Raw genomic sequence first — 112,163 nt, 5'->3', positions numbered from 1 at the left:
TTCCGCAGTGACCGCTGCCGCGTAGGCGGGTGTCTGCAGCAGGCCGGGGATCACCAGGGGTTCGTAGGAGCGGACAGAAGCGGCTGCCGTCTCCAGGCCGATGTAGACGGCGTACGGGACTTCCCCGCAGGCGACCCACCAGCCCTGCCGGTTCGATTCCCTGGCCATCTCCATCAACGAGTCGACGACCTGCTGGTCTGTGACCCCGTAGAGGCCGCACAGGTCCCGCACATCGCGCGGCCTGATCCCACGGCGGCCGGTCTCCAAGTGGCTGACCTTGGGCTGGGAGATCAACAGGTGCTCAGCCACCTGCGTACTGGTCAGACCCCGGGCCAGGCGAAGCCGGCGCAGCTCCGCACCCAAACGGCGTCGCCTGACGGTCGGGTTTCCGTTCACCGCCACGGGCGGTCTACCTCCGGCTCGGGACTGTCTACCAGCCACAGAAATTGCCGCGGCCGGGCCCGGGTGAAACGCATGCGGCGGGGAGAGACGATCAACGGGCCCCGCTGTCGAGTGTCACGTGGCGCGAGAGCAGCCGCGTGCACAGCCCGAGCAGAGTTCACCCGAATGCCGTGACCCCTCCACCCATCCGCCGGAAACGACCGCTTATCTGCTAAGTCCCGTGCGTGGGGACGTCGCCAGGGGTCTGGCGGCCGTGCGGCGCACGCGGGAGAACAGGTCGTCCTTGCCGTATGACGTTGCGGGGTGTCCGGGCTGGTGCGGGCGGGCTCTGCGGGGCAGGCTGAAAAGGACAACGCCTGCCGGCGCAACGTTGCGGGAAAGGGGCGCTCGGGATGATCGAGATCGCGGATATCCGGGAGTGGCGTACCCACGATGTTGTCGATGCCGCAAGCCGCAAGATCGGAGTGCTGGAGGCGGTCTACGTGGACACCAGCACCGACGAGCCGGCCATGGTCACCGTCCTGGTCGGGCTGCCCACCCGCCGCCACCTGGTCTTCGTCCCGCTGGCCGGCGCGGTCGTGGGGCCCGGCTACGTCATGGTCGGTTACGACAGGTCGCTGGTGAAGAAGTGCCCGGCGATCGGGACGGACGACGTCCTGCCCGCCGAGGACGAGGCGGCGGTCTTCGCGCACTACGGCCTGCCCTATCAGCCCGGCGTGAACGGCGAGCGGCAGCTCGCCCGCCGCTGACCGGCCCTTCGAGGAGGTGTCCTACGTCATGACGCTCTTCCTGATCCTCGTCATCGTGGCGATCGTGCTGGGCCTCATCGGCGCCGTCGCCGAAGGGCTGTTCTATCTGCTGATCATCGGCATCGTGGTGTTCATCGGCGCCCTGGTGTACCTGGTCCTGCACATCCGGCGTTCCGGCCGGCACCACCGCACACTCCGCTGATACCTCTCCGGGGCTGCGGGTACCGGCCTGCTGCCGGGCAGCGGTGTGCCAAGGGTGCGCGAGCTGAGCCACCGGTGTGGCCGGAGACGAAAAGCGGTCGGAAGTCACCTGCGGATGAACTCACGCTCGATCGGGCGGAACTGACATCGCTCACCAATTCGACAATGTCAGCGTTCGAACCCGCGCAAAAAAAAAGGGAGCGCAAACGCTCCCGATCAGAGTCGTATGGATTGACGGAAGGACGATCGGCGCGCCCACCGTCCGGCAACCTCGCAAAATCACCCTACTGGCGGCACTTCTGACGCGTGGTGGGTTTGAATGCATTTCCATATGAGCGGCTCCGCCCCGTGAGAGTTAATCCGAACCCATCCGGCGGGGGGATATAACATGATAGGCGCGGTAAGTTTTGGTATTTTCATCGCGCTTCGCGGTGCTGAATATGCTTGTAATTCCCCCTCCTTCCCCTTGCCTATTTTTGACGCGTGAATGTTGCTGCGTAATATGCGGGCGACAACGACAAGGCTTCCCGGGCAATGGGTAGGAGCCCGGTATGCCACGGCCCCCATAGGAAGTGGCCCCCCTCGATGAAGCTGAAAATCCAAGCGGCTCAGCGCCGCACTTTTTCCGGCTGGCTGGCCTCGGCCGTCGCCGTAACGGTTGCCGCTGTCATGGTCGCGGGATTGCCGACGCAGGCCCTGGCCATCGCGACACCCGTGCCTCTGGGCACCACCGCCAGCTATTCCGTTCTGGCAGGTCAGGGAGTCACCAACACCGGCCCCACGGTGATCGACCACGACCTGGGGACGCACCCGAACCCGGCCATCACCGGAAACCCGCTGGTGCTCGGTGCCGTGCACCCTGCAGACGCTCATGCCCTCCAGGCCAAGAGCGATCTGATCGTGGCCTACAACAACGCGGCCGGCCAGGCCGAGGACTTCGACCTTCCGGCGGAAATCGGCACGTTGTCATCCGGCCCCTCAGAGCTGATTCCGGGCGTCTACACGAGGGACCCCGCCGGCAGTGTGGACCTGATCGGCGACGTGGTCCTGAACGCCGGGGGAAACCCCAACGCGGTCTGGGTCTTCCAGATTCCTACGGCCCTGACGACGGCGACGTCCAGCCGGATCCTCCTCACGAACGGCGCTTCGCCGTGCAACGTGTTCTGGCAGATCGGGAGTTCGGCGACGCTCAACACCAACACCACCTTCGTGGGCACCATCATGGCGCTGACCTCGATCTTCCTGCGAACGGGAACGAACATTGAGGGCCGGGCGCTGGCGCGTAACGGCGAGGTGACGATGGACACCAACAGGATCTTCCTCGGCGGGTGCGCCACCGGCGGCACGACGACCGGAACGACGACCGGAACGACCACCGGCACGACGACCGGCACGACGACCGGCACGACCGCCGGAACGCCGACCGCCGGATCGACGACCGGTACGACCGTGGGTCTGATCGGTGGCGGCCTCCTGGGCGGACCGATCGTCGACCTCGTGTCGGGCGGCACCTCGGGGAACATCGCCGGCAACACCTCCGGAAACACCGCGGGCAACACGACCGGCGGCAACACGGCCGGGAACACGACCGGCGGCAACACGACCGGCGGCGACACGACCGGCGGGACCATCACCGGGGGCAACGTAACCGGCGGGCACGGCGGTCGGCCCGGCGGCCCGGACCACGGCGGACCGGGCGGCCCGGACCACGGCGGCCTGGAGCACCACGGGCCGGAGCACGGCGGGCCGGGCAACGGGCACGACGAGGGACCCGGTAAGCCGGACCACGGCCACGGCCACGGCCACGACGGGAAGCCCAACCACCACTACGGCTACGGCAACAAGCCCGCGAGCCACGAGGGTCACCAAGGCCACGAGGGCTAGGCAACAGGCTGCACGAAGCCCGTTCATCGGATGACGGCGCGCGGCGGGATCCTCATCGAATCCGCCGCGCGCCGTCGGTGAGTCGCAGACCTCAGGCGAACAGCAGACATGAGAAAGACCGGGTGGGCGGTGTCGAGCGGAATTGAATCTGCGGGCGTGAAGGAACTTCATCGGTCCGATTCCGGTCCGGTCCCCCCACAGCACCATGACGAAGCGGCCATGCCGGGCAAGCGGCCCATGAGAGTTCGCGCAGTGAAAGCAGGGCTGCGCACCGCCGTAGCCCTCTGCCTGGTGACGACCCTGGTCCACGTCGTCCTGGTGTTCCTTCATGTGGCCCCCGCCAACCCCGTATCGAAACGCTACAGCTCACAGGTCAACGGATGGGTGTACCCGCTCTTCGAACAGAACTGGCGGCTCTTCGCCCCGGACCCCGACTCCTTCAACCGAAAGATCATGGCGCGAACCGCACACACCGACTCCAAAGGATCGGTGCAGGTGACCCCCTGGTTCGACCTGGCTGCCGTCGACCATTCCGCAGTCGAACACAATGTATTTCCGAGCCATACGTCCCAGAACCTCCTGCGCCGCGCCTGGACCTCTTATGTCGAGACACACGGAGGAAGCGACACGGCACGCTCGGAACGCGCCGTGATGCTGCAGACGTACCTGCGCAACATCGCCGCGGACCGCATGGCCGCCCACAACGACGGCGGCGCTTTCGACTTCATTCAGCTCCGGGTCGTCACACTGCCCGTCGCTGCGCCCGGCACAGCGGCCGGGAACCGCCCGCCGGCACCCACCGAGGACCGGCTCCTGCCCTGGTGGAAGGTGAACTCCCATGGGAAGTGAACAGATCCCCCAGCCCCCTTCCACCGCGGCCACGCCGCACCGGCCCGCGGCCCAGGAGACTTCGGTCGCCGGCACGGCCCACCGGTGGCTCCTCGACAGGATCGGCGATCTGTGGGCGCTTCTCACCGACCGGCCGATCTCCCTGTACGCCGCGTCGGTTCTGCGCATCGGCTACGGACTGCTCTACCTGGTCTTCCTGCTGCGCGAGTTCCCGCACCGTGACGAGATCTGGGGCCCCGGCTCCCCCTGGACACCGGCGCTGGCACAGCAGCTCTTCGACCAGACGGGCTGGAACAGCATCCTGATCCTGTCCGCCAGCCGCGCCTACTTCGAACTCTGCTACGTGACGGCCCTCGTCACGTCCGCGCTGTTCATGCTGGGCTGGCGGACCCGGGCCATGTCCGTCCTCTTCGCCGTCGTGGTGACCTCGTTCCATGCCAGATCGATCTTCATGACGGACGGGGGCGACAACCTGATCCTGCTGATGGCCCTCTACCTCGTCCTCACCGCGTGCGGTCGGCGCTGGTCCCTGGACGCACGCAGGAACCGGCTCAAGGCAGCCCGTGCAGACGACGCGCCGGAGCCGGTGAGGAGCTTCTTCGCACGACAACTCCGCGATGCCCGTTCCACCTTGACCACGGTGGTGCACAACTGCGGCATCCTCGTCATCGCAGCACAGGTCTGCTTCCTCTACGGGTCGGCCGGCCTGTACAAGATCCAGGGCCCGACCTGGGGCGGCGGCACCGCCCTCCACTACGCCCTGAACCTCGAACTCTTCCAGCCCTGGCCCGCACTCTCCCACCTCGTGGACGACTACCCGATGGTGATCGCGATCGCCAGCTACGTGACAGTGCTCTTGCAGGTCGCCTTCCCGTTCGTACTCTTCGGCAGGCTCAAGTACCCCGTTTTGACCATCCTGTTGGGCATGCACATCGGCATCGCTGTGCTCCTGGGACTGCCCCTCTTCTCCGGCGCGATGATCATCGCGGACGCAGTGTTCCTTCCCGACCGCTTCTACGCCTTCCTGCCTCGCCTGTGGCGACGCGCAGCACGGCGCACAGGGGTGTGGCGGCCGGCCCCCGGCCGAGCGGCGGGATCCGCATCGGTACCTCCGCAGGGCAGGCCCGGCGAACCCAGCTCGCCGCGTCCCAGGCGCTCACGGGTGTGAGGGGATTCAGCCGTGCTCTTCCTCATCGGCTTCCATGTGCCGGATTCCCTCGTGGGTGAGGGTGACCATGGCCGGGGTGTTGCCGGGTTCCCAGTCGACGGTGATCAGTCCTTCGCCCGCCAGGTAGGTGCAGGCGGCGGCCAGGTCCTCCTCCGGTACGTGGAGGTCGCGCTGTAGCTGTGCTCCGGTGATGCCGAGGAGGCGGTTGCCTTCGACGGCTTCGTACAGGACCCGGAGCACCTGGTCGCGGTAGGCCTTGCGTTCGCGCAGTGTGGCCATGACCGCGTCCTTTCGTGTGTGGGGTGGCGTGGGCTCCGGGGCCGGTCGGGGCTTCTCAGATCTCGCCGAAGTGTGCGCCGGTGCCGACGGGGGTCGCGAAGGCGGGTGTTGCCGTCGAGGGCGGGTGAGGAGGCGGGGGGTCGGGGCGCCGAGGCGTCCCGCCCGCTGCCCCCGGTCGGAGGAAGGTCTGTTCCTCACCGGTCGGCACCCGGATGGTGGGCTCGACGACCGGTGTCGTCCGGCAGGCCGGGAGGCCTCGGCAGGGGGTCACTGAAGCGGTAGGCCTCGATCCGCGCGTCGTGCTGGGCGTTCAGCAGGTGGATCCAGCGCATTCCGATGCCGATCATGAGGATGATCACTGCGATGAGGACGACGGTTTCCACGGAGCTCACCTCCAGCCGTTTCCGGTCAGCGGCAGGGCGGTCCGTCCCATCGGCTCCCCGAAGGGGGACATGCAGGCCCCGCCTTCGCCCTCCCAGGTGGCTTCCCGGCGGCGGGCGTCGCGGATGCCGCGCCCGATGACGGTCTCGTTGGCCATCAGGACGTCGGCGGCCAGGACGCTGCCCGGGATCGCGGCGGCGGCCATCAGCCGGGCCGCGGCCGCGGGCTCGGTCTCGGGCGGGATCACCAGGAGGTCCCAGCGGCCGACGGTGTAGGAGAGCAGGATCAGCTTGTCGGGATCCTGTTCGGTGAACCAGCCCACGTGCAGCACGTGCCCGGCCACGGCAACCGTGCGCGGGACGACCGGCCAGCGGCTGGGGTTCACGCTGACGCGGGTGATGCGCCCCCAGGTCTCGTCCAGAGCGGCGGCGAGAGCGGGGAGCTCGGCTTCGAGGTCACGTGAGTACGGCCACCAGGCACCGTCCAGCTGACCTGCGAGAGTGGTCTTCGGGGTGAGGGACAAGCGTGCCGGGAGCTCTGCGGCGAGGTCGCGGGGCGCGGTCCGGTCGAGGGTCGTGGTCATGATGCGGACCTGCCCCCGGACTGCCCGTCGGCAGCCCGGTTTTTAGGCGATCGCCGGAAATGACACCCGCGTGAAGCCGGTGCTCGAAGTACTTCCGGTGCTTTCACTGTACGCCTATTCGGTGGGTAAAGACCGCTGTGACCAGGTATTTTCCGGCGGAGGCGGGGGGGAGGACCGCCGATCTCCTCGGCTTCGAGGCGTTCAGTCGAGAACCGCGAGGTGGTCGGCGGCGCCCCCGCGCCATTCGATCATGAAGAGGGTGGCGTCGTCGCTGGTGTGCCCGCCTCGTTCGCTCTTCAGCGTATGGGAGAGCCTGCGCAGATCTGCCCGCATCCCCTCCGACGGCCTTTCCCCGAGGCGGTCGACGCACCGGATGAGGCGTTCCTCGCCGAACAACTCCCCGCCGGCGACATGCTCTTCGATGATGCCGTCGGTGTAGCAGAGCACGCGGTCGCCTTGCTGGAGAGTGTGCTCTCTGATGCGGGGCTCCTCGCCGCCGAAGCCGACGGGCAGCGTCGTCGCGCTCTCCAGCTGCCGCACGACCCTGCCGTCGCGGATCAGCAGCGGCGCGGGGTGCCCCGCGTTGACCAGCTCCAGCTCACCGGTGGCGACGTTCAGGTGCATCAGCTGGGCGGTGACGAAGTGGTCGGGACCGAACTGCCGGGAGATGGCGTCGTCCATGTACGTGTACTTCTCGGCCAGGCTGACGGACACCCGCCGGGCATGCCGGTAGGCGCCGATGGCGATGGTCGCCATCGCGGCGGCGTTCAGGCCGTGGCCCATCGCGTCGATCACGGCCATGTGCAGGATGTTGTCGTTGAGTGCGTAGTCGAAGCTGTCTCCGGCGACGCGGTAGGCGGGCTCCAGGATGCCGGCCACCGCGACCTGCGGCACGGTCATCGTCAGCGGCGGCAGCAGGCTCCACTGGATCTCCGCGGACACGCTCATCGGCTCCCGGCGCCGGGCCAGGAAGAACTGGTCGGTGTAGGCGTTCTTGGTGACCAGCAGATCGGCGACCAGCCCGGCGAGCCGGCGCAGCAGGCGCCGGTCGTCGTCGACGACGTCGTCCAGGGTGAGGGCCATGACGCCCACCGTGTCGTTGCCGTCCGGCAGCGGCACGTACATCCGGACGCCGCCGTGGGCCTGCGGTACCTCGACGGCCTCCCCGCGCAGGAAGGCCCGCCCGGCCGGGGAGTCGATCACCGGCTGGGGCCGGCCGACGTGCAGCTTCCTGCCGGGAAGCGGCACCAGCAGCTCCTGCGCGTAGTCCTGGAGCAGGATGGAAACGTCACGGCCTCCGATCCCGGCCATCTCCTCCGCGATCAGTGGGCCGATCAGCAGCGGTGGCATCAGCCGCGCCCGGTGCAGCAGCAGGCCGAGCGGCCGCTCGCCGAAACCCTCGGCCCGGTCCACGCTCTCCTCGTTCACGACCCGCCTCGCCGCCTCGTTCCTGCCCACCCGCGCCGGTCACCGCCTCCGCACAAGGTGACCTGGGAAACCGCCGGAGCGGCTCATTGCGCCATGCGCGGCATGTCGGCCCACGCCGATCGCGGGGCGTGGACGCGGCCTACGCGAACCCGCCCCACACGGCGGCGCCGCTCTCCGCGGCACCGGCAGTGGCGTCGATCCGGTACGTGTCGTCCTTCGCATCGCGCCCGCCGGCGGCGTGGTCGTACTGGCCGGCGAAGACGTGCTCGCCGGGCGGGACGGTCCTGCCGGGTCTGAGGGTCCACCGGTAGACGAGGAAGCCACCTTCCTGGCGGGCGGAGAGGTCGAAGTCCGCGGCGGGGCGGGTCCGCCAGCTCCCGGTGTCCTTCACCCCCTCGGTGAGGGCGATGCGCAGCTCGACGACGAGCGCGGTGAGCGGTTCCCCCGCCTTGAGGGTGACGTTGCTCTGTGCCCAGTAGGCGTTGCTGTGGGGGTCGACGGAGCCGTCGGCCCACAGGGGACCGTCCTCGGTCCGGCTGCCCGCGGCCGTCGGTGGCACCGCATGGCCGCCGGCGGACGGGGCGGCGGCCATCGGATTCCGTGGCGGGTCCGGGGTGTGCACGGCGGCGACCACCATGAGGGCGCTCGCCGTCAGGGTTCCGGCGGTGGCCAGGGTCGCGAGGACGATCCTCGGCCAGGACAGGGCGCGGGTGCGCTCGCGGTCCCGCGATCGGCGGGCGGTGCCGGGACGGGCCGTGCCGCGCTCGACCCGGGCCAGCATGCGGGCCCGGTCGGGCAGGTGGGCTTCGGCGCTCTCGCGCAGCAGGCCGCGCAGTTCGTCGGTCACCGGCTTCCCCTTCCCACCAGCTCGCCGGCGGCCCGGGTACCGAGCAGCCGCTGCAGTTCCGCCGTACCCTTCGAGGTCTGGCTCTTCACCGTACCCACCGATATCCCGAGTGCCGCCGCGGTGTCCTTCTCCGAGAGGTCGAAGGCGTACCTCAGCACCACGCAGGCGCGTTTGCGGAACGGCAGCGTGTCCAGGGCGGCCCGTACGTCCATGACGGCGGCCATGTCCGGGCCGTCGGTCCGCTCCGGGCGGTGCGACCAGAACAGCAGGACGCGCCGCCGCTCGCGCACCGTGCTCCGGATCCGGCTGCGGGCGAGGTTGGCGACGACTCCGCGGGCGTAGGCAGCCGCGGAGTCGGCACGGCGGGCCCTGTCCCAGCGGTGCCAGAGCGCGACCATCGCGTCCGCTGCGAGGTCGTCGGCGGCATCCGCCTCCCCGGTCAGCAGGTACGCCAGGCGGGAGAGTTCGGCGTGGTGGCGTTCGAAGAACGCGTGGAACTCCACGGCCGCCTCGTCTTCGGTCATGGCCTCGGTACGGCCTCTCGGTGCTACGGGGGCGTTCTCAGGCAGGGGCCGGAGCGTAGCAGTCCGTTCGAGCGTTCGTTCGGACGCTTCGGTTCGCCCGGGCCTGGTCCGCACGGTGACGCCCATCAGTCCGTCGGGTTCCAGCCGTCGGTGCCGGCCAGGTAGGCGCGGGCGGTGTGGGCTGCGGCCCGGTCCGGGGCGAGCTGGGGACGGTTCGCTCCGGTTCCGGCGCCGGGGCCCGTGTTGGCGTATTCGGCGAACCGGGCCGACTTCCAGGAGAAGCCCCCATGTCCGTCCACGGCCCCTCGGTCTTCAGGGCCGCGGGCAGGCTCGTGTTGCGGATGACCAGCTGGCCGACCGCGCTCGGGCCCGGGTGCCAGGGCCGGCCGAGGTAGTAGGTCCCGGGTCGGGCGGGGCTGCTGATCGTGCTGTCGGTGATGAGGATCCCGTACGGCTTGGCCGCGTCGGTGTTCGGTGCGGCGAGGTATCCGATGTGGCCGCCGGCCGCGGCGCCCCGGTCGCGCAGGGTGACGTTGACCTGGTCGTAGACGGCGGTGGCGTTGCCGAAGACGAAGTCGACGTCCCCCGCGATGAAGCAGTGTCGGAAGTACTGCCGGTACTGGCCGGTGGCGGAGGGAGCCCAGTTGAGGACGGTGTCCTGGTGTCCGATGAAACGCGAGTTGAGGTACTTCTGGCGGTCGCCGGACGCGTTGACCGCCACGGCCTGCGTGTCCCTGACGTCCGGGTGAGCCGACCTCTCCCACGTGTTCTCGACCGTCACACCGGTGACGGTGATGTCGTTGGCCGAGAAGGTCGCGGTGGCACTGCCCGCGGTTCCGTACGTACCGCCTCCGGGCTTCGGTGTGCCGGAGGCGTTGTCGTGGGTGATGACGACGTCCTCGGCGTTGCCGGTGGCGCCTTTGAGGGTCAGTGCGTGCTTGGAGGCGGGGACGTTCACCGTCTCGCGGTAGGTGCCGCGCGCGACGAGGACGGTGTCGCCCGCGGTGGCGGCGTCGACGGCGGCCTGTACGGAGCGGTGGGCCGCGGAGCCGTCGGCGGCGACCGTCAGCGTACGGCCGCCGGCCGGACCGGAGGGGGCGGGTGCCGCCTTGCCGCCGGTGTCGGTGAGGATGCCGGCGCCGGCCTTCGCCGCCAGTTTCGCCGGCAGTCCGGCGGCGGGTTCGAGTCCGGCGGTGAGGGTGGGCCGCCAGTCGACGGTGGTCTTGATCTTCTTCCCGGGATCGGCGGAGTTGTGGGCGGCGACCAGGTCCACGGGGGCGCCGCCGACGAGGTTGCCGCTGCCCGCGATGGCTCCGGTGCCGTCGCCGCTGAGCAGCTGGGAGGTCTTCCGGTCGGGGGAGAGCTTCCAGTAGTTGTTCTGCGCGACGACCTGGGCGCCGGCCCGGGAGTTGACGCTGTAGCTGTGCGCGTAGCCCTCCGACGCCGTGGTGTCGTAATAGTTGTCGTACAGGTGGATCTGACCCACGCGGGCGAGGGGGGCGCGCTGGACGATGCCCCGGAAGACGTTGTGGTGGAGCGTCACCCGCAGTTTGGTGTCCTTGTCGCTGCTGCCGATCAGCATGGTCTTGTCGTGGTTGCTGAACGTGTTGTATCCGACGGTGACCAGGTCGGAGGCGTTGGTGATGTCGAGGGCGCCGTCGTGGACCTGGTACTCACGTCCGAAGCGGACCGGGTTGGCGGAGTCGGGGTGCGGGTCGTCGGAGAAGCTGTTGTGGTCGACCCAGACATGGGTGGCGCCGCGCAGGCTGACGGCGTCGTAGGCGGAGTTCCAGTTGCCGGTGGAGCCGTCGGTCGGGTCCCACTGCGGGAAGCAGTCCCGGACGTCGGTGAGCGACAGGTTCCGGATGATCACGTTGTCGGCGTTCTTCACCACGAGGCTGCCGCCGGTGATGCCCGCTCCGGTGCCGGGCACGCCGATGACCGTGGTACGAGCCGGCACGGTGAACACCATGCGGGCGGCCTGCCTGGCCTGGGCCGCCCTGCGGGCGTCCTCCTGGGCGCCGGAGGGCACCTTGGCACGCCCCCAGACGGCGGGATCGTAAGCCTTGAGGTAGGAGTCGAGCGAATAGCCGGTACCGGCGGCGTGGTCGGCGCAGCTCTGCGGCTTCCCGCTGTCGTCGGTGCCGGCGTCGATCAGGCCCTTGACCCGGACGATCCGCGGGGCGCCGGCCGGGCCCGCTGCCAGGGCTCTCGCCAGCTCGGCGCGGGTGGAGACGGTGAAGACGTGAGCCGCGTCCGCGGCACGGCCGCCGGTGGTGCCCGAGCCGCTCGCGGCCCAGCCGTCCCGGGCGGGCAGCACGTCGTGGGCGAGGTCGGCGGGTGCCACGGCGTCGGCCTTCACGACCAGCGGCACGGCGCCGAGACCGGCGGCGACCAGGGTGGCCGCTCCGGCCAGGGCGAGCCTTCGGCGTGCGGTGGGGCGGCGGTGGGGGGGAAGCGGACATGGGCGGTGGCTCCTTGGGTGAGGTGCGCTGTTCACCCCTCAGTTGCCGCCGGAGCCCGAAAGGTTGCCGGGCGCCCGCCGAAATACTTCCCGCGGCCTCGGCGGCCGGGTCACACGTCCCGAACGGGCACCTCCTACGGCACCCGCGCCATCAGGGACGCCTGGTGGCCGGTCGGTGTGCTGTGGCCGTGCCGACGTCGGGGTGGATCGTGAAGACCCGGTCGAGGCCGACGATGCGCAGGATGCGGATCGTGTTGTCGGGGACCGCCGCCAGGGCGATGTCCGCCTGGGCCGCGACAGCGTGGTTGCGGGCGACGATGAGGGCGGTGATGCCGCTGGAGTCGCAGAACCGTATGCGGGAGAGGTCCAGGACGAGGCGATGTCCTGGCTCCAGGCTGAGCTCTGTCACGGCCTGTCGAAGGCGGGGGGCCTGGTCGTAGTCGAGGTCGCCGGAGATTTCCAGCACGGGGCCGGTGGAGGCGTCTCGGGCGGTGATCGTCAGGGCGCTCATGTCAGATCGTGCTCTCGCGCAACGGGGATGGGACGGGGCACGCCGAGGGCGAGCAGAGCCGTGTCGTCGTCCAGGCCCTCACCGAAGCCGTCCAGGAGACCGGTGAGGGCGGTGATCAGCTCGTGTGCCCCTGCAGGGGCGAGACCGGCGGTGAAAGTCCGCAGGGCGTCTTCGCCGTAGAGCTCGCGGTTCGTGCCGACGCGGGCTTCGGTGAGGCCGTCGGTGTAGAGGAGGAGGGAGTCGCCGGGGCCGAGCGTGGTGGAGGCAGGGGTGAAGCGGGGGTCGGGCAGGATTCCGATGAGCAGGCCGCCGGGGGTGGGGAGGTAGTCGGCCCGGCCGTCGGCACGCACGACGAGTGCGGGGGGATGGCCCCCGGACGCGAGGTGCACGGCGACCGTTCCGGTGCTGGGGTCGGGTTCCATCACACCGAAGATCGCGGTGCAGTAGCGCGGGTCCCCACTCGTGAACCGCTCGTGCAGCACGGTGTTCAAGGTGGACAGCGCGGCTACGGGGTCGGAATCGTGGAGGGCTGCGGCACGCAGGGTGTAGCGGGTCAGGGAGGTCACGGCGGCAGCCTGGGGGCCTTTGCCGCAGACGTCGCCGAGGAAGAACGCCCAGCGCTTGTCGTCCAGCGGGAACAGGTCGTAGAAGTCTCCGCCCAGCCGGTCGACGGAGGCGGTGTGGTAGTGGGAGGCCGCTGCCATTCCGGGCACCGCGGGCAGGGCGGCGGGGAGCAGGCTCTGCTGGAGCACCGCGAGTGCTTCACGCAGCCGCTCCCTGTCGGCTTCGGCCTGTCGGCGGGCTTCCTCCGCCACCTGACGCTCGCGGAGCAGCTCGCCTTCGTAGGCGCGGCGCTGTCGTGCGTCGAAGACGGTGGTGCGGATCAGCATCGGCTCGCCGTCGCCGCTCGTCTTCACGCGGGAGGTGACCAGGACCGGGAGACGCCCGCCGCCCGGTGCCTTGAGTTCCATCGCTATCTCGCTGATCTTTCCCTGCATCCGCAGGAGCGGTGCGAAGTGCGTCTCGTGGTAGAGCTTGCCGCCGATCGTGAGGAGGTCGGTGAAGCGTCTACGGCCCACGACTTCCTCGCGCCTGAGGCCGAGCCAGTCCAGGAGCGTTCCGTTGATCTTTGCGATGGTGCCGTCCATCAGGGTGGACAGGTAGCCGCAGGGGGCGGATTCGTAGAGCTCTTCGGCGGTGTCCTCCAGCAGGGAGGAGAACACCGCGTCGGTGGCGGACTCTTCGCCCTCGGGCCGCTCAGGGTTCTGGGCCGTGCACCCCATCACCGCAGCTCCCGCAGGAACGCGCGAATGGCTGACGTGGTGGCCTCGGGAGCGCTCAGCTGGGGGCAGTGACCCGTTGCGTCCAGGGTGACCAGGCGGCTTCCGGGGATGGCCGCGTGGACGTAGCCGCCGACTTCGCGCGGCGCGATCACGTCCTGGGCGCATTCCAGTACCAGCGTCGGTACGCCCACCGACTTCAGGTCGTCACGGCTGTCGGAGAGGAACGTGGTGCGGGCGAAGACGCGGGCGATCGCCGGATCGGTGGCGCAGAAACTGTTGGTCAGCTCCTCCCCCAGTTCCGGACGTTCGGGGTTGGCCATGATCACCGGTGCCATCGTGGCCGACCAGCCGAGGTAGTTCGACTCGAGCGACTCCAGCAGCTCGTCGATGTCCTCGGCGCTGAAGCCGCCGCGGTAGGCGTCGTCGTCGATGTAGCAAGGGGAAGGGCCGACCATGACCAGGGAGGAGAACCGCTCGGGGGTGGTGGCCGCCGCCCGTACCCCGATCATCGCGCTGACCGAATGTCCGACGAAGGCCACGTCCCGTAGGTCGAGGGCCTCGCACACCTCGACCACGTCGCGGGCGTATCCGTCCAGTGAGCCGTAGCGTTCGGCGCTCCAGGCGGACGGGTCGGAGCCGCCCGACCCGACGTAGTCGAACAGGACCACCTGGAAATTCCTCGGCCAGCGCCGGGGCCACCAGTCCCCACATGTTCTGGTCACAGCCGAACCCGTGCGCCAGCATCACCACGGGGCTGCCGGGTGATCCGCTGACCTTCACGTTGTTCCTGCGGAGGACATCCATCCCGTCATCCTGTTCATCGGTCTGGAGCGTCAGTACTGCCGACGCAGTCGGGGGTGTGCTCACGCCGGTCCCGTCAGTGAGACGGTCGGCAGGGCGCCGGGGGAACGGTCCGACCGCGGTGAGGCGGTTCAGCGTGCAAGGGCGAGGACGCCCAGGGCGCTGCCTTGTTCGTCGACGACGGGCAGGGCATCGAGCCGGCGGTAGCGCATCGCGTGCTCGGCTTCGGCCATCGTGGTGAGGGGCGAGGTGGACGGCCCGCAGTCACCGAGGACATCGCGCAGCCGGATCCGGTCCGTGTAAGCGTGTCCGTCACGGACGGCCGCGAGCTGGGCCGGGGTCACCAGACCGGCACACAGGCCGTCCTCGTCGCAGACCAGCAGATGTCCCGCGCGGGCACTGGCCATGACGGACAAGGCCACTTCGACCGTCATGTCGTCGCAGACCTGCGGCCCGGCGGCCTCCATGGCATCGACCACCGCCCGGTGCGCGGGGTTGGCACTCACCGAGCGGAACTGCATCTGGACCAGCGTCAAAACGTGCCTCCTGCAGAGATGGGTCAGTTTCCTGATCAAGTGGTTCTCAGACCGCCGCCGCGTTGAAGGCGGACCGGCGCACGTTCAGGCGCCGCGCCGCCGAAGCGGGACCGCGCCGGCTGCGGGAGGCCGCGCTGCGCTTGGGCCGCTCGGACACCGGCGCGGTGATGGTGACCGGGATGCCGGAGGGGGCCTGGGCGCCGGTGATCCGGTTCAGCGCCTCCTCACCCGAGCGGACCTGGGTGGTCTGCGGGACGATGCCGGCGGCGGCCATGAGGCGGGTCATGTCGCGGCGCTGGTGGGGCGTCACGAGGGTGACGACACTGCCGGACTCCCCGGCGCGGGCGGTACGGCCTCCGCGGTGGAGGTAGTCCTTGTGGTCGGTCGGCGGGTCCACGTTGACCACGAGGTCGAGGTTGTCGACGTGGATGCCGCGGGCGGCGACGTTGGTGGCGACCAGGACCGTGACGTGTCCGGTCTTGAACTGGGCGAGGGTGCGGGTGCGCTGGGGCTGCGACTTCCCGCCGTGCAGGGCGGCGGCCCGGACACCGCTGTTCAGCAGGTCCTGGGTCAGCCGGTCGACGGCGTGCTTGGTGTCCAGGAACATGATCACCCGGCCCTCGCGCGCCGCGATCTCCGTTGTCGTCCGGTGCTTGTCGGCCCCGTGCACGTGCAACACGTGGTGCTCCATCGTGGTGACGGCACCGGCCGAGGGATCCACCGAGTGCACGACGGGGTCGGTCAGGTAGCGGCGCACCAGCAGGTCGACGTTGCGGTCCAGGGTGGCGGAGAACAGCATCCGCTGGCCTTCGGGGCGCACCTGGTCGAGCAGCGCGGTGACCTGCGGCATGAAACCCATGTCGGCCATCTGGTCGGCTTCGTCCAGGACGGTGATCGCGACCTGGTTCAGCCGGCAGTCCCCGCGGTCGATGAGGTCCTTCAGCCGTCCGGGCGTCGCGACGACGACCTCGGCGCCGGCACGCAGCGCGCCCGCCTGCCTGCCGATCGGCATCCCGCCGACGACCGTGGCCAGGCGCAGCTTCACCGAGCGGGCGTACGGAGTGAGCGCGTCGGTCACCTGCTGCGCGAGCTCACGCGTCGGTACGAGGATCAGGGCGAGGGGCTGACGGGGCTCGGCGCGCTGCCCGGCCGTACGGGCGAGCAGAGCGAGGCCGAAGGCCAGGGTCTTGCCGGAGCCGGTGCGGCCGCGGCCGAGCACGTCGCGGCCCGCGAGGGTGTTGGGCAGGGTGGCTCCCTGGATCGGGAACGGCACGCTCACGCCCTGCGCGCCGAGGGCGGCCAGCAACTCCCCGGGCATGTCCAGGTCGGCGAAGGCCCCGACGGCAGGGAGGGCAGGAGTGAGCGTCTTCGGCGGGGCGAACTCGCCCTGCACCGCGGCGGGCCGCCGGCCGTAGCCGCCCGAACGGCTCGGACCGCCCGAACGGCTCGGGGCGGAGGTACCGAAGCGGCTGCCCCGGCCTGAACCGGCAGCGGAACCGAAAGCGGGGCCACCGGTGCGGCTGCGGGTGCGAGCGGAGCGGTTGTTCGTACGTACGGGGTTCATTCAGAACCTTCCTTGACACGGCGCGCATCAAGGAATTCCGGCAGCAGAAGAACAGCGCGGGGAATCGCAAGAACGGGCCGAATGGAATGCGAAAGCGAAGCCGGCCTCAGGGAGTCCGTGCGGGCGCCGCTGTGAAAATGGGTGATGCTGGACGTGAAATCCCCGAGATCAACTCGGGCGCACGTCCGAAGAGGTCCGCGTGCCGGAGCAGCGCCTCTGGGTGGTGAAGGGCATCCCGCAGGTGAACCCACTGCGGGAGATGCCTGCAGCTGGGGCCCGCACCCCGAAGGATGCGGGCCCCAGCTACGAAGTGCGCGTCAGCGTCAGGCGGGGACGATGTTCTCGGCCGTCGGACCCTTCTGGCCCTGCGCGATGTCGAAGGTGACCTTCTGGCCTTCAGCCAGCTCGCGGAAGCCCTGGGCGGCGATGTTCGAGAAGTGGGCGAACACGTCGGCGCCGCCACCGTCCTGCTCGATGAAGCCGAAACCCTTTGCCGCGTTGAACCACTTCACGGTGCCAGATGCCATGTCAGATCTCCTTTGGGGCAGTACAGCGGGATCCGCACTGCACGGACACCGTGTCGCCGCGATGATGCCCCGCCGGAAAATGACCCGGAAATACGAAGCACTCCCATAGGGCACGGAGACCGGCTGGAGGCACTTGAAGTTTTGGGAACCACGACTGCAACTGAGATCGACACTAGCATGCCGTAGCGGTCTGCGTACGAATAACAATTCACCGTGGTCGCCGCGCTAAAAACCCTCTCCGCATGGACCGCTAAATCCTTGCATCGCGGTGATAGATATTGGCAGCCCAGGCGCAACGCTTTTTTGAACAGAGGGATACGAGCACCACCACGCCCCGACACCCGCGGGTGCGCGGCCCACCGGGACCGGCGGGCTCGCCCACCTCAGACCGCGGTCGGCGGGCCGGACGACGCGGCGGCGCGGCGGTACTCGGCATTGAGGCGCTGGGCTTCCTCGAGCTGGTCCTCGAGGATGACGATGCGGCAGGCGGCTTCGACGGGGGTTCCCTGATCGACGAGTTCCCGGGCTCGGGCCGCGATGCGCAGCTGGTAGCGGGAGTAGCGGCGGTGGCCGCCCTCGGAGCGGAGCGGCGTGATCAGGCGGGCTTCGCCGATGGCACGGAGGAAGCCCGGGGTGGTGCCGAGCATCTCTGCGGCACGACCCATGGTGTAGGCGGGGTAGTCGTCGTCGTCCAGGTGGCCGCCGAGCGGGCCCGTCGGATTCTCTGCTGTCATTGCACCTCTCTCTGAAACACATGGAGGGGCCCTGGTGCCGTACGGCACCAGGGCCCCGAGGGAACTTCTACACCATCTGCCGGCACCAGTTCCGAGCCGGCCTTCTGTTTCCGCATGCCCGACTTGAACGAAGTCGGGGGTGCGGGGATCGCGGTTGCTTGACCGGAGACCACCTCACTGTCGATGTCCTGCGGTACCCGGGCTCAGGACTTCCGCCCGGGCGATCCTGATGGCGCGGTTCCTCCGTTCTTCCCTCGGTGATCAACCTGCTTGCTGCGTCAACTGCGTACTGCTCATGGCGGCCCCTGATCACCGCGGGCCACCCGGTCCGGTCATCAGCCCCGTCGCCCTGCTGCAACAGCCCTGGCTTCGGAGCTCCACCACCGCACCGTCCTACGAACTGCGTTTACGGGCACCGCGCCCGGCAGTTCATCTCTGCCGGGCCCTGCTGTCTCTCTGGCCTACGAGAGAAACCATAACCAGGCCACCACCCAATGTCTACTCTGGCCACCATAGATTTTCGCGTGTTCGACAGATAGGTAATCGGCCTCGAACAGCAACGGTGGCAGGCGGAAGGCCACACCGGCGCAGCGGGCAGCGGGCAGCGGGCAGCGGGCAGCGGGCAGCGGGCAGCGGGCAGCGGGCAGCGAGAGACGCCGATGCTGGACAGCGTCGAACCACCGCTGCCACCGCAAAGTGCTCGTCGTCGACGAACAGACGGCGTTCACCGGCGGAGGCGGCATCGCCGAGGAACGGTGCGGCAACGCCCGCAACGAGAACGAGTGGCGCGACGCCCACGTCCGGCTGCGCGGCCCCGCCGTGGACGGCGTTGCCGCCGCTTTCCTGAAGAACTGGGCCGAGTGCCACGACACCCTCTTCGACGACCGGGACCGCTTCACCGAGCACGCGCCGCAGCGCGGGGCGGTGGTGCAGGTGGTCCGGGGGATCGGCCAGTATCGGCTGGCAGGACATGCAGACCCTGATCCGGGTCGCCATCGAATCCGCCCAGCATCGCTTCCGCCTGTCCACCGCCTACTTCGCCCCGGACGCCTACTTCATCGAGCTGCTGTGCGCGGCAGCACGGCGGGGCATCGAGGTCGGGATACTCCTGCCCGGCCCCCGACAAGCGCGCCTGCCGGCCGGCTGGTCAGAACGCGTACGCGGACCTCCTCGCCTGCGGGGTGAAGATCTTCGAGTACCAGCCGACGATGATGCACGCCAAGGTCATCACCGTCGACCAGATCGCGGCACTCACCAGCTCCACCAACTTCAACCGTCGCTCCCTGGACCACGACAAAGAGGTCGCGCTCGCCGTGGGACCGGTTCAGGCTGACGTCAGCGATCCTCGGAGTTCTCCTGCAGCTCGCCATCGGGGTGGATCTGCTCCTCACGGCCGATGCCCGGACGGTGGCGCTTGGCACGGTGGCCCCCGGCATCCGCGTCGCCCTCCGCCGTGCCCGAGCGCTGGACAACGGCATCGTCCGCCTGCTGCCGGGCCTCACGGTCACCGCTCTCGCCCACGGCCTCGGACGGCGTGGTCCGCCGCGCGGGCTGTCTGGACTCTTCCTGGTCCGTCACCGTGTCCTCCCTCGGTGGTGCCTATGCCCCGCGGCTACCCCGCCCCGTCGCCCGTAGTCCGTCGGAGGCCTCGAACCCGGTGCCGGCCGGTACCTGCGCACGCTGCTCCCACCGCGTGCCGAACGGGCAGTCCGGGGCCGCGCCCCGGTCGCCCGCGGGCGACTCCGCCGGTCGGCATGGCACCTACCAGGCATGGCACGCCGACAGCGCCGGACGCGCCTAGGCTGAAAGGAGAGTCACAGCGAAATCGGAGGTGACCATGATCATCCTCGGCGTCATTCTCCTGGTCATCGGCTTCGTCGCGGGAATCAGCATCCTGTGGACCATCGGCGCCATCCTCGTCGTCATCGGAGCCATCCTCTGGATCCTGGGCGCCCTCGGACACTCCGTCGGCGGACGCAAGCACTACTGGTAGCCGTAGGAAATGGAGACAGGCAGGGTCAGAAGCCAAGGAACGGAAGCCATCCCGGCCCCGCACGGCGAGGGATTCCCCTCTTTGACGGCGCAGTCGGGCCTGCTGGACTTCGTGAGCGCCGCCCGACAGGGCTGTGCGCCCGGACCGCCCCAGTGCGGACCGTACGTGGGGACAACAGCCGGAACCATCCCGGACCTGACAGAGCCCGGCCGGGGTGACTACGGGCTCCTGCCAGGCTCTGCGTGCGCGGGGCCGCGCTCGGGTCGGCTGCCTTCGCTGCGCAGGTCCTCTTCGCGCAGCAGCTCCTCAGTACTACAACTACAGGCCGTGGCGCACGGGTGATGCCGAGGAGTGGTTGGCTGCGTCGGAACGCGGTGGGATCGACTGCCCCTCTCCCACACCCCCTAGTGCTGGTGTGGGCCGGAGGCGGGTGGGGGCTTCGGGGTGGACAGCGGACGGCCCGGGTCGACCACCACGAACTGGCCCATCATGCCCCTGTCCTCGTGGTACAGCAGGTGGCAGTGGTACATGTACGGGGTATCCGGGTCCGCGGGGCCGTCGAAGCGCAGTGCGATGCGGACCGTCGAACCGGACGGGACGAACACGGTGTCCTTCGGCCCCCGCAACGACGGCTGCGGGGCGGCCCCATTGATGTCAAGGATGCGGAACTGGACGTCGTGGACGTGGAAGTTGTGCGGCATCCCGTCGTCGTTACGGAGGGTCCAGGTCTCGGCCGTGCCGCGGGTGACCGTCTCGTCCACCCGGGACATGTCCATCTTGCGGCCGTTGATGCCGGACATCTTGAGCTCGAAGAAGCGGCTGCGGGCCGAGTCCTCACCGGTGGGGAGCGCCGGTGCCACCAGCGCCGCCGGCAGCTCCGCCGACGGCCTCAGGGTGGGCGCCGCGCGCAGCTGCATGACGTCGAAGGAGTCGTCGCCGCCCCCGAAGCGCTGGTTCCAGAAGTCCAGGCCGGCGTCCAGGGGGTAGGAGCGCAGGATCCTTCGCTCGCCCGGCTGCATCCGTACGACGATCTCCGCGCGCTCCCCCGGCGACAGGCGCAGGCGACTGGTCGTGTGCGGGGCTTCGAGGAGGCCGCCGTCCGAGGCTATCTGCCGGAACGCGCGGCCGTCGTCGAGGCCGAAGGTGCAGACGCGGGCGGTGGAGGCGTTCAGCAGGCGCAGCCGGACCAGTTCGTCCTCGACGGTGACGTACGGGTCCAGGGTGCCGTTGACCATCGTCCGGTCGCCGAGGAACCCGACGTTGCGCATCAGCTTGTGGCCGTGGTCGAGCTTCGCGCCGTCGAAGGACACGTCCTGGACGATGACCGGGATGTCGTCGGTCCCGTACGTCTTGGGCAGGGGCAGGGGCGCCGACTCCGCGTCGTCCAGGAGGAACAGGCCCGCGAGGCCGCGCTGGACGTGCGTTTCGGTCGCACCGTGCGGGTGCGGGTGGTACCAGAGGGTCGAGGCCGGCTGCGCGATCGTCCACTCGGGGGCCCAGCTGCCGCCCGCCGGCACCGTCTGGTGCGGGCCGCCGTCCATCGCGGCGGGCAGGTGCATGCCGTGCCAGTGGACGGTGGATTCCTCCGGCAGGTGTTGGCCACCTTCACCCGGACCTTCTCGCCCTTCGCCGCACGGAGGGTGGGGCCGAGGTGACTGCCGTTGAAACCCCAGGTCGGGGTCCCGGTCCCGGGGGTGAACCCGGTCTCCCCCGCCTGCATCCGCAGATCGAAGACGCGGGTCCCCTCCGCGTCCACGGTGGACGGGGCGAGGGGCGGCACCGCGAGGGCGTTGCGGAAATCCACCGCGCCGACGGTGGACACCTTGGCTCCGGTGTAGAGCCAGGTGAAGAGCGCGCCGATGACCAGGGCGGAGCCCGCGACCAGCGAACCGAGGATCAGCAACGTCCGCTTCCGACGCGGCATCCGGGGCTTGCCGCCGCTCCCGGTGTTCCCGTTGTTCCCGGTGTTCCCGCTGGTCACGTTTTTCGGCATGCCCATGACGCTAGGGACGGTGCTCGCGCCCCACATCGGGGACCGACCCGGGGCCGACCCCCACACCGCCCCCGAGTCGGTTCAGGGGCGCGGGCCCGAATGCGGGCCCGGTGCTCGACCTTCGAGGAGCGCCCAGCCGAGCAGGAGTACCGGCAGATTCGGCGCGAGCGCCGTAGTGAGAGAGCCGTGGTGAGAGAGCCGGCCTCGTAGATGCGGTAGCCGATCAGGGTGCCGTCCCGTGGCAGGGACCGGACGGCGCAGCCCGGTCGCCGGGGTGACGGTGGCGTTTTAGCGTGGAGGAGTTCGGGCCTGCCCCGGTCCGACGGCCTGCGTCGTCTGCCCCGTCATCGCGTGCCGCGGCACGGCTCGATCTCGGGGCAGGCCGCACAGTCGCACACACAGCACCGGTGCTCGCACCGATGGTGGGACGGAGACAGATGGCGCAGTCGTCGTGGAGTGAGTACCGGCCGGGGCAGCGGTTCCCGGGGGTGATCGGGCGGACGACCGAGGAGTCGAGTCCGGCGTGGCCGCAGCCGGTGCGGGCGGTGGCGGGTGCGCCGAACGTGTTGTTCGTCGTGTTCGATGACACGGGGTTCGGGCAGTTCGGCTGCTACGGCAGTCCGATCGAGACGCCGAATCTGGACGCGCTGGCCGCGGGCGGGCTGCTGTACAGCAACATGCACACCACCTCGCTGTGCTCGCCGTCGCGTTCCTGCATCATCACGGGCCGCAACCATCACGCGAACGGCATGGCGGCGATCACGGAGCTGGCCACCGGCTATCCGGGTTACGACGGGCAGATCCCGTTCGAGAACGGGTTCCTGTCGGAGATGCTGCTGCAGCACGGCTACAACACGTACATGGTCGGCAAGTGGCACCTGACGCAATCGGAGCAGGAGTCGGCCGCGGGCCCGTACGACCGGTGGCCGCTGGGGCGGGGCTTCGAGCGGTTCTACGGGTTCCTGGGCGGGGATACGAGTCAGTGGTATCCGGACCTGGTGTACGACAACCACCAGGTCGAGCCGCCGGCCACGCCGGAGGAGGGCTACCACCTGACGGAGGACCTGGTCGAGCGGGCGATCTCGTTCATCGCCGATGCCAAGCAGGTCGCCCCGGACAAGCCGTTCTTCCTGAACCTGTGCACGGGTGCGGCGCATGCCCCGCACCATGTGCCGAAGGAGTGGGCGGACCGCTACCGGGGGCGGTTCGACGACGGCTGGGACGCTTACCGCGAGCGCACCTTCGCCCGGCAGAAGGAGCTCGGTGTGGTGCCGGCGGACGCGCAGTTGTCCCCGCACGATCCGGACGTGCCCGCGTGGGAGTCGCTCACGCCCGACGCGCGGCGCCTGGCGGCACGGATGATGGAGGTCTACGCCGGGTTCCTCTCCCACACCGACCACCACCTCGGGCGGCTGCTGGACTTCCTGAAGGAGACCGGCGAGTTCGACAACACGCTGATCATGGTGGTCTCCGACAACGGTGCGAGTCCCGAGGGCGGCGTCACCGGCACCACCAACGAGCTGCAGGCCTTCAACAACGCGCCCGAGACGCTGGAGGAGAGCCTGGCGCGGATCGACGAGCTCGGTGGGCCCACCACGTTCAACCACTACCCGTGGGGATGGACGTGGGCGGGCAACACCCCGTTCCGGCGGTGGAAGCGGGAGACCTACCGCGGCGGCGTCAGCGACCCCTTCCTCGTCCACTGGCCCAGCGGCATCAAGGCCCGCGGCGAGGTCCGCGGCCAGTTCGCGCACATCATCGACATGGTGCCCACCGTCCTGGACGTCCTCGGCATCGAGGCACCCGCGACCATCCGGGGTGTCACCCAGTCGCCCCTGCACGGGGTCAGCTTCGCCCACACCTTCGACGACGCCGCGGCGGCGAGCCGCCACCGCACCCAGTACTACGAGATGTTCGGACACCGGGCGATCGACCACGACGGATGGCGGGCGGTCTGCCCCTGGCCCGGCCCCTCCTTCGCCGAGGCCGGGCGGCCTTTCGGCGCCCCGATCACCATGGCGGACCTCGACGACCTCGACGCCCACCACTGGGAGCTCTACCACGTCGACCAGGACATCGCCGAAACCCGGAACCTCGCCCAGGAGCAGGAGCACCGCAGCAAACTCATCGAGATGATCGCCCTGTGGTACATGGAGGCCGGCAAGTACAACGTGATGCCGATCGACGGCAGTGCCTTTGCGCGCCTGATGACCGAGCGCCCGCAGATCACCGAGAACCGGACCAGCTACACCCTGCGCCCCCACACCCAGTCCCTCCCCGCCGCGGTCGCCCCCCGGGTCCTCAACCGCCCGCACAGCGTCACCGCCGACGTCGAGATCCCGCCCGGCGGCGCGGAGGGCGTCCTGATCAGCCAGGGCACCAACGCCGGCGGCTGGTCCCTCTACGTCAAGGACGGCCACCTCCACTACGCCCACAACTACGTCCAGCGGGCCCTGCACCACGTCGCCTCCGCCGAAACCGTGCCCGAGGGGCGGCACGCGCTGCGCTTCGAGTTCGAGCCCACCGGCGCCCCCGACATCGCCCGCGGTAAGGGCGCGCCCGGCCGCGCACAGCTCTACATCGACGGCCGCCTGGTCGGCGAGAGCGACATGCCGGTCACCACCCCGGTCACGTTCAATCCCGGCGGCATGACCTGCGGCGCCAACCCCGGTTCGGCCGTCACCCCCGACTACCGGGCGCCGTTCCGCTTCACCGGCACCCTCCACAGCGTCACCGTCGACCTGTCCGGCGACCTCATCGTCGACGCCGAGAGCGAGATGCGCATGCACATGGCCCGCCAGTAAGCGGGCCGTACCGTGGACCCGCCGGTCGCTGCCGAGTCCATGCATGGCCAGGTTCCAGAGAGCCCGACGTGCTCAGGCCGAAAGCGCCACGAGCCCACTGTTACCACCCGCCAGCACCTGCCGCAGCACCCCGTAGGCGATGCAACTGCGGAAGCCCGAGCCTGGGCCCCGCTGCCACAACGGCGTCCGACCGTTCCCTCCCCCGTCAGGGGCAGGCGCCGGCCGGCTCATCGTGGACGAGGGCGCAGACCATCTGTGCGCCGCGCCGGTGATCCGGGTACTTCGCGAGCAGCTCGGTCTTGAAGTCGTTCCACTGGCGCGTGATCTCGGCGGTGGCGCCGGCCGTCGCGTGGCGGAAGTTGTCACCCGTCTTGGCGCGGGCCGATGCGGCGGTGTCCTTGTTCAGGGCACTGTTGTGGGCGACGCGCCCGTCACAGTCGGCCGGCTCGACACCGGTGGAATCGATGTCGGTGTAGCAGCCGGTGGCGAGGTCCGCAGGGATACGCTCGCGCGCGTCCCGGGTCCAGTCGGCGTCCTTCATGGCGCTGTAGCGGCGGATGTCGGGGAACGGTGCGACGTCCGTACGTTCCAGGCCGGGCGGGTTGTCGAAGCCGACCGGGCCGGGCGCGGGCCGATCGCTCCAGTTGGAGTGCGAATAGAAGTCCTCGATCTGGTGCCAGCCGCGGCCGAGCTGTTCGAGGACGGCGCACGTGGCCCGCCCGGGCTTCCCGTCCCACGTGCAGTGCGAGGACAGGTCGCTCTGGTCGGCGCGCACCTTGCCGTCAGCGTCGACGAGGCCGTCGGCGGCCTCGACCGCGTTGCGCAAGCGGGTGACGGAGGTACGGATACACGCGAGGAGCTCGGTGGTGGCCTCGTCCCGGGTACGGGGGTAGTCGGAGGCGTAGCGGGGCGCAAGGTAGTCGGCGTTGTCGCAGTGCAGGGGGCCGACGTCGAAGTACGGGGGGTGGTCGTTGGCGTTGATCGCCCCGGCGCGGGCATCGGACATCTCGGTCAGTGTGACGGGCTCCCAGGGCAGTGCGGCCCGGGTGATGTCCTCGTGATTGTCGCCGGTGAAGGCGCGGGCGGGGCCGATCGGCACGATGGCCAGAGCGGCCGTCAGGAGGGCTGCGAGAGCCGTGCAGGACGTTCGGCAGGCCGGGCGGCATCCGGCGTCGACGGATCCCGGAGCTCTCCTGGCCGGCACCCGAACGGGAGCCGCTCGACGGGGATCCCGGTCTGACACTGGCCGCGGGGCCCCTCGAACACCTCCCGGGCCGCGAGAGTGCAACCATGCCTCCATGCTGCGCGTCCGCACCCAGCACCGCATTCGTTGTCTCTTTCATGGCCCTGAAATGCGGCTCCTGGCCTCCGGCTCCCGCCTGGCACATCAACGATCCTGAAGGCACGTCCGCGCCGCCTGACGGCCATCGGGCACCGGCGCCCACGTACGGGCGCCTGGCCATGCCTCATCAGGCGGTGTCCCACCGGTACAGCCGACCACCCCGCCATTCCAGCCACTGCGGATCGGCCGGCTGACCGCCCCGGGAGGTAGACGCAGAAGGCCGTCGTGCGGCATCCGGACGGGATGACGCCCCCGTTCACGGGATGGTCGGAGCGGAAAGCAGCGGGGTTGTCGGCCCGACGGCCCCTGGCCGCTGCCCGTATGGCGAACAAGCTCTGTGGGACCGCCTGGACCCGGGGATTGCCGATCCGGGCTGCGCCCTCGCCCGACGAATGGCGGGCACCACGCTGCGGACCGTGTCCGGCCGGCCCGCGGCGGCTCGTCGCCCCCGCACCGGATAGCCGGCCTGCCGAGCAGTCGGGAGCCGGCACCTGCATCTGACCCAACAGGCGTTCCCGCGCCGCACGGGTCACTGAACTCCCGTCACTTCGAGGCTCAGCCGGCCCCGACCGGCATCGGGGCGATCCGGGCCTCCAGCCAGGAGGGCAGATCCAGCAGCCGGACGCCTTCTTGTTCTTCTGGATCGGTGCGTGCAACCAGGCACACCATGTCCTCAGCTCCGGTATTGACGGGCATGTGGGGCGTGTCCGCGGGGATGTGAATGTAGTCTCCCGCGCGCAGTACGACGTGTTCGGCCAGGTCTTCCCCGTGCCAGACCTCGACCTGCCCGGACTGGATGAAAATGGCCGACTCGTGCCCCTCGTGCAGGTGAGGGCGCCCCCGCGTCCCCGCCGGCATCACCAGTCGGTGCAGACACAACCGCTCCGCGCCCGCTGACTGGGCGCTGATCCCCGCCCCGAAAGTGCCGCCCTGGATGCCTTCATACGTGCCGGTCCGCACGACCGTGCACTGCTTCTGATCTGCCATGTGGGTAGTACACCAGGCAGCCGACGGCGTACGAGCAGTTCCCGCCACCTGGCCTGCCAGCATCCGCAGCACACCGTAGGCACCGTCGGGGCCGACGCACTTCAGCGTCGGCCCCGACGGTAAGTCCAGACAGCCGGGAAGCTACTTCGCAGCCTCTGCCCGAAGGGTGCCGGCGCCGATGGCGCCCCGGAGGACGTGGGCGATCTCCTCGGGCTCGAGGTCGATGCCGACGCTCGTCGTCGGAGCGCGCAAGCGCCCTCTGCGTCCCGGCCAGGCGAGAAACCTCTGACGGCTACGGAAGACATCCGGCAGCCTGACGAACCGTCGCCAAAGTTGGCATGGGGTCAGCATTGGCGCCCGAGGAGTCCCGCACCGCATGGCAACGAAGTCGCTCGCCCACGGCATGGGCACCTTCTTCAAGGACTGCGAGCACCCGCAGACCCGCTGGTCGAAGTGCCCACACGAGTACACGATCCGTTACCGCAGTGCGGGCCGGCAAGCAGACCGAGGAGGCCGGCTTTCCCACCCAGGACAAGGCCATCGACCGCCTCACGGCGGCCTACCAGGAGAACAAGGCCGCCCCAAGGAACCAGGGCAAGGCCGAGCGCATCCAGAAGTACGGCGCGATGCAGTTCCGCGAGTACACCGCGGAATGGAAGGCCGGCCAGCGCGACCTCCCAGAGTCCTCGCGCCGCACCCTGGAGTCCCTCCTCGAGCACCACATCCTCCCCACCCTCGGCAGTCGCCGTATGAGCACCTTCGACCACAAGGTCGTCGACGGCTTCATCCGCACCATGGAACGCAACGGCGCCGGCCTCGCCACCCAGTCCAACGCCTTCGACAAGGTCAAGTCAGTCCTCCTCGACGCCTACCGCCTCGGCATCTACACCGAGAACCCCGTCCTGGGCGTCAAGCCCCCGCAGTACGACCCCGAGCGAGCGGTCATCCCCTCCCCCGCCCAGCTCCGCGACATACGCACCGCCGACGACGACCGGCTCCTCCTCATCGCCGACCTCATGAGCGGCTGCGGCATGCGCAACGGCGAGGCCTTCGCCGTCAACCTCAACAGCCTCGTCGCCGACGACGTCTACCGCATCACCGAGCAGGTCAGCCAGACCACGAAGACGTACGGCCGCCTCAAGCACTGGCCGAGGTGTACCGGCTCTACGGCGACGCCGCCGAGGCTGGACGCTGGAGTGCTGATGCGGTCCGCAAGGGCCGGACGTGGAGTCTCCCGCTGGAGGACCGGACTCTACTGGTCGCGGCGTACTGGCGAACGAACTTGACGATGCACCAGCTCGCCCCGCTCTTCGGGGTATCCAAGTCTGCAGCGGACCGCATCATCGACCACATCGGGCCGTTGCTCGCGCTCCAACCCCGCAAGCCGTTCGCCAAGGACACTGTGCTCATCGTGGACGGCACCCTGGTCCCGACCCGGGACCACGCCGTGGCGGAGCAGTCCAAGAACTACCGGTACTCGACCAACCACCAGGTCGTCATCGACGCCGACACCCGCCTGGTCGTTGTGGTCGGCCAGCCCCTGCCCGGCAACCGCAACGACTGCAAGGCATGGGAGGAATCCGGCGCCAAAGCCGCCGGCAAGGCCTGCCACGGCGAGCCCGTGCAGGGCGGTGCCGAACGCCGAGAGCGGGGTGACGCCCCTCGCTCTCGTTCTCATTGCCCACGCAGTTCGAGGCAGCTCTCGCCGCGCCCCGGGAGATCAAGGCCCACACCCGCACTGCCGGGTGATCTTCTCGGTGTACGAGAACAGGGCCGACAGCGGCGGCTCAACACCGCGCTTTGGTGACTGTCCACAACGTCGCGCACCGACCTCCGCGACGGATCGACAGCAGGCCGCAGCCTCGCAGGAGAGCTCACCTGGAGCTGTTCGCGGCAGCCGAAGAGTCCAGGGCCAGCCCCCTCGGCATGACGTTCCCCTGCCGGGAGGCGCGCCCGAACTTCCTCCCCCAACATCAAACTACTCGTCAGTAGAGTCAGCAAAAGGGTCAGCATTCGTCCGACTAGACCTGACCACAGCCTGCTTCACATGAGACCCGACCTCAAGATCGGGAGGCGCTTCCGGAGGCCTCGCAGCCTTACGACGAACCTCCAGAAGCGGAGCGACAGCGCGGCCACTGGCCCGGGCCTCACCATCAGGGCATAGGCGCAGTTCAGCGCACCCTCCCCCTGGGCTTCAGACGAGTTGAGGGGAGTTCCGGGGCCGGAATCGGAGGGCCGTCGTAGCCCTTCACCTCGCCGTAGCGGGTGCCGTTCATCCAGTCCTCGCGGGCCTGTGCGATATCTTCCTGGGACCGTCCGATCCAGTTCCAGAACCATTGGATCGCTCCACGTTTCCGCAGGTCAGAGCGTTACGCGTCCCTCAAAGTCAGCAAAAGTCAGCATCAGGGCACCACGGCCACGGGCCTGACCAGGAGTTGCTCGGCATCTCGCCCGACGTGGTTACGACTCCACACAATTACCCGAGGTAGTCGATTCGGTCTCTCAGCCTCCGTCTCCGGACCAGTCACGGATCAAGCTCCCGCCTGAACAGCGGCAGACTGCAACCCTCTGACAGGAGTGGTGGCTGTCCGCGCAGCACACAGGCCTCCGCCCTTCAGCCGGTGGGCAGGCTTTCGGTCGTCGGGCGGCGGCGGACGCCGTCCGCGGTGAGCTGTACGAGTTCGCGGCGGACGGTGTCGTGGTGGGTGGGGTGGAAGCCGGGGACGGAACCGATGCGGGCGCCGGAGGTGGGGTCCCAGATCTCCAGGCCGGGTCCGCCTGCCGAGTACAGCAGGCCGTCGGCGGCGAAGAACCGGCCTTCCGGGCCTCCGAACGTCGCCGTCTCGTCGGGCCCCGAGCCGTGGACGCCGAGGTCGACCATGCGGGTGACGTCGAAGACGCGGGCGCCGGGGACCACTGCCTCGTCGTCGTCTCCGAGCCCGCCGAGGACGATCCGCGCCTCGTCCAGCCAGACCATGGGCCGGTTCCAGTGGTACTCGCAAGGAGGCAGCCGCCGGAATTCGACGGCGGGCTGCTCGCCGTGCCAGGCGGACTCCCCGTCGGCGAACCACCGGGCGAGGTCCCAGGTGACGGGCTGGCCCAGCGGGTGCCACAGCCAGGTGTCCGAAGCCAGGCGGGTGCCGCCCGGGCTGAGGTGGAGCGCGCCGTGGAAGCTGTGCGCCCAGGCGGCCTCCTTCTCGGACTCCGGCATCAGGAGGACGGGCTCGCCGGTCGCCGGGTCCGTGCCCGCGATCCGGTTCCACCGGGTGCGGTGCAGGACGACGTCGCGGCCGGCGTGCTCGGTGAACAGGAGGGAGTAGGGGACGGTCTCGCTGTGGTACCCGTCGTTCTCCAGGACCGCGGTGACCGCTCCGGTGGTCAGGTCGATCACCTCGCCGGTGCGGCCGAAGTCGACGGCGACGGCGGCGAACCGGCCGTTGCGGGAGGCGTGCAGCCGCAGGGCCTTGTCGTGCCCGTTCCACGGCTCCGCATCAGCCGGCACGCTGACGCCGGTGGTGGCCAGGTGCGTGCAGGAGCCCGCCTCGGCGTCCCACAGCAGGATCCGCCCGTCGGCCGCGAGCAGCAGCAGTCCCCGCTCGGTTGGAGCGAGGTCCAGGACCGTACCCGTGTCCGCGGGGAACGGGACCAGGGGTCCGGCGCCCGGGACAGGGCGGGAGGCATCGATGGTCTCAGGGCGCCCGACGGAGTCGACCACGCTCCCGTACGAGGTGTCCGAACAGTCCTCACAGATGCGGCCGGTGGTGACCGGCCGGCCGTGTTGGGCTTCTTCGCGGCACAGGGCGCATATCCGCTGATGCTCGAGGCCGTGCCCGGTGTAGTGGATGGAGAAGTAGACCTCGTCGGTCGCGGTCCGGATGTGCTCGCAGACCGGGAGGCCGTAGGCGGGGGCGTCGTGGCCGCAGGCGAGTGCCATGGTGGTGTCTCCTCGAAGTGGTGTTCCGGGCAGGTGGCCGCAGGGTCGGCCACCGGTCGTCCCATTCCATCCGACGGAATACTCGATTCCGGCCCGGTGCAGCATGCGGCGGCCTGATCGAACGCCTTCCCGCGTCCGTTCGGGCAGAGTCGGGCGCAGACGGGAACCACATGTTCGGACGGGGCAGTTCCCGTCGCGACAGGCCGACGCCAAGCGGATGCCAAGCCGATGCCAGGCGTTCCAGGGCAGGGTGGGAGAGACCGCGGCGGCGGCTGTGGTGGTTCGCAGCTGCCCGCAGGCCTCGGCCGTCGGGGCCCTGGCGGGCGTGGGACGAGCTGGAGGCGGGAAGCCGGCGCTGGCGGACGTTCCACGAGGCCATCCGGACCGCGCCGGGCATGTGCGCCAGGCCCTGAGGGGCGGGCAGCATCCGTTCGCCGTCGCACTCGGGTGCGTGGCCTACGGTGTGCTGGAACTCGGCGTCCCCTCCCCGCCCGACGACCGCTTGGACCAAAATCCGGACCAGCTCACACCCAAGAGCCTTGCGCAGCGCCGTTTTCCCAGGTCAGCGTGAGTGCGACTGCTGTACCACCAGGAGCCCAAAAGGGCCTGGTCCTGCTGGCGGCCGTCGGCTTCGACCTCTACAACAAGCGCAAGGCCGGAGCCTGACGCTCTGGCAGTGGCCGCGCGTGCTTCACGGTCCGGGGGGCATGGTGGTCTGTTCGTCGGTGAGGCGGGCCCTCCAGTCACTGACGTATGCATCGGGTATGGAGGCCAGGCGGGCGATCTCCGCGTCCCCGCGTCCGTCGGACCAGGCCAGGATCCGCGTCACGGTGCGGTTACGTGCGGCTCGAAAGTCCTTGAGCATGATTTCGAGGCGTTCGACTTCCTCGCCCTCGTGGACAAGTTGCCGGTCGACGGCGGAGCGTTCCGCGCCGCGCAGCTGCCGGAGATGGGCGGTCAGGCCCGTCAGGGCCAGCCCGTGTTCGTGCGCGGCGTTCTGAAACGTTTCGGCCAGGGACACCAGCACGCAGTCGGGGACGTCGGCGAGGGTGGCTCCGAGGGGCTTGGCCGCCTCCCAGGTGTCCCGCCCGGCCCCCGTCGTCTCCAGCCAGACGCGGGCGTCTGTCGGAGTACGGTCGCCGCAGGCCCGTGCCCGGTGGGCGTACAGGGCGGCGCGGTGGCCGTAGAAGGTGAAGCCGTCCTCTATCTGCCGGTCGGCGTCGCGGCAGATCCGGCCCGGTACGCCGCCGTAGCCGTTCTGGGGGCTGTAGTCGGCGTAGGTGTCGAGTTCCGCGTCCGTGGCCAGGTCCCAGGAGGGATCGCACAGCCCGGGGTTGGCGGCCAGGAAGGCGCCGACCTCGACGCGCCAGGCCGGGACCAGTGTGGTACGCGGTCTGGGCCAGAGGAGTTCCCCGGAGGGGTCGAAGGCGGGCGTCGCGGCCTGTTCGATGTCGTCCCATGCGGTGGCCGCCTCGGCCGACCACTCGAGCTCGCCGTCGGGCCCGATCCGGTGGATCGAGTCCACGAGCCGCTGCACGGCGGGCAGGACGCGCACCGCGAGCGCGTGCAGTTCCTCGGCGTCGAAGAAGCGCCATGTACAGCCGCGCTGTTCGTCGTGGCTCAGGTGGCCGAGCAGCTGCACCATGATGCCGGGGGCGGGGACGTTCCCGTCTCCGAGTGCCCTGCGGGGGATGCCGGGGAGCCGGCTGCCAGGGGACTCCTGCGGGGCCCGCCAGTCGGTGTCGCCGAACCAGACGGCGCCGTCGCGAGCGTCCACCGCCAGCCACTGTTGGTAGCCGACTCCCGGGCCGTAACGCTGGTCCTGCTGTTCGGCGTTCTCGTCGTGCCATACGTACTCGGCCGGGGGCGGGTCCAGATCTGCGGCCATGAAGCCGTCCTCGGGGCGGTAGCCGGTGAGGACGCGCGCCGTTCCCGGCGCGCTGTCGGCTGCGGTCATGAGGGGATTCCTCTCGCTGGAACGTCAACCGCGGCAAACGTAGTGCGCCTGTCACACAATAGTTTAACTTTCAGCCACAGTGTCCGGTAGTCGGACACGATGGGAAGTGCGGCGTGCCGGTGAGGTCTACGCGCGTGCGACGGCCGTCAAGTTGGCCGCTTTTCGCGTTCCCCCACGATCCGTTCACCCGCTTGACCCCGGGACACCGTGCGCCTTACGCGAGCGCGGCCAACGCCTGGGCGGCGAGCATCTCCTCCAGGTCCAGGACGACGCGCGGGGCGTGCCGGGTGTCGATGCGGACGGCGTAGATGAAGCGCGTCAGCTGCGGCTCGGCCAAGGGGCGGGCCACCACCTGGGTGTGGGTGCGGGGCAGGGCGAGTCGCGGCATGACGGCCACGCACAGGCCCGCGGCCACGAACCCCAGCACGGTGTTGAAGTCGTCCCCCTCGTATTGCAGGCGGGCTTGGAAGCCGGGCGTGTTGGCCATCTGCGAGAGCAGTTCCAGGCGCAGCGCGGCCTCCGGAGCGGCGATCCACGTCTCGGAGGCGAGGCTGGCCAGGTCGATGACCTCCCGGTCGGCCAGGCGGTGGCGCGCCGGGACGACGGCCACCACCGGATCCCGTGCGACCAGCGTCCGGCGCAGCATCCGCGGCGGCGGGGCGGGGATGAAGTCGTAGTCGTAGCTGAGCGCCAGGTCCATGTCCCCCCGCTTGAGCCGGTTGTAGCCGGCTTCGGGCTCCAGTTGGCTGAGGCTGACCTGCACGTGGGGGTAGGCCGCGTGGAGTCGGGCCAGCGCCTGCGGAACGATGCCGGTGGCGGCCGAGGCGAAGGCGCCGAGCCGGATCCGTCCGGCCGTCCCGGCGCGCATGGCGCCGAGTTCGACCGACGCCGCCGCCAGCGTGCTGCGGACGCCCTGCTCCGCGCCGAGGAGGACTTCGCCGGCCGGTGTGACGCGAACGGGTCGCCGCTCCAGCACCCTGAGGCCGGCGCGGCGTTCGAGTTCGGCGATCTGCTGGGAGACGGCGGGCGCGCTGTAGCCGAGTTCGCGTGCGGCGGCGCTGAAGGAGCCGTGCCGCACGACGGCTTCGAGGGTGGCGAGCAGGCGGGGGTCGAGTCCGTGCACGGAGTTAAGGCTCACTTATCTGTCGCGAAGATCTGTTTTCTTGTGATTGGAGATGAACGCCAGCAGGATTCTTGCTTGCGGCCAAGAAAACGCAAGCCTGCGCTCCCGGACCGCCAACTCCCCTCCCCCGCCGTCCCGGTGGCCTCCGTCCGCACCGCCTCGCCACCCACCGCCGCCTGCCGTGGCGGCTGCGGGCGGTTCGGCTGCGGCTGTCGACGGCCACCCCTCATGCCCCGAAAGGAAGTGGTATGCCCCAGCCACCGCTCATCGGACTCACCACCTACCTCGCCCACGCGCAGTGGGGTGAGTGGGACCTGCCTGCCGCAGTGCTGCCCGCGGCCTACGCGGACTGCGTCCGGGCGGTCGGCGGCCGCGCCGTACTGCTGCCACCGGACGCGCCGGAAGCCGCGGCCGACGTGGTCGAACGTCTGGACGCGATCCTCCTGGCGGGAGGCGAGGATCTGGATCCCGCCCTGTACGGGGCCGTGCCCCATCCGCGTGCCGGGCCGCCGGTGCGCGAGCGCGACGCATGGGAGCGGGCCGTCCTGGCTGCCGGCCTCGCCCGCGACATACCCGTGCTCGGGGTGTGCCGGGGGATGCAGCTGATGAACGTACACGAGGGCGGCACCCTGATCCAGCACCTGCCCGACCGGGTGGGCCACGACGGCCACAACCCCTATCGGGGCCACTTCTGCTCCCACGCCGTGACCACCGTACCCGGGACACGGGTCGGCGCCCTGTTGCCGGGGACGCACCACGTTGCCACGCACCATCATCAGGCGGTGGACCGCCTCGGCGCGGGACTGGTCGTCGCCGCCCGTGCGGCGGACGGCACCGTCGAGGCGATCGAGAGCACCCGGCACCGCTTCGCCGTGGGCGTCCAGTGGCACCCGGAGATGGGCGACGACGCGCCGGTCGTGCGGGCCCTGGTGGCTGCCGCGGGCTCCGCCGGAGGTACCGGTCCTGCACGGACGGCCGGACGGAACACGCGCACGGTGCGAAACGCGCCGGGCCGGACTTTCCCGGCACAGGTGCCTTGACACCCCGGGGCGGACCCCCCAGGATCACACCGTGAACCTGTCAGACAGCCAGACAGGTGGCCCCCTTCCGCGGCGCGTCAGTGCCATGGAAGCGGTCTTCGGCCACCTGCGCAGCGCCATCGAGCGCGGTGAGTACGCCGTGGGCGACAAGCTCCCCTCGGAAGCCGAGTTGTGCCGCACCCTGGAGGTCAGCCGACCCGTGCTGCGGGAGGCCCTCCGGGCCCTGCAGGCCATGGGGTTGACCGTGTCCAAGAGCGGCAAGGGCACGTTCGTCCTGGCGAACACGGTCGATGAGCCCACCTTCGGCGACTACGCCGCCAGCGACCTGCTGGAAGTGCGCCGGCACGTCGAGATCCCGGTCGCCGGGTACGCAGCGCTGCGCCGCACCCCCGAGGACCTGGACCACCTGGGCCATCTGCTGGACCGGATGGAGCAGGAGACCGACACCACCGCGTGGGTGGCGATGGACACCGTGTTCCACCTGGCCGTGGCCGAGGCCTCCCGCAACCCCGTCTTCCGCCGCGTCATCGAGGAGATCCGCGACGCACTGGCGCGTCAGTCGACCTTCCTCAACGAACTGGGCGGCCGGCGCGAGCAGTCCAACTGCGAGCACCGGGCGATCCTGGAGGCGCTGGCCGACGGCAGCGAGCACGACGCGGTGGAGGCCATGTCCCACCACCTGCTCCGGGTCGAGACGACCCTTACCGACATCGTGCGCTCCCAGCGCACGACCGCCCCTACAGAAGGCAGACCCGAGGCGTGAGCGAGCAGTTCCTCAAAGACGAGAAGCGCCCCACGACCCGTCACGTCGACGCCGGTGACACCGGCTACAGCAAGTCCTTGAAACCCCGCCACGTCAACATGATCGCCATCGGCGGCGCGATCGGTACCGGGCTCTTCCTCGGCGCGGGCGGACGCCTCGCCGAGGCCGGGCCCTCCCTGTTCATCGCCTACGCCGTCTGCGGGATCTTCGCGTTCCTCGTCGTGCGCGCGCTCGGCGAGCTGGTCCTGTACCGGCCGTCCTCCGGCGCCTTCGTCTCCTACGCCCGTGAGTTCATGGGGGAGAAGGGCGCGTACACCGCGGGCTGGATGTACTTCCTCAACTGGGCGACCACCGGCATCGCCGACATCACCGCCGTCGCCACATACACCCACTACTGGCACCTGTTCTCCGATGTCCCCCAGTGGGTGATCGCCCTCATAGCCCTGGCCGTGGTCCTCACCGTGAACCTCATCTCGGTGCGGATCTTCGGCGAACTGGAGTTCTGGTTCGCCATCGTCAAGGTCGGCGCCCTGGTCGTCTTCATGGGGATCGCGATCTTCCTCCTGGCGACCCGGCACCCCGTCGACGGCGCCGTCCCCGGCCCTGCCCTGATCACCGGCAATGGCGGGATATTCCCCAACGGCCTGCTCCCCATGCTGCTGATCATCCAGGGCGTCGTCTTCGCCTACGCCTCCGTCGAACTGGTCGGCGTCACGGCCGGCGAGACCGAGAAGCCCGAGGAGATCATGCCGAAGGCGATCAACTCGATCATGTGGCGCGTGGGCCTCTTCTACGTCGGCTCGGTCGTCCTGCTGTCGATGCTGATGCCCTGGAGCAGCTACAACGCGGGCCAGAGCCCGTTCGTGACCGTGCTCTCCCACATCGGCGTCCCGGCGGCCGCCGACGTGATGAACCTGGTCGTCCTCACCGCGGCCATGTCCTCGCTCAACTCCGGCCTCTACTCCACCGGCCGCATCCTGCGCTCGATGGCCGTCAACGGCTCCGCCCCGCAGTTCACCGCACGGCTCAGCCGCACCCAGGTCCCCTACGGCGGCATCCTCCTCACCAGCGGCATGTGCGTCCTGGGCGTCGGGCTCAACTTCGTGGTCCCCGCTGACGCGTTCGAGATCGTCCTCAACCTCGCCGCGATCGGCATCCTCGCCACCTGGGGCATGATCATGGTCTGCCACCTCCTCTTCTGGCGGAAGACCCGCAACGGTGAACTCACCCGCCCCTCCTACCGCCTGCCCGGCTCCCCCTGGACCGAACTCGTGACGCTGGCCTTCCTCGCCTCCGTCCTGGTCCTCATGTACGCCGACGGAGGCGCGGGGCGCACCACCGTGCTGTGCGTACCGCTGATCGCCGCGGCGCTGGTCGCCGGCTGGTACGCGGTCCGCGGCCGCGTGGCGCGCGCCGCCGCCCGGAGCGACGGCTGAGCCGGGCGCCCGCCCGTCCGCCTGCGCCCGGGGGTGCCGGTCGCCACCCCCTGTCAGCAGCGACCCACCACAGAACGAGGCAGTGATGCGCAGCAGTTTCCCCGCGGACGCGCCCGCGATCCGCGAGCCCCGGCACGCCCCCGTCGCCCACGTCATGCGGGGCGGCATGATCGAGGGGGTCCACTACGGTTCCATCGCCGTCCTCGACGGCGAGGGCGAGGTCCGGACGAGCATCGGAGACATCGAGGCCGCCTGCTATCCACGCTCGGCACTCAAGCCGGTCCAGGCCGTCGCCATGGTGCGGGCCGGCCTGCCGCTCGACGGAGCCCTGCTCGCCCTCGCGATGGGCAGTCACTCCGGCGAGGAGCACCACCTCTCGGGTGTCCGGTTGGTCTTGGAGCTGGCCGGTCTCACCGAGGCCGACCTGCGCAACGTCCCCGACCTGCCCTACGGCCCGGCCGTCCGCGACGCCTGGCTGCGCGAGGGCCGCGGGCCGTCCCGGCTCGCCCAGAACTGTTCCGGCAAGCACGCGGCGATGCTGTACCTGTGCAAGCTGTCCGGGTGGCCCCCGGAGAGCTACCTCGACGCGGACCACCCGCTCCAGAGGGCGATCGCCGAGGTCGTCGAGGAGCTCACCGGCCAGCACATCGCGAACGTCACCGTCGACGGCTGCGGATCCCCGCTGTTCGCGGTGTCCCTGCACGGCCTGGCCCGCGCCGCCGCCCGCATCGCCACCGCCGCCCCGGACACCGCCGAGCACCGTGTGGCGAACGCACTGCGCCTCCACCCGGAGATGGCCTCCGGTACCGGGCGGGACACCGCCGCACTGATGCGCGCGGTGCCCGGACTGCTGGCCAAGGACGGCTTCGAGGGCGTCCAGGTGGCCGCGCTGCCCGACGGCCGGGCCGTCGCCGTGAAGGTCGCCGACGGGGCCGACCGCGCGCGTACGGCAGTGACGGCCGCCGCCCTCGCACGTGCGGGAGTCGAGCCCCGGCTGCTCGCCGGGTTCACGGGCGAGCCCGTCACCGGTGGCGGCCGGACCGTCGGCGGCATCCGGCCGGTAGCGGCCCTGAACCCGCCCGGCGCCCCCGTCACCGCAACCGCCTGACACCCGCCTGCCCCTCTCCCCACCTTTGATCCGCTCACCTCAGGAAGAGGATCCGTACACCCGTGATCGCCTTGACCGCCTCCAGCCGCACCGAACACGACCTGCTCGGAGACCGCGACGTCCCCGCCGACGCCTACTGGGGTGTCCACACCCTGCGCGCCACCGAGAACTTCCCCATCACCGGCACGCCCATCTCCACCTACCCGCACCTGATCGACGCCCTCGCCGCCGTCAAAGAGGCCGCGGCCCTCGCCAACGGGGAACTCGGCCTGCTGGAGCCCACGAAGGCGGCCGTCATCGTCGCCGCCTGCCAGGAGATCCGCGGCGGCGAGCTCCACGACCAGTTCGTCGTCGACGTGATCCAGGGCGGCGCCGGCACCTCGACCAACATGAACGCCAACGAGGTCATCGCCAACCGCGCGCTGGAGCTGCTGGGCCACTCCAGGGGGGAGTACGGACACCTGCACCCCAACGAGGACGTCAACCTCGGCCAGTCCACCAACGACGTCTACCCGACCGCCGTGCGGATCGCGACCGTCTTCGCGGTGCGCGGTCTCCTCGACGCCATGGCCGTCCTGCAGAACGCCTTCGCCCGCAAGGCCGCCGAGTTCCACGATGTCCTGAAGATGGGCCGCACCCAGCTCCAGGACGCCGTGCCGATGACGCTCGGACAGGAGTTCTCCGCCTTCGCCGTCATGCTGGACGAGGACCGCAGCCGACTCGCGGAGGCCCTCGGACTGATCCACGAGATCAACCTCGGCGCCACCGCCATCGGCACCGGTCTCAACGCCCCGGCCGGATACGCCGAGGCCGCCCGCCGCCACCTCGCCGACATCACCGGCCTGCCCCTGGTCACCGCTCCCGACCTGGTCGAAGCCACCCAGGACTGCGGTGCCTTCGTCCAGATGTCCGGCGTCCTCAAGCGCGTCGCCGTCAAGCTGTCCAAGACCTGCAACGACCTGCGCCTGCTGTCCTCCGGGCCCCGCGCCGGACTCGGCGAGATCAACCTGCCCCCGGTCCAGGCCGGTTCCAGCATCATGCCCGGCAAGGTCAACCCCGTGATCCCCGAGGTCGTCAACCAGGTCGCCTTCGAGGTCATCGGCAACGACATCACCATCACCATGGCCGCCGAAGCCGGACAGCTCCAGCTCAACGCCTTCGAGCCGGTCATCCTGCACTCGCTGTCCAAGTCCGTCACTCACCTGCGCGCGGCCTGCCTCACCCTCGCGGAACGCTGCGTGAGCGGCATCACCGCCAACACCGAGATGCTGCGCGCCACCGTCGAGAACTCCATCGGCCTGGTGACCGCCCTGAACCCGCACATCGGATACACCGCCGCCACCGACATCGCCAAGGAGGCCCTGGCCACCGGCCGGGGCGTGGCCGAGCTGGTCCTGGAACGGGGGCTGCTGCCGGCCGAGCGGCTCACCTCCCTGCTGCGCCCTGAGGTGCTCGCGGGAACCGGCCCGGCCCGTCCCTGACCGGGACCGGACTGGGACCGGACTGGGTCCGCCCGGTCGGAGCGCGGGGTGCAGCGGGTGGACGTGGTCGTGCGGGGCGGATACGGCCCGAGGTGGCGACGCCCACGATCGCCGCCGAGCACCTCCCGGGCCGCGCCGACGTCGGCCAGCGCCTTGAGGCCGCGATGGCGCCTCGCGTGCCACCCGCCGGCGATCGGCGGCTCCCTCTGGGTGAGGGGGACCGGGCTTGCGGTGTCGTCGCGGGAGGACTGCGCGGCAACCGGCGCCACGCGCGGTGCATACCGCGAGGACCGACCGGACCCGGTCAGCGGATCGTGTGCCGGAAGCCGATCCGGGTCCGGCATCCGCTCCATAGCGGAGCCCAGGTCAGCGACCTGGTGCTCGTCTGTTCTCCTGGGTCCCCACTGTGGTCAGGCGTGCTTGTCCGCGGGGTGGTGGGTGGGCTGGACCGACCAGGTCGGGGGTTCGTCGTTGCCCGACCCTTCGTCGCTTTCCGCGTCGGCGAAGGTTGCGTGGATCTTGCCCGGGGCGTGGTGGACCGGGGCGTAGACGGCGTAGAGCTGCATGGGCTCGTCCCCGGTGTTGGTGACGTTGTGCCACGTGCCGGCGGGTACGAAGACCGCCCAGCCGTCCTCGACCTCCTGATCGAAGTCGAGGCGGTCCTTCGCGCTGCCCATCTGAACGCGGCCGCGACCCGCGTCGAGCCGGAGGAACTGGTCGGTCTCCGGGTGCGCCTCCAGGCCGATGTCCTCGCCCACCGGGATCGACATGAGGGTCAGCTGGAGGTACTTCCCGGACCAGGCGACCGAGCGGTAGCTGGTGTTCTCCAGCGTCGCCTGCTCGAGGTCGAAACTCTGAGGTTCGGGCCCGATGTCCTTGATGGTCATGCTTCTCTCCCGGTCGACGGAGGTGGTACGCGTTCCGGCACAGGTTTTGCGCCGGGCCAACCCTTCCAGACTGACCGGGATGTTTTGGCCCGACGCCAGTGCCACTCGAGCCGGGCTGTCACGGGCCCCGGGCACACGCGGCAACTCGGCGTCGAAGTGGAGCGGGAGCCAGTCGACGTTGATGACTTCGATGTCAGAGCCAAGTGAGACCGTCTGCCCGGGAGCTCGCCGAGATCACGTCGGACACCGAGGCGACGATCGAGTATCTCAACGCGGCTGACCTCCACGAGCGAACCGCCCGTCGTGAACGGGCTCCAGACCAGTCGTGAGGTCTACGGCTACGTCCAGTCCGGCGGGCAGCACCGCGGGCTGGCCCGGCGGTCGGGCGGATACTGGGCACGGCTGGGAGGGGCGCCCCTGGGTGAGCGGGGCTTGTCGCGCAGGCGGCAACAGGTGAGCGGACTCAGGGCTCGATGACAAGGCGTTCGATGAGGTTGCCACGGAGTGCGAACTGGTAGCGCAGATCGATGGTGCCGCCGGGGAAGTTGCCTTCGAGGTGGTGGGTGGCGATGTAGTGGGTCGCGTCGGTCTGCTGAGCGTTCGCGAGGTGGATGGTGTAGGTGAATTCGGTGGCGGATCGGCCGAGCCACCCCTCGATCGCCTTGGTGCCCTCGTAGGTGTTGCCGTCGTCGATCACCGTGGCTTCGCGGGTGAACGCCGCGATTGCGGTTACGGTGTCGTGGGCGCGGTGCGCTGTGAGGTAGCGGGTGATCACCTCGGGCAGGGTGTCCGGGGTGATGGTTCGGGGCTGGTTGTCGTGCATGACGTTCCTCGGTGTGGTGGCGGGTTCAGACGGTGGGGGTGGTGCCGCCGTCGATGACGTGTTCGGCGCCGACGATGGCCGAGGCGCGGTCGGAGACGAGGAAGGCGACGAGCTCGGCGACCTCCTCGGGCCGGCTGGGGCGGCCGAGAGGGATGCCGCCCAGGGAGTCCATGAGCCGGCCCAGCGCGGCTTCCTGGGTGATGTCTGCCTCCTGTGCGATCCGGGCGATGAGGTTGTCGGCGGCGGAGGTCTGCACGAAGCCGGGCGAGACGGTGTTGACGCGGACGCCGTGCGGGGCGACCTCGTTCGCCAGGCCCTTGCTGTAGGTGGTCAGGGCGGCCTTGGCTGCGGCGTAGGCCAGAGTTCCGTTCCACAGCGGCATGCGGCGCTGGATCGAGGTGACGTGCACGACTGCGCCCTTGCCCGTGGCGATCATGTGCGGCAGGAGCGCGCGGTCCAGACGAACGGCGGCCAGCAGGTTCACGTTGAGCTCCTTGGCCCAGTCGTCCTCTCCGAGCGCCGCGAACCCGCCGGCCGGCGCCTCGGACCCGCCGAGGGTGTTGACCAGGATGTCGACGCCTCCCACGCGGGCCCCCACCTCGGCGGCTACGTCTGCGGCGCCCTGGGCGGTGGACAGGTCGGCGGTGATGAACGTCTTCTCCTCCACGTCGTCGGGGCGGCTGCGGGCGGTGACCAGTACGGTCGCGCCGACCTGGGCGAGACGCCGGGCAATGGCGGCTCCAGTGCCCTTGGTGCCTCCGGTGACCAGAGCGCGCCGGCCTTCGAGAGATTCGCTGATGGATGCGGTCACGCTGTGCTCCGTTCCCGGGTGCGGGGCGCAGAGGGCGCCCCATCCCTTGTTACTGCTAAAATGGAAGTCACTAACTTCGACTTTAGCAGTAACTGAGGGGATGGTCGCCTTGGCAAGCCGGATCAGGCTGGAGGACCGGGAATGCCCGCTGTCCACGACGGTGGAACACGTCGGCGAGTGGTGGACGCTGCTGATCCTCCACGACGCCTTCGACGGCTACACCCGCTTCGACCAGTTCCAGGAGAGCCTGGGCATCTCCTCCAGCATGCTCACCACCCGGCTTAAAACCCTCGTCGCGGACGGACTACTGGAGCGCCGGCCCTACCAGACCAACCCCGTGCGTCACGAGTACGTCCTCACCGAACTCGGACACTCCCTGCGACCGGTGATCGTCGCCCTGGCCGCGTGGGGAAACTCCCGCCTCACACCGGCCGAACGCAGCATGATCCTCGTCAACGCGCACAGCGGCGAGGAAGTCGAGCCCGTCGTCGTCGACGCCAAGACCGGCCGCCGGCTCGACGACAGCGACACCTACGTCTTCACCGCAGGCCCCGCAGCCAGCGACGCCATGCGCCACCGTTACGCGACGCGGCCGGCCACACCCTCGGAGGCGTAGCGATGCCGCGGCCAAGCACCGAACGTTTCCAAGAACCGCGATCAGCGCCTCGGCCGATGTGGCGTCGGCTGCGGGGACCGTCGCACCGGCCGCAACGGCGGGTGGCGAGTGCCATAAATCCTGATGGACCCTCACGACATTGGGGCTAGCCGTTCAGGTGGGCCAGGAGGAGGTTGGGGTCCTTGGCCGTGACGTACGCGGCGCTCAGGACGTAGGCGGTGTCGCCGCGCAGGGCGATGGAGGTGGGGTTCTGCAGGCCGTCGGCGGCGGTCAGGACGGTGGAGTGGGTGCCGTCGGGCTGGACGAGGGCGACCTCGCCGGGGCCGTTGAGGGCGGCCAGGATCTGGTCGCCGTGGCCGGTGAAGGCGAAGTCGTCGATCCCGGCCAGGCCGGTGGCCCGGGTCTGGACCTGGCCGGCGCGACCGTCGCGCTGGACGGGTATGCGGAGGACGACGCCCCGGTCGAGGTTGGTGACCCACAGCGCCCCGCCCCGGATCTTCAGCCCGTTGGCGCCGAGGAATCCGGTGGAGGCCAGTTCGGGGGCGGCGGACCAGGTGCGGGGGGTGCCGCCGGTGGTGGGCACACTGGAGATGGTGCCGAGGACGGAGTCGGTGACGTAGAGGGTCCGGGTCCGCGGGTCCAGGGCCAGGCCGTTGGGCAGGCCGGCCGCGGGCAGCGCGGCGATGCGCTGCGGTGTGCCGCCGGGGCGCAGGCGCCACAGGCCGGTCAGTTCGGAGGTGCCGGTGGCGTACAGGAAGTACAGGGTGCCGTCGTGTGCACGGACGATGCCGGTGGTCAGGGCGAAGCCCAGGACCGGGGTGTGGATGCCGCCGTCGGCGGGTGCGGGCAGGGTGGCCAGGATCCGGGTGGATCCCCCGGGGGTGATGCGGGCGACCTGGCGGGCGGCGGCGAAGGTGACGTACGCGCTGCCGTCGGGAGCCAGCGCGATGTTCTCCGGCGTCTGGTGCCGGGCCAGGTCGAAGTGCGTGGCGATGCGTGCGCAGCTCAGCGGGGCGGAGAGGGCTGACGCGACGCCGGGGGTGGCCGCGAGGACCGCTGCCGCGGTCAGTACGACGGCTGCTGCCGTGGCGGTCTTGGACCACGTGTACGTGTTCTTGAACATGGTTCCTTCACTGTTTTCGGGCATGCGGCAGCGGTACGCCGACGCGCGGGGGTTGGGGATGGCTTCAGGGAGGGGCGGCCGGTGGCCGCTCGTACCGGGGCGAGTGGAGGGACGGACGGGCACTCGCGGACGTCTGTGCGGCGTCCGATGGTGTGGGCCGGGTCAGCCGGACCCGGCCCGGACTCCCGGGCGCGCCGGGTCGTGCTGCGGGGTGACCTGGGCGAGGAGGGCCAGGGTGGTCCGCGCGGGCGAGTCGGCCTCGGTGGTGGCGACCACGATGCTCTGCCCCTGATCCGGGTCCTGGCCTGGGCTCAGGGTCTGCTGGGTGACGGTCAGCGGGCCGACCAGCGGGTGCCGCATCTCGTAGGTCGCGACGGCGCAGGCCGTGACGCGGTGGTCGGCCCACATCGAGGCGAAGTCGGAGCTCTTCGCACTCAGTTCGCCCACCAGCGCATGGAGCGCGGTGTCGTCCGGGTGCCGGCCCGCCACCAGGCGCAGATTCCCCACCACGGCCCTGGCCTTCGCCGGCCAGTCGGCGTACAGGTCACGGGTGTGCGCATCGAGGAACACCAGCCGGGCCATGTTGGGCCGATCCGCCGACCGGTCCGGGGTGCCCGGGTCCAGGTGTCCGGCGAACAGCGCATGGCCCAGCCGGTTCCATGCCAGGACGTCACTGCGGCGGCCGGTCACGATCGCCGGGACGTGGACCAGTGCCTCCAGCAGCTGGCCGGTCGCCTCCGTCACCCGCTCCGGGGCGGGCCGCCGGCCTCGTACCGAGCCCGTGGCCGAGGATCGGGCCAGGTTCTGCAGGTGCAGGCGCTCGGCTTCCTCCAGCCGCAGGGCCCGTGCGATCGCGTCCAGCACCTGCGGTGAGGCGTTCAGGGACTGCCCCTGTTCCAGCCGGGTGTAGTAGGACACGCTGACACCCGCCAGCGACGCCAGCTCCTCGCGTCGAAGACCCTGCACCCGGCGCCGCTCGCCGTAGTCGGGTATCCCGAGATCCTCCGGCTGCAGCTGGGATCGCCGCGTCTGCAGGAACTCCCCGAGCCGCACTTTTGCTTTCATGGATCCGAGTATGGGCGGGGCCCGACCGCACAGCCTGACCCTGGCGTGGATAGGCAACAGCGGGTCCTGGACACATCGGATTTCGCCTTCACCCGGCACGGCTGGGTCGATGCCGCGCCGCCCGGGTCTACGACCTGGTCAGTGACGTGTCCGCCATCGGGCGCTGGAGCCCCAACGCGAGTGCGTCGGGCCGCAGGTCGGGGCCTGGGCTCCCCCACGACCACGATCCGGGCCAGATGCGGGCCAGTACCGAGCCATCGAAGGTAGATTGCTTCATTTTGCCTGCTCAGGACGGGTGTGGCGCGCGTACCACCAGCAGACGAAGAACGTTTTGGTGAGCTACTCCCCGAAAAAGCTCGGGTTCTTCTAGGTTCACGAGAAACAGCGTCTGAACTGGGCCTTTGTCCTCAGGCGCCGTCGGCTCGACCTGCTGGACGCGGACAGAGGTTCTTGCTGTTCCTCCCGATTCCGCCCGCCCGTCTTCCGCTCCAGACCGGCTGCTCCGGACCAGCCACGGACCAAACCGAGCTCACCACGCGGGTGGGCGCCCTGACTGGCGAGGTCCTGCTCTTCCATGGCCTCCTCGATGAGACGGTCGGCCTGCTATCCCGGAGTGGCCGTACCCGTTGCGGTCCGGGCCGCGAGTCGAGCCCTCCAGTAGGCGGCGGCGTCGTGTCCTTCCTGCATCGCAGTGAACTCTCCGGTCCTCCGGGCCAGCGCGGCGGTCGGCGCCTCGCCCTCGATGTAGGACTCCAGAGCGATGTTGAGCGCGCCACCGCTGAGGAACTCGGCGTACTCGCGCACGGACCCGACGATCGTGAAGCCAGCGGGATTACCGTGCACCAGAGCGTTGCGGACGCGGCTCCGCCGCCCCTCCAAGACGGCGCCTTGAGCGGCGTACCGCTCGACCAGGGTCCGGTATCCGGCGTGATCGCTCACGCTGGAGAACATCCGGCCGATCCATGCGCGCTCGTGCTCGATGCGGCAGAGCGAGAGCAGATCGGCGGAGCGGTCGGCGACGAACAGGATCCATGGGCGCGACGGATCGCTCGCGAACCACTCCCGGGTCAGCTCGTTGGCCAGACCACTGCGGTTTCCTCCGCCGAGCAGGCACATGCCGACCGCTCGTCGAACATCTGCGAGCCACCGCGCATGTGGCCAGCGCTCGCCGAGCAGACCGAACACCTCGCCCGGTGCGAGTGCCGCGTACGCCGCGACGTGTTGCACCACGCGGTCCGTGAGCGGGATGACGCTGCGGATGTCCGCTTCGGAAGGCTTGCGCATCGCCATGTCACGGCTGAACGGATGGTCGGCGGTGGTCTGCACTTCGATCGCGGCGGCGAGGAACCGCGGCAGGTCTTCGCGGGCGAGCGCCGAAGCGATGCGCGGACCGTGCTCTTCGATCGCCTTCGCGGTGATGCCTGCACCGTAGTGGTCATCGGGCAAACCCGTCTCGCGTCTGGGGAGCACGAAGCTCTGCGAGCCTGGGCGACCGGAGCACAAGAGCCCGTGTTGGACGAGGTACGGGCGGATCCCGCCAGCGTTGTGGATGGCGACGTCGATGATCGTCTCGACGGTGCGGACGGCGCGGTCCACCGCATCGGCTGCCGTGGTGGTGCCGAGGTCGACGCGGACCAGGAAGTCCACGTCGGATTCTTCGTCGACCAGCTCCGCGACTTTGAAGAGGTCACCGTGGCGGACGAATTCCCAGAGCTCCGCCTTGTGCTCGAAGTCCTGCCTACCTGGCCGGGCGTTGGGCACTGCCCAGTGGGCGTCCAGGAAGGACACCCGTCCGGCCGAGAGGTGCAGGAAGGTCCGGCCCTGATACCCGAGCCACACTACGACCGGCTCGGCCACGGCCCGAGTGCCGACGTACGTCCGGGCGCTCGCGATGCGCTCCTCCAGCGGTACGGCCCTCTCACCGATGTGAGGGCTGTCAGGTTCCCGGCCGAACGCCATCACGGAGACAAGCCCCCGGAAGATCCCCTTCGCATCGAGGCCACGCCTGCGCAACTGGTCAAAGAGCAGGTCGGCGATCGGGCGGTACTCCCGGCCCGCCAAAGCGCGGTCCCGCGCCGTGGCCACCAGGTCGTCCCAGCTGGCGCGGGCTCCTTCGTCGGTTTCGAGCGCGGCGAGCAGATTCTCCCCAGCCGTTGCGACATCGGTCCAGACCGCATCGGTGCGGCTTCCCGGCGGCTGCTTCAGGACCGTTCCGGGACTGTTGACGAGCCGCGCGAAGGCGGCTTGGAAGTCGGCGAGCGATGTGGCGATGTGGGCCCGGAGCCCGGGACCGAGTGCCCGTGCGGACTCCTCCAGATCGCTGCGCAACGATGCGCGGTTGGCCGAGTTCTTCCAGGCGTCGACGCCGCTGGCGAGCTCCAGCCATTCCAAGACCTCGTCCACAATCACAGTCAGGGGCAGAACGCTGCTTCCGCCGTGGCGCCGGTCGAGGGACGAGACGAGGGACTTCAACCAGCCCGGCGTGTCCGCGGGCCAATGATCGCTGACGTTGTAGTCGATCATCATGTCGCGGCCACCCCGCCTGCCGTCCTCGCGGCGTGCCGAGAGGCCTATCCCATCACTTCATCCTCAGAATACAGGGCAGTTGGCCCCATCTTTCTGGCACCAGCAGCACGGTATGACGTGTGCTGGCCAAGCCCTCAACATCGTTTCCGGGACTGCGACCGTGGCTCGGCGGCAGCTTACGGTGAATCTGGGTTCCGATGAATGGTCGTCGGGCATCTCTCGCACGATGAAACTCCTGATCAAACGACAAGGCGGATTGCTGTTCGTCATCACGTCGGGCCTGGCGCCATTGAGCCGAGCGAAGCCGTTCTGAACATGGCGCTGTCGGCTCCGGACGCTGTCGCCCGGTGGATTCCGGTACCTACGGATGAACGCAGGTGGACATCACCAGGGAGGAGCCGGCCGTAGCTCCGCGCGGGCGCTTTCCCGTCGAAGGGAGAGGCGGGGGAAGGCCCGACCACCTTGACTCTGGTACTCCATGCCCCGCCATGACGCGAAGTGGCATGGCGCGTCAAATGGCCCCTCCAGTGAATGGATTCCTATGGGACCACGGGTGGAGTCGTCCCGGTCGTCGGCGTGCTGGAGCAGACACGGCGAGGGCCGGCCCGCATCAGCCGTCCCTGACAACAACTGGCGAAGCGCTTGTCTGGAACCGCCTCGATGCCGGACACGGCTCTGCGATGATCGCAGCGATCCGAAGAGGTCGAGCGGGGGGAATCAATGACTGATCACACAGTAGGCAGCAGTGCGGACGAGCCTCTGGGGCGAGCCTCCTACCTGATCGAAGGACGGCGGGTACTGCTTTCCGACCTCATCCACGCCGGCCTGCTGAGCACAGGGCAGCGCCTCACTTTCCGACAGCGGCGGTCCGGGCAGAAGCACCTTGCCCAGGTGACCGCGGATGGCAGGATCGAGCTGGGTGACGGTCAGCGGTTCAAGTCTCCTTCGGCAGCCGCTGCCGCGGCTACAGGGCGCGGCCCCTACGACGGGTGGACGTCCTGGGCACTGGACGACGGCACCTTGCTGGACGCTCTGAGACAGAGGCTCCTGGATACGGTGGCCGAGCTGCCGCCTTCCGGCGACGTCGCAGCTGACGGTTCCGTTGCCAGGCACACGCGGTTGAAGGACGCTCGGAGGCAGGCGGACGCCGAGACACCGGTCACCGTCACCGTCCGGGATCTGCTCGGGTGGTGGGGGGCAGCCCGGCGCGGCTATCTGGTCACCGAGCACATAGCCGCCGAACTGGCCAACCACGGCCTGTCCACTGTGCCGGACTTCGCAGCTGTGGGGATCGATGACCGGGTCACCTTGACCGGACCTTCCGAGGACACTGACGGCGAAGGAGAGGCTGCCGAGCAGGAGCCTGTAACAGGGCAGGGGGAGCCGGGGGAAACCAGTGCACCGGGATCCGCCACCACCTCCGGCAACGAGGAGGACAAGGGGGAGCCGATCCAGGGCCAGACGGTCGGCAACCTGCCCTCAGCGCTCAAGGGAGTGGTGTCGGTTCCCTCCTCGGCGAGCTTCGAGGAGGTGTTCACCAAAATGCGGCTCAACGGGTACTCGCAACTGCCGGTGCTGAGCGGACCTCGGAATCTGCGAGGTGCCGTCACCTGGGAATCCATCGCACGAGCCCGCTACGCGGACTTCGAGGCCCCTTTCTCCGATGCCATCGTCGCCGCGCACGCGGTGAGCTATGCCGACCACCTGATCGACGTCCTGCCCGATCTGGAGCGGTTCGGCTTCCTCCTGGTCAAAGACCAGACGAATCAGATCGCCGGAATCATCACCGTCGCCGACGTGGCCGCCGAATATGGCGCCACGGCGCGGCCGTTCCTACTCATCGGCGATCTCGACCGGCAACTGCGCCGAGTCATCTCGGAGGGCCTGGACCTCGCGGAGGTGATTGCGCTCTGCGATCCCGACGGACGCCGGAAGCTCGTTGCCTTCGATCAGCTGTCCTATGGGGATTACCAGCAGGTCCTGGGCAACGAGGAGCAGTGGGACAAGCTGGGCTGGCCATTGGACCGCAAGTCCTTCATCGCCCGCCTCGACGAACTGCGGGAGATCCGCAACGAGCTGATGCATTTCAACGACAAGGACAAAGCCGGCGACTCGGCGATTCCGATGCTCCGCAACATGATCGAGCTTCTGCGCGAACACGGCGGCTGAGGTGAGACGGTTGGCCGCCCTTGTCGGGTGATCACCCGACAAGGGCGGCCGCCTCTCTGCAATGACGCCTCTCCGGTAGCGGCACGATGGGCGCGTGCCTGCGACGCCCTGGAGTGGGTTATCAAACGCGACCTACAGGATGAGCCGTGGGTGGCCAGGCTGACCGATCAACTGCACCACACGGGGCGCGGGCTGTTGACCGGCATCGCATCGCTGCTCCCATGGCCGAGCCGGTGGTCGTGGCCTACGACGGACGCGAGGAGATCGATCTGCCGTGGCCGGCACACTACCTCCTCTGGGCCCAGTATCCAGGCGTTTGCACGGGCTCGCGCCGCTCCCTGCGAGTGATCGGTGACGCCGAATGGTACGACTCGCCCGCCGTGTACCAAGGCCGCGTTCTCGCCCGACTCCCACTGCTGGTGGAACACCCAAGCAGCCGGGCGCTCCCCCACTCCCATCTCACGCCAGCTTCTCCGCCAGGGACCAGGCAGGACCAAGATCCGGACCAATTCCGGACCAGCCCCAGCCGAGGCGCCGCACCAACTTCCGTTTCCCCTGGTCAGCGTGGCTGTGGCTGCTGTACCACCAGGAGACGAAGAATCTGCTGAGCCGTACGGCGCGGCTCTCTGGTGTCGGCGGCTGTCACGGCGACTGCGCAGACTTCCGAACCCGGTCGGCAAGTTGCTGCCAACGCCGACGCACAGAGGAACCGCCCTCCGCGTCGACCGAGCCCAGACCACCGGCGGCTTGCTGGAGCGGTGGAGGCTCGCGCGCGCGGTGTGGCCGAAGACCTCGAGGAAGACGCAAGACGTCGATCCGTTCCACTATCAATCCCGGGGTGCTGGTTCTATGTTCGTCGTCTCGATGCTGAGGGGGGAGTGCATGGACCCTGACGACGTGATGATCGATGCCCTGGCCGACAAGATCCTCGGGGGCAAGGTCGGAGGCGCTCTCCACCTTCCGTTCCGGTGGAAACAGAAGAATGCTCCGTGTCGCGCGTACTCCCCGATCCACGTCGAGGCAAACACTCCTGTCCGCACCGATCTCTCCTGCCGCCTCGACCTCCGCTTCCGAATAGGCCTCGACAAGCCGTGGGAGTACAGCCTGATACTCCTCCACTCCGGAAGCCGCACGGTCCTCCGCCGCCTCGATGTTCGGGGGACACACCTCGACCGTGAAACTGGCGAGCACTTCATCAATCGCACGCACAAACACAGGTGGAGCGAACACCGAGGCAACCGGGACGTCTACGCCCCGGACGACATCCGTCACGCGCCGGACCCGATCGCCAATGCGACGCTCACCTCTATGGACGAAGAGTACGACCGCGTCGTCAGGGACTTCGTCCTGGAATGCAAAATGGACATCTCCGCAGGCTACGTTTGGATTCCGCCCACGCCGCCGATACCGGCCCCGATGCTAGAGGGATTCGAGGAATACCCATGAGCGCCTCCCCCCTCGACCCTCGCCTCACCGAGGACTTGCGCTGCTGGCACATCGCACCGGCAGGCCGCCCGGGAACCGTCGCACTCACAGGACGCTCGTACTTCGCTGACGGAGACGGCCTGACCGTCCTTCTCCGAGTGTCCGGAGACGACGCCTTGGCCAGCGACGGCGGCACCATGGTTTCTCGCTTGGCCGATGCTGGAGTCGACGTCTGGGGCCCAACCCGAGCAGCGACCGCCTGGACCGAGACACTCAGCGCATTCCGCCTCAGCGAAGTGGACGGACGAATCGTTGGCCGCCGACCCCTGCAACAGGCGGCGACGCTCGTATCGGACATCAGTAGTGCGATGCTGACCACCGACGGGCTGCGATGGCTCGCAGCCCCTGACCGGGACAGCAAGCTCGTGCGTCAGTTCTACGCGTACCTCGACGATGCCCGCATCGCCTACGACCGGCGCCCCACCGTGGAGCTCCCCCGCGGCGCCAAGGTACGCCCCACCGCGCGCATCAACCTGCCCAAGCGAACAGTCCTGGTGCAGGCCGTCGGCGGCTCTGAGCAGGGCCTGGAGCATGCTCTGTCGCTCGTGCAGCGCATCGAGCGCGCGGACTACGCCTTCGACCAGCGCCTCGTGCTGCTGAAGGGCAACCCCCAAGTCTGGCCCGCCGATCACCTCGACCTCTTGGCGGACTACACACCAGTCGGGTTCTCCGACCGCATGGACGCGGTCACCCGATTCCTCAAAGAGGGCACTCCACTGGAGCGCCCCGTCACATCGGAGCCGTAGGCTTCCCGCTCTCACACGACGTTTCCAGCTCCGCCCGGCGAAGAGGACCGGCCGAGCAATGTCTTGTCACTTGTGCACAACACCCGCCGCGCACTAACCCGCCCCCCTCATCCATGGATCGCAGACCCCGGCCGGGTTCGCCGCCAGGGTGGTGGGAGGCGACGGCCCGGCGGCGACCACCATCGCCCTTGACTACCAAGAGGCGGCGACGTAACCGGCAACCAGATCTAACTACTCGTCAGTAAAGTCAGCAAAGGTCAGCATTCGTCCGACCAAACCTGGTTACAGCCTGCGACACATGAGACTCGACCGTCGGCGCCGAAGGCTCTCGCCCCGCATTCGACAGCCTCCCCTGCGAAACCAAAACCGGAGGGCCGGGCGCGATTACCACACCCAGCCCTCGCGCGCACAAACCAGCAGGTCAACGCACCCTTCCTCGCGCCTTCAGGTGGGTTGGGGGAAGCTCTGGGGCCGGAATCGGAGGGCCGTCGTAGCCCTTCACCTCACCGAATCGCGACCCGTTCATCCAGTCTTCTCGAGCCTGCGCGATATCATCGTGTGACCGTCCGATCCAGTTCCAGAACATCACGATCTCCTCCTCGAACGGCTCGCCGCCCAGGAGCATCAGGCCCGCGTCCGACGAGGCGCGCAGGGGGAGTTCCGTGCGGCCGCAGCCCAGGTAGAGCATCGAGCCCGGGAGGACCGGGACGCCGTCGACGTGGGCTTCGCCCGACATCGACAGGACCGCGTACTCGAAGTCCGGGTCGAGCGGGAGGCGGGTCTCGGTGCCGGCCGTGAGGGTCAGGTCCGCGCCCACGATCGGGGTGTACGCCGTGCCGGGCGAGGTCGCCGTGTCCAGGGTGCCCAGGATGACCGTCGCCGTCAGGCCCGGGGCCGTGACCTGCGGGAGTTCCGCGTGGTGCTGGAAGTGCGGCTCGACGTTCCGGTGGGCGTCCGGCAGGGCCACCCACAGCTGGGCGCCGTGGAGGAAGCGGGCGTGCGGGCGCGGGCTCTCCTCGGAGTGGCTGATGCCGCGGCCGGAGGTCATCAGACCCAGCTCGCGCGGGCGGATCGTCTCGAGGCTGCCCTCGCTGTCGCGGTGGAGCACCTCGCCCGCATGGAGCCAGCTCACGGTCTGCAGGCCGGAGTGGGGATGGGGTGCGACCTGCATGCCGGGCTCGTCGGCGATGTCGTCCGGGCCGTAGTGGTCCACGAAGCACCAGGCACCCACCATGCGGCGGCCCAGGTTCGGCAGGAGTCGGCGGACCTCGGTGGACTCTCCGAGCTTGACCGTGCGCGGGCTGAGGAGCTCGCGCACCGGCTCGGCCACGACGAAGCCGCGGCCGCCGCAGGCGGAGAGAGCGGGCTGGCGATCGAGATTGCTCATGCGGACAACCTAGCCCCGCGGCGGCGGCTCCGGCGGGTGGAATGTTCCACCGCCCAGGCGTGTTGGAGGCACCGAACGGACCACCTGAACGGCGGAAGGGACGCGATGAACGCGCCGGCGACGTACTTCGAGCACGGAACGGCAGCGGAGCGCTGGGCGCGCGCCGGGCTCTTCTTCGACGCGAAGGAGTACGCCACGGCCGCCCGCATCCTGGAGGGACTGGCGGGCGAGGTGCCCGAGCAGCTGGCGCCCCGGCTGCTGCTGGCCCGCGCCTACTACCACTCCGCCCAGCTCTCCCGCGCCGAGCACGAGCTCCGCGCCATCCTGGAGCGCTGGCCGGTGGAGGACTACGCGCAGCTGATGCTCGGGCGCACGCTGGAGCGCCTGGGGCGGGCCGCCGAGGCCCGCCCGTACCTGCGGGTGGCCGCCGCGATGGCGGGCGACTTCCCGGAGTAGCTGCCAGCCCCCGGCCCCCCGGGCCACACCTGCCCGTACATCCGGACGCCAGGCCCCGGCATGCGGACGTCCGGCTTCCTACTTCGGCCGCCCGGCCCCGTGCGTGCGGGGTCCGGCGGTCGGCTCGGATAGCCTGGGTGCCATATGAACCGCCTGACCACACCCTTCGGCTCCTACGAGCTCACCCGCTTCCCCGAGGACCCGCGCGACCGGCTCCGTGCCTGGGACGCCGCCGACGAGTACCTACTGCGCCACCTCGACTCCGGTACCGGGGAGCGCGGGCCGGTGGACCTGGCCTCCGCCGGCCAGATCACGGTGCTCGGGGACCGCTGGGGGACGCTGACGACGGCGCTCGCCGCCTACCGCCCGACGCAGATCACCGACTCCGCCCTCACCCGCTCCGCCACCGCGGCCAACCTGGACCGCAACGGGATCGGGACGGCCAAGGCGACGGTGACCCTGCTGACCACGCAGGACCCGCCGCCCGGGAAGATCGACGTCCTGCTGGTGCGCGTGCCCAAGAGCCTGGCGCTGCTGGAGGACCAGCTGTACCGGCTGGCCCCGCACGTGCACGCGGGCACCGTCGTGGTCGGCGCCGGCATGGTCAAGGAGATCCACACCTCCACGCTGCGCCTCTTCGAGAAGATCCTCGGCCCCACGAAGACCTCGCTCGCCGAGAAGAAGGCGCGGCTGATCTTCTGCACGCCGGGCACCCCCGGGGCGACCCGCCCCACGACCCCCGGGCCGTGGCCGCTGACGTACACCGTGGACGAGGACGCGGGGTCGGGCTCCGGGCTGACCGTCGTCAACCACGCCGGGATCTTCTGCGCCGACCGGCTCGACGTCGGCACCCGCTTCTTCCTGCAGAACCTGCCGACCAACACCGACGGGGCCCGGGTCGTGGACCTCGGCTGCGGCAACGGCGTCGTCGGCACGGCGGTCCAGGTCCACGACCCGGACGCCGAGGTCGTCTTCACCGACGAGTCGTACCAGGCGGTCGCCTCGGCGCAGGCCACGTACCGGGCGAACGTCCGCGAGGGCCGGCGGACCGCGGAGTTCCTCGTCGGCGACGGGGTGGCCATGCTGGCGCCCGCGTCCGTGGACCTGGTGCTGAGCAATCCGCCCTTCCACTCCCACCAGGCCACCACGGACGCCACGGCGCTGCGCATGTTCGCGCAGTCGCGCAAGGTGCTGCGGCCCGGCGGCGAGCTGTGGATCGTCGCGAACCGGCACATGGGCTACCACACCCATCTGCGCCGGCTCTTCGGCAACAGCGAAGTCGTCGCGAGCGAGCCGAAGTTCGTGGTCCTGCGGGCGGTCAAGCAGGATCGTCCGCGGACCGTGTGACCTGCCCGTGTGAGCTGCCGATGTGACCTGTCGGTAGCTCCTACACTCTGGCCCGTGAGCAGCCAGGTGGAGGACGGGAGCGGTGGCGGGCGCTACCGCCGGGAGGACGCGGCCCGGGCGGCCGGCGTCAAGGTGCGCAACCTGCGCTACTACCAGGAGCGCGGGCTGCTGCCGCCGCCGCGCCGGGAGGGCCGGATCGCCTGGTACTCCGACGACCACCTGACCCGGCTGCGCCTGATCAGCGACCTGCTGGGGCGCGGCTACACGGTCAACGGCATCGCGGAGCTGCTGCAGGCGTGGGAAGAGGGCGGCGGCCTGTCCCAACTGCTGGGCCTGGAGCGGGAGATGACCCGCGACTGGGTGCAGGAGGAGCCGGTGACGATGACCCGGGCCGAGCTGCGCGAGCTGTTCGGCCCGACGGCCACCGCCGAGGACACCCGGCGGGCCGCGGAACTCGGCTATGTCACGGTCGACGGGGACCTGGTCACCTACCCGAGCCGGCAGCTGCTGGAGGCGACGCTGGCGCTGGTGCGGCAGGGGGTGCCGCTGGTGGAGATCCTGGACGCCGGGGAGTTCGTACAGGCGCAGGCGGCGACGGTCGCGGACCGGTTCGTCGGGCTGTTCCGGCGGCATGTGATCGGTGCGGAGGGGGCGGAGGGGCTGGAGCGGCTTTCGGCCACCCGGCTCCAGCACATCACCGCGGCGGTGGCGGCGCTGCGGCCGGTGGCCGGGGAGGTCGTGGCCACGGAGTTCGCCCGGGCGATGGCACGGAGGGTGGACGCGGAGGTCGCCGAACTGCTGCGTACGGAGCAGTAGGAGTCGGCTCAAAGGGTGCGCTCGCACAACCTTGCCAACCTCCATTGGCACTCTTACATTCAACTCGTCGGTAACAACGGTGCACAGCCGAAATAAGGGACGATCTCATGACCGGTTCCCCCCATTTATCCGACCCTTCATCCGACGAGCGCGGTGACTCCGGCCGCGTGCGCTGGCGTCGGTTCGCCGCTTTGACCGTCCCCGCCGTCGCCGTGACCGCCGGCCTCGGCATCGCCCTCGCGCAGGGCGTGCTGGCCGCCTCCTTCGCCGTGTCGGGCCAGCAGTTCAAGGTCTCGGCGAGCAGCCTGGAGGGCGAGGGCTTCGCCCAGTACGGCAGCGTCGACGTCAACGCCCGCGAGGAACTGATCCCGGTGGCCGTCACCGCCATCCGGGAGGCCAAGCTCCACAACCTGTGCCAGTCCGTGGTCACCACGCTCCCGGTGGTCGGCGACATCTCGCTCAACCTCACCGCCGGCCGCAAGGCCCCGGTGGAGGCGAGCAACCTGTTCGTCGACGCGACCCAGCTCGCCGGCGACGCCGTCTTCAGCAACATCGAGATCGGGCGGGACGCCTCGACCCTCGACAAGGGGCCGGCCGAAGCGCAGGGCATGCAGGACCTCTTCGCCCAGCAGGCCGACACGGTCCGCATCACCGGTCTGCAGCAGACGGCGTGGGCGACCAACGCCGGCACCTTCAAGCTCTCCGGGCTCAGCATGAACGTCAGCAAGGGCAAGAAGGAATGCTTCTGAGCCGTCGGCGGCGGTGGCAACGGTGGCGGCGCAGCAGGCCCTTCTGGGGCGGGCTGCTCGCGATCCTCGCCGGGGCGTGGATCTGCGTCCTGCCGCTGGCGCCGCTGAAGATCATGCTCCAGCAGGGGGTGGCGGGAATCCCGTCCGTCCTGATGGGCATCGTGATGATCGTGCTCGGCCTCACCACCTGGTTCTCCCCCGCTCAGCGCACGCTCGCGGGCGTCCTCACCACCCTGATCGCCACGGCCGCGCTGGTCCTGTCGAACCTGGGCGGTTTCCTGATCGGCACCCTGCTCGGCATTCTCGGCGGCGGCCTCATGTTCGCGTGGCAGCCGTACGCCGCCCCGCGCGCGGCCCCGCGCGCCGGGGAACCGGAGTCCGCGGAGAAGGCCGTGCCGGGCCCCGGGAACGCGGAGTCCGCCGTGGGCGCCGCGGCGGCCGCCGCGCCCCCTCCCCCCACCTCGCACCACGATCCCCAAGGAGCACAGCCATGAGCCGTTCGCGCACCGCGCTCGCCCTCGGGGCGACCGCCGCCGGAGCCCTCGCGCTCGGCGCGGTCACCGCCCCGGTCACCGCCGCGCCCTTACCCGCGGCCGGGTCGACCACCGTCACCCCGGCCGGGCACGCCTTCCAGGCCACCCTCACCGGCAAGGCCACCCTCAAAGCCGGTTCCGTGACGGTGACCTGCACGGTCTCCGTCGCCACCGGCACGGTGCCGGCCGCTCCCGGCAACAGCAACCCGGCCGGGCCGGTGTCCTCGCCGATCTCCGCGCCGACGTACAGCTCCTGCACCTCCAGCATCCCGGGGGTGACCCCCACGGTCACGACCTCCGGTGCCTGGACCGTGTCGATGCAGGACGGCTCCCCGATCACCGCCACGATGGGTCTGCCGGTCGGCGGGCTGGTGGTCAAGACGACCGGGCTCGCCTCCTGTACGGTCACCGCCGCCCCCACGGCCCCGGCGAGCGTCGGCGGCACCTGGGCCAACGGCGCCCCGTCCAGCCTGACCTTCACCAACGCGTCCGTACCGGTCAAGGTCACCGGCGGGTTCGGCTGCCCCACCAGCGCGACCTCGTCCACCTTCAACGCGGTCTACCGGGTCGCCGACACCACCGATCCCGCGCAGCAGATCTTCGTCGGCCCCTGACCCCGTCCCGCCCTCCGCTCACGCCCGAGCCCGTCCGGTCCGGTGAACTCCGGTGCCGGACGGGCCTGTTGACCGGCCGATTGCCCGGCCGGCTGACGGGCCGGCTGACGGGCCGGTTGACGGGCCGGTTGACGGGCCGGTTGCGTTCAGACTGCCGAGCAGCGAGAGCGCGTGGGCGCTGGGGCTCCCCGGTTCCGCGTGGTAGATCACCACCTGCTGGCCGGGGGCTCCCCGTACGTCGAAGGACTGGTAGGTGAGGGACAGGGCGCCCACCTCCGGGTGCACGAGTGCCTTGGCGTCGAGGGTCTTTCCGTAGACGGTGTGCGCCGCCCAGAGCGCGGCGAACTCCTCGCTGGCCCCGGTGAGATGGCCCACCAGTTCGCGCAGGCGCGGGTAGTGCGGTGCGAGGCCGGTGGACTGGCGCAGGGCGGCGACGACCGCCTCGGCCGCCCGCTGCCACTGAGCGTAGAAGGACCGGCCCGCGGGGTCGAGGAAGGTCATGCGGGCGAGGTTGTCCGCCTCCTCGAACGGCGAGAAGAGCGCGTCGGCCAGGCTGTTGGCCGCCAGGAGGTCCAGCGCCGGGTTGAGGACGAAGGCCGGGGTGTGCGCGTACCCGTCCAGCAATTGGCGCAGCGCCGGGCTGACGGTCTCGCTCGGCCGGGTCCGCTGCCCGTCCGGCAGGGTGCCCGCCAGCCGGAACAGATGGTCGCGCGCGTCGTGGTCCATGCGCAGGGCGGAGCCGATCGCGTCGAGGATCTGCGGCGAGGGGCTCCGCTCGCGGCCCTGTTCCAGACGGGCGTAGTAGTCGGAGTTCATGCCGGCGAGGACGGCGACCTCCTCCCGCCGCAGCCCGGCCACCCGGCGCGGGCCGTAGGAGGCCAGTCCGACGTCGTCGGGCCGCAGCCGTGCACGGTGCGCGCGAAGGAAGTCCCCGAGGGCGTTGCCTGTCATCACGCCAGGCTAGACCGCTCCTTCGGCGCCTGCCTGGGTGCGTCGTACCCCGGCACGGCCTGTCCTGGTCCCTCCTTCCTCAGCCGCCCAGACTCCGGAGGGCGAGCCGGCCGCAAGCCGGCCACAAGGAGGAACAGACATGAAGCAGACCGCCATGACCGTGGCCGTCACCGGCGCGAGCAGCGGCATCGGGGAGGCCACGGCACGCCGGCTGGCCGCGGACGGACACCGGGTCCTGCTCGGTGCGCGCCGCACCGGCCGGCTGGAACGGCTGGTCGAGGAGATCACCGCGGAGGGCGGCACCGCCGCCTTCCGGACGCTGGACGTCACCGACGCGGCGGACGTGCGCGCGTTCGTCGACGCGGCGTGCCACGAGTACGGCCGGATCGACGCCCTCGTGAACAACGCGGGGGTGATGCCCCTCTCCCCGCTGGCAGCGCTCAGGACCGACGAGTGGGACCGGATGATCGACGTGAACGTGCGGGGCGTCCTGCACGGGATCGCCGCCGCGCTGCCGGTGATGCGTGCACAGGGCGGCGGGCACATCGTGAACATCGCCTCCGTCGGCGCCTACGAGGTCTCCCCCACGGCCGCCGTCTACTGCGCCACCAAGTTCGCCGTCCGTGCGATCTCCGAAGGCCTGCGGCAGGAGTCCGGCGGCGAGGTCCGGGTCACCCTGGTCTCCCCCGGCGTGACCGAGTCCGAACTCGCGGACGGCATCTCCGATCCGGAGGCCAGGGAGGCGATGAAGGCCTACCGCGCCGTGGCACTGCCGGCCTCGGCCGTCGCGGAGGCGATCGCCTACGCCGTTTCCCAGCCTCCGGAGGTCGACGTGAACGAGATCGTCGTCCGCCCGGCCGCGAGCGCCCGGTGACTCCCGCCGGGAGGCAGGGCGCCGAGGCGGTGCCCACGGCGGCCGAGTACGACATCCTGGTCCGGAGGCTGCAGGTCCTGGAGGACAAGGAGGCTCTGGGTAGCCTGCTGGTCCGCGGCTGGCGGGCACTGGACCGCAAGGACTGGCAGACCTGGATCGACTGCTGGGCCGACGACGCGGTGCTGGAGTTCGGGCCGTGGGGCGAGACCCGCGGGAAGGAGGCGATCCGCGCGACCGTGGAAGAGGCCGAATCACCCTATCCGGGCATGCAGCACCACCTCCTCAACATGCACTTCGAGGTGGAGGGTGACCGCGCGAGCGGCATCGGCTACATGTGGTTCGTCGCGGTCACCGCGTCCGGGACGACCTCCGCCACCTACTCGATGGGCGGCCCGTACGCATGGGAGTTCCGCCGGGGGCCGGACGGCTGGCTCCTGGTCCGCCAGCGGCTCGGTGTCCTGTGGACCGGCGGGGAGGACGCGCTCGGGGCCTTCGCGCCGGAGATTCCGTTGCCCGCCGGGGAGTAGGACGCGGCTACCGGCGGTCCACGACCACCCGGTAGTGGGTCGTCAGCCGCCCGTCGTCGCCCAGCAAGTGGAAGGCGACGGCGGGCGGTTCGTCGAGGTGGACGTGCTCGGAGCCGGCCGAGGGGTGCTCCCACGGGAGCCGCAGGGTGGAGACCACGCCCGGCGCCACCAGCACGGGCCGCCCCGCGAAGGTGGTGGCGGCCGCGGTGTGGGCGTGCCCGCACAGGAAGGCGGTGAGGTGCGGGTGCCGTCCGGCCAGGGCCGCGAGCCGCTCCTCGCCGAACTGGCGGATCTCGTCGACGTACGGGGTGTGCAGCGGCACGGGCGGGTGGTGGAAGGCGACCAGGACCGGGGTCTCCTGCGGAGTGTCGGTCAGTACGCCGTCCAGCCAGGCCAGCGTGGACTCCTCCAGCAGGCCGTGGTCCGCGCCGGGTACGGAGGAGTCGCACACCGCGAGCACGAAGCCGGCGCCGCGCAGCACCTGGTCGACCGGCGCCGCGGACGGGGCATCCTCCCCCAGCAGGCCCTGCCGGAAGGCGGTCCGGTCGTCGTGGTTGCCCGGGCAGATCACCAGCGGGTGCCGCGAGCGCAGCAGTTTGGCGGCCTCCTCGTACTCGGCGGCGGCGGCGTGGTCGGCTATGTCCCCGCTCACCAGCACGGCGTCCAGGTCGTACGGCAGACCGTCGAGGTACTCCATGACGGCGCGGGTGCGGTCGGCTGCGCGCGGGCCCCCGTCGAGATGGACGTCGCTGAGGTGGGCGATCACGATCACGAGCGGTGTCTCCTTCGTCTCTGGTCAAGAGATGCGTTCGACACCCATTCAACAGGGCGGCCCGCGCCGGGACTCAGGCTCGGGTGGTCTTCCGCGGGCGCGTGCGGCGTACCAGCACCCAGCCACCCGCCGTGAGGACGGCCGCGCCCGCGGCGAGGGAGGCGACGGTGGCTCCGGTGGATGCGAGCGCACCGCCGGTGGGGGTGGCGCCCGTACCGCCGACCGTACCGCCCACGGAACCTCCGGCCGAGCCGTCCACCGACCCTACGCCGGCACTCGTGTCCGAACCACCGCCCGAACCACCGCCCGTGCCTCCGGTCGTGCTTCCCGACGTACCCCCGGACGTGCTCCCGGACGTGCCGGATCCGCCGTCCGTCCCTCCGGTGGAGGCGCCGCCGCCGGTCGTGGCGTCCGCGGCGGTGACGGTGAGCGTGGCGGCTTCGGTGCGGGCGGTCCCGGCGTCGTTGGTGAACTCCGCCCGGTACCGGCTGCCGTGGTCGGCGGCCGCCGCCGTGAAGGTGTGGGTCGGCGAGGTGGCGCCCGGCACGGCCCGCCAGGTCCGGCCCGCGTCCGTGCTGACCTGCCAGGCGACGGTGAGCCGCGGGGTCCCCTCGGCCGACGCGGTCAGCGCGACCTCGGATCCGGCCGTGACCGACCGGTCCGCCGGGCTCCGGGTGACCTTCGGGGGTGTGGACCGCTCCAGCCGGGTGATCCTCGCCCCCGCCGGGTCCGCGACGAAGACGACCGCGCCGCCGGGCTCGACGGCCACGGCCGCGCTGCCCAACTGCGCGTGGTTGCCCGGGAGTACGACGGGCTTCGCCGCCTCCTGGAGGTCGCCGGTGCGGTGGACGGTGAGCGTTCCGTTGTTGTCGCTGCCCGGCTGCGAGGTGTCCCCCGCGTCCTGCCACACCACGAACGCCTCGTGCGTGGCGGTGTCGAACCTCGCCGCGCGGGGCATGTCGACACCCTCGATGGTGCGCAGCCGCTTGCCGGTCGCGTCGTGGACGACGACGGAGGTGTCCAGTCCGACCCACACCGCGCCGGTCTCCGGATCCACCTCCGTGAACCCTCCGAAGCCCTCTCCCGCCGGGAGTTCCACGGTCTTGGTGACCTGGAAGGCGGCGGTGTCGACCCGGTACATCCGGCGGTTGCCCACGTCGGTGAACCAGACCGCGCCGCGCGCCGCGTCGACCGCGAACTCCTCGCCGCCCGCCAGGGTCACGGACCGCTTGACGGTCGCGGTCGCGATGTCGACCTCCGACAGGACGGAGCCCTGCGCGACCAGCACCGTCGACGGGGTGAGCCCGGGGGCGGCGTCGGTGACGGCCGCACCCGGCACCCACGCGCCCGCCGCCGCGGCGTCGCCGTCCTTGGCGGTGCCGATGCCGCGCAGCGGATAGACGAAGACCGCGCCGTCGCCGCGCAGCGGGGCGACGAGCTGCCGTACGGCCCGCCGGCCGAGCGTGCCGGTGGGGCCCGGGGCCTGCCCGACACTGCTGCGCAGCTTGCCGTCGGCGGGGTCCAGGACGTGCAGCCCGCCCTCGTTGGCCTCGGCGGTCTCGGGCAGGTCGTCCGAACCGACGTACAGCTTCTTCGAGTCGGGGTGAAGCAGCAGGTCGCGCGGTTTCCCGGCGGTGGTGAACTGCGCCACCGGCCGGTACACGACGGCACCCTGCGGTACGTCGGCCCCCTCGCCCCCGGCGGCCGAGGCGGGGCCGGCGCCGGTGGCGGCCGAGGCGAGCACGAGCGCGAGCACGGCGGAGGCGGTGCCCGTGCGGCGGCCGGGGGTGAGGGGGTGTCGGGGTGTCATGACTTCCTCGTCGACGGGTCGGACGGATGCCGGAGCGATACCGGAGCCCGGGCCCCGATCGGGCCGGGCCGGACGGCCTAGTTGAAGGTCACCGGGACGTGGACGTCGTACTTGCGGTTGGACGAGTTGAAGTGGTCGGCGCGCGTGACGACGGCGCACTGGACGGTCTCGCCGCAGATCTGGCCGCCGCCCAGGTCGGCCTTGACGTGGATGGTGACGCTGAAGGTGCCGCCCGGACCGTACTTGGACGTGTTGGCCAGGGTCCCGCCGAAGATGTTGTTGATCCAGTGCGAGGCGCCGGTGGTGCCGGACTGGTCGGAGCCGCCCAGACAGGGGGTGGGCTTGTTCGCGCCCTGGGCGCCGTTGACCGCACAGAGGCCGACGTATATGCCCTTGCCGGTGTTGAAGCCGCTGCCGGTGACCGTGACGTTCTGACCGGACGCGGCGGCGGAGGAGGGCGCCGTGACGCTGAGGTTGAAGGTGGCCGCGCCGTCGGTGACCGTACGCGTCGAGGTGGCGGCCGAGGCGGAGCCGGCCGCGCCGACGGCGAGCGCGACGGCGGCGGAGGCGGCGACGGCCGCGCGGGCGGCGGTACGGGGCAGGGAGGCAGCACGCATCACTGGAACACCTTTCAGGTGCGGGAGTGGTTTCCGGTACGGAAGCGCCAGAACTGAGGTAAGGCTAACCTAATTTCGATCAAGCTTGAACCCCCTCGTGCCCGCACCACCGCCGCCATGAGGGTCCGTCAACTTCCGTTTGTGCGACCGCCGAACCGTGCCGCGGCCCCGATGGCGAGGCCTCCGTCGGGTCGGCGCGCCGGCCGCCGCCCGCTCCGGTTCCGGGCGCGGTCGGTCCGGCCGGCCCGACCGCCCTCGTGATGCGCGCGACCCCGTGCGTGGCAACACTGGGGCCATGACGAACAAGGCAGCCTTGGAGGGCGGCCCGGACGATCTCCCGGACCGGATCGTCCCGATCGCCTCGCCCGGAGAGGACCTCAAGGTCCCGCACCGCGGCGGATACGAGCACTTCAAGCCCACCGCGCGGCAGCAGGACGGCCCACAAGGGCGACTGCAGGTCTACGAGTGGTGGGAACGCACCGAGATCGCCGAATGACGGGCGGGGGGTGGGGGGGGGGGGGGGCCCCCCCCCCCCCCCCCCCCCCCCCCCCCCCCCCCCCCCCCCCCGGGCCCCCCCCCCCCCCCCCGGCCGCTCCCCCGGACGGCCCCCTAGGGCGACGCCCGGTACCGTTGTGGTGGCCCGCCACCCACACCGCCCATTGCCGGGGGGGGGGGGGGCCGGGGGCCCCCCCCCCCCCCACCCCCCGCGTCGCCCCGGCCTCACCCCCGGTAGGTCTCCAGCAGCCGGAGCCAGATCTCGCTGATGGTCGGGAAGGACGGCACCGCGTGCCACAGCCGCTCGACCGGAACCTCCCCGGCGACCGCGATGGTGGCCGCGTGGATCAGCTCGGCGGCGCCCGGGCCGACGAAGGTGACCCCGAGGAGGACCTCCCGGTCGAGGTCGACGACCATCCGGGCCCGGCCGCGGTAGCCGTCGGCGTACAGCCCGGCGCCGGAGACCTTGGACAGGTCGTAGTCGACGGCGCGCACCCGGTGGCCGGCCCGTTCGGCCTCGGCCAGGGTCAGGCCCACCGCGGCGGCCTCCGGGTCGGTGAAGACCGCCTGCGGGAGGGCGCGGGTGTCCGCGGTCGGCGTGTGCGCGCCCCAGGGAGCGGTGTCCAGCGGGTCGCCCGCCGCGCGTGCGGCGATCGCGGCGCCCACGATCCGGGCCTGGTACTTGCCCTGGTGGGTGAGGAGCGCCCGGTGATTGACGTCCCCGACGGCGTACAGCCAGTCGTGGCCGGGCACCCGGCAGGTGTCGTCGACGTCGATCCACGTCCCGGCGGGCAGACCCACGGTCTCCAGCCCGATGTCGTCGGTCCGCGGCGCCCGGCCGGTCGCCATCAGCAGTTCGTCGCCCTCCAGGGTCTCGCCGCCCTCCAGCACCACCCGGACGGGACCGGTCGAGCCGTCCCGCACGACCGCCTCGACAGCCACGTCCGTACGGACCACCGCCCCGGCCTCGCGCAGCGCGTCGGCCACCAATTCTCCCGCGAAGGGCTCCATCCGCGGCAACAGCCCGGAGCCGCGCACCAGCACCGTGACCTGCGATCCGAGGCCCTGCCAGGCCGTGGCCATCTCGGCGGCCACCACGGAGCCGCCCACGATCAGCAGCCGGCCGGGGACCCCCTGGGCGGAGGTCGCCTCACGGCTGGTCCACGGGCGGGCTCCCGTGATGCCGGGCAGGTCCGGGATCAGGGCCCTGGTGCCGGTGGCGACGACCACCGCGTGCCGGGCCGCCAGTACGTGGTGCTCGCCCTCCGGGCTGGTGACGGCGACCTTGCGGTTCCCGTAGAGCCGGCCGTGGCCGCGGTAGACGTGGACCCCGATGGAATCGAGCCAGTCGATCTGGCCCTGGTCCTTCCAGTCACCGGTCCAGTAGTCGCGGTGCGCCAGCACCGCCGCCGTGTCCAGGGGCCCCTCGACGGCCCCCGCCAGTCCCGGCACCCGGCGGGCGTCGGCCCGGGCCAGCACCGGGCGCAGCAGCGCCTTGCTCGGCACACAGGCCCAGTACGAGCACTCGCCGCCCACCAGTTCGCTCTCCACGAGCGCCGTGCTCAGCCCGGCGGCGCGGGTCCGGTCGACGATGTTCTCGCCGGCCGGGCCCCCGCCGAGCACCACGACGTCGTACTCCACGGCTTCAGTCATACGGGCCAGTGTCACGCCGGTCCGCTGCCGCGTCACGCACTCAGGCCTCCGGCGTGCCGTTCTCCCGGGTGCCGGGGGCCTGCGCGCCGCCCTGCTGCGTGGCGGCGATCTTGGCGCGCACCTCGTCCATGTCGAGCGCGCGGGCCTGCCCGATGAGGTCGGTCAGCGCCGCCTCGGGCAGGGCGCCGGGCTGGGCGAAGATGGCCACCTGGTCCCGGACGATCATCAGGGTTGGGATCGAAGTGATCTGGAAGGCACCGGCCAGCTCCTGCTGCGCCTCGGTGTCCACCTTCGCGAAGAGCAGGTCGGGGTGGGCCTCGGAGGCCCTCTCGTAGACCGGCGCGAACTGCAGGCACGGCCGGCACCAGCCCGCCCAGAAGTCGATCAGCACGAACGGGTTCTCGCTGACCGTCTGGTCGAAGTTTTCCTTGGTGAGCTCGACTGTAGCCACGGTGTCCAGACCTCCTGATTGAGCCGACTGCTCCTTGAACGAACGACCGGCCCCGGGCATTCCGGGGGCCGGCCGCCCCGACCGGCCCGCCCCGTGTACGAGGAGCTCGACCGGCGTGTGGCGCCGTCCTGTGCATCCACCCGGCGTACGTCTCCGAGTCGGGGCTCACCGAGGAGGAGGCCGCGATGATCCTCGACACGAACGCGGCCGACCTGCTCGACCTGTCCGGAATCTCCGGGACATCCGGCCCGTGTCCCTTCGCCGGATCCGGAGATCCGGCGAAGGACCGGTGTGGGGCGGGGCGGTGCCTGGAAGGGCTAGAAGGGGTGGCCGGCCGGGGTGCTGCGGGCCGTGGTCCAGCGCAGTTCCGTGAAGGCGTCCAGGTTCGCCTCGCCGCCGAAACGTGCGCCGGTGCCGGAGGCGCCGACTCCGCCGAACGGGGCGACGGCCTCGTCGTTGACCGTCTGGTCGTTGACGTGCGCGATCCCGGTGGGGATCCGCTCGGCCAGGTCGAGCCCGCGCGCCGCGTCCCGGGTCACGATCCCGAGGGAGAGGCCGTAGGGGCCCGCGGAGGCCAGAGCCACCGCCTCGTCCTCCGTCGCGAAGGAGCGTACGGGCGCCACCGGGCCGAAGACCTCCTCGGCGTAGGCGGGGGTGTCGTCGCCGACGCCCGCCAGGACGGTCGGCCGGTAGAAGAGGTCCCGGTGGGTACCGCCGGCGACGAGCTTGGCCCCCGCTCCGGTGCTGGCCTCCACGAGGGCGTGTACGCGTTCCACCTGGGCGCGGTCGATCAGCGGGCCCAGGTGGACCTGCTCGCGGTACGGGTCCCCCACGGCCAGTTCCTCGGCGCGCACGGCGAGCCGCTCGACGTACTCGTCGTAGAGCGAGGCGTGGACGAGGTGCCGCCCGGCGGTCATGCAGATCTGGCCCTGATGGAAGAAGCTGCCCCAGGTCGCCTGGGCGACGGCGGCCTCGACGTCGGCGTCGCGGAGCACGACGAGGGCGGAGTTGCCGCCCAACTCCAGGTGTGCGCGCTTGAGATGACGGCCCGCCAGTTCTCCCACGGTGCGGCCGGCGGCGGTGGATCCGGTGAAGGACACCACCCGGACCCGAGGGTCGACGACCACGGCGGCGCCCGTCTCGGCGCCCCCGGGCAGGACGTGCAGCAGCCCGGCGGGAAGTCCGGCGGCGGCGAACACGGCGGCGAGCGCCAGGCCGCCGCAGACGGCGGTCCGCCGGTCCGGCTTGAGGAGCACCGCGTTGCCGAGCGCCAGCGCCGGCGCGACCGAGCGGATCGCCAGGATCAGCGGGGCGTTGAAGGGGGCCACGACCCCGACCACCCCGGCCGGGACCCGGCGGGTGAAGGACAGTCGCGGTGCCTCGCTGGGCAGCACCTGCCCGACCGGGCGCGAGGCCAGCGCGGCGGCCTCGTAGCACTCCTGGGCGGCGACGTGCAGTTCGAAGCCGGCCTTGCCGGGGATCGAGCCGGATTCGCGGACCAGCCACTCCCGCAGCTCGTCGGCGTGGGCGGCGAACAGGTCCCCGGCGCGGCGCAGCACGGCCGCCCGCTCCAGGTGGGTGGTGCGCGCCCAGTCGTGCTGCGCGGCCCGGGCCCGTACGGCGGCCTCCGCCACGTCGCCGGGCGCGGCGAGGTCGAGGGTGGCGAGGGTGCGGCCGGTTGCGGGTTCGACGACCGGCGCGGCGCCGCCGGTGAGGGTGGGTCCGTCCTGCCAGAGTGTCGGGTCGAGGAGCGGCATGGCGCGGGGCCTCCGGGTGGGGATGGGCGGGGTGCCGGGCGAGGGGGGGGCGGCAGCACGCGTCATCGTGCCAGACCGGAGGCTCCACTTCTGTTCAGTTATTGGGCAGTTGACGGCGGGCGCTGACCGGAAATGGTCGACGCCCTGGTGGGGCGGGTGCGCCACCAGGGCGGTGCCGGAGCGGGGATCAGCGCTGCCCGAGCGGGACTCAGCGGTGCCTGAGCGGCGCTCAGCGGTGCCTGAGCGGCGCTCAGCGGTGCCTGAGCGGGCTCAGCGCTCCAGGACCAGCGCGATGCCCTGCCCGACGCCGATGCACAGCGCCGCCATGCCCGTACCGGAGCCGGCCGCCGCCAGCTGGTGGGCGACCGATCCGGCCAGCCGCGCGCCCGAGGCGCCGAGCGGGTGGCCGATCGCGATGGCGCCGCCGCGCGGGTTGACCACGGCCGGATCCAGCTCCGGCCAGGCCGCCAGACAGCCCAACGCCTGGGCCGCGAAAGCCTCGTTGAGTTCGAGGACGGTGAGGTCCGACAGCCCGCGGCCGGCCTTGCCGAGGGCCCGCTGCACCGCGTCCACCGGGCCGAGCCCGAAGAGCTGGGGCTCGATCCCGGTGACGGCGGAGGCGCTGATCCGGGCGAGCGGCTCCCGGCCGGTGGCGGCCAGGCCCGCCTCGTCGGTCAACAGCAGGGCTGCGGCGCCGTCGTTGAGGGGGGAGGCGTTGCCGGCCGTGACCGTGCCCCGGCCGTCCGTCCGGAAGGCGGGCTTCAGCCGGGCCAGGGCCTCGGGGGTGGAACCCTCCCTGATGCACTCGTCCCGTACCAGGTCCACTCCCCCGTACGGCACGACCTCGCCGTCGTACAGCCCGTCGGCCCAGGCGGCCGCGGCCTTGCGGTGGCTCTCCAGGGCGAAGGCGTCCTGCGCCTCGCGGGTGACGGCGTACTTGTCGGCGACGAGTTCGGCGCCCTCGCCGAGCGAGCCGGTCCACTCGGCGGGCATCCGCGGGTTGGTCATCCGCCAGCCGAGGGTGGTGGACCACATCTGCTGGTGTCCGGCGGGGAAGGCCCGTTCGGGCTTCTGGACCACCCAGGGGGCGCGGCTCATCGACTCGACGCCGCCCGCGATGGCCACGGAGGCGTCGCCCAGGGCGATGGCGCGGGCGGCCTGGATCACGGCTTCGAGGCCGGACCCGCACAGCCGGTTGACGGTGACCCCGGGAACGCTCACCGGGAGGCCGGCCAGCAGGACGGCCATCCGGGCCACGTCGCGGTTGTCCTCGCCCGCGCCGTTGGCGTCGCCGAAGACCACGTCGTCGATGCGGGCCGGATCGAGATCGGGCGTACGGTCCACCAGCGCGCGCACCACGTGCGCGGCCAGGTCGTCCGGGCGGACGCCGGCGAGGGCTCCGCCGAACTTGCCGATCGGGGTGCGGACGGCGTCGACGACGTAGACGTCGCGGACGGTGCGGATGCTCATGGGGTCTCTCCTGGGCGGATCCGTACGGGCGGTGGCGCATCGGTGCCGGGTGGGCACCGATGCCGGTGTGGGCACGACGCCGGTGTGGGCATCGCGACACGCCGCCGGGCACGCCCGGTGGGGCGCGCCCGCAGTCTCCGTCCGCACGTCACCGCCTGTCAACGGCCTCCTGCACGCCACCCCGCCCGTGCGACCCGACGCGCGACCCCGGCCCGCGACCCGGCGGGCGGACGTGGCCCGGCGGGGGGCTCCGTCAGGTCGACTCGCGGTGGACGGCCTCGGCCGCCATGAGGTCGCGCCGCTCGGTGACCTCCGACGGGTCGCGCACCGCGTGGTCCACCAGCGACGCCAGGTGGTCACCGGTCGGCATCTCGATCCGCACCGTGCTCAGCCGGGGCCGCAGCAGCCTCCCGATGAGCAGGTCGTCGGCGCCGATGACGGCGACGTCCTCGGGGATGCGCAGCCCCTCGTCCTGGAGGGCCCGCATCAGCAGCATGGCGTACTCGTCGTTGTACGCGAACACCGCGTCCAGCCCGAGGCCGCGCCAGCGGGCCGCGAGCGCCGCGGCCGACTCCTCCGAGTAGGCCATCGGCACGGGCTCGACCCGTGCGCCCCCCGCATCCGCCACGGAGCGGGCGCCCGCGAGCCGGGGCGCGGAGAACAGCTCCAGCCCCTCCTCCTCGGGGACGACCACCCCGATCCGCCGCCGGCCCCGCTCGACGAGATGGGCCGCGGCCCGGGCGCCGACCTCCTGCTGGTCCATGACCAGCGCGTGCGCCCCGGGCACGCCGACCGGGCCCAGGGTGATGACCGCGCGCGCCCCGGCCCGCTTGAGGGTGGCGACGTTGTGCGCGGAGAGGGTGATCTCGCCGAGCGATATCACCGCCACCGGACGCAGCTCCGCCCACGCCCGCACGGCCTCGTCGCCGCTGAGGCCGAGGCTCCCGTACTGGACCACGGTGTAGTCGAGGCGGCGCAGCGCCCACTGCAGTTCGTTGAGGAAGGCGCTGTAGAGCGGGCCGATCGGCACGTTCGGGGTGGGCAGCAGCACGATCCGGGTGTGCCCGGCACGCAGGCTGCGGGCGGCCGCGTGCGGGACGTAACCGAGTTCCTCGGCGGCCTCGCGGACCTTGCGGCGGGTCGGCTCGCTGATGCGTACGGCTTCCGCGTTGTTCAGCACGTACGAGACCGTCGCGCGCGATACGCCCGCGAGGCGGGCCACGTCGGCGCTGGTCGGAACGGGAGGCGGCGGCGTGGTCGATCCGGAGGCCGGGGTCTGCGGCTTCGGCGATTTCGATGACTGAGACATTGCCGTGGCATCTTTCCAGACCGGTTGGGCCCAGGGGCTAGCGAATGGCCGGAAACGAATGCTACACAGTGGTTACACGAGTCATTGACACGTGTAACCACGGTGTCACATCCTCGTCGACGGACGTGCCGACGGAGGTGTCACCGCACGTGCCCCGGCACGTGGTCCGCCGTGCCGCCGCCCTGTCGCGCTCCGTCGCACCCCCGCCGTCGCGACGGGGCGGCGCGCACCCCCACCGCACCCGGCACCGCGCCCTCATCACATCCAGCCCGCCCCTCCCCCCTTCCCTTCGTCCGCCCGCGACCGCCCAGGAGGGCACCGTGGCCCTTTCCTCCCCCGGCACCGGTTCCACCGCCGCCACCACCGACGCGTCCACCGGACCCGGCCCCGCACGCCGCGGCCTGCTCCCCCTGCTGCTCGTCGGCAACAGCGCCATGTACGCGCTCTACGTCGGCGTGGCCGGCGTTCTGCTCGCACTCCAGGTCGAGGACATCGACCCGGCGAACAAGGTGTCCAACTTCGGCCTGATCGCAGGGGTATCGGCGATCTTCGCCACGGTCTTCAACCCCGTGGCCGGCGCCCTGTCCGACCGCAGCGGACGGCGCAACCCCTGGATCCTCGGCGGCGGGCTGGCCGCCGTCCCGGCGATGTTCCTGCTCGGCTTCGCCGACACGATCCTGCTGATCACGATCGCCTGGTGCCTCGGCCAGGCCGTCATGAACGTCTACCAGGCGGCCCTCACCTCCGTGGTGCCCGACCGGGTGCCCCTGAGCGCCCGCGGCAAGGCCTCGGCGGCCGTCGGCCTCGGCCTGCCCTTCGGCTCCACCCTCGGTGCGCTGCTCGGCGCGGCCTTCTCCGAGGACTACCGCACCGGGTACCTCGTGTTCGGCGCGCTCGTGGCGGGGGCCGCCGTCCTCTTCACCGCCTGCAGCCGCGAGGAGCGGCTCCCGGCCCGCGCCCCGATGCCCGTACGGGCCCAGCTCGGCGCCTTCGCGAGCGCACTGCGCCACCACGACTTCCGGTGGGCCTTCATCGGGCGGGCGCTGCTCGTCCTCGGGTACTTCGCGGTGACCGGCTACCAGCTCTACATCCTGCAGGACCACACCGTGCTGCCCGCCGGCATGAAGCCGGAGGCCGCGGTGGCGGTGATGATGCCGCTGACGAGTGTGGCGATGGTGCTCTCCACGGTCCTCGGCGGATACCTCTCCGACCGGTTCGACCGCCGCAAGCTCTTCGTCGGCGCCTCCGCACTGCTGTCGGCCGTCGCGCTGGTGATCCCGGCCGTGTCGACCAGCTGGACCGCGATGCTGGCCTTCTCCGTGGTCAACGGGCTGGCGTTCGGCTGCTACATGGCCGTGGACACCGCGCTCGTGACGATGGTGCTCCCCAAGGCCGAGGACGCGGCCCGCGACATGGGCGTGCTCAACATCGCCAACGCCGGCCCGCAGATCGTCGCCCCGTTCATCGCCTCGGTGATCGTCTCGCTCAGTGGCGGGTACACCGCGCTGTTCGTCGTGGCGGCCGTGCTGGCGGTGGCGGGGGCGCTGGCGGTGAAGCCGATCCGCAGCGTGCGCTGACCGCTCACCCGACACCGCTCACCCGATACCGTTCACACCACCGAGAAGGGCACCACCGTGCAGCTGCACACCCACACCTGGGGCGAGGGCGACCGCATCGCCCTCCTGATCCACGGCATCATGGCCGACCACCGGACGTGGCGTCGGGTCGGCCCCGCCCTCGCCGACCACGGCTACCGCGTCATCGCGGTGGACCTGCGGGGCCACGGGGCCAGCGGCCGCGGCGCGTACGGCCCCGAGCTGTACGCGGACGACGTGGTCGAGACGCTGCCGGCCGGCGCCGAGCTCGCCATCGGCCACTCCCTCGGTGGCCTGACCCTGTCGCTCGCGGTGGACCGGCTGAGGCCGCGCCGGGCGGTGTACTCCGACCCCGGCTGGCACCTGGCCGCTCCCTCGGAGGGCTTCGGACCGGAGCTGCTGGCCCGGTTCAAGTCGGCGACCAGGGAGGAGATCCGGGCGATGAGTCCGCGCTGGGAGGACGTGGACGTCGACATCGAGCTGGCGACCCTGGCGCTGTGGGACGAGCAGACGGCCCTGAGCCTCGCCCCGCTGCTCGGCGCCGACCTGATGCCGGCCGCGCCGGTGGTCCCGTCGCTGGTGCAGCTCGCCGACCCCAGCCAGTTGATCTCACAGGAGCGGGCGCAGCTGCTCAAGAGCCGAGGTTTCCAGGTGCGTTCGGTCGCCGGGGCCGGACACACCATCCACCGCGACGACTTCGACGGGTTCATGGCCTCCCTGGAGGGGTGGATCTAGGTCTGCCGGCACGGGGCGGTCTCCGCGGACGGCGGGGCCGCCCGGTGTCAGTGGCGGTTGCGAGACTGGTGCCATGAACGATGACGCCGAACACGACGGCCGGGTGGACCCGGGGGCCCTCCTGCTGCAGACGGACTGGAACGCGGTGGAGCACTGCTGCCCGGACGTGGCACCGGAGACGCCGGTGATCCTGCGGGAGCTGCTGGACGACGACCCGGACGTCCAGGGCTTCGCCTTGCGGTGCCTGGCCGAAGCCCTCGTCCGCGGGAACGTCTTCTACACCGCCACGGCTCCCGCGGCCCGGTACGTGGCCGCGATCCTGGGGGACCCGCGGACCCTGGCGCAGGTCACCGACCGCAGCGTCCACGAGGTGTACGACCTGGGTCCGCAGACCCCGTTCCCGCTGCGCGCCGGCCTGATGAGCTGGCTGGGGGACTCGGTCGTCGACGCGATGGCCCAGCAAGGGCGGCCCTACGGCGACCAGGAGGACCTCGACGCGTTCCTCGACCTCGCGCCGGAGTTCTACGCGGCCGTGCGCCCCTTCCTCACGTCCGGCTCCCCCGAGATACGCGAGGCGGCCCTCGGCGCGCTCCTGCCGCTGCTCCGGCTGCCCGCCCTGGCCGACCGGGGCCCCGCCCACCGCGACCAGGTCCTCGCCGCGGCCTTCGGCGCCGGCCCGCACCGCTGGCGGGCCGTCGACACGCTCTCCTCCTGGGGCGAGGACGTCTCGTCCCTGCTCTGACCGCCCCGGCCCCCAACATCGGGGCCTTCACGGGTAGTCGTGCCCGGCGGGTCCCCCGTACCGTCTACCTACCGAACGGTAATAGGGGGAGTGGTTCGCGATGCCGGATTCTTCAGCTTCTTCGGCCGGCCTGGTCGAAATGGCCGCCGCGCTCACCGAAGGCAGTGTGTCCGCACGGCAGTTGACGGAGGAGGCGCTGCACCGGATCGCGGCGGCGCAGCCGGAGCTGAACGCCTTCCGGACCGTGCGCGCCGACGCCGCGCTCGCCGAGGCGGACGCGGCGGACCGGCGGCTGGCCGCGGGAGAGCGGCTGCCGCTGCTGGGCGTACCGCTCGCGGTGAAGGACGACATGGACGTGACCGGGGAGCCGACCGCCTTCGGCTGCGCCGGGTCCTTCGCCCCGAAGACCGCCGACAGCGAGGCGGTACGGAGGCTGCGCGCGGCCGGTGCGGTCATCGTCGGCAAGACCCAGACGCCGGAGCTCGGCCAGTGGCCCTTCACCGAGGGCGAGGCCTTCGGCGAGACCCGCAATCCGTGGAACCCGGCCTACTCGCCCGGCGGCTCCTCGGGCGGCTCGGCGGCGGCCGTGGCGGCCGGCCTGGTTCCGGCGGCCCTGGGCTCGGACGGAGCCGGTTCGGTCCGGATCCCGGCGGCCTGGACCCATCTGGTCGGCGTGAAACCGCAGCGCGGGCGCATCTCCACCTGGCCGGAGCCGGAATCCTTCCACGGGCTCACGGTCAACGGCGTCCTGGCCCGCACCGTCGCCGACGCGGCGCTCCTGCTGGACGCCGCGAGCGGCCAGCACCCCGAGGACCTGCACCGCCCGGCCCGCATCTCGGCGGTCGAGGCGGCCCGGCGCACCCCGCGCCGGCTGCGGATCGCCCTCTCCTTCGGAATGCCCTTCACGGCCACGCCCAAGTCGCTGGACCCGCGGGTGCGCTCCGCGGTGGAGCGGCTGGCCGGGCTGCTGGAGTCGCTGGGGCACGAGGTGGTCCCGGAGGACCCGCGGTACGGCCCGATCGGCCTGACCTTCGTACCGCGCGCGACCAGCGGCGTACGGGACTGGGCGGCGCGGGTGCCGGATCCGGCGCTGCTGGACCCGCGCACGCACGAAGCGGTACGGACCGGCCGGATCCTGGGCGGGCTGGCCCTGCGGGTCTCCCGGCGGGCGGAGTCGGCGCTGCGGCACCGGGTGGGCGAGATCTTCGGCCGTTTCGACGTGGTGCTGACCCCCACGACGGCCACACCGCCGCTGCGCGTCGGCGCGCTGGCGGGACTGGGGGCCATGGCCACGGACCGCGCGATGATAGCCGCCTGCCCGTACGCCTGGACGTGGAACGTCCTGGGGTGGCCGGGGGTGAACGTCCCGGCGGGGTTCACGGGCGAGGGGCTGCCGATGGGCGCCCAGTTGCTGGGTCCGGCGGACTCGGAGCCGCTGTTGCTGGCGCTGGCCGCGCAGCTGGAGGCGGCGCGGGGCTGGGCGGCGCGGCGGCCGGACCCGGTGGGGGCCGGCGTGTGAGGGCCGCGGGCCGGGCGTGCGCGGTCACAGGCCGGCCTTCGAGGGCCGCGGGCCGGAATGCCGACAGTGAGCCTCCGTGACACGCTGAATGGGGGGATCTCGCCGGTCCGGCCACTCGGCCGGCCCTGCACCCAAGGAGATCGAAATGGCCAGTGACGCCAGCAGGCCCCAGGCAGGCCACGGGCAACCGCGCCCCTGGCACGCACCCACGTCGGGTACCACCCTCCTGGCGGGAGTGCTGATGATCTTCGGAGGGGCGATGGCGTTCCTCGAAGGGATCGCTGCCGTCGCCAGCGACGACCTGTTCGTCGTGACGCGCCACTACGTGTTCGAGTTCAGCCTGACCGGCTGGGGCTGGGTCCACCTCATTCTGGGCATCGCCCTCGTCGTCGCCGGCTGCGCCGTGCTCGCCGGAGCCCTGTGGGGCCGCTATTTCGGCATCATGGTCGCCGGCCTGGGCGCGATCGCCAACTTCCTCTGGATCCCGTACTACCCCTGGTGGGCGCTGGTGCTGGTCGTCGTCAACCTCTTCGTCGTCTGGGCGCTGTGCATGGGCTCGCACCGGGAGTCGGACATGACCTGACCGCCGGACCCGGCTGCACAGGGTCGCGGTTGCCGGCCCGGTAATCTCGGCGGGATGACGGCACTTTCGCATCACGGCAACGGCTACACCGACCAGCCCGGCCGCGACGGGGACACGGCCACCACCGAGGCCAACCCCCGCGCCATCGGCCCCGTGCGCACCGAGTACGCGCCCGACCCCGACGGGGACCCCGATCCCGGCGAGATCGTGTGGACCTGGGTCCCCTTCGAGGAGAACGACGGACGCGGGAAGGACCGCCCGGTGCTGGTCGTCGCGCGGGAGGCGGGCGGGCGGACCCTGCTCGCCGTACAGCTGTCCAGCAAGCGGCACGACCACGACCGGGAGTGGGTGCCGATCGGGACCGGCCCGTGGGACAGCGCGGGCCGGGAGTCCTGGGTGGACGTCGACCGGGTGCTCCGGGTGCACGAGTCGGGAATGCGGCGCGAGGCCTGTGCGCTGGACCGCGGACGCTTCGGGCTGGTCGTCGACCGGCTGCGCGAGCGCTACGGCTGGACGTAGCACGGGACGGACGGGCGCGGGACGGACGGGCGCAGGCGGCCGGACGGGCGCGGGACGGACAGGCGCGCCGGCCGGACGGGCGCAGGCGGCCGCGGTCACCCGTCACCGGTCACCAGCGGCCCAGTGCCCGTCCTCAGACCCCGAAGCCGGCGAAGGCCCTCTCGAACGCCTCGCGCGGCTCGGGCTTGCGGTCCAGCACCCCGAACACCACCCGCTCGAATACCCCCGCGAACCGGCCCGCCAGCAGCCCCCGGAAAGCCTCGGCCACCTCCGCCGGGTCGTTCTGGAAGACCCCGCAGCCCCACGCCCCCAGCACCAGCCGCCGGTATCCGTGCAGCGCCGCAACTTCCAGTACGAGCTCCGCCCGCCGGACCAGCGCCCCGGGGATCTCGGCCACCCGCTGCGGCTCCTGGCGGCGGATCGTGCCCGCGTTCGGGGCGGGCGAGGTGAGGAAACCGACCCGGAACGGGGTCTCCAGCAGTTCGCCCCGGTCGTCGCGGAAGACGGGCACCCCGGGCGAGTGAATCACCCGGTCGGTGTAGAAGGTGCTGCGTTCCGCCCGGTGGACCTCGTAGTACTCCGGGGCCTCCAGCAGCGTCTCGTAGAGGGCCGAGGCGCGGCACAGCGCCTCCTCCTGGGCCTTGGCCCCGCGGACGTAACCACCCCCGGGATTGCGGGCCGAGGCGAAGTTCAGGGCCGCCACCGGGACCGTCTCCGGGCCCGCCGCGGCATCCGGGCCGCCCGTCGCGAGCCTGCGGGCCGCGACCGTGGTGCTCTCGCCCGTGACCTCGACGGCCGTCGGCCCGCTCCCACGAACGATCTCTTCGTCTGGAACGACCCGGTTTGGTCCATATATCCTGGTTCCGGCCTTGGCGTCCGCCAGGGCGGCGGCAAGGGACACCTGCCGTCCCGACCGCGTCCGGTACCCACCGGCCGCCAGGATCTCCGCGTTCTCCCGCGCGATCTCGCGCAATCTGCTGCTCACGCCGCCATCCTCCGCACCCCGGCCACCGGCGGCAAAGGAATTAGTGCCCCAGGGAGGGGTAGGCACGGGTGAAGTCACGGCCGACGACAGGAGACGAGGACCCGGTATGTCCCAGGACTCACCCACTCCCCCATACCCGCCCGCCATACCCCCTGCCCCCTCCCTCACCGAAACCGAGGCGGAGGAGCTGATCCACGGCATCTGTTTCAAGACCGGCCCGCCGCGCCTCATCGGCGCCGAGCTCGAATGGCTGGTCGTGGATGCCGAACGGCCCGAACAGCCCCTGTCCGCCGAGCGGCTGCGGGCCGCGCACGCCGCCGCCCGCGCCCTGCCACTGAACTCGCGGCTGACCGTCGAACCCGGTGGCCAGCTCGAACTCAGCTCGGCCCCCGCCGCCTCGCTCAGCGGATGCGTGGACGGCCTGCAGGCCGACCTCACCGCCGTACGAGGCGCCCTGCTGGCCCGCGGACTGGTCCTGCGCGGCCTCGGCCGCGACCCCCGGCTCCCCTACCGCCGGCTGCTGAACAGCCCGCGCTACGACGCGATGGAGGCCTACTTCGACCGCACCGGCCCGGCCGGGCGCGTCATGATGTGCGCCTCCGCCTCCGTACAGGTCTGCGTGGACGCCGGGTACGAGGAGCCGGGCGTGCTCGGCCACGGCCGGCGCTGGCGGCTCGCGCACCTGCTGGGCGCGGTCCTCGTGGCCGCCTTCGCCAACTCCCCGGCGCACGAGGGCCCGTACGCCGGCTGGCGCTGCGCCCGCCAGGGGGTCTGGAGCGACATCGACAGCCGGCGCGCGCTCGCCCCGCCGCTGGACGCGGAGCCGCGGGCCGGGTGGACGCGGCAGGCGCTGGACACCGAGCTGATGTGCGTCCGGTCGTACGAGGGCGAGGCGTGGGAGATCCCGCGCGGCACGACCTTCCGCGACTGGCTGCGCACGGGCGGCGACCTCGGGCAGCCGGCGCACTCCGCCCTCGCGGGCCGCCCCGCCCTGCGGCCGCCCACCGTCGAGGACCTGGAGTACCACCTCACCACGCTGTTCCCACCGGTGCGGCCGCGCGGCCACCTGGAGCTGCGGATGATCGACGCGCAGCCGGGCGACGACGGCTGGCTGGTCCCGGTGGCCGTCGTGCACGCGCTGTTCGACGATCCGGAGGCCGCCGAGACCGCGTACCGGGCGACCAAGGCGCTGTCCGACGCGCACGGCCCGCGGCCCTCTCCCCGCAATCCGCTGTGGCGGTCCGCCGCCCGGCACGGCCTCGCCGATCCGGAGCTGCGGACGGCCGCGACGGCCTGTTTCCTGGCCGCCGCCGAGGCGCTGCCCCGGCTGGGCGCGAGCGAGCACGTCCAGGAGACGGTCGGGGCGTTCACCGAGCGCTTCGTGCTGCGCGGCCGCTGCCCGGCCGACGACGCGTCCTCCCTGGAGCCCGCCCGGAAGGAGGCCCGCCGATGACCACCTCGCACCCGTCCCGGGAAGCCCTGCGGGAGCGGGCGGCCGCCGCCCTGACCGCCGCGCGCGTGCGCACGGCCGGGCTCACCGACGCCGTGAGCGACGCGGACCTGACCGCCCAGCACTCGCCGCTGATGTCCCCGCTCGTCTGGGACCTGGCGCACATCGGGAACCAGGAGGAGCTCTGGCTGCTGCGCAACGTGGCCGGGCGCGAGTCCATGCGCCCCGAGATCAATCCGCTCTACGACGCCTTCGAGCATCCCCGCGCCGAGCGGCCCAAGCTGCCACTGCTCGGGCCCGGGGAGGCCCGCCGGTACGCGGCCGAGGTGCGCGGCCGGGTCTTCGACCTGCTGGAGCACACCCCGCTGGAGGGCAGTGCGCTCCTCGACGACGGCTTCGCCTTCGGGATGATCGCCCAGCACGAACAGCAGCACGACGAAACGATGCTGATCACCCATCAGCTGCGGCAGGGCGCGCCCGTGCTGACCGCGCCGGATCCGGACGCCCCGTACGATCCGCCGCGCGACGCCGAAGTCCTCGTCCCCGGCGGCCCGTTCACCATGGGCACCTCCGCCGAGCCGTGGTCGCTGGACAACGAGCGGCCCGCGCACGTCCGGGACGTCGCGCCCTTCTGGATCGACACGGTGCCGGTGACCAACGCCGCCTATCTGGCCTTCATCGCGGACGGCGGCTACCGCGAGCCCCGCTGGTGGGCGGCTCCGGGCTGGCAGCAGATCCGCGAACACTCCATCGAGGCCCCGCTGTTCTGGCACCGGGAGGCGGGCCAGTGGCTGCGCCGCCGCTTCGGGGTGACCGAACCGGTGCCGGAGGACGAGCCGGTGCTGCACGTCAGCTGGTACGAGGCGGACGCCTACGCCCGCTGGGCGGGGCGGCGGCTGCCCACCGAGACGGAGTGGGAGAAGGCCGCCCGGTTCGATCCGGCGACCGGCCGCTCGGCCCGCTACCCGTGGGGCGACGCGGACCCGACCGCGTCCCTGGCCAATCTGGGGCAGCGCCACCTGCGCCCGGCCCGCGCGGGCAGCTACCCGGCCGGGGCCTCCCCGCTCGGGGTGCGCCAGCTGATCGGCGACGTGTGGGAGTGGACCGCGTCCGATTTCCTGCCGTACCCGGGGTTCCGGGCCTTCCCGTACCGGGAGTACTCGGAGGTGTTCTTCGGCCCGGAGCACAAGGTGCTGCGGGGCGGTTCCTTCGCGGTGGACCCGGTGGCCTGCCGGGGCACCTTCCGCAACTGGGACCTTCCGGTGCGGCGGCAGATCTTCTCCGGCTTCCGAACCGCGAGGGATGTCTGATGTGCCGTCATCTCGCTTACCTGGGACCGGTGGTGGAGCTCGGGAGGCTGCTGAGCGAGCCCGAGCACTCGCTGGTGCGCCAGTCCTGGGAGCCGCGCCGGCAGCGGTCCGGCACGGTCAACGCCGACGGCTTCGGCATCGGCTGGTACGCGGAGGGCGACCCGGTGCCCGCCCGCTACCGGCGGTCCGGGCCCATCTGGTCCGACCTGGCCTTCGCCGATCTCGCCCGGGTGGTGCGCAGCGGGGCCGTACTGGCCGCCGTACGGGACGCCACGCTGCCCGGGGCCGACGGGGAGGCGGCGGCCGCACCGTTCGCGGAGGGGCCGTGGCTGTTCAGCCACAACGGCGCGATACGGGGCTGGCCCGACACGGCGGCCCCGCTCGCGGCCGGTCTGCCGCCCGAGGACCTGCTCCGGCTGGCCGCGCGCACCGACTCGGCGCTGGTCTGGGCACTGGTCCTGCACCGGCTGCGGGCCGGCGACGACCTGGGCACGGCACTCGCCGAGCCGGTCCGGGAGCTGGCCACGGCGGCTCCCGGCTCGCGGCTGAACCTGCTGGTGACGGACGGTACCGCGATCGCCGCCACGGCGTGGGGGGATTCGCTCTGGTACCTGGCCGACGCGGGCGCCCGGCGCACCGTGGTGGCCTCCGAGCCGTACGACGAAGACCCCCGGTGGTGCGAAGTGCCCGACCGGACCCTGCTGACCGCCACCCGCACGCGGGTCGAACTGACCCCGCTCAAGGAGAACTCCCCGTGACCAACTTCCAGTTGACCCGGACCCTCGACGAGCACGCGGCGGAGACCGCGCTGCGCACGGACGTACTCAACGGGCTCACCCGCTTCCCCAAGGTGCTGCCGCCCAAGTGGTTCTACGATGCGCGGGGCAGCGAGCTCTTCGAGGAGATCACCCGGCTGCCCGAGTACTACCCGACCCGCGCGGAGCGGGAGATCCTGCTGGAGCGGGCCAGGGAGATCGCCTCCGAGAGCGGCGCCCGCACGCTGGTGGAGCTGGGCTCCGGGTCCTCGGAGAAGACCCGGCACCTGATCGAGGCGATGCCCGCGCTGGACACCTACGTCCCGGTGGACGTGAGCGAGAGCGCCCTGCGGGGCGCGGCCGAGACATTGCTCGCGGCGCATCCGGGGCTGCGGGTGCACGCCCTGCTGGCGGACTTCACGCGCGCGCTGCAACTGCCGGATTCCCCCGGGCCCCGGCTGGTGGTGTTCCTGGGCGGCACGATCGGGAACCTGCTGCCGCCGGAGCGTGCGGTGTTCCTGGCGTCCGTACGGGCGATGCTGTCGCCCGGGGACGCGCTGCTGATGGGCACGGACCTGGTGAAGGACGAGGCCGTGCTGGTGTCGGCGTACGACGACGCGCGGGGTGTGACGGCCGAGTTCAACAAGAACGTGCTGGCGGTCGTCAACCGGGAGCTGGGCGCGGACTTCCACACCGCCGACTTCGCGCACGTGGCGGTGTGGAACAGGGAGCAGGAATGGATCGAGATGAGACTGCGGGCCCGGGCGGAGCTGGTGGTGAAGATCCGGGCACTGGATCTGGTGGTGCCGTTCGCGGCGGGTGAGGAGATCCTGACGGAGGTCTCGGCGAAGTTCCGTCAGGAGGGCGTGCGGAAGGAGTTGGCGGCGGCGGGACTGGAGCTGACCCAGTGGTGGACGGACGCGGCGGGCCGGTTCGCGCTGTCCTTGTCGGTCGCCGACGGCGCGGCCGGCTGAGCGGGTATGCCGGGCAGCAGGGTCGGGGCTGAGGCTCCGAGCACGGCCTGCTGAGCGGCTGCCGCGAGGTCCCGCCGGTCCGCGTACCGGCCCGGCGGGATCCGCGGCAGCAGCCTGACCTCGGCCCGTACCCCGCGGGCCCGCGCGATCCGCCACAGCGAGGCGGTCAGCGGGTCGTCCCCGACGAAGGCGGGCGCCCCGGCCGGAGAGCCGTCGGACAGCAGGTACGCGAGCCGCACGGGCTGTACGGGAACCCGCGCGTCCAGCGCCGACTGGAAGGCGGCCCGGCGGAAGGTCCCCTGGGCGCGGCCGCACCACGTGGAGCCCTCGGGGAAGACGGTGACCCGGTCGCCGGCCAGCAGCGCGCCGGTGAGGGTCTCGACGGTGGCGGGCAGGGCGCGGATCCGGTCGCGCTCGATGAACAGGGTCCCGGCCCGCCCGGCGAGGCGGCCGAGGACCGGCCAGGCGCGGATGTCGCTCTTGGCCAGCATCCGGCAGGGCATGACGGCGGCCACGAGCGGGATGTCCAGCCAGGAGACGTGGTTGGGCACGAGGAGGCGGCCGCCGCCCGGCCCCGGGCTGCCGTGCACGGTGATCCGTATGCCGAAGGCCCGTACGAGGGCGGCCGACCAGGCCCGTACGACCGTGTGCCGGGGGCCGGGCGGCAGCAGCCGGGCGGGCGGGGCGCCCAGGATCCCCAGCAGGATCAGGGCGACGGCGGCGGCGAGCCTGAGCACCGCCCGCGGGACGCTCGCGGTGCTCCCCTCGTGGCCGGCACAGGCCTCGGGGGTGCAGGGCGAGGTGGGCAGCCAGACGCTCATGCGCCCGGGACGAGCGAGCGGAAGTGGTTCAGGTAGCGCGGGTTGGTACGGCGCAGCGAGAGCAGCACGTACAGGTCGGCGCAGCCGAATTCGGCGTCGAGGGCGGGTTCGCCACAGACCCAGGCGCCCAGGCGCAGGTAGCCGCGCAGCAGCGGGGGCAGCTCCATGCGGTCGGGGAAGGTGATGCCCTCGGGCTTCCAGGGGAGGTGCGGGGTGACCCGGTACTCCTCGGGGGCGAGGCTGCGGGTCAGGGCGGCCTCGCGGGTGGCGGCGGCCAGGACCCCGCCGTCGGCGAGCGGTATCGAGCAGCAGCCGGCGAGCCAGTTGTGCCCGGAGCGGTCCATGTAGTGGGCGAGGCCGGCCCAGATCAGGGCGATGACGGCGCCGTTGCGGTGGTCGGGGTGAACGCAGGAGCGGCCGACCTCGACCAGGTCGGGGCGGATGGGGGCGAGGGCGGAGAGGTCGAATTCACCCTCGGAGTAGAGGCGGCCGGCGACGGCGGCGCGCTCCGGGGGCAGCAGCCGGTAGGTGCCGACGACCTGCTCGGTCTCCTCCTCGACGACGAGGAGGTGGTCGCAGTACGCGTCGAAGGCGTCGGAGTCGAGGCCGGGCTCGGGCCCGTCGAGGCGGGCGCCGAGCTCGCCGGCGAAGACCTGGTGGCGCAGGCGCTGGGCGGCGCGCACCTCGGACTCGTCACGGGCGAGGCGTACGGCGTAGTGGGGGCCGGCGGCCGGCGCGGTGCCCCGGGGGGCGGTGGGGGTGAGGGGGGCGGGGGAGGCGGGGACGGTGAGCGGGGAGGGGGAGGTAAGGGGGGACGGGGACAGGGGTGCGATGGTCATGGCGGCTCCTGATCCGGGCACGGAGGGCCAGGCCGGCAGGTGCGTGGCCTGGCTCCTTTACTTCTTCCGTGACCGGCTGGATTCGACATGACCGCTCAGCGGCCCTTGGATGTGCGGACGCTGAACTCGGCGGTGAACGCGGCGGTGGCCACGTCGGTGACCGCCATGGTGGCGTCGCCGGTGACCGCCGTGGGGCCCCGCCGGTGACTGCCGTGGTGGCCCGGCTCAGCGGTCGGAGCTGAGGACCTTGCCGATCTCCTCGGAGGCCGTCCGGGCCGCCTGCTTGGGGTCCCGGCCGGTGAGCACGGCCGTCATGAAGGGCTTGATCGGATTCCTCGCCTCCACCTCGGCCCAGCGGGCGGAGGTGGGGGTGGCCCGGCCCTGGGCGGCGCCGGGGGCCATGTTGGTGGCGCCCTCGTTGCCCTCGACCACGTGCGCGAGGGTGGTCTTGTTCGGCACGTAGCTCATCGTGCGGGCGAGTTCGGTCTGCCACTTCTCGCTGACCAGGGCCGTGATCACGTCGACGGCGTGCTTCCGCTGTCCGGTCCGTTCCGGGATGATCAGGTCGGAGCCGCCGGTGAACACGGCGCCCGCCTTGTCGGAGGTCTTGCCGGGGATCGGGAAAAAGCCCAGCTTGCCCTTCAGGGCGGGGTTGGCCGCCTCGATCTCGGCGGCCTGGCCGGGCGGGGCGATGATCTGCGCCGTCCGGCCGCGCGCGAAGACCTGCGACTGCGGGGGCGTCTCCTCGTCGGCGTCCTTGGGACCGTCGCCAAGGGCCTGGAGCTGCTTGTAGAAGTCCATGCCGGCCAGGGCCTTCTCGTCGTCGAGGGTGCCGACCCACTTGCCTCCGGTCTCGACGGCGAGTTCGCCGCCCTCGTCCCAGATGAAGCCGGCGAGGACGTACCAGTTCTGGCCCGCGAGGTAGATGCCCTGCTGGTCGCCCTTGTCGAGCTTCTGGGTGGCCTGGATCCACTCCTGCCGGTTCTTGGGCGGGGTCTTGATCCCGGCGTTCGCGAAGAGGTCCTTCTGGTAGATGACCACCCGGTTGGCGGCGTACCAGGGGACGCCGTACTGGGCGCCGTCGATGCTGCCCGGCTCGGCGAGGCCCTTGAGCCAGTCCTTGCTGCCCCATTCGCGCAGGCCCTCGAGGGTGAGTTCGGAGAGGCCGCCCTTCTCGATGTACTGGGCCACCTGGGTGTTGCCGACCTCGATGACGTCGGCGGTCTCCTTGCTCGTGCCGTCGAGCACGGCGTTCACCTTGTCGCCTATGCCCGTCCACTCCTGGATCCTGACGTCCAGGTCGACGCCGGGGTGCTCGTTCTCGAACGACGTGGTGAACCGGTCGATGAAGTCCTCCGAGGCGCTGCCCTTCATCAGCCAGAGCGTCACCTTCTGCGGTCCTTCGGCCGAGTCGGCCAGCCGGCTGCAGCCCGTGAGGGCGGTCGTGACCGCGAGGACGGTGGCCAGGGCGGGGAAGCGCATCTTCAAGAGGGTCACCTTCTGGGGGCTCGATCTCAGATGGCTCGAAATTGGCATAGACCAATAGGCCGGTCAAGGGCCTTTCGCTCGGGATTGTTGGCGCAAAGTTCGCGGAGCCGGACTTACTGGGGCACCGTAGAAACAGGCAAAAGCCACCCACTGTCGGGAGACCCCCATGTCCAATCACACGTACCGGGTGACCGAGATCGTCGGCACCTCCCACGAGGGCATCGATCAGGCCATCCGCAACGGGATCGCCCGGGCGGGCCAGACCGTGCGGAACCTGGACTGGTTCGAGGTGGTCCAGGTGCGCGGCCACATCGAGAACGGGGAGATCGCCCACTACCAGGTGGGCCTCAAGGTCGGCTTCCGCCTCGAGGGCGAGGACTGAGCCCGCCGGGCCGGCCCTGCGAAGCGCCGGGGCCCGGCCCGCCGGCCGCGGTCAGGTCCGGCCCTCGACCTCCTGCGCGGACTCCAGTTCCGGCGCCTCGGCCGCCCAGTCGGCCAGGACCACCCGGAAGCCGGCGGCCCGCGCGGCCTGGCAGACGAGCTCGTCGTCGTCCACGAGCATGCGCACCTCCCGGCCGCGGGCGATCCGCCCCAGCACCTCCAGCTTGGTCGTGCGGGCCGGCCGCCGGTCCTGGTTCCCCCGCATCCACAGCCGCCCCTCGGGCAGCCCGTGCCGGGTGAGCCAGTCGACGGTGTCGGCCCGGCACCGCTCGGGGCGCCCGGTCAGGTACACCACCTCGCAGTCGGCCGCGCTCTCCGCCGCCAGCGCGACCCCGCGCGCGAGCGGCGGATCGGCCGGAGCCGCGCCGAAGAAGCCGGTCCAGTCGCGGGGGCGGCGCTCCAGGAAGTGCTGGCGATGGCCGGTGTCCGCCAGGGTGTTGTCGATGTCGAAGACGGCCAGCGGCCGAGAGGTGCGCTTCTCGCTCATCCGGCCAGCCTAGAGCCGGGCACGGACACAGGGACGAACACGGGAACGAACACGGGCGCAGCCCGGCGGACGAGGTGGTGGGGGGAATCCTGACAGCCCCAGGACGTTGACCCCTCTGTGATCCGAAAACTCTCGATACTCGACCGGTCCCGCACCCGCGAGGGCCACCCGGCCCCGCAGGCCCTGCGCGACACCGTGGAGCTGGCCCGGGCGGCCGAGGAGCTCGGTTACCACCGCTTCTGGGTGTCGGAGCACCACAGCGTGCCCGGGGTCGCGGGCTCGGCGCCGACCGTACTGGCCGCGGCCGTCGCCGGCGCGACCCGCCGGATCCGGGTCGGCACGGGCGGGGTGATGCTGCCCAACCACCAGCCGCTGGTCGTCGCGGAGCAGTTCGGGGTGCTGGAGTCGCTGTTCCCCGGCCGGATCGACATGGGGCTCGGCCGCTCGGTCGGCTTCACCAACGGCATCCGGCGCGCGCTCGGCCGGGACACCGGGGACGCCGACCGGTTCGAGGAGCAGCTGGCCGAGCTGCTGGGCTGGCTCGACGGCACCCAGCAGGCGCACCCCGAGGTGCACGCCCGCCCCGCCGAGGGGCTGCGGATACCCGCGTACGTCCTGGCCACCGGCGAAGGAGCCGGGATCGCCGCCCGGGCCGGACTGCCGCTGGTGGTGGGCGACCTGCGCTCCCGCGGCCGGGTGAGCGAGATCGTGGAGACGTACCGCAAGGAGTTCCGGCCCTCCGCCCGGGCCGCGGAACCGTACGTGGTCGTCTCCGGAACGGTGGCGGTCGCCGCCACGGCGGAGGAGGCCCGCAGCATCCTGATCCCGGAGGCCTGGTCCCTCGCGTACTCCCGCACCCGGGGCAGCTTTCCGCCGCTGCGCCCGGCGGAGGAGATCGAGGCCCTGGAGATGACCCCGAAGGAGCGGGACCTGTACGAGGGCGCCCTGGCCGGCCACATCCACGGCACCGAGGAGCAGGTGGCGGCCCAGCTCTCCGAGGTCGCCGCCCTGACGGACGCGGACGAACTCCTGGTCACCACCTCCACGTACGACCGCACGGCACTCCTGGACTCGTACGCACGGCTGGCCCGGGTCGCGGGCCTCCGGGACCCTGCGGTGGGAAGCCCCGGGATCGGGTAGCGTCGGTGAGCCGTGCCGTTGGCGGTGGTGGCGCGGGGTCAACCGATCTGTGCGAGGGGCGCGTTGAGCAGGACGACGGAAGGCCGGGGCGCACCCGGCCTCATGGTGTTGTCGATAGGGGTCGGAAGCTTCGCCGAGGGCTCCGAGCTGGAGGACCTCGGGTTCGTAGGCTCGCGCGTCAAGGAAGTGCAGGCGGCCTTCGGGCAGTTCGGCGCGGAGGGGCAAACCTCGCTGGACCGGCCGGAGGGTGAGATCGAGGCCCTATTACGGAAGTGGATCGTCGACGAGCCCGGCCCCGCCGACGTCCTCGTCGTCCACCTGATCGGCCACGGCCGGGCGGACCGCAGCGGCCGCCTCTCCTTCGTGGCGTACGACGACCGCGACGTCGACGTCGACCGGTGGATCGAGAAGGCGCAGCAGGAGGCCGAACGGGCCGGGGGCGGGGAGCGCCGCGTGGTGTTCCTCATCGACACCTGCTCGGCCGGCACCGCGACGGGCCGGCAGCCGATCTCCGAACTCGACGGCCGGCGGGGCGTGTGGTCGCTCGGGGCCTCCGTGAGCAGCTCACCGACGGAACAGGGCCGCTTCAGCGGGTGGATCGCCGCGGCGCTGGACGTGCTGCGGTACCGGGACTTCGCCCCGGACGTCGAGACGGTCGGATTCACGCGGTTCGTCAAGGAGTTGATCGCCCAGATCAAGGCGGACACCACGTGGCGCATGTCCCTCGGCTTCAGCGTGGAACAGGGTGACGGCGAGTGGCCGTTCCTGCCGAACCCGCTGACGCTGCAGAACACGCCGGAACAGATCCAGTTGCTGCGGCGCTCCCTGGGCTACGTCCCCGGCGAGGACCTGGGCGACCGGATCGCGGCGGGCGAGAAGATCACCGACGGCCTCTACTTCATCGACCGCGCCTCCGGCCGCGGCCTCTTCTCCACCGACCACGGCACGGGCTTCTTCTCGGGCCGGGCCGCCGAACTGGAGCACTACCGCACCTGGCTGGCGGGCGACAGCCCGCTGCTGACCGTCACGGGCGCGGCCGGGGCGGGCAAGTCGGGGCTGCTGGGCCTCATCGTGTGCGCGGCCCATCCCCACCTGCGCCGCACGGTCCGGGCCCTGTGGGAGCCCGCCGGACCCGATCTTCCGGAGGTTCCGGACGTCGTCGCCGTCCACGCACGACAGCGCTCGGCGCAGCAGGTGATGACGGCCATCGCGGACCAGGCGGGGCTCGTCCTGCCCACACGAGACGACCCGGATGGCGAAACCCTCGGGCAGGGCGTCGGTGGCTCCGAATCCCTCGAATGGACCCAACACCTCCTGCGTGAGGCACTCACGCAGGAGCGCAGGAACCGGCTCGTCGTGGTCGATGCCGTGGACGAGAGCACCGACCCCCGGGCGGTCCTGCGCCTGGTGTCCGGACTCATCGCACCGGCCAAGCGGGACGGGGCGGCCCCGAATGCGCCGTGCAGGATCCTGCTGGGCGGCCGACGGGAAGTGGCGGCCGAACTGTCGGGCACCACGGAGGCCTCCGGGATCGCCGTGGACCGGATCGACCTGGACACGGCTGATCCGGTCGCGCTCCAGGACGACGTGCACCGCTACGTCGAGCGGCTGCTGAAGGCCAGTAAGCCCTACTCCTACGGCCCTCCCGCGGATTTCGTCGACTACCTGGCGAAGCAGGGGGCACAGAACATCGTCCGGCGGCTGAGATCGGACGGTCTCTGGGGGCCGTTCCTGATCGCGGGTCTGTACGTCCACTACCTGGTGACCCTGAAGAACCCCCCACAGGACGAGGCCACCGCACGGGCACACACCCTGGCGGCGTCGGCGGAGCTGCCGCACCTGATGGAGGCGGTGCTCGCCGCGCGCAAGGACGAGTTCGGCTCGCTCCGCTCGGTCCTCGCCGTCCTCGCGAGGTCACAGGGAGACGGCATGCCGCGGACGACCCTGCGCCGGTGCCTGAGGGCCTTGGGCACCGATGACCTCACCGACGGGAGGTTCCTCGCCACGCTGCGGGAGGCCACGCCGTTCCTCCGTACCGGGGTCGACCCCGAGAGCGATGTGGCCCTCTACCGGATCTTCCATCAGGGACTGGCGGACTACCTGCGCGATCATCCCGTGAGTTCGGACCGGGTGGACGCCGTCCAGAGCCTCGACCTGGAGCGGCGGCTGCTGTCCGAGGCCGTCGGCCCCTTCACGGCGGATGCGAGCCGGCCGGGTGACCGTTGGGACTCGGCGGAGCCGTACGTGCTGCGGCACGCTTTGGGGCACGTGAGCCGGGCGGACTCCCCCGCGTACGCCGAAACGCTCCTCACCGATCCATACTTCCTCATCCGCTTCGACCCACGACAGGATCCCGGGGCGATCGACCTGGCACAGTCGGAGCGGGCCACTGACTACGTACGGCTGTTGAGCGTCTCGTGGCCCTCGCACTCACAGCTGAGGAACGCGTCCGACCGTGCTTCGGTGTTCGCCTTCGACGCGCACCGGCTGAACCTGCCCGAGCACCAGAAACAGTTCACCCGGATCGCACGAGAGGTCGCCTTTCAGCCTGAGGAAGCCCACACCGTGCTCTGGGCCGAGGGCGGGCAGGTGGATTCGAACGCCCGCTGCATCGAGCACCTGGACTCGGTGGTGCACCGCATCGCCTTCTCCCCTGACGGGAACCTCCTCGCGGCCGCGACGACGAGTGGGGTGAAGGTTACGGACACCGATACCCGGCAGTCCGTCGGACCTTTGCTCGGACATGCGGACACCAGGGACGTAGCCTTCTCGCCCGACGGCCGTCTGCTGGTCTTCGGAACGGAGCGCTGGACGAGGAACATCCACCTCTGGGACGTCCAGCGGCGGGCTCTCGTCGGACAGCCGTGGGAGTGCCGCACCGGAGCGATCCGCTCCCTGGCCTTCTCTCCCGACAGTCGTCACCTCGCGGTCGGCAGCGCGGACCTCGACGTCTCCGTCTGGGATGTGACCGGCGGACGCCAGGTGGAGACAGCTCGTCTGGAGTTCAGCGGGGCCGTCAGCCAAGTGTGCTTCAGCCCCGACGGGCTGCTACTCGCTGCGGGTGGATCAAGCGGCCTGACCGTTTGGCGGACCACGGACTGGCATCCGACGTCCCTGAGCACGAACAACACACAGGAAGTCGCCTTCTCGGCCGACGGCCGCCTGCTCGGCGCGCTCAACGCCGGGGGCGTCGGACTGTGGTCCGGCGAGACACTCGAATTCGTCCGCCAAGCGGGCGGAGCAAGTGGGTTCCGCGTCAGCATGGCGTTTTCGGCGGACGGATCCCTTCTGGCCATCGGTTCCTTGGACTCCCTCGACGTGGTCGACCTGGCATCGGGACGGACCGTGACCCACCCCACCGCGCCAGGCGCGTACATCAGGTCCATGGTGTTCCACCCCTCGGACCCGTCGCTGCTGGTCAGCTGTGACTCCACTGGTCAGTTACGCCTGTGGAGGACGCCCGCACAAACCGGGGCCGTCCCCCGGCTGACCCGATTCGAATCCGCCGGCGCCGTAGGCTCGCCCGACGGTCGCCTGATCGCGATCCTCAACCGGACCACGTCCTGTCTGGAACTTCGCGATCCGGCCACCGGCCACACACTCGCGTCGGCCGGGCCCATGAAGAACGCCGTCCAACTGGCCTTCTCCCCCGACAGCCAGACACTGGTCGTCGTCGCCTACACCGGCGTCCTCCATCTCATCTGCACGGGTCCCGGGCCCGTCCCACCTGCGGAGACCGTGCGGATCGACGGGAACGCCGCATCCACATCCGCGCTCGTCTTCTCCTCCGACAGCAGGCTGGTCGCGCTCGTGGTCGAGGAACCCCCTTCCCGTACGTATGCGATCAAGGTCTGGACAGTGCACGACCCGCGCCTCGTCCAGCGGATCCCGCTGCCCGGGCAGCCGGCCAGCTTCGGGTTCGCCGGGCCCGAGAAGCTGTTCGTCACCATCGACGGAGCCGTCGCCGTCTACGGCTGCGACGGCACGCGCACAGAGGAGCCCCCCGCATGACCCGCGTCCTCGGCATCCACGGCGTCCGCAACTACAAGGCCGCCGACACCACGCCCCACCTCGGCAGTGCCCGGCTGCGTGCCGACTGGCTCGCGGCGATCGGGCCGGCCGCCCCCGGGCTCGATCTGGAGACGGCCTACTACGCCGACCTGCTGCGCAGCGAGCAGCAGGGTGCGGAGCCGGCCGACGACGAGCTGGCGCTGGTCGAGCAGTGGGCAAGGGTCTGGGGGATCGACCCCAGCGGGGCGCAGGGGCGGGCCACGGGCTGGCTCCGGTGGATCTGCGGGCAGGTCGCCGAGCGGACCAAGCAGAACCCCGCCGTGGTGGAGAAGAGCGTCAAGCGGTTCTTCCCCGAGGTGGCGCGGTACTTCGCCGCCGGGCGCGGGCCCGTCCGCGAGCGGGTGAAGTCCGCGATGGTCCGGCACCGGCCGGACGTCGTCGTCGCGCATTCGCTGGGCAGCGTGGTCGCCTACGAGGCCCTGCACGACCTGGCGGGCGAAGTCGACGTGCGGCTCCTGCTGACGTTGGGCTCCCCGCTGGCGCTGCCGAACGCTGTGTTCCACCGTCTCGATCCCGGGCCGCTGGAGGGCCGCGGGGCCAGGCCTCCGGGTGTGCGGCAGTGGGTCGACATCGCGGACGTCGGGGACTTCGTGGCCGTCCCGAAGGGGGAGCTGGCCCGGGTGTTCGAGGGGGTGGAAGGGCGGCCGGACATCAGCATCGCTCCCCTGTGGCCGCACAGCGTGCTCGACTATCTGAAGCATCCGGCGGTGGCGGAGGCCATCACGGCCGTCGGCCCCTGACGCCGCCGCACGGCCGGCCAGGCCCTAAACTGGGGCGAATGCACCAGTTCACCGATCCTCAGGCCCCCCGTGACCCCTTCGTACGGGTCCGGGGCGCCCGGGAGCACAACCTGCGCGGCGTCGACGTGGACATCCCGCGCGACGCGCTGACCGTGTTCACCGGGGTGTCCGGGTCCGGCAAGAGCTCGCTCGCCTTCGGCACTCTCTACGCCGAGGCCCAGCGCCGCTACTTCGAGTCGGTGGCCCCGTACGCCCGCCGGCTCATCCACCAGATCGGCGCCCCGAAGGTGGACTCGGTCACCGGGCTGCCGCCCGCCGTCTCGCTGGAGCAGCGCCGCTCCTCCCCCGGCTCGCGCTCCTCCGTCGGCACGGTGACCCTGCTGTCCAACTCCCTGCGGATGCTGTACTCCCGCGCCGGGACCTATCCCCCCGGCGCGGAGCGGCTGGACTCCGACGCCTTCTCGCCCAACACCGCCTCCGGCGCCTGCCCTTCGTGCCACGGTCTCGGCCGGATCCACCGCACCAGCGAGGAACTCCTCGTACCCGACCCGGGCTTGTCGATCCGTCAGGGTGCGATCGCCGCCTGGCCCGGAGCGTGGCAGGGCAAGAACCTGCGGGACATCCTGGAGACGCTCGGCCACGACGTGGACCGGCCGTGGCGGGAACTGCCCGCGAAGGACCGCGAGTGGATCCTGTTCACCGAGGAGCAGCCGGTGGTGACCGTGCACCCGGTGCGGGAGGCCGAGCGGATCCAACGGCCGTACCAGGGCACGTACATGAGCGCACACCGCTACGTCATGCGGACCTTCGCCGACAGCAAGAGCGCCACTCTGCGGACGCGCGCCGAGAGGTTCCTCGCCGATTCGCCCTGCCCGGTGTGCGAAGGGCGGCGGCTGCGTCCGGAGGCGCTGGCCGTGACCTTCGCGGGACACGGCATCGCCGACCTGGCCGCGATGCCACTGACCGACCTGGACGGGGTACTCGCCGCCGCGCCCCTGGACGGGGAGGCCGCCCGGGTGCTCGCCGAGGACCTGCGCTCCCGCATCGGGCCGGTCACGGAGCTGGGACTGGGCTATCTGAGCCTGGACCGGACCGCGCCGAGCCTCTCCGCGGGCGAGCTGCAGCGGCTGAGGCTGGCGACTCAGCTGCGGTCGGGCCTGTTCGGCGTGGTGTACGTGCTGGACGAGCCGTCGGCTGGGCTGCACCCGGCCGACACCGAGGCGCTGCTCGGCGTACTGGACCGGCTGAAGGAGGCCGGGAACACCGTCTTCGTCGTCGAACACCATCTGGATGTGGTGCGGCACGCGGACTGGCTGGTGGACGTGGGGCCGCTGGCCGGGGAGCACGGCGGGCAGGTGCTCCACAGCGGTCCGCCGCAGGAGCTGGCCGGTGTGGAGGGGTCGGCGACGGCCCGGCACCTCTTCGCGGCGCGGGAGCCGGCCCCGGCGCCGCGGCCGGTGCGCGCGGCGACCGGGGCGGTCCACCTGACCGGGGTGGACCGGCACAACCTGCGGGACCTGGACGCGCGGTTCCCGCTGGGGGTGTTCACGGCCGTGACCGGGGTGTCGGGATCGGGGAAGTCCACACTGGTGGGGCAGGTGCTGGCCCGCGAGGTCGGCGAGCGGCTCGCCGAGCCGGATTTTCCCGTACGGCGGCTCGTGGAGGTGGACCAGAAGCCGATCGGCCGGACCCCGCGGTCCAACCTGGCGACGTACACGGGCCTGTTCGACGTCGTGCGGCGGCTCTTCACGGCGGCGCCGGAGTCGAAGGCCCGCGGCTGGAAGGCGGGCCGGTTCTCCTTCAACGTGGCGGGCGGCCGGTGCGAGACCTGCCAGGGCGAGGGGTTCGTGTCGGTGGAGCTGCTGTTCCTGCCGAGTACGTACGCCCCGTGCCCGGAGTGCGCCGGCGCCCGGTACAACTCCGAGACCCTGGAGGTCCGTTACGCGGGCCTGAACATCGCGGAGGTGCTCGCGCTGACGGTGGAGTCCGCGGCCGGCTTCTTCGCGGAGGTCCCGGCGGCGGCGCGCAGCCTGCGCGCGCTGCAGGACATCGGGCTGGGCTACCTGCGGCTGGGACAGCCGGCCACCGAGCTTTCGGGCGGCGAGGCGCAGCGGATCAAGCTGGCCACCGAGCTGCAGCGGCTGCGGCGGGACCACACGCTGTACCTGCTGGACGAGCCGACGACCGGGCTGCATCCCGCCGATGTACGGGTGCTGCTACGGCAGTTGCACGGGCTGGTGGACGCCGGGCACTCGGTGGTGGTCGTGGAGCACGACATGGACGTGGTGGCGGGCGCGGACTGGGTGATCGACCTGGGTCCGGGCGGCGGTACGGCGGGCGGCCGGGTCGTCGCGGAGGGCACCCCGGCGCAGGTGGCGGCGGCGGGCCGGGGCCGTACGGCGTCCTACCTGGCGCGGGCGCTCGACGGGTAGGGGCGGACGGGCTCCGCGGCCCGACCGGGACGACCGGGACAACCGGGACGGCGGGGACGGCGGTCGGGTGGCGCTCAGAAGGCGGTGGCCGAGACGCGCAGCAGGTTGTGGTCCGAGACCTTCGTGTCGAGGGGGAGGGCGTCGGCGCTCGCGCCCCGGAAGTGCGGGGCGCTGAAGAAGAGGTAGTCGAGCTTCTTCGCGCCGAAGGTCGTCTCGCCCGACCGGCACGCGGTAGTGGAGGCGGGCGGGCAGACCGCGGGGTCGAAGAACGCCGGGTCGTTCTCGTCGGCCTCGATGAAGGATCCGTGGGCGCCGTCTCCTCGTTCCGGCAGGTAGAAGCGCGACAGCGTGGCCGTGCGCGGGGAGTGGTTGAAGTCCCCTCCGAGGACGACGGCGAATCCGTCGTCCAGCCACTTGCGGGCCTGCTCCGCCAGCCGGTCGGCCTCGGGTACGGCGAGGGTCCCGTCGTCCCAGTAGAGGTGGACCGAGCAGGACCAGGTGGGCCGGTCCGAGAGGGAGGCCAGGGCGCAGGGCACCGTGATCGGTTCGCGCTCGCCGCCCACGGTCAGGTCGAGGTCGGCCGTGTCCGAGACCGGGCCGCGCACGAGGACGGCGTTCCCGTACGCGTGGCCGGCGCAGATGGCCGGGTTCCCGGGCGGCAGGGTGGCGGAGTAGAACCCGCCGTAGCCGAGCGGACCCAGACGGTCGAGGAGCGCCTCGTACTGGTGCTCGCACACTTCCTGGAGGAAGAGCTGGTCGGCACCCCAGCCCCCGGGGTCGGCCTCGGCGGCCACGGCCGCGATCCGGCGCTCCGCGTCGTAGGCCGGACCGGAGCACATGTTGCCGCAGATGTTGTAGCTGGTCAGCCGGACGATGCCGGCAGCGGTGCCGGCTTCGGCGGCGGCTCGGACGGTGGCGGGGACGGTGGCGGGGGCTGCCGCGGCGGGAGGTCCGGGCGCGGCGAGGACGCAGAGGGCGGAGGTGAGGGTGACGGCGAGGACGGCCAGGGCGGCAGGGGTTCGGCGCACACCCGTGAGCCTTCCCGCGGGCGCCTCCGCTACCCCAACACCGGCTGGTCGCAGGGAAGATGACCTCCACGGAAGGCCCGTCCCGATCACCGGGGGCCGCAGGCCTACACGTCCCCCGGCAGCAGGTGCTGCGGCAGTTCGCGGAAGCTCCACCGGCCCCGGCGCCGGGTGAACTCCCAGACGAGGTCGTAGCGGTCGGGCCAGGTCGCGGGGATGCCGGGGACCTGATGGGCGCCGAGGGCCCGGATCAGGCGGGGGACGCCGTGGTGTTCCCAGCAGACGAGTACGGGCATGGGCGCGGCCAACACGGCCTGGACGAGGGCTGGTTCGGCGCCGACGGCGAACTCGCGGCGGACGGGGGTGCGCAGCGCGGTGGCCAGCGCCGCCACGGTCTGCCTGCACCGCGCGGGGGCACGGTCCTTGCCGCCGGCCGCGAAGACGGCGGCGGGGCGGGGCAGCGAGAAGCCCTTGGCGGGCGGGAAGAGGCGCGGGAGCTGCTCGGCCCGGCGCCAGCCGCGGCCGGCCAGCGAGCCGGGATCGTCCTCGCCCTCCTCGTCCCGGCCGGAGTCACCGGCGTACGGCTTCTCCGCGTGCCGGATCACCATGATCAGGGCGTCCTTGGGCCCGGCCTCCGGGCCGGCCGCAGGGGTGCGCGTGTCGTCCCCGCCGGAGCAGCCGGCCGCGGCCAGCGGGGCGAGGGCGGCGGCCAGTACGGCTCGACGGCGCGGTCCGGACCCGGTGGGGGCTTCTGGCATGGGGTCACTGTCCCCCATGGCCCGGGCGCCGCCGGGCCGCGGCGCGGGCCGGGCCGCGCCGGTCAGCCGATCGGCGCAGGGCCGGCCCCCGCGGGCGCCCGTACGGGAGGTCGGTCAGGCCGCTGCGGGAGCCCCGCCCCCGCGTCGCGGGACGCTCAGCGGGGGCCCTTGCGTACCGCCCGCAGCCACTCCTTGTTCATCGCCGCGATCGACGGCAGCGGGATGCCCTTCGGGCAGGCCGTGGCGCATTCCCCGGTGAGGGTGCAGCCGCCGAAGCCCTCGTCGTCCATCCGGGCCACCATGTCCAGCACCCGGGTCTCCCGCTCCGGCGAGCCCTGCGGGAGGACGTTCAGGTGGTTGACCTTGGCGGAGGTGAAGAGCATCGCCGAGCCGTTGGGGCAGGCCGCCACGCACGCGCCGCAGCCGATGCACTCGGCGTGCTCGAAGGCGAAGTCGGCGTCGGCCTTGGGTACGGCGGTGGCGTGGGCCTCGGGGGCGGCGCCGGTCGGGGCGGTGATGTAGCCGCCGGCCTGGATGATCCGGTCGAAGGCGCCGCGGTCGACGACGAGGTCCTTGACCACCGGGAAGGCCGCGGCCCGCCACGGCTCGACGTCGATCGTGTCGCCGTCGGCGAAGGACCGCATGTGCAGCTGACAGGTGGTGGTGCGCTCCGGGCCGTGGGCGTCGCCGTTGATGACGAGGCTGCAGGCGCCGCAGATGCCCTCGCGGCAGTCGTGGTCGAAGGCGACCGGGTCCTCACCGCGCAGGATGAGGTCCTCGTTGAGGGTGTCGAGCATCTCCAGGAAGGACATGTCCTCGGAGATCCCGTCGACCTCGTACGAGGCCATGTGGCCGGGGGCGTCGGCGCCGCGCTGGCGCCAGACGCGCAGGGTGAGCTTCATGCGTAGCTCCGCTGGGTGGGGTGGACGTACTCGAAGACGAGGTCTTCCTTGTGCAGGACGGGGGCGGCGCCGGTGGCGGTGAACTCCCAGGCGGCGGCGTAGGAGAAGGCCTCGTCCTGGCGGGCCGCCTCGCCGTCCGGGGTCTGGGACTCCTCGCGGAAGTGGCCGCCGCAGGATTCGGCGCGGTGGAGTGCGTCGAGGCACATCAGCTCGGCGAGTTCGAGGTAGTCGACGATGCGGTTGGCCTTCTCCAGCGACTGGTTGAACTCTTCGCCGCTGCCCGGGACCTTGATCCGGCGCCAGAACTCCGCGCGGATCTCGGGGATGCGGTCGAGTGCCTTGCGCAGCCCGTCCTCACTGCGGGCCATACCGCAGTACTCCCACATGAGTTCGCCGATCTCGCGGTGGAAGGAGTCGGGGGTGCGGTCGCCGTCGACGGCGAGCAGCCGCGCGAGCCGCTCGCGGGTCTCGCGTACGACGGCCACCGCCTCGGGGTGGTCGTCGTCCACCGTGTCCCGGTGCGGGTGCCGCGCCAGGTAGTCGTTGATCGTGGACGGCAGGACGAAGTAGCCGTCGGCGAGGCCCTGCATCAGGGCGGAGGCGCCGAGGCGGTTGGCGCCGTGGTCGGAGAAGTTGGCCTCGCCGATCGCGAACAGGCCGGGGACGGTCGTCTGGAGGTCGTAGTCGACCCACAGGCCGCCCATCGTGTAGTGCACGGCGGGGTAGATCCGCATGGGGACCTCGTACGGGTTCTCCGCGGTGATCCGCTCGTACATCTCGAAGAGGTTGCCGTACTTCTCGGCGACCTTGTCCCGGCCCATGCGGCGGATGGCGTCGGCGAAGTCGAGGTAGACGCCCTGGCCGCCGGGGCCGACGCCGCGGCCCTCGTCGCAGACGTTCTTCGCGGCGCGGGAGGCGATGTCGCGGGGCACGAGGTTGCCGAAGGAGGGGTAGATCCGCTCCAGGTAGTAGTCGCGCTCCGCTTCGGGGATCTCGGCCGCGGGGCGGGTGTCGCCCTTGGCCTTGGGGACCCAGATCCGGCCGTCGTTGCGCAGGGACTCGCTCATCAGGGTGAGCTTGGACTGGTGGTCGCCGGTGCGCGGGATGCAGGTGGGGTGGATCTGGGTGAAGCAGGGGTTGGCGAAGTACGCGCCGCGCCGGTGCGCCCGCCAGACGGCGGTCGCGTTGGAGTTCATGGCGTTGGTGGAGAGGTAGAAGACGTTGCCGTAGCCGCCGCTCGCCAGGACCACCGCGTCGGCGTAGTGGGTGGAGATCTCGCCGGTGATCAGGTCGCGGGCCACGATGCCGCGGGCCACGCCGTCGACGACGACCAGGTCGAGCATCTCGGTGCGGGCGTGCATCTCGACGTTGCCCGCGGCGATCTGCCGGGAGAGCGCCTGGTAGGCGCCGAGGAGGAGCTGCTGGCCGGTCTGGCCGCGGGCGTAGAAGGTGCGGGAGACCTGGACGCCGCCGAAGGAGCGGGTGTCGAGGAGTCCGCCGTACTCACGGGCGAAGGGGACGCCCTGGGCCACGCACTGGTCGATGATCTCGACGGAGATCTGGGCGAGGCGGTGCACGTTGGACTCGCGGGCGCGGAAGTCGCCTCCCTTGACGGTGTCGTAGAAGAGGCGGTGCACGGAGTCGCCGTCGTTGCGGTAGTTCTTGGCCGCGTTGATGCCGCCCTGGGCCGCGATGGAGTGGGCCCGGCGCGGGGAGTCGGAGAAGCAGAACTGGACGACGTGGTAGCCCTGTTCGGCCAGGGTGGCGCCGGCCGCGCCGCCCGCGAGACCCGTGCCGACGACGATGACGGTGTGCTTGCGGCGGTTGGCCGGGTTGACCAGCTTGGCCTCGAAGCGGCGGCGGTCCCAGCGGTCGGCGATCGGGCCTTCGGGGGCCTTGGTGTCGGCGACGGGCGCACCGGTGGTGTGGTTCGCGTAGCTGTTCACGGTCAGTTCACCACTCCGGTCATGACGGCGACGGGCACCGAGACGAAGCCCGCGAAGAGGACGAGGGCGAGGGCGTTGGCGAGGGACTTCAGCGTCCGGTCGCGGCGGGCGTTGCCCGCGCCGAGGGTCTGGGCGGCGCTCCAGAAGCCGTGCCGGACGTGCAGGCCGAGCGCGGCCATCGCCACGATGTAGATCGTGTTCCCGTACCAGGTGGAGAAGGTGGCGAGGACGTTCTCGTACGGGTGGCCGGCCCAGGCACGCTGGTTGACGGTGAGCGTGGTGAGGTCGAGCAGGTGCCAGACGATGAAGAGGCCGAGGATGATGCCGCCCCAGCGCATGGTGCGGGTGGCGTAGCTCGCGCGGCGGCGCTTGTGCGCGTACTTGACGGGGCGGGCCTTGATGTCGCGCCGGCTGAGCTGGTAGGCGGACACGGCGTGCGCGACGACCGCGGCGAGGAGCACCACGCGGACGATCCACAGGGCCCACTCGTGGTGGAGGAAGGGCGCGCCGAGGGTGCGCAGCCAGTGGGCGTAGCCGTTGAACTCGTCCGAGCCGAAGAAGATCTTGAGGTTGCCGAGCATGTGCACGACGAGGTAGCCGAGCATGATCAGGCCGGAGACGGCCATCACGGACTTCTTGCCGACGGAGGAGTCCCAGAGTGTGCGCGTGGTGGACGGCCGTCGACCCGTCCGCGTTGCCAGAGCCATGTCTTCGACGTTAGGGACCGAGGTCCCGAAAGGTCCAAGACATGAAGGAGCTCAAATCGATAGGGATTGCCTATGAGGCGGGTTACGCTGGGCCGATGCAGTTCCAGCAGCTCCTGTACTTCGTGGCCGTCGCCGAGACCCGGCACTTCACCCGGGCCGCGGAGCGGGTGCACGTGGCCCAGCCCTCGCTCTCCCAGCAGATCAAGGCGCTCGAACGGGAACTGGGAGCCGAGCTCTTCAGCCGGGCGCGGGGCAACATCACGCTCACCGATGCCGGCGAGACGCTGCTGCCGCTGGCCCGGCGGATCCTGGCGGACGCGGACACCGCGCGGCTGGAGGTGCAGGAACTGGCACAGCTGCGGCGGGGGCGGGTCCGGCTGGGCGCCACCCCGAGCGTGTGCACCGGCCTGCTGCCGGACGTGCTGCGGGCCTTCCACGCCGCGCATCCGGGGATCGAGCTGCTGATCGAGGAGAGCGGTTCGCTGGACCTCGTACGGGAGCTCGCGCGCGGGGCCCTGGACCTCGCCCTGATCGCGCTGCCGCTGCCGCCCTCGGCTCCGGCCCTGACCACGGTGGAACTGCTGACGGAGGACCTGGTGGTGGTCTCGTCGACGGAGCGGCCTGCGCCGGGCGGGGGCGGCGAGCTGACCATACGGGGCCTGCGCGACGAGCCGATGGTGATGTTCCGGCACGGCTACGACCTGAGGGAGCTGACCGTGGCGGCCTGCCGCGCGGAGGGCTTCGAGCCGGTCTTCACCGTGGAGGGCGGCGAGATGGACGCGGTCCTGGGCTTCGTCCGGGCCGGGCTGGGCATCGCGGTGGTCCCGGCGATGGTGGTGGACCGCGCCGGTCCCGGTCTGCGGGCGACCCCGCTGGCCGGCTCCCCGCTGCGCCGCACGGTGGCCCTGGCCCACCGCACCGATGTGGCTCCTCCGCGTGCGGCCCGCGAGCTGAAGCGCATGCTGGTGGGCTGACCTCTTTGGGGTGGTCGGGGGCGGGGCCGGGGCGGCTGGGGGTCGGGGCGGTGGGCCGGGGCCGGGGCATGGCCGGGCTAAGGCCGGGGTATGAGCAGGGCCTTGTCGAGGCCGTCGGCCAGCATCCCGAAGGCCCGATCGGCGTCGGCCACGGCGGCCGGGTGGGCCTGGTCGGCGCTCCGGCCGGCGTCGAGCCGCCGCCAGTTCTCCCGGCCGAGCTCGTGGCGAACGGCCACCAGGTGGATCGCCGCCAGCCGGGCGGTGAGCGGCGGGACCGACTCCGCCTCGAGCACGGCGGCGAGCAGCTCCACCTCCCGGTCGGTGTAGTGGCCGATCCGGGCCTGCAGGCTGGCGGTGCTGTAGAGCAGCCGCTGGAAGGCGAGCACCCCGGGGTGCTCGCACAGCCCGGTGATCGGGTCCCGCTCGGCGAGGGCCGCCAGGAAATGGGCGTGCAGCGCGCCCACCGGCGTCTGGCCCGCGGGCCGCTCGCGCACGATGCGCGCCGCCTCGTCCTGGTGGTCGGCGAACCGGTCGAGCAGCAGGTCCTCCTTGCTCGGGAAGTAGCGGAAGAGGGTGGGCTTGGAGACCTCGGCCGCGGCGGCGACGTCCGCCACCGACACGGCGTCGAAGCCCCGCTCCAGGAAGAGCTCCAGTGCCGTCGCCGCCAGCTGGCGGCGCGTACGGAGCTTCTTGCTCTCGCGCAGACCTGTCGTGTTCTCCATGCCTCACAGCGTAGCACGAATTGGTGACCAAGTTATTTTTTTAACCGGGTTGCTTTTTTGGGTGGGGTCGGCTTTCCTTGAGACATCGACGAGGAGAGGACATCCGATGACCGACGTATTGATCGTGGGCTCCGGCCCCACCGGACTGACACTGGCCTGCGATCTCGCGCTGCGCGGAATCGCCGTGCGCGTCATCGACCAGCGGCCGGCACCCCACCGCGAATCCCGCGGCAAGGGACTGCAACCGAGCAGCCTCGAGATCTTCCGGGGACTCGGCGCGGCCGATCCCCTGATCTCCACCGGCAACAGCAAGGTGGTCCTGCGCAAGTACTTCGACGGAGCACACGTCAACGACACCGTCGTCGACGCCGGCTTACTGATCGGGCAGTGGCAGATCGAGGAGGCGCTGCGCGACCGGCTCGCCGGGCTGGGCGTGCGGGTCGAGTGGGGGTCTCCGCTCGCCGGAATCACCCAGGACGCGGCGGGGGTCAGCGCCGGGCTCGCGGACTCCACCGTGATCGGGGCCCGCTACCTCGCCGGGTGCGACGGCGGGCACAGCACCACCCGCAAGCTCCTCGGCATCCCCTTCGAGGGAAGCGCGGAAGCCGAGCCCGCGATGGTGCTCGGGGACGTCAGGGCACCCGGACTCGGCCGGGACGTCTGGCACCAGTGGTTCACCTCGGAAGGCGCCGGGATACTGCTCTGCCCCATGCCGGGGACGGACACCTTCCAGCTGCAGGCCTCGCCCGAGCAGGACGAGCACGGCGAACCGCTGCCGCCCTCGCTGGAGAGCTTCCAGCGACTCTTCGACCGGCACGCCCGGATGCCCGGGATACGGCTCGCGGATCCCACCTGGCTCTCCTCCTGGCGGGTCAACGTCCGTATGGCCACGCGGATGCGGGAGGGCCGGGCCTTCCTCGCCGGGGATGCCGCGCACGTGCACCCCATAGCCGGCGGGCTCGGCATGAACACCGGGATCCAGGACGCCGCCGCCCTCGGCCGGACGCTGGCCGCCGCTCTCGGCGGGCCGGCCGGGGAGGACGTACTCGACGGGTACGAGGCCGAGCGGCTGCCCGTGGCCGCCGAGGTCCTGGCCGACACGGCCCGGCGGTACGAGCGGGTCATGGAAGCCGTCCGGACACCCGGCCGCGGGACGGAGGCCGGCCTGGACTGACCGGGCGGGTCGGGGCAGGGCCAGGGCCAACCGGAGGCTGCCCGGGTCGCCTCCGGCATGGGCTGCAGCCCGGGCAGCGGCTCCTACTCGGGCTCAGGTGGTCGTGGAGGTGATGTCAGGAAGGCGTGGGCACCGCGTCCGAGAGGGAGAGGGCGTGGATGCGGTCCGGGGCTCCGGGGCGGGCGTAGTACCAGCCCTGGGCGGTGTCGCAGCCGAGGGCGCGCAGCTGGGCGGCCTGGGCTCCGGTCTCCACGCCCTCGACGGTGACGGCGAGTTCGAGGCTGTGGGCGAGGGCGACGATCCCCTCCACGATCTTGACGTCGACCGGATTGGCGGGCTGCTGCTGCATCCCCTGGGTGAAGGAGCGGTCGAGCTTGAGGACGCTGACCGGCAGGCGGCGCAGATTGGCGAGGTTCGAGTAGCCGGTGCCGAAGTCGTCGAGCGCGATGTCCACGCCCAGGGCGGCGAGCCGGCGCAGCGGTTCCAGGAGTTCGTCGTCGGCCCCTATCAGGGCGGATTCGGTGACCTCCAGGCACAGGGCGCCCGGGGCGAGTCCGGACTTCTCCAGCACCGCGACGGTGTCGGCGACCAGGCCCGGGTGGTGCAGCTGGGTCGGCGAGAGGTTGACGTTGACCCGGAGGGCCGAGCCGCCGTTCTGGCCCTGCCAGATCCGGGCCTGGCGGACCGACTCCTCCAGCACCCAGCGGCCGAGCGGCACGATCAGCCCGGTCCGTTCGGCGAGCGGGATGAAGCGGTCCGGGCCGAGCACCCCGTACTGCGGGTGCGACCAGCGCACCAGGGCCTCCGCCCCGCGCACGCTGCCGTCGCGCATGTGGACCAGGGGCTGGTACTCGATGAAGAACTCGCCGCGTTCCAGTGCCGCAGGCAGGGCGTTGGTCAGCCCGTGGCGGGTGATCGCGCGGGCGTCGGCCTCGGCGTCGGCGAATTCGAAGCGGTTGCCGCCGGCCGCCTTGGCCCGGTACATGGTGATGTCGGCGCTGCGCAGCACCTCCGCCGGGGTGCGCTCCTTCGCCGGGCCCTCGACGATCCCGATGCTGCCCCGGACCGTCAGCTCCCGGCCCTCCAGCCGGATCGGCGTCGACAGGGCGGAGAGGATGCGGACGGCGAGGTCGGTCACCTTCTGCTCGGTGTCGGGGCCGGTGGTCAGCGCGACGAACTCGTCGCCGCCGAGCCGGGCGACGACCTCGCCGGGGCCGGTCGCGCAGCTCTGCAGCCGGTCGGCGACCTCCACCAGCAGCCGGTCGCCCGCCGAGTGCCCGAGGCTGTCGTTGACCGCCTTGAAGCCGTCCAGGTCCAGGTAGCACAGGCCGTAGCGGCTGCCGCCGGCCCCGGCGAGGGCCTTTTCGAGCCGTTCGAAGAACAGCGTCCGGTTGGGCAGTCCGGTGAGGGCGTCGTGGGTGGCCTCGTAGCGCAGGCGCAGGTTCAGCAGCCGGCGTTCGGTGGTGTCCTCCATCAGCGCCAGCTGGTACTGCGGCTTGCCGTCGGCGTCGCGCAGCAGCGACACGGTGAGGTTGGTCCAGAGGACGGTTCCGTCGTGCCGGTAGTACGGCTTCTCCACGCGGTAGCTCTCGCGCTCGCCGCGCACCAGCTCCCCGTACATCCGCCAGACGTGCGGGGTGTCGTCCGGGTGGCCCCACTCGCTGACGTTGCGGCTGCGGACATGGCCCTCCAGGCCGCCGAACATCTGCAGGAGCGTGTCGTTGACCTCCAGCACGTTCCCGTCGAGGTCGGCGATGCCGATGCCGACGGCCGCGCCCTCGAAGACGGCCCGGAAGCGCTCCTCGCTCGCGTGCAGGGCCTGCTGGGCGTCGGTGCGGGCGGTCAGCGCGGAGCGGGCGATGGCTTCCTGCTCCCGGAGGGTGCGCTCGCGCAGGGCCCGGGCGTATCCCGCCGCGATGCCGTGCTGGAGCCGGGCACAGCGCGACCGGTACTCCTCGGTGCCCTCCACACCGCAGCCCTCGGGTCCCTCCGGGCCGCAGTAGAGCACCAGGTACGACTCGACCACGCCGAGGGTGCCGGCCAGGGCCTCGGGGTCGGTGCAGTGCACGGCGACGAGTTCCGCCCCGACGCGCTGGGCGACGGCGGCGTCGAAGGGCCGGGCGTGCAGGGCCTCGGTGAGCGTCCGGGTGAGCGGCACCAGGTGCCGCTCGAACTCGGTGCGGGTCAGCGAGGTGGCCGTGACGGGGAAGATCGCCCGGCCCCAGATGGTGGCGAAGCGGGCGATCCGGTCCTCGATGCCCCCGTGGGGGGCCGCGGCGGCACCGGCGGCCGGTGCCGCCGGTTGCGTCGGTGGCGCTGCGGCCGGTACCGCGGCCGGAGCGAGGGCGGACGCCACGGCAACGTCCGGCGCGCCCGCGGTCTGTGCCGGAAGTCTCACGCCTTGCGTCCCACTCCGCCGAAGCCGGAAAAGGCGTACGGGTCCTCCGGCGTCTCGCCCTCCGCCTCGCCGCCGGGGCGGTCCGGGCGCCAGTCGGGCATGGAGACCAGTCCGGGTTCCAGCAGCTCGAAGCCGTCGAAGAAGCCGGCGATCTGCTGCCCGGTGCGCATGACGAGCGGGTTGCGGATGTCCCGGTAGACGTCGACGACGCCGCCCGCGACCTCCTCCGTGAGCGGGATCCCCTCGTACGAGGCGTGCGTGAGGATCAGCAGGCTGCCGGGGGCCAGGGCGTCGCGCAGTCCGGCGACGGCGGCGTACGGGTCGTCCGAGTCCTCCAGGAAGTGCAGGACGGCGACGAGCAGCAGGGCGACCGGGCGTTCGAGGTCGAGCAGCCGGCCGACCTCGGGGGCGGCCAGGATCTCCTTGGGCTTGCGCAGGTCGGCGGCGACGATGTCGGTGCGGTCGTCCCCGTCGAGGACGGCCCGGCTGTGCGCGACGGCCACCGGGTCGTGGTCGACGTAGACCACGCGGGCCTCGGGGCTGGCGGCCTGGGCGACCTCGTGGACATTGCCGAAGGTGGGGATGCCGGAGCCGATGTCGAGGAACTGCGTGACGCCCTCGGCCACGGCGTGCCGGACGGCGCGGCGCATGAATGCCCGGTTGGCCTGCATGATCTTGGGCAGTCCCGGCATGAATTCCATGGCGCGGCGGGCCGCCTGGCGGTCGACCTCGAAATTGTGGGACCCGCCCAGGTAGTAATCGTAGATGCGGGACACGCTCGGCACCGATATGTCGATACCTGGCGGGGCCCAGGCGGGGCGCTCCATCGGGGTCTCCAAGCGTTGTTCCTGCGGCGGTCCGTCCGAGGTCGGACTCCTGTCCGAGCCGAATGTACTGATCATTGCCCAACAGGGCGAGCAAAAGCGGAAATTGGCGATCCGTTCTTCGTCACACACCAAAGGCGTCCGGCGCGCCCCGTGGGGCGAATGACCGATACCGACAAATCCCTTTTGAGAATTGACCGGCGGGTGATCGGGCTCGCTGCGGGACCGTCCCATGACTGGCTCAAACCTCACGGGTCGCGGCTCCACCCGTTCGGGCGAACCGGGGCCGAGCCTCGCGTGCGCGGGCGCGCGCGAGCCCATGCTCCCCGGGTGAACAGAGCCTGTGCCCAGCGTCTGCTGGCGGTCCCGGTCCTGCTGTGGGCGGCCCTGGCCGCCGCACCGGCCGTGGCTGATAGCTGCGCCTACGCGACGACCTGCTCCGGCGACGCCGCGACCGCCACCGTGGTGGTCGCGGTGGCCGGCGGAGGCGGCCGCGGAGGCGGTTCGGGTGGCGGACATCACGGTGCCGACCGCGGCTCCGGCCACGGAAGGGACCGTGAAAAGGACCGCGGAAGGGAGCACGGAAGGGAGCACGGCGGGGGCCGTGGGGGCGATCACGGCGGGGGCCGTCACGGCGGTCCCCACTGCCCGCCGCCGCCTCCGCCACCGCCGTGCCCGCCGAAGCCGCCGCCACCCCCGCCGCCTCCGCCGAAGCCCACGCCGCCGCCCGAGCCGCCGCCCCCTCCGCCACCGCCCAAACCCACGCCCACGCCCGCCCCGCCTCCGCCGCCCAAGCCGGCGCCCAAACCCGTACCCAAGCCCGTCATTCCCCCACCACCACCGCCGAAACCGGCGCCCCAGCCGCCCCGCGCGGCCAAGGCTCCCGCACCTCCCCCACCCGCCCCCGTGGTGACTCCACCACCGCCGAAGCCGGTGGCCCGCCCGGCGTACCACGCGCCGGCCCGCAAACCGGTGGAGCACCGCATCTCGCCGGTGACCTTCACCCTGCTGACCGCGGCTCCCGCGGTGCTCGCGATCGTCGCGCTGCGCCCGCGCTAGCCAGCCCCACCTGAAACCGATCGGGAGTCATCTTGTCGGAATGGCTCGTCCTGTCCCTCGCGATGGCCGCGGCCTGTGCCGTGGTGCTGTCCATCGCCTTCTTCAATCACCGCAGGATCGGCGAGGACGACGATCCGAACGAAACCCCGGACGTCATCGAGTACATGACGATGATGATCGGCGTGATCTACGCGATCGTGCTGGGCCTGGCGATCGCGGGAGTCTGGGAGGGGCGCGGCGCCGCCCAGGAGTACGTGCGCCAGGAGGCGCAGGCCCTGCACGAGATCAGTGTCCGCTCCGAGGTCTACCCGGCCGAGGTGCGCAAGAAGATCCGGTCCGACGTCGACGCGTACGTGACGTACGTGGTGGACACCGAGTGGAAGGAGATGGCCGACCACGGCGTCCTCACGGACCGCGGCGGTGAGCTGCTGGAACGTATCCGCCGGGACGTCACCGACTACGAGCCGCAGACCGACCACGAGGGGCAGGCGTACCAGCCGCTGGTCGACCAGGTCGCGGTGGCGGACGACGCCCGCAGTGCCCGCGGCCAGAGCGCCGGGGCCACGATGCCGGGCGTGGTGTGGTTCGGCCTGATCGCGGGCGCCCTGGTGACGGTGGGGCTGATCTTCACGCTGCAGATCAGGCGGTCGTTCCGGGAGCTGCTGCTGGCCGGCCTGTTCAGCGCGCTCATCGCGTTCCTGCTGTTCCTGATCTGGGACTTCGACGCGCCCTTCGGGCGGGGCATCGCGGCCACCGCCGAACCCTTCCTCGCGCAGTTCCCGCACCTGGACCTCGGCGGCTGACAGCCGTCCGGCAGGCGGCAGGCAGGCGGCCGGCCGCCGCCCGGCAAACCGGGGACGGGCCTCCCGTCCCCGGTTCGGCCTACGGCCATGCCCCATTCGCCCGTTCCTGATCGCGGGTCACCGCACCCGCACCTAGCGTGGCGGACATCGAGGCGCACGACCCCCCACGTGCGGAAACCGTTCCGCGGCTGCTCCTCGGGGATCCGGAGACTCAAGCATGGGTGCGATACGCAGCTCCGCCATCGTTCTGCTCAGCGCCGGCGCCACGGGCGCCGTACTCGCGCTCGGCGCCCTCGGCGCGTCCGGCGCGGCCGCGGCCGAGGCCCGGCAGGTCACCTCGTTCGGCTTCACGCTCACCCCCTCCACCGTGGCCCCGGGCGGTCAGACGGTGCTCGCGGTCAGCGGCTGCAACGCCGCCTACTCCACCGCATCCTCCGGGGTATTCGACACCGTGAGCATCGCGCGCGGGCAGACCGTGCGGGTCAACGTGGACCGGGACGCCCGGCGCGGGGCCGTCTACTCCGTCTCCTTCACCTGCAACGGGGAGACCGGGTCGGCCGACCTGACGATCGCCGGCGGCACGACCCGGCCGACCACGAGTTCCACGCGGACCGCCACCATCACCGCCACGAGGGCCGTCAATCCCACGAACGCCACCGTCGCCAATTCCGCCCGAGGCGTCCGCGGCGGCCTCGGCGGCAGTGTGGCCGGCATGGATCCGGTGGAGCTCGGCGCCGGCGCCGGCCTCTTCCTCGCCGCCGCGGCCGGCACCGCGTACGCCCTGCGCCGCAGGGGCTCGGGCCGCGGCCACTGAAGAAACCCGCCCGTGTCCCCCGCTTCCGGGAACACGGGCGGGGACCGCCTGACCGGGGAGGCGGTCCGGTCAGGCCCGGCTGCGGAGCGGACGGCGACGGCGCACCACGTGGGCCCCCGCGCCGAGCGCCGCGGCGCCGACGAGGCTCGCGCCGATGGCGGTCTCGGCGGTGGACGGGCCGAAGGATCCGCCGATGCCGCCCTGCGAGGGGTTGCCTTCGAGGATGGTGAAGCGGTGCGTGGCGACCAGGGGGTTGTCGTTGCACCGGACCGACAGCGTGTGGTGGCCGGGCGAGGCGTGGTTGAAGATCCGGACGTTCGCGAAGCCGATCGACCCGGCGGACAGGTTGGCCGGCGGAAAGTTTCCGTGCGAGGTGACGGTACCGCCGTGTCCGCAACCCGCCGCGCTCACCTGCATCGTGGATCCCTGGTGCACGGAATACGGGTTGACCGAGATGTTGCTGGGACCGCCGCCGCCGTTCCCGCCCTGACCACCGGGGTTCTGGTTCGCGGAGGCGAACGGGACACTGAGGCCGATCGCGGCGCAGGCTGCCGCCGTCACGGTAAGAGCGCGCAAGACACGCATGGTGGAACCTCCAGCGGGAAGCGCCCCGGAGCGTCGGCCCCGGATGATCGACGAGAACGCCTCCCACGTCGAACCCTCCGGTGGCCCCGCAAGCTCCGCATTTCCGGCTTTGGGCCGCCCGGTTGAGCGACACGCCGAAGCGCGGACGACGGAGCTGACGGATCCGCAGGTCACGACCCGTCAGGCATTTATGTGACGATTACCTGGATGGGCGCACCTCTTCCGGCCCCCTCCGGCGCCGCGGCCACCCGTTCGCACCTTCCCCCTCGCCGTCCCGCCGACTCGCACTTAGCGTGCGTGAGGTAGGGCGTACAGGGGCGGGACAGGAACGCGGGTCGGGACCCCCGCGTCGGGAAGGGAGAACGATGGGCGAGGACGAGACCGGGCAGTCACGCAAACGCTCACCGTGGGGCGTACTCGCCCTGGTCATGCTCACCGGCCTCGCCATGGTGCGGAACGGGGTGGACGTCGGCGGCGGACCGCCCCAGCCCACCGCGGCCTCGGCCGTGGCGGTGACGGCCGACCAGCTGCCGGCGAATCCGCCGCTGCCGCCCGCGGGCATGGAGGTGCTGGAGCACTCGTCGGTGCAGCGCATCCGGATTCCCACGATCAACGTGGACGCGCCGGTGATGACGGTCGGGCTGGACGCACAGGGCTGGATCGACGCTCCGCCGCCGCAGGACCGCAATCTCGCCGGCTGGTACCTGAACGGCATCTCGCCGGGCCAGCGCGGCTCGGCGGTGATCGTGGGCCACGTGGACAACGCGCAGGGCCCGGCGGTCTTCTACGGCCTGGGCTCGGTCAAGCAGGGCAACCGCATCGAGGTGCAGCGGTACGACGGGCGCACGGCCGTGTTCGAGGTCTACGGCGTGGAGGTGTTCTCCAAGGAGGCCTTCCCCGGAGCCCGGGTGTACGGGGACACCGGGCACCCGGAACTCCGGGTGATCACGTGCGGCGGCGGCTACTCGAAGGCCCGGGGCTACGACGGCAACGTGGTCGTCTTCGCCCGCATGGTGGAGGCCCGCTGAGTCCTCACCGGCCCGGACCGGCCCCGCTCAGCGGGGCGGCAGCGTCGGAAGGGTCATCCGGTAGCCCCGCGCCAGCAGTTGGGGCAGGTACGAGGAGATCGCCTGGACGCTCTGCGAGCGGTTGCCGCCCGCGTCGTGCGACAGGACGATCACGCCGGGTCCCGCGCCGCCGAGGACCCGGGAGATGATCGTGCCGGTCCCGGGTTCCTTCCAGTCCAGGGTGTCCACGGTCCAGGCGAGCGGCTCCATGCCCAGCTCGGCCCCGATCTCGAAGGCGGCCCGGTTCCACGCCCCGTACGGCGCCCGGAACCACACCGGCGCCTCGCCGACGGTCTGCTGGACGACCTCGCTCGTGCGGCCGATCTCGGAGGCGAGGGCGGGCCGGCTGAGCTTGGGGATGAGCGGGTGGGTCCAGGTGTGGTTGCCGATGACGTGCCCTTCGGCGACCATCCGGCGCAGCAGGTCCGGGTGCTCCGCGGCCATCTCCCCGCAGACGAAGAACATGGCGCGTACGCCGTACCGGGCGAGGGTGTCGAGGATGCCCGGGGTGTAGCGGGGATCGGGGCCGTCGTCGAAGGTGAGGACCATGGCGCTCGCCGTGGTCGCGTCGGCCGGGAGCTCCAGAATGGGCCGGGTCCGGACGGCCGGCTTCGCGGTGCCCTGCCGGGCGGGGGCGTCGGCGGTCATGGGGCGCAGCCGGTAGGACTTCTCGGGCAGTCCCTGGGGGAAGGCGGCCCCCGGTGCTCCCGCCGCGGGATTCGGGCCCGGCCCGGCGGCGCCACCCGGAGCACCGCCGGCACCGCCCGCCCGCGGCACGCCGGGCGTACCGGGCGTGCCGCCCTCGCCGCCCGAGGAGACCAGGCCGGCGGCGGCCGCGACCCCGAGGAAGACGGCGGTACGCAGGAGCGCGCGCCGCCCTACTGTCGGCTCGTCATTTTTCATTATTACTACGTATCAACGACATCGCCGCGGATGTCGAGAGGCGCGGACGCGCCTCGTCCCCGTCACCCGCCCGGACCAGCCGGGCGGCCGGTCAGCCGCGCCGCACCAGGGGGAACGGGAGGGTCTCGCGGATCGTCAGGCCCGTGAGGAACATGACCAGCCGGTCCACCCCGATGCCCAGGCCGCCCGTCGGCGGCATCGCGTACTCCAGCGCGTCCAGGAAGTCGTTGTCGAGCTCCATGGCTTCCGGGTCGCCGCCGGCCGCGAGCAGGGACTGGGCGGTGAGCCGGCGCCGCTGCTCGACGGGGTCGGTCAGCTCCGAGTACGCGGTGCCCAGTTCGGTGCCGAAGGCGACCAGGTCCCAGCGCTCGGCGAGCCGCGGGTCCTTGCGGTGCTGGCGGGTGAGCGGGGAGACGTCCGTGGGGAAGTCCTTGTAGAAGGTGGGCAGTTCGGTCTTCTCCTCCACCAGCCGTTCGTACATCTCCAGGACCACGTCGCCGCGGGTGTCCTCGGGGGCGTGCGGAACGGCGGCCCGGTCGCACAGCCTGCGCAGGACGTGCTCCTCGGTGTCGGCGTCGACCTCCTCGCCGAGGGCCTCGCCGATGGCCCCGTACATGGTCTTGACCGGCCAGGGTCCGGAGATGTCGTGGACGAGGAGCTTCCCGTCCGCACCCGCCTTGTGGGCGATCGGGGAGCCGAAGGCGGCGGTGGCGGCGCCCTGGATCAGTTCGCGCGTGAGGTCGAGCATCACGTCGTAGTCGGCGAAGGCCTGGTAGGCCTCCAGCATGGTGAATTCGGGGTTGTGCTTGTAGGAGACGCCTTCGTTGCGGAAGGTGCGGCCCATCTCGAAGACCTTCTCCATGCCGCCGACGCACAGCCGCTTGAGGTACAGCTCGGGTGCGATGCGCAGGTACAGGTCGAGGTCGTAGGCGTTGATGTGGGTGCGGAAGGGCCGGGCGTTGGCGCCGCCGTGGATCTGCTGGAGCATCGGGGTCTCGACCTCCAGGTAGCCGCGCTCCAGCAGCCCTTGGCGCAGGGCCTGGACGGCACTGGACCGGGCCCGTACGACGTCCCGTGCCTCGGGGCTCGCGACGAGGTCGAGGTAGCGGCGCCGGACCCGGGCCTCGGGGTCGGCGAGTCCCTTGCGCTTGTCGGGCAGGGGGCGCAGGCACTTGCCGGTGAGCTGCCAGGACCGGACCAGGAGGGAGGGCTCGCCGGCCTTGCTGACACCGGCCTCGCCGCTCACGAGGACCTGGTCGCCGAAGTCGACCTGGGAGGTGAAGGAGTCCAGCACCTCGCTCCCGGATTCGTCGCGGGTCAGGATCAGCTGTATGTCCCCTGACCAGTCGCGCAGGACGGCG

99 protein-coding genes and 5 pseudogenes (2 of these 104 running past the window's edge) are annotated in these 112,163 nt (G+C 71.4%); 48 read left to right on the top strand and 56 right to left on the bottom strand.

Annotated elements, in window-relative coordinates:
• Positions 1–402: the start of a helix-turn-helix domain-containing protein gene (locus ACIPYQ_RS24715; RefSeq protein WP_401254927.1), read on the bottom strand. The gene continues 477 nt to the left of window position 1, outside the view; the window shows 402 of its 879 coding nt (coding positions 1–402); it begins with the start codon at positions 400–402; its stop codon lies beyond the left edge, outside the window.
• A gap of 392 nt (positions 403–794) precedes the next feature.
• Between ACIPYQ_RS24715 and ACIPYQ_RS24710 the strand changes: the two genes are divergently transcribed.
• The 5 genes from ACIPYQ_RS24710 to ACIPYQ_RS24690 all read left to right on the top strand — a co-directional run bounded on the left by ACIPYQ_RS24710 (position 795) and on the right by ACIPYQ_RS24690 (position 5,253).
• Positions 795–1,151, top strand: a complete 357-nt coding sequence (locus ACIPYQ_RS24710) for a PRC-barrel domain-containing protein (RefSeq protein ID WP_401254924.1) — start codon at positions 795–797, stop codon at positions 1,149–1,151.
• 28 nt (positions 1,152–1,179) lie between these two features.
• Complete coding sequence (locus ACIPYQ_RS24705; protein WP_314250792.1) at positions 1,180–1,353, top strand: hypothetical protein; 174 nt, start codon at positions 1,180–1,182, stop codon at positions 1,351–1,353.
• A 584-nt stretch (positions 1,354–1,937) separates the two neighbouring features.
• Positions 1,938–3,236 carry an ice-binding family protein gene (locus tag ACIPYQ_RS24700; RefSeq protein ID WP_401254920.1) on the top strand — a complete coding sequence of 433 codons (1,299 nt, stop codon included), beginning with the start codon at positions 1,938–1,940 and terminating at the stop codon, positions 3,234–3,236.
• A gap of 108 nt (positions 3,237–3,344) precedes the next feature.
• Positions 3,345–4,085 (top strand): DUF5819 family protein, encoded by a 741-nt coding sequence (locus tag ACIPYQ_RS24695; RefSeq protein ID WP_401254917.1) that lies wholly within the window; start codon positions 3,345–3,347, stop codon positions 4,083–4,085.
• On the top strand, positions 4,075–5,253 hold the full coding sequence (locus ACIPYQ_RS24690; protein ID WP_401254914.1) for an HTTM domain-containing protein: 1,179 nt from the start codon (positions 4,075–4,077) through the stop codon (positions 5,251–5,253). The genes ACIPYQ_RS24695 and ACIPYQ_RS24690 overlap by 11 nt, the downstream gene beginning before the upstream one ends.
• Positions 5,254–5,259: 6 nt before the next feature.
• Here the strand turns inward: ACIPYQ_RS24690 and ACIPYQ_RS24685 are convergent, their stop codons facing one another.
• The 14 genes and pseudogenes from ACIPYQ_RS24685 to ACIPYQ_RS24620 all read right to left on the bottom strand — a co-directional run bounded on the left by ACIPYQ_RS24685 (position 5,260) and on the right by ACIPYQ_RS24620 (position 17,715).
• A complete protein-coding gene (locus ACIPYQ_RS24685) occupies positions 5,260–5,532 on the bottom strand; it encodes a hypothetical protein (protein WP_401254911.1) in 273 nt (90 codons plus the stop codon).
• A gap of 194 nt (positions 5,533–5,726) precedes the next feature.
• A complete protein-coding gene (locus tag ACIPYQ_RS24680) occupies positions 5,727–5,915 on the bottom strand; it encodes a hypothetical protein (protein ID WP_362802128.1) in 189 nt (62 codons plus the stop codon).
• Between the two features lie 5 nt (positions 5,916–5,920).
• Complete coding sequence (locus ACIPYQ_RS24675; RefSeq protein ID WP_401254908.1) at positions 5,921–6,496, bottom strand: DUF5994 family protein; 576 nt, start codon at positions 6,494–6,496, stop codon at positions 5,921–5,923.
• A gap of 201 nt (positions 6,497–6,697) precedes the next feature.
• Positions 6,698–7,924, bottom strand: a complete 1,227-nt coding sequence (locus tag ACIPYQ_RS24670; protein ID WP_401254905.1) for a PP2C family protein-serine/threonine phosphatase — start codon at positions 7,922–7,924, stop codon at positions 6,698–6,700.
• A gap of 139 nt (positions 7,925–8,063) precedes the next feature.
• Positions 8,064–8,771 carry a hypothetical protein gene (locus tag ACIPYQ_RS24665; protein ID WP_401254902.1) on the bottom strand — a complete coding sequence of 236 codons (708 nt, stop codon included), beginning with the start codon at positions 8,769–8,771 and terminating at the stop codon, positions 8,064–8,066.
• Positions 8,768–9,295 carry a SigE family RNA polymerase sigma factor gene (locus tag ACIPYQ_RS24660; RefSeq protein WP_401254899.1) on the bottom strand — a complete coding sequence of 176 codons (528 nt, stop codon included), beginning with the start codon at positions 9,293–9,295 and terminating at the stop codon, positions 8,768–8,770. The genes ACIPYQ_RS24665 and ACIPYQ_RS24660 overlap by 4 nt, the downstream gene beginning before the upstream one ends.
• Positions 9,296–9,332: 37 nt before the next feature.
• A complete protein-coding gene (locus ACIPYQ_RS24655; RefSeq protein ID WP_401254896.1) occupies positions 9,333–11,669 on the bottom strand; it encodes a pectinesterase family protein in 2,337 nt (778 codons plus the stop codon).
• A gap of 241 nt (positions 11,670–11,910) precedes the next feature.
• A complete protein-coding gene (locus ACIPYQ_RS24650) occupies positions 11,911–12,270 on the bottom strand; it encodes an STAS domain-containing protein (RefSeq protein ID WP_401254893.1) in 360 nt (119 codons plus the stop codon).
• Positions 12,267–13,553: a PP2C family protein-serine/threonine phosphatase gene (locus ACIPYQ_RS24645; protein ID WP_401254890.1), complete on the bottom strand. Its 1,287-nt coding sequence runs from the start codon at positions 13,551–13,553 to the stop codon at positions 12,267–12,269. The genes ACIPYQ_RS24650 and ACIPYQ_RS24645 overlap by 4 nt, the downstream gene beginning before the upstream one ends.
• A pseudogene (locus ACIPYQ_RS24640) lies at positions 13,553–14,357 on the bottom strand (alpha/beta fold hydrolase). The gene ACIPYQ_RS24645 and the pseudogene ACIPYQ_RS24640 overlap by 1 nt, the downstream one beginning before the upstream one ends.
• 128 nt (positions 14,358–14,485) lie before the next feature.
• Positions 14,486–14,890 carry a CBS domain-containing protein gene (locus ACIPYQ_RS24635; RefSeq protein ID WP_401254887.1) on the bottom strand — a complete coding sequence of 135 codons (405 nt, stop codon included), beginning with the start codon at positions 14,888–14,890 and terminating at the stop codon, positions 14,486–14,488.
• Positions 14,891–14,936: 46 nt separating this feature from the next.
• Positions 14,937–16,454, bottom strand: a complete 1,518-nt coding sequence (locus ACIPYQ_RS24630; RefSeq protein ID WP_401254884.1) for a DEAD/DEAH box helicase — start codon at positions 16,452–16,454, stop codon at positions 14,937–14,939.
• A gap of 323 nt (positions 16,455–16,777) precedes the next feature.
• Positions 16,778–16,981 (bottom strand): cold-shock protein, encoded by a 204-nt coding sequence (locus tag ACIPYQ_RS24625; RefSeq protein WP_030722003.1) that lies wholly within the window; start codon positions 16,979–16,981, stop codon positions 16,778–16,780.
• Positions 16,982–17,364: 383 nt separating this feature from the next.
• Entirely contained in the window at positions 17,365–17,715 is a 351-nt protein-coding gene (locus ACIPYQ_RS24620; protein ID WP_314250781.1) for a MerR family transcriptional regulator, read from the bottom strand.
• A 675-nt stretch (positions 17,716–18,390) separates the two neighbouring features.
• Between ACIPYQ_RS24620 and ACIPYQ_RS24615 the strand changes: the two are divergent.
• Positions 18,391–19,031: pseudogene (locus ACIPYQ_RS24615) on the top strand (phosphatidylserine/phosphatidylglycerophosphate/cardiolipin synthase family protein); the annotation flags it as partial.
• A gap of 19 nt (positions 19,032–19,050) precedes the next feature.
• Here ACIPYQ_RS24615 and ACIPYQ_RS24610 read toward each other — a convergent pair.
• Positions 19,051–19,293 (bottom strand): hypothetical protein, encoded by a 243-nt coding sequence (locus ACIPYQ_RS24610; RefSeq protein ID WP_401254880.1) that lies wholly within the window; start codon positions 19,291–19,293, stop codon positions 19,051–19,053.
• Positions 19,294–19,552: 259 nt separating this feature from the next.
• On the opposite strand from ACIPYQ_RS24610, the gene ACIPYQ_RS24605 reads away from it, so the two are divergent.
• Positions 19,553–19,708, top strand: coding sequence for a DUF6131 family protein (locus ACIPYQ_RS24605; protein ID WP_244291040.1), 156 nt, complete (start codon positions 19,553–19,555; stop codon positions 19,706–19,708).
• Positions 19,709–20,112: 404 nt separating this feature from the next.
• Here ACIPYQ_RS24605 and ACIPYQ_RS24600 read toward each other — a convergent pair whose 3' ends face one another.
• Together ACIPYQ_RS24600 and ACIPYQ_RS24595 are read right to left on the bottom strand one after the other, a co-directional pair.
• Complete coding sequence (locus ACIPYQ_RS24600) at positions 20,113–20,478, bottom strand: multicopper oxidase domain-containing protein (protein WP_401255043.1); 366 nt, start codon at positions 20,476–20,478, stop codon at positions 20,113–20,115.
• 663 nt (positions 20,479–21,141) lie between these two features.
• Positions 21,142–21,428 (bottom strand): annotated as a pseudogene (locus ACIPYQ_RS24595) (multicopper oxidase domain-containing protein); the annotation flags it as partial.
• Positions 21,429–22,138: 710 nt separating this feature from the next.
• Here ACIPYQ_RS24595 and ACIPYQ_RS24590 point away from each other — a divergent pair.
• The gene (locus ACIPYQ_RS24590) at positions 22,139–24,505 is read left to right on the top strand and encodes an arylsulfatase (RefSeq protein ID WP_401254876.1); all 2,367 of its coding nucleotides are present in this window, start codon (positions 22,139–22,141) and stop codon (positions 24,503–24,505) included.
• Between the two features lie 205 nt (positions 24,506–24,710).
• Here the strand turns inward: ACIPYQ_RS24590 and ACIPYQ_RS24585 are convergent, their stop codons facing one another.
• Both ACIPYQ_RS24585 and ACIPYQ_RS24580 read right to left on the bottom strand, forming a co-directional pair.
• Positions 24,711–25,604 (bottom strand): hypothetical protein, encoded by an 894-nt coding sequence (locus ACIPYQ_RS24585; protein WP_401254873.1) that lies wholly within the window; start codon positions 25,602–25,604, stop codon positions 24,711–24,713.
• A gap of 798 nt (positions 25,605–26,402) precedes the next feature.
• The gene (locus tag ACIPYQ_RS24580) at positions 26,403–26,834 is read right to left on the bottom strand and encodes a cupin domain-containing protein (RefSeq protein WP_401254870.1); all 432 of its coding nucleotides are present in this window, start codon (positions 26,832–26,834) and stop codon (positions 26,403–26,405) included.
• Between the two features lie 1,144 nt (positions 26,835–27,978).
• On the opposite strand from ACIPYQ_RS24580, the pseudogene ACIPYQ_RS24575 reads away from it, so the two are divergent.
• Positions 27,979–28,545, top strand: a pseudogene (locus ACIPYQ_RS24575) (transposase family protein); the annotation flags it as partial.
• Positions 28,546–29,005: 460 nt separating this feature from the next.
• On the opposite strand, the pseudogene ACIPYQ_RS24570 reads toward ACIPYQ_RS24575, so the two are convergent.
• The 4 genes and pseudogenes from ACIPYQ_RS24570 to ACIPYQ_RS24555 form a co-directional block, all read right to left on the bottom strand.
• Positions 29,006–29,167 (bottom strand): annotated as a pseudogene (locus tag ACIPYQ_RS24570) (pirin family protein); the annotation flags it as partial.
• Between the two features lie 281 nt (positions 29,168–29,448).
• Positions 29,449–30,768 (bottom strand): hypothetical protein, encoded by a 1,320-nt coding sequence (locus ACIPYQ_RS24565; protein ID WP_401254867.1) that lies wholly within the window; start codon positions 30,766–30,768, stop codon positions 29,449–29,451.
• 691 nt (positions 30,769–31,459) lie between these two features.
• Complete coding sequence (locus ACIPYQ_RS24560) at positions 31,460–32,725, bottom strand: hypothetical protein (RefSeq protein WP_401254864.1); 1,266 nt, start codon at positions 32,723–32,725, stop codon at positions 31,460–31,462.
• Between the two features lie 214 nt (positions 32,726–32,939).
• On the bottom strand, positions 32,940–33,848 hold the full coding sequence (locus ACIPYQ_RS24555; RefSeq protein WP_401254862.1) for a LysR family transcriptional regulator: 909 nt from the start codon (positions 33,846–33,848) through the stop codon (positions 32,940–32,942).
• 248 nt (positions 33,849–34,096) lie between these two features.
• Here ACIPYQ_RS24555 and ACIPYQ_RS24550 point away from each other — a divergent pair, with 248 nt between their 5' ends.
• From ACIPYQ_RS24550 to aspA, 5 genes are all read left to right on the top strand, one after another.
• On the top strand, positions 34,097–34,888 hold the full coding sequence (locus ACIPYQ_RS24550; protein WP_401254859.1) for a gamma-glutamyl-gamma-aminobutyrate hydrolase family protein: 792 nt from the start codon (positions 34,097–34,099) through the stop codon (positions 34,886–34,888).
• A 31-nt stretch (positions 34,889–34,919) separates the two neighbouring features.
• The gene (locus ACIPYQ_RS24545) at positions 34,920–35,651 is read left to right on the top strand and encodes a FadR/GntR family transcriptional regulator (protein WP_073796630.1); all 732 of its coding nucleotides are present in this window, start codon (positions 34,920–34,922) and stop codon (positions 35,649–35,651) included.
• Positions 35,648–37,087 (top strand): amino acid permease, encoded by a 1,440-nt coding sequence (locus ACIPYQ_RS24540; protein WP_401254855.1) that lies wholly within the window; start codon positions 35,648–35,650, stop codon positions 37,085–37,087. The genes ACIPYQ_RS24545 and ACIPYQ_RS24540 overlap by 4 nt, the downstream gene beginning before the upstream one ends.
• A gap of 85 nt (positions 37,088–37,172) precedes the next feature.
• Positions 37,173–38,195, top strand: a complete 1,023-nt coding sequence (locus ACIPYQ_RS24535; RefSeq protein ID WP_401254852.1) for an asparaginase — start codon at positions 37,173–37,175, stop codon at positions 38,193–38,195.
• A 71-nt stretch (positions 38,196–38,266) separates the two neighbouring features.
• On the top strand, positions 38,267–39,676 hold the full coding sequence (aspA, locus tag ACIPYQ_RS24530; protein ID WP_073772927.1) for an aspartate ammonia-lyase: 1,410 nt from the start codon (positions 38,267–38,269) through the stop codon (positions 39,674–39,676).
• A 410-nt stretch (positions 39,677–40,086) separates the two neighbouring features.
• Here aspA and ACIPYQ_RS24525 read toward each other — a convergent pair whose 3' ends face one another.
• The 3 genes from ACIPYQ_RS24525 to ACIPYQ_RS24515 form a co-directional block, all read right to left on the bottom strand.
• Positions 40,087–40,563: a cupin domain-containing protein gene (locus ACIPYQ_RS24525; RefSeq protein ID WP_266782098.1), complete on the bottom strand. Its 477-nt coding sequence runs from the start codon at positions 40,561–40,563 to the stop codon at positions 40,087–40,089.
• A 463-nt stretch (positions 40,564–41,026) separates the two neighbouring features.
• Positions 41,027–41,386, bottom strand: coding sequence for a nuclear transport factor 2 family protein (locus tag ACIPYQ_RS24520; RefSeq protein ID WP_385957202.1), 360 nt, complete (start codon positions 41,384–41,386; stop codon positions 41,027–41,029).
• Positions 41,387–41,411: 25 nt separating this feature from the next.
• Complete coding sequence (locus ACIPYQ_RS24515) at positions 41,412–42,197, bottom strand: SDR family oxidoreductase (protein WP_401254848.1); 786 nt, start codon at positions 42,195–42,197, stop codon at positions 41,412–41,414.
• Between the two features lie 100 nt (positions 42,198–42,297).
• On the opposite strand from ACIPYQ_RS24515, the gene ACIPYQ_RS24510 reads away from it, so the two are divergent.
• Complete coding sequence (locus ACIPYQ_RS24510; RefSeq protein WP_252310438.1) at positions 42,298–42,813, top strand: helix-turn-helix domain-containing protein; 516 nt, start codon at positions 42,298–42,300, stop codon at positions 42,811–42,813.
• A gap of 145 nt (positions 42,814–42,958) precedes the next feature.
• Here ACIPYQ_RS24510 and ACIPYQ_RS24505 read toward each other — a convergent pair whose 3' ends face one another.
• From ACIPYQ_RS24505 to ACIPYQ_RS24495, 3 genes are all read right to left on the bottom strand, one after another.
• Positions 42,959–43,936, bottom strand: a complete 978-nt coding sequence (locus ACIPYQ_RS24505) for a hypothetical protein (RefSeq protein ID WP_398457426.1) — start codon at positions 43,934–43,936, stop codon at positions 42,959–42,961.
• Positions 43,937–44,098: 162 nt separating this feature from the next.
• Complete coding sequence (locus ACIPYQ_RS24500) at positions 44,099–45,001, bottom strand: helix-turn-helix domain-containing protein (RefSeq protein WP_401254843.1); 903 nt, start codon at positions 44,999–45,001, stop codon at positions 44,099–44,101.
• 603 nt (positions 45,002–45,604) lie between these two features.
• Complete coding sequence (locus tag ACIPYQ_RS24495) at positions 45,605–47,527, bottom strand: hypothetical protein (RefSeq protein ID WP_401254840.1); 1,923 nt, start codon at positions 47,525–47,527, stop codon at positions 45,605–45,607.
• A gap of 720 nt (positions 47,528–48,247) precedes the next feature.
• On the opposite strand from ACIPYQ_RS24495, the gene ACIPYQ_RS24490 reads away from it, so the two are divergent.
• The 3 genes from ACIPYQ_RS24490 to ACIPYQ_RS24480 all read left to right on the top strand — a co-directional run bounded on the left by ACIPYQ_RS24490 (position 48,248) and on the right by ACIPYQ_RS24480 (position 51,927).
• Entirely contained in the window at positions 48,248–49,696 is a 1,449-nt protein-coding gene (locus ACIPYQ_RS24490) for a CBS domain-containing protein (protein WP_401254838.1), read from the top strand.
• A 564-nt stretch (positions 49,697–50,260) separates the two neighbouring features.
• Entirely contained in the window at positions 50,261–51,142 is an 882-nt protein-coding gene (locus ACIPYQ_RS24485; RefSeq protein ID WP_401254835.1) for a hypothetical protein, read from the top strand.
• Complete coding sequence (locus ACIPYQ_RS24480; protein ID WP_398457422.1) at positions 51,139–51,927, top strand: hypothetical protein; 789 nt, start codon at positions 51,139–51,141, stop codon at positions 51,925–51,927. The genes ACIPYQ_RS24485 and ACIPYQ_RS24480 overlap by 4 nt, the downstream gene beginning before the upstream one ends.
• A 421-nt stretch (positions 51,928–52,348) precedes the next feature.
• Here ACIPYQ_RS24480 and ACIPYQ_RS24475 read toward each other — a convergent pair whose 3' ends face one another.
• Positions 52,349–53,314 carry a pirin family protein gene (locus tag ACIPYQ_RS24475; protein ID WP_401254832.1) on the bottom strand — a complete coding sequence of 322 codons (966 nt, stop codon included), beginning with the start codon at positions 53,312–53,314 and terminating at the stop codon, positions 52,349–52,351.
• A 105-nt stretch (positions 53,315–53,419) separates the two neighbouring features.
• Here ACIPYQ_RS24475 and ACIPYQ_RS24470 point away from each other — a divergent pair, with 105 nt between their 5' ends.
• The 6 genes from ACIPYQ_RS24470 (at position 53,420) to ACIPYQ_RS24445 (ending at position 57,829) form a co-directional block, all read left to right on the top strand.
• A complete protein-coding gene (locus tag ACIPYQ_RS24470; RefSeq protein ID WP_361764525.1) occupies positions 53,420–53,770 on the top strand; it encodes a tetratricopeptide repeat protein in 351 nt (116 codons plus the stop codon).
• A 153-nt stretch (positions 53,771–53,923) separates the two neighbouring features.
• Positions 53,924–55,117 (top strand): methyltransferase, encoded by a 1,194-nt coding sequence (locus ACIPYQ_RS24465; protein WP_361764649.1) that lies wholly within the window; start codon positions 53,924–53,926, stop codon positions 55,115–55,117.
• A 54-nt stretch (positions 55,118–55,171) separates the two neighbouring features.
• Positions 55,172–55,933 (top strand): MerR family transcriptional regulator, encoded by a 762-nt coding sequence (locus tag ACIPYQ_RS24460; protein ID WP_401254830.1) that lies wholly within the window; start codon positions 55,172–55,174, stop codon positions 55,931–55,933.
• Positions 55,934–56,040: 107 nt separating this feature from the next.
• A complete protein-coding gene (locus ACIPYQ_RS24455; RefSeq protein ID WP_401254827.1) occupies positions 56,041–56,682 on the top strand; it encodes a DUF6230 family protein in 642 nt (213 codons plus the stop codon).
• Positions 56,673–57,176, top strand: a complete 504-nt coding sequence (locus ACIPYQ_RS24450; protein WP_401254825.1) for a DUF6114 domain-containing protein — start codon at positions 56,673–56,675, stop codon at positions 57,174–57,176. Before ACIPYQ_RS24455 ends, ACIPYQ_RS24450 begins: the two co-directional genes overlap by 10 nt.
• Positions 57,173–57,829 (top strand): hypothetical protein, encoded by a 657-nt coding sequence (locus tag ACIPYQ_RS24445; protein WP_361764537.1) that lies wholly within the window; start codon positions 57,173–57,175, stop codon positions 57,827–57,829. Before ACIPYQ_RS24450 ends, ACIPYQ_RS24445 begins: the two co-directional genes overlap by 4 nt.
• Positions 57,830–57,847: 18 nt before the next feature.
• Here the strand turns inward: ACIPYQ_RS24445 and ACIPYQ_RS24440 are convergent, their stop codons facing one another.
• Positions 57,848–58,780 carry a helix-turn-helix transcriptional regulator gene (locus tag ACIPYQ_RS24440; RefSeq protein ID WP_401254822.1) on the bottom strand — a complete coding sequence of 311 codons (933 nt, stop codon included), beginning with the start codon at positions 58,778–58,780 and terminating at the stop codon, positions 57,848–57,850.
• A gap of 139 nt (positions 58,781–58,919) precedes the next feature.
• On the opposite strand from ACIPYQ_RS24440, the gene ACIPYQ_RS24435 reads away from it, so the two are divergent.
• Both ACIPYQ_RS24435 and ACIPYQ_RS24430 read left to right on the top strand, forming a co-directional pair.
• Positions 58,920–59,654: an SDR family oxidoreductase gene (locus ACIPYQ_RS24435; protein WP_361764543.1), complete on the top strand. Its 735-nt coding sequence runs from the start codon at positions 58,920–58,922 to the stop codon at positions 59,652–59,654.
• The gene (locus ACIPYQ_RS24430; protein ID WP_401254817.1) at positions 59,651–60,181 is read left to right on the top strand and encodes a nuclear transport factor 2 family protein; all 531 of its coding nucleotides are present in this window, start codon (positions 59,651–59,653) and stop codon (positions 60,179–60,181) included. The genes ACIPYQ_RS24435 and ACIPYQ_RS24430 overlap by 4 nt, the downstream gene beginning before the upstream one ends.
• A 7-nt stretch (positions 60,182–60,188) precedes the next feature.
• Here the strand turns inward: ACIPYQ_RS24430 and ACIPYQ_RS24425 are convergent, their stop codons facing one another.
• The 3 genes from ACIPYQ_RS24425 to ACIPYQ_RS24415 all read right to left on the bottom strand — a co-directional run bounded on the left by ACIPYQ_RS24425 (position 60,189) and on the right by ACIPYQ_RS24415 (position 63,380).
• Positions 60,189–60,953 carry a metallophosphoesterase gene (locus tag ACIPYQ_RS24425; RefSeq protein WP_401254815.1) on the bottom strand — a complete coding sequence of 255 codons (765 nt, stop codon included), beginning with the start codon at positions 60,951–60,953 and terminating at the stop codon, positions 60,189–60,191.
• A 73-nt stretch (positions 60,954–61,026) separates the two neighbouring features.
• On the bottom strand, positions 61,027–62,763 hold the full coding sequence (locus tag ACIPYQ_RS24420) for a hypothetical protein (RefSeq protein WP_401254813.1): 1,737 nt from the start codon (positions 62,761–62,763) through the stop codon (positions 61,027–61,029).
• Between the two features lie 77 nt (positions 62,764–62,840).
• Positions 62,841–63,380, bottom strand: coding sequence for a hypothetical protein (locus tag ACIPYQ_RS24415; protein ID WP_401254810.1), 540 nt, complete (start codon positions 63,378–63,380; stop codon positions 62,841–62,843).
• Positions 63,381–63,675: 295 nt separating this feature from the next.
• On the opposite strand from ACIPYQ_RS24415, the gene ACIPYQ_RS24410 reads away from it, so the two are divergent.
• Positions 63,676–63,876: a DUF5988 family protein gene (locus ACIPYQ_RS24410; protein ID WP_401254807.1), complete on the top strand. Its 201-nt coding sequence runs from the start codon at positions 63,676–63,678 to the stop codon at positions 63,874–63,876.
• Between the two features lie 224 nt (positions 63,877–64,100).
• On the opposite strand, the gene ACIPYQ_RS24405 is transcribed toward ACIPYQ_RS24410, so the two are convergent.
• From ACIPYQ_RS24405 to ACIPYQ_RS24385, 5 genes are all read right to left on the bottom strand, one after another.
• Positions 64,101–65,528 carry an NAD(P)/FAD-dependent oxidoreductase gene (locus tag ACIPYQ_RS24405; protein ID WP_361759226.1) on the bottom strand — a complete coding sequence of 476 codons (1,428 nt, stop codon included), beginning with the start codon at positions 65,526–65,528 and terminating at the stop codon, positions 64,101–64,103.
• A 40-nt stretch (positions 65,529–65,568) separates the two neighbouring features.
• Complete coding sequence (locus tag ACIPYQ_RS24400) at positions 65,569–65,979, bottom strand: thioredoxin family protein (protein ID WP_361759229.1); 411 nt, start codon at positions 65,977–65,979, stop codon at positions 65,569–65,571.
• A gap of 317 nt (positions 65,980–66,296) precedes the next feature.
• Positions 66,297–67,736, bottom strand: a complete 1,440-nt coding sequence (locus tag ACIPYQ_RS24395; RefSeq protein WP_401254804.1) for an aldehyde dehydrogenase family protein — start codon at positions 67,734–67,736, stop codon at positions 66,297–66,299.
• A gap of 270 nt (positions 67,737–68,006) precedes the next feature.
• Entirely contained in the window at positions 68,007–69,206 is a 1,200-nt protein-coding gene (locus ACIPYQ_RS24390; protein WP_401254801.1) for a thiolase family protein, read from the bottom strand.
• A gap of 253 nt (positions 69,207–69,459) precedes the next feature.
• Positions 69,460–70,515, bottom strand: a complete 1,056-nt coding sequence (locus tag ACIPYQ_RS24385; protein WP_401254799.1) for a LacI family DNA-binding transcriptional regulator — start codon at positions 70,513–70,515, stop codon at positions 69,460–69,462.
• A gap of 320 nt (positions 70,516–70,835) precedes the next feature.
• On the opposite strand from ACIPYQ_RS24385, the gene ACIPYQ_RS24380 reads away from it, so the two are divergent.
• From ACIPYQ_RS24380 to ACIPYQ_RS24355, 6 genes are all read left to right on the top strand, one after another.
• Positions 70,836–72,092 carry an MFS transporter gene (locus ACIPYQ_RS24380; protein ID WP_401254796.1) on the top strand — a complete coding sequence of 419 codons (1,257 nt, stop codon included), beginning with the start codon at positions 70,836–70,838 and terminating at the stop codon, positions 72,090–72,092.
• Between the two features lie 57 nt (positions 72,093–72,149).
• Positions 72,150–72,845, top strand: coding sequence for an alpha/beta fold hydrolase (locus ACIPYQ_RS24375; protein ID WP_401254794.1), 696 nt, complete (start codon positions 72,150–72,152; stop codon positions 72,843–72,845).
• 73 nt (positions 72,846–72,918) lie between these two features.
• On the top strand, positions 72,919–73,587 hold the full coding sequence (locus ACIPYQ_RS24370) for a hypothetical protein (RefSeq protein ID WP_401254791.1): 669 nt from the start codon (positions 72,919–72,921) through the stop codon (positions 73,585–73,587).
• A 100-nt stretch (positions 73,588–73,687) separates the two neighbouring features.
• On the top strand, positions 73,688–75,106 hold the full coding sequence (locus ACIPYQ_RS24365) for an amidase (RefSeq protein WP_401254788.1): 1,419 nt from the start codon (positions 73,688–73,690) through the stop codon (positions 75,104–75,106).
• A 145-nt stretch (positions 75,107–75,251) separates the two neighbouring features.
• Complete coding sequence (locus ACIPYQ_RS24360; RefSeq protein WP_401254786.1) at positions 75,252–75,689, top strand: hypothetical protein; 438 nt, start codon at positions 75,252–75,254, stop codon at positions 75,687–75,689.
• Positions 75,690–75,743: 54 nt separating this feature from the next.
• On the top strand, positions 75,744–76,208 hold the full coding sequence (locus ACIPYQ_RS24355; RefSeq protein WP_401254783.1) for a type II toxin-antitoxin system PemK/MazF family toxin: 465 nt from the start codon (positions 75,744–75,746) through the stop codon (positions 76,206–76,208).
• Positions 76,209–76,341: 133 nt separating this feature from the next.
• On the opposite strand, the gene ACIPYQ_RS24350 is transcribed toward ACIPYQ_RS24355, so the two are convergent.
• Positions 76,342–77,193, bottom strand: coding sequence for a TIGR02452 family protein (locus ACIPYQ_RS24350; RefSeq protein ID WP_401254780.1), 852 nt, complete (start codon positions 77,191–77,193; stop codon positions 76,342–76,344).
• Positions 77,194–77,299: 106 nt separating this feature from the next.
• Between ACIPYQ_RS24350 and egtA the strand changes: the two genes are divergently transcribed.
• Genes egtA through egtD form a run of 4 tightly spaced genes read left to right on the top strand, consistent with a single transcriptional unit; the run spans position 77,300 to position 81,682 of the window.
• Positions 77,300–78,646: an ergothioneine biosynthesis glutamate--cysteine ligase EgtA gene (egtA, locus tag ACIPYQ_RS24345; RefSeq protein WP_401254778.1), complete on the top strand. Its 1,347-nt coding sequence runs from the start codon at positions 77,300–77,302 to the stop codon at positions 78,644–78,646.
• Positions 78,643–79,953: an ergothioneine biosynthesis protein EgtB gene (gene egtB, locus ACIPYQ_RS24340; RefSeq protein WP_401254775.1), complete on the top strand. Its 1,311-nt coding sequence runs from the start codon at positions 78,643–78,645 to the stop codon at positions 79,951–79,953. Before egtA ends, egtB begins: the two co-directional genes overlap by 4 nt.
• On the top strand, positions 79,953–80,711 hold the full coding sequence (gene egtC / locus ACIPYQ_RS24335; protein WP_401254772.1) for an ergothioneine biosynthesis protein EgtC: 759 nt from the start codon (positions 79,953–79,955) through the stop codon (positions 80,709–80,711). The genes egtB and egtC overlap by 1 nt, the downstream gene beginning before the upstream one ends.
• Entirely contained in the window at positions 80,708–81,682 is a 975-nt protein-coding gene (gene egtD / locus ACIPYQ_RS24330; RefSeq protein ID WP_401254769.1) for an L-histidine N(alpha)-methyltransferase, read from the top strand. Before egtC ends, egtD begins: the two co-directional genes overlap by 4 nt.
• On the opposite strand, the gene ACIPYQ_RS24325 is transcribed toward egtD, so the two are convergent.
• The 3 genes from ACIPYQ_RS24325 to ACIPYQ_RS24315 all read right to left on the bottom strand — a co-directional run bounded on the left by ACIPYQ_RS24325 (position 81,565) and on the right by ACIPYQ_RS24315 (position 84,830).
• On the bottom strand, positions 81,565–82,503 hold the full coding sequence (locus tag ACIPYQ_RS24325; protein ID WP_401254766.1) for a lysophospholipid acyltransferase family protein: 939 nt from the start codon (positions 82,501–82,503) through the stop codon (positions 81,565–81,567). The genes egtD and ACIPYQ_RS24325 overlap by 118 nt on opposite strands.
• The gene (locus tag ACIPYQ_RS24320) at positions 82,500–83,342 is read right to left on the bottom strand and encodes a GNAT family N-acetyltransferase (RefSeq protein WP_401254763.1); all 843 of its coding nucleotides are present in this window, start codon (positions 83,340–83,342) and stop codon (positions 82,500–82,502) included. Before ACIPYQ_RS24320 ends, ACIPYQ_RS24325 begins: the two co-directional genes overlap by 4 nt.
• 225 nt (positions 83,343–83,567) lie before the next feature.
• Positions 83,568–84,830: an extracellular solute-binding protein gene (locus ACIPYQ_RS24315; RefSeq protein WP_401254761.1), complete on the bottom strand. Its 1,263-nt coding sequence runs from the start codon at positions 84,828–84,830 to the stop codon at positions 83,568–83,570.
• A 166-nt stretch (positions 84,831–84,996) separates the two neighbouring features.
• Between ACIPYQ_RS24315 and ACIPYQ_RS24310 the strand changes: the two genes are divergently transcribed.
• The gene (locus ACIPYQ_RS24310) at positions 84,997–85,212 is read left to right on the top strand and encodes a dodecin (RefSeq protein WP_030663252.1); all 216 of its coding nucleotides are present in this window, start codon (positions 84,997–84,999) and stop codon (positions 85,210–85,212) included.
• Between the two features lie 51 nt (positions 85,213–85,263).
• Here ACIPYQ_RS24310 and ACIPYQ_RS24305 read toward each other — a convergent pair whose 3' ends face one another.
• Complete coding sequence (locus ACIPYQ_RS24305) at positions 85,264–85,758, bottom strand: hypothetical protein (RefSeq protein WP_361759286.1); 495 nt, start codon at positions 85,756–85,758, stop codon at positions 85,264–85,266.
• A 117-nt stretch (positions 85,759–85,875) separates the two neighbouring features.
• Between ACIPYQ_RS24305 and ACIPYQ_RS24300 the strand changes: the two genes are divergently transcribed.
• The 4 genes from ACIPYQ_RS24300 to ACIPYQ_RS24285 all read left to right on the top strand — a co-directional run bounded on the left by ACIPYQ_RS24300 (position 85,876) and on the right by ACIPYQ_RS24285 (position 94,141).
• Positions 85,876–86,898 carry an LLM class flavin-dependent oxidoreductase gene (locus tag ACIPYQ_RS24300; RefSeq protein ID WP_401254756.1) on the top strand — a complete coding sequence of 341 codons (1,023 nt, stop codon included), beginning with the start codon at positions 85,876–85,878 and terminating at the stop codon, positions 86,896–86,898.
• Positions 86,899–86,961: 63 nt separating this feature from the next.
• Positions 86,962–90,909, top strand: a complete 3,948-nt coding sequence (locus ACIPYQ_RS24295; RefSeq protein ID WP_401254753.1) for a hypothetical protein — start codon at positions 86,962–86,964, stop codon at positions 90,907–90,909.
• Positions 90,906–91,709 carry a hypothetical protein gene (locus tag ACIPYQ_RS24290; RefSeq protein ID WP_401254750.1) on the top strand — a complete coding sequence of 268 codons (804 nt, stop codon included), beginning with the start codon at positions 90,906–90,908 and terminating at the stop codon, positions 91,707–91,709. The genes ACIPYQ_RS24295 and ACIPYQ_RS24290 overlap by 4 nt, the downstream gene beginning before the upstream one ends.
• Before the next feature lie 38 nt (positions 91,710–91,747).
• On the top strand, positions 91,748–94,141 hold the full coding sequence (locus ACIPYQ_RS24285; RefSeq protein ID WP_401254748.1) for an ABC transporter: 2,394 nt from the start codon (positions 91,748–91,750) through the stop codon (positions 94,139–94,141).
• Between the two features lie 74 nt (positions 94,142–94,215).
• Here the strand turns inward: ACIPYQ_RS24285 and ACIPYQ_RS24280 are convergent, their stop codons facing one another.
• From ACIPYQ_RS24280 to ACIPYQ_RS24260, 5 genes are all read right to left on the bottom strand, one after another.
• Positions 94,216–95,169: an endonuclease/exonuclease/phosphatase family protein gene (locus ACIPYQ_RS24280; RefSeq protein WP_401254745.1), complete on the bottom strand. Its 954-nt coding sequence runs from the start codon at positions 95,167–95,169 to the stop codon at positions 94,216–94,218.
• Between the two features lie 104 nt (positions 95,170–95,273).
• A complete protein-coding gene (locus ACIPYQ_RS24275) occupies positions 95,274–95,924 on the bottom strand; it encodes a hypothetical protein (protein WP_401254742.1) in 651 nt (216 codons plus the stop codon).
• Between the two features lie 155 nt (positions 95,925–96,079).
• The gene (locus ACIPYQ_RS24270) at positions 96,080–96,826 is read right to left on the bottom strand and encodes a succinate dehydrogenase/fumarate reductase iron-sulfur subunit (protein ID WP_327265641.1); all 747 of its coding nucleotides are present in this window, start codon (positions 96,824–96,826) and stop codon (positions 96,080–96,082) included.
• A complete protein-coding gene (locus ACIPYQ_RS24265; protein WP_401254738.1) occupies positions 96,823–98,772 on the bottom strand; it encodes a fumarate reductase/succinate dehydrogenase flavoprotein subunit in 1,950 nt (649 codons plus the stop codon). The genes ACIPYQ_RS24270 and ACIPYQ_RS24265 overlap by 4 nt, the downstream gene beginning before the upstream one ends.
• 2 nt (positions 98,773–98,774) lie before the next feature.
• A complete protein-coding gene (locus ACIPYQ_RS24260) occupies positions 98,775–99,479 on the bottom strand; it encodes a succinate dehydrogenase (RefSeq protein ID WP_401254735.1) in 705 nt (234 codons plus the stop codon).
• A gap of 95 nt (positions 99,480–99,574) precedes the next feature.
• On the opposite strand from ACIPYQ_RS24260, the gene ACIPYQ_RS24255 reads away from it, so the two are divergent.
• Positions 99,575–100,453: a LysR substrate-binding domain-containing protein gene (locus ACIPYQ_RS24255; protein ID WP_361759313.1), complete on the top strand. Its 879-nt coding sequence runs from the start codon at positions 99,575–99,577 to the stop codon at positions 100,451–100,453.
• 77 nt (positions 100,454–100,530) lie between these two features.
• Here ACIPYQ_RS24255 and ACIPYQ_RS24250 read toward each other — a convergent pair whose 3' ends face one another.
• Complete coding sequence (locus ACIPYQ_RS24250; RefSeq protein WP_401254732.1) at positions 100,531–101,175, bottom strand: TetR/AcrR family transcriptional regulator; 645 nt, start codon at positions 101,173–101,175, stop codon at positions 100,531–100,533.
• 106 nt (positions 101,176–101,281) lie between these two features.
• Between ACIPYQ_RS24250 and ACIPYQ_RS24245 the strand changes: the two genes are divergently transcribed.
• Complete coding sequence (locus ACIPYQ_RS24245; protein WP_362235612.1) at positions 101,282–102,349, top strand: FAD-dependent monooxygenase; 1,068 nt, start codon at positions 101,282–101,284, stop codon at positions 102,347–102,349.
• Between the two features lie 115 nt (positions 102,350–102,464).
• Here ACIPYQ_RS24245 and ACIPYQ_RS24240 read toward each other — a convergent pair whose 3' ends face one another.
• A complete protein-coding gene (locus ACIPYQ_RS24240) occupies positions 102,465–104,606 on the bottom strand; it encodes an EAL domain-containing protein (RefSeq protein ID WP_361759434.1) in 2,142 nt (713 codons plus the stop codon).
• 137 nt (positions 104,607–104,743) lie between these two features.
• Complete coding sequence (locus ACIPYQ_RS24235) at positions 104,744–105,574, bottom strand: SAM-dependent methyltransferase (protein WP_401255037.1); 831 nt, start codon at positions 105,572–105,574, stop codon at positions 104,744–104,746.
• 906 nt (positions 105,575–106,480) lie between these two features.
• Here ACIPYQ_RS24235 and ACIPYQ_RS24230 point away from each other — a divergent pair.
• The 3 genes from ACIPYQ_RS24230 (at position 106,481) to ACIPYQ_RS24220 (ending at position 108,247) form a co-directional block, all read left to right on the top strand.
• Entirely contained in the window at positions 106,481–106,630 is a 150-nt protein-coding gene (locus tag ACIPYQ_RS24230; RefSeq protein WP_401254728.1) for a hypothetical protein, read from the top strand.
• A gap of 32 nt (positions 106,631–106,662) precedes the next feature.
• Positions 106,663–107,433 (top strand): hypothetical protein, encoded by a 771-nt coding sequence (locus tag ACIPYQ_RS24225; protein WP_361759324.1) that lies wholly within the window; start codon positions 106,663–106,665, stop codon positions 107,431–107,433.
• Between the two features lie 217 nt (positions 107,434–107,650).
• Complete coding sequence (locus ACIPYQ_RS24220) at positions 107,651–108,247, top strand: hypothetical protein (RefSeq protein ID WP_361759327.1); 597 nt, start codon at positions 107,651–107,653, stop codon at positions 108,245–108,247.
• A gap of 69 nt (positions 108,248–108,316) precedes the next feature.
• On the opposite strand, the gene ACIPYQ_RS24215 is transcribed toward ACIPYQ_RS24220, so the two are convergent.
• Entirely contained in the window at positions 108,317–108,832 is a 516-nt protein-coding gene (locus tag ACIPYQ_RS24215; RefSeq protein ID WP_401254725.1) for a hypothetical protein, read from the bottom strand.
• A 365-nt stretch (positions 108,833–109,197) separates the two neighbouring features.
• Between ACIPYQ_RS24215 and ACIPYQ_RS24210 the strand changes: the two genes are divergently transcribed.
• Positions 109,198–109,860, top strand: coding sequence for a class F sortase (locus ACIPYQ_RS24210; protein WP_401254722.1), 663 nt, complete (start codon positions 109,198–109,200; stop codon positions 109,858–109,860).
• Positions 109,861–109,887: 27 nt separating this feature from the next.
• On the opposite strand, the gene ACIPYQ_RS24205 is transcribed toward ACIPYQ_RS24210, so the two are convergent.
• Together ACIPYQ_RS24205 and lysX are read right to left on the bottom strand one after the other, a co-directional pair.
• Positions 109,888–110,802, bottom strand: coding sequence for a polysaccharide deacetylase family protein (locus tag ACIPYQ_RS24205; RefSeq protein ID WP_361759336.1), 915 nt, complete (start codon positions 110,800–110,802; stop codon positions 109,888–109,890).
• Positions 110,803–110,893: 91 nt separating this feature from the next.
• Positions 110,894–112,163 carry the 3' end of a bifunctional lysylphosphatidylglycerol synthetase/lysine--tRNA ligase LysX gene (gene lysX, locus ACIPYQ_RS24200; RefSeq protein WP_401254718.1) on the bottom strand. The gene runs 2,036 nt beyond the window's last position, so 1,270 of the gene's 3,306 nt are visible here — the last part of the coding sequence; the start codon falls outside the window, past its right edge — the gene reads right to left on this strand; the stop codon is at positions 110,894–110,896.

It is taken from the genome of Streptomyces sp. NPDC090045 (assembly GCF_044747975.1).
GTDB lineage: Bacteria > Actinomycetota > Actinomycetes > Streptomycetales > Streptomycetaceae > Streptomyces.
This window is presented reverse-complemented; position numbering and strand designations above follow the sequence as displayed.

Excerpts from the sequence above, each read along its gene's own strand:
- ACIPYQ_RS24710 (WP_401254924.1), top strand. The coding sequence starts at position 795 with ATGATCGAGATCGCGGATATCCGGGAGTGGCGTACCCACGATGTTGTC.
- ACIPYQ_RS24705 (WP_314250792.1), top strand. The coding sequence starts at position 1,180 with ATGACGCTCTTCCTGATCCTCGTCATCGTGGCGATCGTGCTGGGCCTC.
- ACIPYQ_RS24700 (WP_401254920.1), top strand. The coding sequence starts at position 1,938 with ATGAAGCTGAAAATCCAAGCGGCTCAGCGCCGCACTTTTTCCGGCTGG.
- ACIPYQ_RS24695 (WP_401254917.1), top strand. The coding sequence starts at position 3,345 with ATGAGAAAGACCGGGTGGGCGGTGTCGAGCGGAATTGAATCTGCGGGC.
- ACIPYQ_RS24690 (WP_401254914.1), top strand. The coding sequence starts at position 4,075 with ATGGGAAGTGAACAGATCCCCCAGCCCCCTTCCACCGCGGCCACGCCG.
- ACIPYQ_RS24685 (WP_401254911.1), bottom strand. The coding sequence starts at position 5,532 with ATGGCCACACTGCGCGAACGCAAGGCCTACCGCGACCAGGTGCTCCGG.
- ACIPYQ_RS24675 (WP_401254908.1), bottom strand. The coding sequence starts at position 6,496 with ATGACCACGACCCTCGACCGGACCGCGCCCCGCGACCTCGCCGCAGAG.
- ACIPYQ_RS24660 (WP_401254899.1), bottom strand. The coding sequence starts at position 9,295 with ATGACCGAAGACGAGGCGGCCGTGGAGTTCCACGCGTTCTTCGAACGC.
- ACIPYQ_RS24650 (WP_401254893.1), bottom strand. The coding sequence starts at position 12,270 with ATGAGCGCCCTGACGATCACCGCCCGAGACGCCTCCACCGGCCCCGTG.
- ACIPYQ_RS24645 (WP_401254890.1), bottom strand. The coding sequence starts at position 13,553 with ATGGGGTGCACGGCCCAGAACCCTGAGCGGCCCGAGGGCGAAGAGTCC.
- ACIPYQ_RS24630 (WP_401254884.1), bottom strand. The coding sequence starts at position 16,454 with ATGAACCCCGTACGTACGAACAACCGCTCCGCTCGCACCCGCAGCCGC.
- ACIPYQ_RS24625 (WP_030722003.1), bottom strand. The coding sequence starts at position 16,981 with ATGGCATCTGGCACCGTGAAGTGGTTCAACGCGGCAAAGGGTTTCGGC.
- ACIPYQ_RS24620 (WP_314250781.1), bottom strand. The coding sequence starts at position 17,715 with ATGACAGCAGAGAATCCGACGGGCCCGCTCGGCGGCCACCTGGACGAC.
- ACIPYQ_RS24605 (WP_244291040.1), top strand. The coding sequence starts at position 19,553 with ATGATCATCCTCGGCGTCATTCTCCTGGTCATCGGCTTCGTCGCGGGA.
- ACIPYQ_RS24600 (WP_401255043.1), bottom strand. The coding sequence starts at position 20,478 with ATGTCCCGGGTGGACGAGACGGTCACCCGCGGCACGGCCGAGACCTGG.
- ACIPYQ_RS24590 (WP_401254876.1), top strand. The coding sequence starts at position 22,139 with ATGGCGCAGTCGTCGTGGAGTGAGTACCGGCCGGGGCAGCGGTTCCCG.
- ACIPYQ_RS24580 (WP_401254870.1), bottom strand. The coding sequence starts at position 26,834 with ATGGCAGATCAGAAGCAGTGCACGGTCGTGCGGACCGGCACGTATGAA.
- ACIPYQ_RS24565 (WP_401254867.1), bottom strand. The coding sequence starts at position 30,768 with ATGGCACTCGCCTGCGGCCACGACGCCCCCGCCTACGGCCTCCCGGTC.
- ACIPYQ_RS24560 (WP_401254864.1), bottom strand. The coding sequence starts at position 32,725 with ATGACCGCAGCCGACAGCGCGCCGGGAACGGCGCGCGTCCTCACCGGC.
- ACIPYQ_RS24550 (WP_401254859.1), top strand. The coding sequence starts at position 34,097 with ATGCCCCAGCCACCGCTCATCGGACTCACCACCTACCTCGCCCACGCG.
- ACIPYQ_RS24535 (WP_401254852.1), top strand. The coding sequence starts at position 37,173 with ATGCGCAGCAGTTTCCCCGCGGACGCGCCCGCGATCCGCGAGCCCCGG.
- ACIPYQ_RS24525 (WP_266782098.1), bottom strand. The coding sequence starts at position 40,563 with ATGACCATCAAGGACATCGGGCCCGAACCTCAGAGTTTCGACCTCGAG.
- ACIPYQ_RS24520 (WP_385957202.1), bottom strand. The coding sequence starts at position 41,386 with ATGCACGACAACCAGCCCCGAACCATCACCCCGGACACCCTGCCCGAG.
- ACIPYQ_RS24510 (WP_252310438.1), top strand. The coding sequence starts at position 42,298 with ATGGTCGCCTTGGCAAGCCGGATCAGGCTGGAGGACCGGGAATGCCCG.
- ACIPYQ_RS24505 (WP_398457426.1), bottom strand. The coding sequence starts at position 43,936 with ATGTTCAAGAACACGTACACGTGGTCCAAGACCGCCACGGCAGCAGCC.
- ACIPYQ_RS24500 (WP_401254843.1), bottom strand. The coding sequence starts at position 45,001 with ATGAAAGCAAAAGTGCGGCTCGGGGAGTTCCTGCAGACGCGGCGATCC.
- ACIPYQ_RS24495 (WP_401254840.1), bottom strand. The coding sequence starts at position 47,527 with ATGATGATCGACTACAACGTCAGCGATCATTGGCCCGCGGACACGCCG.
- ACIPYQ_RS24490 (WP_401254838.1), top strand. The coding sequence starts at position 48,248 with ATGACTGATCACACAGTAGGCAGCAGTGCGGACGAGCCTCTGGGGCGA.
- ACIPYQ_RS24480 (WP_398457422.1), top strand. The coding sequence starts at position 51,139 with ATGAGCGCCTCCCCCCTCGACCCTCGCCTCACCGAGGACTTGCGCTGC.
- ACIPYQ_RS24475 (WP_401254832.1), bottom strand. The coding sequence starts at position 53,314 with ATGAGCAATCTCGATCGCCAGCCCGCTCTCTCCGCCTGCGGCGGCCGC.
- ACIPYQ_RS24470 (WP_361764525.1), top strand. The coding sequence starts at position 53,420 with ATGAACGCGCCGGCGACGTACTTCGAGCACGGAACGGCAGCGGAGCGC.
- ACIPYQ_RS24455 (WP_401254827.1), top strand. The coding sequence starts at position 56,041 with ATGACCGGTTCCCCCCATTTATCCGACCCTTCATCCGACGAGCGCGGT.
- ACIPYQ_RS24450 (WP_401254825.1), top strand. The coding sequence starts at position 56,673 with ATGCTTCTGAGCCGTCGGCGGCGGTGGCAACGGTGGCGGCGCAGCAGG.
- ACIPYQ_RS24445 (WP_361764537.1), top strand. The coding sequence starts at position 57,173 with ATGAGCCGTTCGCGCACCGCGCTCGCCCTCGGGGCGACCGCCGCCGGA.
- ACIPYQ_RS24440 (WP_401254822.1), bottom strand. The coding sequence starts at position 58,780 with ATGACAGGCAACGCCCTCGGGGACTTCCTTCGCGCGCACCGTGCACGG.
- ACIPYQ_RS24435 (WP_361764543.1), top strand. The coding sequence starts at position 58,920 with ATGAAGCAGACCGCCATGACCGTGGCCGTCACCGGCGCGAGCAGCGGC.
- ACIPYQ_RS24420 (WP_401254813.1), bottom strand. The coding sequence starts at position 62,763 with ATGACACCCCGACACCCCCTCACCCCCGGCCGCCGCACGGGCACCGCC.
- ACIPYQ_RS24415 (WP_401254810.1), bottom strand. The coding sequence starts at position 63,380 with ATGCGTGCTGCCTCCCTGCCCCGTACCGCCGCCCGCGCGGCCGTCGCC.
- ACIPYQ_RS24410 (WP_401254807.1), top strand. The coding sequence starts at position 63,676 with ATGACGAACAAGGCAGCCTTGGAGGGCGGCCCGGACGATCTCCCGGAC.
- ACIPYQ_RS24405 (WP_361759226.1), bottom strand. The coding sequence starts at position 65,528 with ATGACTGAAGCCGTGGAGTACGACGTCGTGGTGCTCGGCGGGGGCCCG.
- ACIPYQ_RS24395 (WP_401254804.1), bottom strand. The coding sequence starts at position 67,736 with ATGCCGCTCCTCGACCCGACACTCTGGCAGGACGGACCCACCCTCACC.
- ACIPYQ_RS24390 (WP_401254801.1), bottom strand. The coding sequence starts at position 69,206 with ATGAGCATCCGCACCGTCCGCGACGTCTACGTCGTCGACGCCGTCCGC.
- ACIPYQ_RS24385 (WP_401254799.1), bottom strand. The coding sequence starts at position 70,515 with ATGTCTCAGTCATCGAAATCGCCGAAGCCGCAGACCCCGGCCTCCGGA.
- ACIPYQ_RS24370 (WP_401254791.1), top strand. The coding sequence starts at position 72,919 with ATGAACGATGACGCCGAACACGACGGCCGGGTGGACCCGGGGGCCCTC.
- ACIPYQ_RS24365 (WP_401254788.1), top strand. The coding sequence starts at position 73,688 with ATGCCGGATTCTTCAGCTTCTTCGGCCGGCCTGGTCGAAATGGCCGCC.
- ACIPYQ_RS24360 (WP_401254786.1), top strand. The coding sequence starts at position 75,252 with ATGGCCAGTGACGCCAGCAGGCCCCAGGCAGGCCACGGGCAACCGCGC.
- ACIPYQ_RS24355 (WP_401254783.1), top strand. The coding sequence starts at position 75,744 with ATGACGGCACTTTCGCATCACGGCAACGGCTACACCGACCAGCCCGGC.
- egtA (WP_401254778.1), top strand. The coding sequence starts at position 77,300 with ATGTCCCAGGACTCACCCACTCCCCCATACCCGCCCGCCATACCCCCT.
- egtB (WP_401254775.1), top strand. The coding sequence starts at position 78,643 with ATGACCACCTCGCACCCGTCCCGGGAAGCCCTGCGGGAGCGGGCGGCC.
- egtC (WP_401254772.1), top strand. The coding sequence starts at position 79,953 with ATGTGCCGTCATCTCGCTTACCTGGGACCGGTGGTGGAGCTCGGGAGG.
- ACIPYQ_RS24325 (WP_401254766.1), bottom strand. The coding sequence starts at position 82,503 with ATGAGCGTCTGGCTGCCCACCTCGCCCTGCACCCCCGAGGCCTGTGCC.
- ACIPYQ_RS24320 (WP_401254763.1), bottom strand. The coding sequence starts at position 83,342 with ATGACCATCGCACCCCTGTCCCCGTCCCCCCTTACCTCCCCCTCCCCG.
- ACIPYQ_RS24310 (WP_030663252.1), top strand. The coding sequence starts at position 84,997 with ATGTCCAATCACACGTACCGGGTGACCGAGATCGTCGGCACCTCCCAC.
- ACIPYQ_RS24305 (WP_361759286.1), bottom strand. The coding sequence starts at position 85,758 with ATGAGCGAGAAGCGCACCTCTCGGCCGCTGGCCGTCTTCGACATCGAC.
- ACIPYQ_RS24290 (WP_401254750.1), top strand. The coding sequence starts at position 90,906 with ATGACCCGCGTCCTCGGCATCCACGGCGTCCGCAACTACAAGGCCGCC.
- ACIPYQ_RS24285 (WP_401254748.1), top strand. The coding sequence starts at position 91,748 with ATGCACCAGTTCACCGATCCTCAGGCCCCCCGTGACCCCTTCGTACGG.
- ACIPYQ_RS24275 (WP_401254742.1), bottom strand. The coding sequence starts at position 95,924 with ATGCCAGAAGCCCCCACCGGGTCCGGACCGCGCCGTCGAGCCGTACTG.
- ACIPYQ_RS24270 (WP_327265641.1), bottom strand. The coding sequence starts at position 96,826 with ATGAAGCTCACCCTGCGCGTCTGGCGCCAGCGCGGCGCCGACGCCCCC.
- ACIPYQ_RS24260 (WP_401254735.1), bottom strand. The coding sequence starts at position 99,479 with ATGGCTCTGGCAACGCGGACGGGTCGACGGCCGTCCACCACGCGCACA.
- ACIPYQ_RS24255 (WP_361759313.1), top strand. The coding sequence starts at position 99,575 with ATGCAGTTCCAGCAGCTCCTGTACTTCGTGGCCGTCGCCGAGACCCGG.
- ACIPYQ_RS24250 (WP_401254732.1), bottom strand. The coding sequence starts at position 101,175 with ATGGAGAACACGACAGGTCTGCGCGAGAGCAAGAAGCTCCGTACGCGC.
- ACIPYQ_RS24245 (WP_362235612.1), top strand. The coding sequence starts at position 101,282 with ATGACCGACGTATTGATCGTGGGCTCCGGCCCCACCGGACTGACACTG.
- ACIPYQ_RS24235 (WP_401255037.1), bottom strand. The coding sequence starts at position 105,574 with ATGGAGCGCCCCGCCTGGGCCCCGCCAGGTATCGACATATCGGTGCCG.
- ACIPYQ_RS24220 (WP_361759327.1), top strand. The coding sequence starts at position 107,651 with ATGGGTGCGATACGCAGCTCCGCCATCGTTCTGCTCAGCGCCGGCGCC.
- ACIPYQ_RS24215 (WP_401254725.1), bottom strand. The coding sequence starts at position 108,832 with ATGCGTGTCTTGCGCGCTCTTACCGTGACGGCGGCAGCCTGCGCCGCG.
- ACIPYQ_RS24210 (WP_401254722.1), top strand. The coding sequence starts at position 109,198 with ATGGGCGAGGACGAGACCGGGCAGTCACGCAAACGCTCACCGTGGGGC.
- ACIPYQ_RS24205 (WP_361759336.1), bottom strand. The coding sequence starts at position 110,802 with ATGAAAAATGACGAGCCGACAGTAGGGCGGCGCGCGCTCCTGCGTACC.